The organism is Bacillus pretiosus (genome assembly GCF_052947655.1).
This window is the reverse complement of record NZ_CM129593.1, coordinates 4,880,734-4,996,076: the sequence shown is the minus strand read 5'-3', so window position 1 is coordinate 4,996,076 and position 115,343 is coordinate 4,880,734. Positions and strand designations below refer to the sequence as shown.

Below are 115,343 nucleotides of genomic sequence, written 5' to 3'. Positions count from 1 at the left end.
TCTATTTTATTCCCGTTTAGTAATTTACCGACAACTTTTGATTCCGTAGTAGGGTTTTCGCGTACATTTAGTACGTCTGTTGTTACAACAGTTTCTGCATTAGCAGATGATGTGAAAATCCCAAGACCAAAAACTGCTGCTGTTGCTATTCCAATTAATTTTTTCATGATAGCCTCCATTGCGTTTGTTTTCGTGTCCTCATTATAGCAACAGATTTTTTCGGATTTCAGGAAAACACACAATTACAAACCATTCGTAATCAGTCGTTAACATCCTGTAATATAGCAAAAAATATAAGAAAGCGTTTTTCATTCTATATGATTAGTAGGTTTCTACTTATATTCAAAATATTTAATACAACATATTGTTTTCGGCGTAAATAAAAATATTACAGGAGTATTACATAATGTTTACTAAACAGTTACATTCCTTGAGTATTTTACCGTTTTATGGGTAATATAGTTATATAAACATAAATATTTCGTTTGTGAAACTATAAACACGTGCTATATACTAGCAAAAAAACCGCATAATTGTTACAAACAGAAAGGGTTACAAGGAAGAAAAATGCCCTTTTTTACATCTGTAACACATCCTTTTTTGGGAAAACACATTCCCATCCGCATTTTTCTCGCACAATTTGACAGCAGTATTTCGATCTTATAGCTCTCGCAGAGTAAAAAGATTATACGGAAGGTAAGGCTGTCCATAAGAATTCTAGTTGGTGAAGGTGAAAGTAAGAAAATCACCGTGAAATTATAGTTTTCTATCCGATTTTACATATCGGAATTTATGTTATTTACAAAAGTGAAACCTACGAAGGGGGATTTGATGAGGAAACTGACAAAAACATTCATCGTATCATTAACATTATGTATTGCATTTACAATTTGGGGGATTATTCCCGAATCTATTATTGGAAAAGGTAGCTTAGGAAATGTAACAACCGCAATTCAAACTGCATTAGTTAGTAAGTTTGGATGGTTCTATATTATTTCTGTTTCTATTATATTAGGTGTGTCTATCTTTTTAATTGTTTCGAAATACGGTTCTATTCGTTTAGGTAAAGATGATGATGAACCTGATTATAGTTATATGACATGGTTTGCTATGCTATTTAGCGCTGGTATGGGTATTGGTTTAGTTTTCTGGGGCGTTGCCGAACCATTAAACCATTTGTACGCACCTCCGTTTGGAGAAGGTGCAACTGAGGAAAGTGCGCGTCTTGCATTACGTTTTTCATTTTTCCATTGGGGATTACATCCGTGGGGACTATATGCATTTGTAGCGCTGTGTATTGCTTACTTTACTTTTAGAAAAGGAAAAGCAAGTACAATTAGTGCGACAGTAGGTCCGTTATTTAAAGACGGGGAACATGGACGTATTGCTCATTCATTTGATGTGTTAGCAGTTTTCGCAACTGTGTTTGGTGTCGCAACATCATTAGGTCTTGGTGCGAAACAAATTGCTGGTGGTGTTAGTTATTTAACATCTATCCCGAATTCATTGCCGACACAGTTAGTTATTATTGCAATCGTAACCGTGTTATTTATGTTATCTGCGCAAACAGGTCTTGATAAAGGAATTAAATATTTAAGTAATGCGAATATTATTTTGGCGTTTGCACTTATGATTATTGTATTATTTGCAGGTCCAACAAACTTTATTATGAATTACTTCACTTCAACAATCGGTTCTTATATTCAGGAATTGCCAAGCATGAGCTTCCGTTTAAGTCCATTAGATGAAGGCGGAAACCAATGGATTCAGTCGTGGACAATTTTCTATTGGGCATGGTGGATTGCATGGTCACCATTCGTAGGTACATTTATTGCTCGTGTTTCACGAGGGCGTACGATTCGTGAGTTCGTTATCGGTGTGTTACTCGTACCGACTGTAATCGGTGCGCTTTGGTTCTCTGTTTTCGGCGGGACTGGTATTCATATGGAGCTGTTTGGTGATGCTCATATCTTCGACAAAGTGAAAGAGATGGGAACAGAAGTAGGGTTATTCGCTATGTTCGATCAGATGGGAAGCTTTGGATCAGCTTTATCGGTATTAGGTATTCTACTTATTGCAACATTCTTTATTACATCTGCAGACTCTGCGACATTCGTTTTAGGGATGTTAACGACACATGGTAGTTTAAATCCACCAAACCGCATTAAAATGGTTTGGGGTATCGTTTTAGCATCGATAGCTTCTACCTTATTATATATTGGTGGATTAGAAGCACTGCAAACGGCAGCTATTATTGCGGCATTCCCATTCGTCTTCGTTATTTTCTTTATGATGGCAGCATTATTTAAAGAGTTACAAAAAGAGGGGCGTATGAAGCGTCATAAATAATAGAAGGAAAAAGAGCTGATTATATATCAGCTCTTTTTTATATAGAAGGAATTTTAACTGCAAGTCAGGGAAATAAAATACTTTACTATGTAAGTAGTATGCCTTTTATGTGAAGATAAATCGATGAATTTCGACAATGTTCGATATCTTGCGGATTCTATTTGTATTTTTGACAAAAAATTGTCGGAAATGTGTTGTCACGTTTATGTATATGTGCTATATTATTTCCTGTAAGCGATTTCAAATAGTTTTAAAGCGCATTCAAGGGGGACATCTAGAATAATGAAACGTTACGAAAGAAAGTGGAAGCATATTTGTTTGAAACGTGTGGCACATCGTAGTGTCCAAGAAAGCACGGAACCTAAGACTGAAACGCGCAAAGAACAGCAAGAGAAGCAATTGGTTCTACAAAAATAGCAATCACTTTTTCGTATATAAATGAAGGTCAATCGTTCGTTGGGGGATGGACGTGAAATTACTTTCAGCTAAGGGGTATTGTCTGATATATATAATTTATACGGCAATAAATCAGCACAGAGCATACGGCGCTCTGTGCTGATTTTTATTTACAAAATAAAAATCAGTGGGAGAACTCCCACTGATTAAAGTTTTACTTTTCTTTTTTGAATCGAACTGTTTTATCCCAGCCAATGACTTGTTTCTTACTCTTTGCACGTAAGTATAAAATTAAGCTGCGAATGAATAAGTACGTAAAGAGCTGTGCGTACGTAAAGTACATGATAACACTAATAAAAATATTAGTTGGTGTAAAGGTTCGTTCCACACTCTGGGCACTAAATAATTGAGAAACATATGTAATATATGCGACATACCACATAAATAGTAGTGGAATGCTATATTGAATTTGGAATATCCCGAGTACCCCAATTACAAACCAAACGTTCGAAATGATTAAGAATAGCCAAAATACAACATACACTAAAACTTGTTGTAAGGAATGGACGAGAAGTTTTCCTTTAAAGAAACTTAAGGAAGAAAACATTTTTTCTAAAATGTACAAGTTCCCTTGGAGCCAACGTGTACGCTGCTTAATAAGGATTTTTAAATGCTCAGGTTCTTGTTCCCATGTAATCGATTCTGGAACGATCGGTAAGAGATAGCCTTTTTGTGTAATTCGTAATGTTAATTCAGCGTCTTCTGCAATTGCATACGGGTCATAGCCGCCAAGTTCTTCTAATGCAGAACGACGAAGAAGCATATTTGTTCCTGTTAGTGAACCTGTTTGGAATAGTAACCAGCGTCCTGATTGCATAAGGAGCTGGAAGATTTGAAATTCTAATGAAATCATTCGTGTTAGCCAGTTTCTGTTTTCATTTACAGTACGAACGTGACCAACAGCTCCAACAGCATCCTCGGTTGTTTCAGCGTGTTCTACAAGCATTCGCAGTGCATGTGGTTCAGGCTGGTTATCTGCATCATACACACAGAAGTATTCACCATCTGAAATACTAAGACCGTAGTTTAATACACGCGATTTCCCTTTTGGTTCACCCGCCGGAACACGAATGTGACGAATATGAGCATAAGCTTTGTCAAAATCGTCACCAATTTCAGGTGTCTCATCTTGAGAGTTATCGTTTAATAAATAAACAGTTAGTTTACCTGGATATTCAATCTTTGCCATCGCCTCTAAAGTATCTTTAATAACGACCCCTTCATTGTGGGCTGGTATTAAAATGTCGACGCTTGGATAATGTTCTAGCGTACGATCTTTTCGTTTACTATTTCGGTGAACTAAACCTGCGAGTGTTAAGAAAGAATAGTAAACAAGTAAGGCAGAGAATAGAAAGGCTGTAAAGATAAGTATATACTTAATCGAAAATGTGATACTAATCCAAAAAACGAGTACGCAAAACAGAAGGAATAAAAGCAGTATAACGAGTGTCATCATAATAACATCTTTCCTTTGTTCCCAATTTGCTCGCGTGAAATTTGTATATCTTGGATCGCTTCAGCAGCAAGCCATTGCTCCATTTTTGGCTTTAGACGGTTCATTACAATGTCAGCACCGGCTTCATTTGTGTTTTGTAATAAAATAACTAGCTTATTATTATCGTATTCAGCAGCAAGATCAAAGTCATCTCTTATCGTTTCAACTAATAATGAAGCTACACGGTTCATAACACTTTCCTTTGTATATTTACTAAAGGAATTGAAATCAAAGTAAATAATAATACCCGTTTCATTACGACGATTCATTGCAGTGATTAATAATGCTTGTCGTCTTTCGAATTCTTGTCTTGTTAATAATTTTGATTCTCCAATGTATTGTTCTAACGTTCTCACACGTTTGGTTAATTCTTGATTTTCATGAATAACCTTCTTTAATAAATGAGTTGAGATATATACGATGAAGAAGTTTGCTGCCATTAGGAAGTGAGTAATAATGTATTCCCATTGTTCCGATGTACTCCATAAGTAAAGCCATGCTTGGTAGAACAGATAGAATACCGAAGTAATGGTTCCTAATATAAAAAGAACAAATGCGGTTTTATCAGTCAATAATAGAAATAGTACATTAACAATTACATATATAATTGTAAAAATGAGAGCATGCTCATATTGCGTTACATGTACAGTTGTAAAATAAAATAAAATTTGTAAAATCCACATAGAGAGGACTTTATAGAAGTTATTTTTCACAAAACTTTCCTCCTTAAAGGTAATTCATGCAAGGATACTTGTAGTATGCACAATTATTAAGAAATAGACCGGATGACTAGATTCTTTTGGAGAGAGCAACAACAAGTAGTATCTCTCTTTTGCAAGAAAAAATAAACAGACTTACTAATTATTGTATCATAATGTTCTTATATTTAAGCATAAAGTATTTAATATATATCGAAAAAATATACAACATATAATAAAAAGCCCCCTCTTTAGAAAGAGGAGACTTTGCATCATTTTATAGGAACATCATACCTGCAACTGCTGCATTTAAGAAGTTTGCTAATGTACCAGCGATAACTGCTTTAATCCCTAACTGTGCAATTTGTTTACGGCGAGTAGGAGCTAATGTTCCTGTTACACCTAATTGAATTGCGATAGAAGAGAAGTTTGCGAATCCACAGATTGCGAATGTTAAAATTAAGTTTGTTTTTGCAGAGAACTCTGCCATGTGTGGTCCTAAGTTTGCGTATGCAACGAATTCGTTGATTGCAAGTTTTTGACCGATAAAGCTTGCTGCTTGTATAGCTTCACCAGGAGAAACCCCGATTAAGATTGCAAATGGTGATAGTAAGTAACCGAAGATTAAATCAAGGCTAAGTTTAATATCAAACCAAGAACCAACCCATCCTAATAAGCCATTTAATAAAGCGATTAATGCGATGAAAGCCATTAACATTGCTGCTACGTTAATAACAAGTTGCATACCTTCAGATGCACCACGTGCTGCTGCATCAATAACGTTTGCATCTTCACGTTCTGTAGAAAGTTCAACGTTATTATCTACTTTTTCTGTTTCTGGCATAATTAGTTTCGCGATTAATAAACTTGATGGAGCTGCCATAATTGCTGCTGCTAATAAGTGTTCTAACGGAATACCCATTGCTGCATAGCCGACAAGAACTGATCCGGCAACGGCTGTCATACCGCTTACCATAATAGTGAAGAATTCACTATTTGTTAAACGTGCTAAGTAAGGTTTGATTAAGATTGGAGCTTCAGTTTGTCCTAAAAATACGGTTGTTACTGAGTTTAAACTTTCTGCTTTAGAAGTTCCAAGAAGTTTACTTAATGCACCACCAACGACACTAACAAATTTCTGCATAATACCGAAATGATATAAGATTGCAACTAATGAACTAATAAATACGATTGGAAGTAGTGCTTGAATGAAGAAAACAAATCCCCAAGGGCCTTTTGCGTTGACTAAATCCCCAGCAACGAACTTAATTCCCTCGTAAGAAAAATTAATTAATCCTTGAACGCCATCTGCAGCGTATTTTAAACCTGCTTTTCCGGCATCCCATCGTAATACGATAAATGAAAATGACATTTGTAATGCTAGCGCGATTAAAATTGTGCGCCAATTAATAGCTTTGCGGTTGGAAGATAGTAAGAAAGCAATTGCTAATACTCCAATCACGCCGCCAATTCCCCATAAAAGATTCATGCAGTGTATGCTCCTTCCTCATAGTAAAAAAAGTGTATAAACCAGTTGTCTATACGTTTACGAATATAACATCTTAAGTAACTTATCATAATGGACATCGGAGGTCAAACGTCTAACGAAAAGTTTAAATAAAAAGAAAATTCTTTAAAAAAACACATATAAAATGATTAAACATGAAATAGGTTATGTTTTTTATGTAAAAATATACATTATGATAACGTTATGGAGTGTTTTTGTAGAATATAGTGTATGAAATAGGGAAATAGATACATTATTTTTTCGGGGATATAGGTGACATATATTAAAAAGAGCCTTCTAGTAATCTAGAAGGCTCTAAAATATAACTTAAGGTGCTTTTGTGTATCCTAAGAAATGGCTCTTCCAATAAGAGTTACTCAATGAAGCGATTGCTACACCTTTATCTCCGGCTTGGATAAATGATCCGCCTCCAAGGTAAATACCCATATGAGAAGGACCTGCTTTATAAGTATCTTTGAAATAAATTAAGTCACCTGGTTGTGGATTTGAAGTTTGTGGTAGGCTACCCCAATATCCTGCAACACTTTGACGACTAATGTTATGACCAAATTTCTTAAATACGTGGTAGATGTAACCACTGCAGTCAACACCAGTAGCAGAAGTACCACCCCAAACGTATGGTACGCCTTGCATTCCTTTTGCATATGCAAGTATGGAAGAACTATCACCACTATTATTGCCTGTATTATTGTTGTTATTGTTTTGATTGTTATTTTGGTTGTTGTTAGGCTTATTATCTACCGCGCCACCAACTGGTGTTTTAGAAAGGTAACGTGTTCCGATGTAACCAGTTTGACCGTTGTAGTTAATTTTGCTCCATCCAGAGTTTTCAGAGATTACTTGAACCTTCTGTCCTTGTGGAAGTGCCCCTATGATTCTATAATTTGTACCTTCGCCGCTACGTACGTTTAGTGCAGAAGCATTAATGTAGTAGTCACCAATTGCACCTTGATCAGGTTGTTTTGGTTGTTCAGGAGTAGCAGAGCCACCTTTAACGAATTTTACAAACTCGCTACTAACGAAGCCTGTTTTTCCTTGATAGTTTACTTTAAACCAACCGTTTTCAGATCCAACTACGTTTAATGTAGTACCATTTAACACGCCACCAATTACACTATGGTAAGCAGCAGGGCCTGTACGAACGCGTAGAGATGTTGCGTTAACAACGTAAGTACCGCCAGTTTGAACAGTTACATTATTGTTTTGTTCTTGTTTGTTATCTTGGTTGTTTCCTTGTGTAACGTTATCGTTAGAACCGCCTTTTGTTACGTAGTCTTTGCTTACGTAAGCAGTTTGTCCTGCATAATTGATTTTGAACCAATCTTGAACTTCTCCAACAACTTGCACAACTTGTCCTTTTGTAACGGAAGCTACAGTTGTATGAGAAGTGCTAGGACCTGTACGAACACGTAGGGAAGATACATTTACTGTATAGTTTCCGCTTGCTGGTTTTACAGATTCTTGGTTGTTATTATTTGTATTGTTGTTTGAAGAACCTGCATTAGAAGAAACGCCAGATACGAATTCGCCACTTACATAACCTACTTGTCCATTATGGTTGATTTTCACCCAACCATTTTCTTGGCCGACAACGTTTAACGTTTGTCCTGCATATACACGCCCAGAAACAGAACTAGAAGTGTTAGGAGCTGTACGCACACGTAATACATCGGCAGTAACTTTATTGTTCCCACCTGTTGTACTTACATTAGAATTGCTTGCTCCGTTTTTTGATACAAATTCGCCACTAACAAATCCTGTTTTTCCATTAATGTTAATTTTGAACCAACCATTTTCTTCGCCAATCACATTTAATGATTGACCGTTATAAACACGCGAGATGATGTCGTGAGAAGTACTTGATCCTGCACGAACATGTAATACGCTAGTGTTTACCGTATAAGATGAGCTGTTTGATGCGGAAGCTTGGACAGTTTGTGTAGCAGCTTTTTGTGTATTTTGTTCAGGGGCAGCTTGAACACTATCAAGTGTAGGTGCTGCTCCTCCTGCTACAGACACTGCCGCAAGACCGGCAAGGTATTTTTTCATAATTTGTCGATTCCTTTCTGTCTGTAATGTAGTGAAGAAATATTTACCAACTGTTAAAAATTCTAAAGAGCATGTCGATTACTGTCAAGACTTATGCGGGAATCTGAATATGACAAAAAGATTACAAGAAAAAATCAAGGCATAAATTACACCTTGATTTCCATTTAAATACATATATTGAATGTAGAAAGGTTAGAAATTATTCGCGTTTAAGAAGATGACATATTGGATTGTAACAAGCTTTGAGAAAAGGATCTTTGCAACATTTTTGTGATAGGGCCAACTTGACCATCTTGGATGGCAGTTCCATCAAGGTGAGTCATCGGCAAAATTTCAATCGTCGTTCCTGTAAAGAAACATTCATCCGCTTGATAAACATCGCGAATGCTAAACAGTTCTTCTTTTACTGGAATGCGAAGGGTTTTCGCTAAAGAAAGGACATACTGACGAATGATGCCATTTAAAATAAGGTGATTGGCTGGATGTGTGTAGAGAGTTCCGTTTTTTATGAGAAAGAAATTAGAACAGCTTCCCTCAGTTACAGTACCGTTTCGTACGAAAAGAGCCTCTTTACAACCTTTACGTTCAGCTTTCGTAGCGGCTAATACATTGGGTAATAAATTTAATGATTTGATATCACAGCGTAGCCAGCGGGTATCTGGTTCTGATATAGCACGTACACCATATTCAATCCATAACGCGGGTCTTTCTTTCTTCGTAATATAGGCATAGATTGTCGGCGGGACGTCATATGAGAATGTGTGGGTACGAGCTTGTACACCACGAGATACTTGTAAATAAATCGTTCCATCTTCGTAGAAATTATTATTTTCAATTAGTTTGTAAAGTAGGATAATAAGTTCTGCTTTTGAGAAAGGGAGTGATAATTCTATTTCTTCCATGGAGCGATATAATCTTGTGATATGCGGATCTAATAAGTGAAAGTTCCCTTTATATAGGCGAATAACTTCGTAGACACCATCTCCAAACTGCAAGCCTCTTTCTTCAAGTTCTATGTACGCGCGATGTTTTGTTGTATCAATAACTGCATCATTCCATAGTACAAATTTTTCGTATGCCAATTTCTGTCCCATCCTTTCGTAAGTGCATAAGTAAAGTGAAGCTTTCATTCATTTGGAATAAAAACCACTATAGTAATTTTTATGTGAGTACTTCTTTACATATGACGTATATGTATTTGTAAATGGTAGAGAAGTAGTAGTGATTTACAGTATTTTGTATATACAAATTCGAAAATGAGAAATAAGAATCCTGCTTTTGAATAAAAAAAAGCAACATTCTTATGGAATGCTGCACAAGGAGGGTAGCTATCTTTCATAGGGACATCGTCTTATTGAATGTTTTGTGTATGGAAACAAAACATATTGAAAGACAATTATAAGAAAGTAGAAATAAACGATTCATATATTTCTTTAAGGGATCTTATTACAGATGAGAGATAAGAAATATATAGAACCTTGCTTACATATTTTATTATAGAGATGTTTCGTTAATCCTATGTGAATATTTGGTAAAGGTTATGTAATGTTAAAGTTAATGAATATAAGTGATTGTATGGAGAAATATAAAAAAAGAGGCTGAGATTACTCAGCGCTCTTCTTTTCTTCTTTAATAGCTGTCTTTACTTCACCGGTTTTGGTCTTATTACTTTCAGAGAAGCGAAGTAAGTCACCTTCAATGATTTTGTCAGACATGTTCAATTCATTTTGGGCACGATCAATGAGTGGTTGAGATTCTTCTTTTGGTAATTGTACAACTTCGCTAGTAGTACGGTCGTAGAATGTACTGTTCGTGTACATGTACTTATCTGTAATGAAGCTACCGTCACGAAGAACAACGAATCCTTTATTATCAGGTGAGAATACATCATGACCAAATTGAACTTGATTCGTAGAATCTACACCAAGTAAGTTTAGAATTGTTGGTTTAATGTCAATTTCACCAGTTGGTTTTGAAATTGTTTTACCTTCTTTTTGACCTGGAACGTGAATAAACATCGGTGTTTTTTGTAAGTTCATATGGTCAAATGCAGTGATTTCTTCTTTTCCTAAGAACTGTGCCATTGCACGGTTATGGTTTTCAGAAATACCATAGTGGTCACCGTAGAATACGATAACTGAGTTGTCGTAAATACCTTCTGCTTTTAGACGTTCAATAAAGTGTTTCATTGCTTCGTCTAAATAGCGAGCAGTTACCATGTAACGGTCAAATACGCCATCACCAGAATTGTATTCATCGATTAATTTTGTGCTGTCATCATAAGTGAATGGGTAATGGTTTGTTAAAGTAAGGAAGCGAGTATAGAACGGTTGCTTCACTTCTTTTAACATATCGATAGATTGATCGAAGTATTCGATATCTTTTAATCCCCAATTTAATTTCGTTTCTGGCGTAATCTTGTAGTCAAGCTCGTTGTAGTAACGATCATAACCAAGTGCCGGATACATAATGTTACGGTTCCAGAATGTTGCGTTGTTCGCGTGGAATACCGATGTGTGATATCCTTGCTCACGTAAAATTTCTGGTGTTGCTGTATATTCGTTATTACCGTGTGTGAAGAATACAGCACCACGGTCTAGTGGATACATGGAAGTATCTACTAAGAATTCAGCATCAGATGTTTTTCCTTGCCCAGTTTGGTGGAAGAAGTTATCAAAGTAATAACTTTCTTTCGTAAATTGGTTTAAGAATGGTGTAACTTCTTGTCCGTTAACTGTTGCACCAATTAAGAATGTTTGTAATGACTCAAGAGAGACAACAATTACGTTTTTCCCTTTTGCCGTACCAAACATATTTGGATCTGGTTTGCTTTGCGTTGTTTTTACGTAGTTCTCTGTTTCCTGTAATTTACTACCGTCAGCAAAAGCTTTTTGTGAACTTGATTTTGCTTGTAAGCCAAGATCATACACTTGGTGTACATATAAACCTAAGTTTTTAACAAGCATAACGCGGTCGAATGAACGTGTTAATAGTTCGGGACGCTCAGCTTCTGCAAGTCCTAAGTTTGCGAAGAAAATAGCAACTGTTGACACGAAGTATAGGGAACGCATTGGGCGTGCTACACGTTCTGTCGGTGCAAAATTCTTCATCTTCTTCAATAAAATGAAGAATACAATAATATCAGCAAATGCAAGGATAATTTTGTAGTTAAACAATTCTTTCACACTAGAACCTAAACTTCCAAAGTTAGATGTTTGTCCTAGTACTGGTAAAGTAACGAAGTCATTGTAGAATCCGTAGAACATTACGTTACCAACAAGAACGATTGTTAAAACAAAATTAATTCCAAGTGCTATATAGTTACGTTTTTTCCCTTTTGCAAATAATGCAAGACCAACAAGCAGTAATGATGCTGCTAATGGGCTAAGGAATAAAATGAATTCTTGCATGAAAGATTCAAGTTTTAAATCAAAGCTTGTGCGTGTAATAAGGTACGTCTTCAGCCATAAAGCTAAAGCTACGAATACAGTGAAACGCACATTTTGAAATTGTGATTTCAAGGTTTCTTTCATTCATTTCCACCCTTTCTCTATCAGGCTTGGTCGATTTTGGAGCGAAAAATGCTAAAATAAAAAATACATAGTTTTCTTGGCCATAATTAGAGGTTCTATATTCACCCATATACGACTATAACTATGCATACCCTTTTGGTTTCTTGTGCTGCTCATAAGCATAACGTCATTTCTGTATTATACAACAAAATTCATTTCTGAGAAACACTATAACATTTTACATTTTTTGTATGAGATTTGTCACTACCAGAGAAAACTTTAACATTCGTTTATATGTCCGTCAACTAGAAAATATAACAAAGGTAGAGCAGAATGTTCAGTGAAAGTGAAAATTTTCTTGTTGAGAAATAAGAAATGACAATGGGTGAGTGGTTATCTAGAAACCTATTATATGAAGGGAAGTATGTAAAAATTAACGAACACTTGTTCTTTTTTAGTTTGTTTGTTACAATGAAAGTTCATTGATAGATTATGTGTAATTTTGATGAACTTTTACTGATAACATATTGTAGCTTATTTCTTTAAAAAAATAGGGAGGCTTTTACATGGAACAAAAATTTTCAGTTGAAGCGTTTTGGAAGAAAGCAAAACATGTTGCAAAGCAAGCAGGGCAGTCGGTCATTTATGCAAGTTTATTATTGTTTTACGTTTTGCAAAGACCTGATGTTCCAAAGCGAGTGAAAATTATTGTGATTGGAGCACTTGCTTATTTTATTGCACCAATTGATGCCATCCCAGATTTCATTGCTGGAGTTGGTTATACAGATGATTTAGGGGCGTTAATGGCTGCTCTATTACAAGCGTCGTTATACGTCAATGAAGAGGTGAAAGATAAGGCACGAGTGAAGTTGGCAGAATGGTTTGGTTCGGATATAGACACATCCTTTATCGATCAGAAATTAGATCAGTAGGTGAGAACTGTCATATGGTGACAGGGCGAACGTAAGCGAGGAAGTGCATTATGCCATCAGGAAGAACGCATACGAAAATAAACTTAATATCCCTTCCGGTTGTTTTGTTTATGCTCTTTTCGTATGGATTAACAGACTTGGATTTTTTATTAACTTTTGCAATTGGCTTTTTAGTAGGTACTTCATTTTTAACGCCGGATTTAGATACATATAGTAATGCGTATAATAAATGGGGGTTCCTACGTATATTTTGGTATCCGTATAAGAAGGTCATGCCGCATCGATCCTTCTTTACACATACAATTATACTTGGTGATGTGATTCGTATTGCATACATGTTAATTGTGTTTTCTCCGTTTTTATTCCTATTAAATGTAATCGCGCTTGATGGGAATTTAATAGAAATTGCGAAGGAACATGAGGTTGAAATTGTAACGTTCGTAATGGGAATTATTGTAGCAAGTACGCTTCACATTATAGCGGATAAAGTGAATACGCGCCGCAAAAAAATGATGAGAAAAAAGAAGAAACGCAGAAGATAAAAAAACCGTCCCAAAAGGTATTTTGGGACGGTTTTTTTCTTATTAAAAGATTGTCGTATCGCCGATAAAATTTCATTTATTATGATGCGTACTGTTTTAATCAAACGTTTGTTTAAACTTAAGCTTTCAGCACTTTAATACCTTTTACGATGTTCCAAATGAAGTAGTATAAGCTAATAATGCCGCAAATACATAAGACAATCATTGCTCCAATGCCAAGTGTTACGTCTGGTTGATTCGATCCGATACCCATAATTCCTAGAATAATAAATCCAATAAATGACGCGATGCTTGGAATGATGTGTGTCCATAGAGCGCGTTTTGCGTGCGGTTTCGTTTCAGAATCGCCCACAATCCACACAATGATAGGGAATAAGATAGGGGCAAATAATACACTAAAGTATGATAAAGCTGCTAATATTTTGTTTCCGTTCATATATATCACCTCATAAATAATATCCGTTTTTATACCTTTATTATGCAGGAAATGTAGCGAGCTTCCTATCGATGAACATTACAAGAACGTGACGTTTTTGTAAGATTCTCATGATAAATAATAAAATTTTCAAAAAAATCTTTTTTAATGAAAATTGTTGTGATAAAATTAATGAAAACGTTTTCTTTGACGTTTTTTTATTTTAGGTTTAAAGGTATGATGACCTGATAGTCTATTGATGAGGTTATTCTATTTAAAAGGGGATTCTTTAGGGGGAGAGAACAATGAACACATGGACACAAGTTTATGATCCGTTCGGAAACATTTGGATTTCGGCAGCAATCGCACTTATTCCGATTATCTTTTTTTTCTTAGCTTTAGCAGTTTTCCGCATGAAGGGGTATGTGGCAGGATTAATTACAGTCGTACTTACAATTTTAGTTGCGTTATTCGCTTATAAGATGCCGTTCACGATGGCGATGGCAGCGACGGGATATGGTTTTTTATACGGACTATGGCCAATTGCTTGGATTATCATTATGTCGGTATTTTTATATAAAATATCTGTGAAAACAGGTCAATTCGATGTGATTCGTGCATCTGTATTATCCATTACGAATGACCATCGTTTACTCGTTATTTTAATCGGTTTTTCATTTGGAGCATTTTTGGAAGGGGCAGCAGGATTTGGTGCACCAGTAGCGATTACCGCAGCGCTTCTTGCAGGTCTTGGGTTAAATCCTTTATATGCAGCGGGTCTGTGTTTAATCGCAAATACGGCACCAGTAGCGTTCGGAGCGATGGGAATTCCGATTACAGTTGCTGGACAAGTAACAGGTATTGATCCGCATAAAATTGGACAAATGGCTGGGCATCAATTACCGTTCTTATCATTATTTGTTCCGTTCTTTATCGTATTTTTAATGGATGGATTTAAAGGAGTAAGACAAACATGGCCGGCTCTATTTGTAGCAGGTAGCTCATTTGCAATTACGCAGTTCATTACAGCGACGTTCTTAGGGCCAGAACTTCCGGATATTACGTCAGCACTTGTAAGTTTAGTGAGTTTATCGCTATTCTTAAAAGTTTGGCAGCCGAAAGAAATCTATCAGTCTAAAGAAGCAAATAGTGAGGTAGCAGCAACGGCGATATCTATGCCGAAACTAACGGTAGGAAAAGTAGTAAAAGCATGGTCTCCATTCATTATTTTAACTGTGATGGTAGTCATTTGGAGCCAAAGTTTCTTTAAAGCGTTATTTGCTCCAGGCGGTGCTTTGGAAAGCCTTGTGTTTAAGTTTGAAGTTCCAGGCTTACACAATTTAGTAATGAAAGCAGAGCCAATTGTAAATAAACCGACGCCTTATGAAGCAATCTTGAAATTAGATATTTTATCAGCGACGGGAACAGCAATTTTAATTGCTTGTATCATTTCTATCTTTATTTTGAAAATGAGTGCAAAAGATGCAGTAGTAACATTTAAAGAAACGATAAATGAGCTTAAGATGCCAATTCTATCTATCGGATTCGTATTAGGATTCGCGTTTATCGCAAACTATTCTGGTCTATCTTCTACATTAGCATTAGCACTTGCAGGAACTGGCGGACTATTCCCGTTCTTCTCACCATTCCTAGGCTGGATCGGTGTATTTTTAACAGGATCCGATACGTCAGCGAATGCACTGTTCTCGAATTTACAAGCGATTACAGCGCAGCAAGTCGGTGTATCTGAAGTACTTCTCGTTGCAGCAAATACAACGGGCGGTGTAACAGGAAAAATGATTTCTCCGCAATCGATTGCAATTGCTTGTGCGGCAGTTGGACTTGCTGGAAAAGAATCAGATTTATTCCGCTTTACAGTGAAGCATAGTTTATTCTTCGTAATTATTGTTGGTATTATGACGTATGTACAGGCATATTATTTAACGTGGATGATTCCATAAACAACAAAAGAAATAAACTTTGCATTTTTCAGATTATCGTGTATGATGGGAAAGTATTGAAAATTAAATCAGTGATAAACTAGGGGTGCCTAACGTATGCGTAGGCTGAGAGAGAAGCGTGTGAACTTCTTAACCCTTTGGACCTGATCTGGCTCGTACCAGCGTAGGGAAGTTAACGGCTTTACATAATGATGTCTTTATGAGCCAGGTCCTTATTTTTTTATGGACCTGGCTCTTTTTATTTTGGCATACGCTGGCCATATCTTGTCCTTGTCACGTACAGGGGGGCAACAAAGGTTATGAAACAGTCTGTTTCAGCTGAGCAAATTGAATTGAAATCGAGTTTACCAGGAAGTAAGAAAGTGTATGTGGATGGACCACGCGCGGGTATGAAAGTGCCGATGCGCGAGATTGAACAAAGCGAAACGAACGGTATTCCGAATCCGCCAATTCGTGTATATGATACGAGCGGTCCTTATACAGATCCTGCGTATAAAGTGGAACTGGAAAAGGGATTGCAGGCGCCGCGCCACTCTTGGATCCTGGAGCGCGGAGATGTAGAAGCATACGAAGGGCGCGAAGTAAAACCAGAGGATGACGGTGTGAAAGTGGCTTTGAAACATACGCCTGTTTTCCCGCAAATGGATCGTCAGCCGCTTAGAGCAAAGCAAGGTGGAAATGTTACGCAAATGCATTATGCACGTAAGGGTATCATTACGTCTGAGATGGAATATGTTGCGATTCGTGAAGGAGTAGAGCCTGAGTTTGTTCGTAAGGAAATCGCGGAAGGTCGTGCCATTTTACCAGCGAATATTAACCATCCGGAAGCAGAACCGATGATTATCGGCCGTAACTTTCACGTGAAGGTCAATGCAAATATCGGAAACTCTGCTGTATCTTCTTCAATTGCAGAAGAAGTAGAGAAGATGACGTGGGCAACGCGTTGGGGTGCGGATACGATTATGGATTTATCTACAGGTAAAAATATTCATACGACGCGTGAGTGGATTATTCGTAACGCGCCTGTACCAGTTGGAACTGTACCGATTTATCAAGCGCTGGAAAAAGTAAATGGAATTGCAGAAGATTTAACGTGGGAAGTGTATCGTGATACGTTAATTGAGCAGGCGGAGCAAGGTGTGGATTACTTTACGATTCACGCGGGCGTATTACTTCGTTACATTCCGATTACTGCAAAGCGTACGACAGGTATCGTTTCGCGTGGTGGTTCAATTATGGCACAGTGGTGTTTATTCCATCATAAAGAAAACTTCTTATACACTCATTTTGAAGAGATATGTGAAATTATGAAGCAGTACGACGTTTCGTTCTCTCTTGGAGATGGATTACGTCCAGGTTCGATTGCAGATGCAAATGACGAAGCACAGTTTTCTGAGCTTGAAACACTTGGTGAATTAACGAAGATTGCTTGGAAACATGATGTGCAAGTGATGATTGAAGGACCTGGGCATGTACCGATGCATTTAATTAAAGAGAATATGGAGAAAGAGCTTGATATTTGTCAGGGCGCACCGTTCTATACACTTGGGCCGTTAACGACAGATATTGCACCAGGTTATGACCATATTACATCGGCAATTGGAGCGGCGATGATTGGCTGGTTTGGCACGGCGATGCTTTGTTATGTAACACCGAAAGAACATTTAGGTTTACCGAATAAAGATGATGTTCGCACGGGGGTTATTACGTACAAAATTGCTGCACATGCAGCTGATCTTGCGAAAGGGCACAAAACGGCTCATCAGCGTGATGATGCACTTTCAAAAGCTCGCTTTGAATTCCGTTGGCGCGATCAATTTAATTTATCTTTAGACCCTGAACGTGCGATGGAATATCACGATGAAACATTGCCAGCAGAAGGCGCGAAAACGGCTCATTTCTGTTCAATGTGTGGACCGAAGTTTTGTAGTATGAGAATTTCACATGATATTCGTGAATATGCGAAAGACAATGATTTAGAAACGACAGAAGCAATTGAAAAAGGGATGAAAGAGAAAGCGAAAGAATTTAAAGACACTGGTAGTCATTTATACCAATAACACGTTACACCTCTTTACTTGATTGATCACACTGTAGTACCTAACTTAAATATAGAAGAAGCCCCCTTTGCTAAGACGGTAGCAAAGGGGGCTTCTATTTTCTATAAGGCGAAGAATAATTGTACCCAGTAGTATAAGAGGAATAATGTGACGGCTGTTGTGAGTGGGATTACGATGAGAGATACGCTTAAATAATCTTTCCATTTCACTTTAATTTTATTTTGTCTTAGGATATACATCCAAATGAGGGAAGCTAGCGTACCGATTGGTAATAATAGTGAACCGATGTCACTACCAATGATATTTGCGAGATAGATAGTTTTTAATGTGACTGGATCTAGGCCCATTTCTGTTAATGTAATGGTACCAATCATAAGTGCAGGGTGATTATTAAAGACGTTAGAGAGGATAGATACAAGTCCGCCCATTGTAAAGCTAGCATAGAGTAGATGTTGACTTACAACTGGTTCAAGCCAATTTACAAGCGCCGTTGTTAATCCTGCGTTGTGAAGCCCGTAAATAATTACATACATAGAGAAAGCGAAAATTAAAATGTGCCACGGTGTCTTTTTCAAAATATCGACTGGGTTTGTTCGTAAGTAGTACCATCTCCAGATGAGAAGAACGAGTGAACCGAGTACAGCAACAATTTCGATTGGAATCGATAAGAAGGATGCAACGAATAGAAGACAGCGCATAAGAAAGACGAAACCTAATACTTTTAACATGAATTTTGTACGTTTTTGTTTCGTATTAACAGATTTTGTTCCTTTAAGTGGATGGAAGTTTTTTGTGAAGAAAATCTCTTCAATGTCATAAGAAGAAACAGGTAATTTTTTAGGAAGCTTTTTCTTTAACACTGTATACATGAGCCATGACATAAATAATAAACCTAGTGTTGCAGGTACAAACATCATAGCAGTATGCATGTAAAGAGTCATATTAACGATATTTAATGCGATTAAGTTTACGATATTACTTACACCAATTGGTGCACTAGATGCAGTAGCGATTAAAGCACCACTTAATAAATAAGGAATTTGTTGATGTGGTTTTAATTGAAGGTTTTTTAGAAGAAGAATTAAAATTGGAGTTGTAATTAAAATACTACCGTCGTTATTAAATAAAAGAGTCATAAGAAAACATAATAATTGAATATACCAGTATAGACGGCGACCAGATCCTTTTGCTAAATTTGCAAGTTTCGCTGCGGACCAGTGGAAGAAGCCGAAGCTTTCTAATATAACCGCCATAACGATGGTCGCTAATATTGTTATAGAGGCACCGCCAATTTTACTAATAATATCTATGACGTCTGGTCTTGATACAAGTCCAGTAATCAAGATAATGCCAGCGCCAATTGCTGCCGGCCAAGCCTCATTTAAGCCACGGGGTCGCCAAAAGATAACAATCATCGTTAAGAAGAATACAATAATAGTAATCCATATTTCAATGCTCATATTTTGCCTACCTTTCTATTTTCCCTTGAACAAATGTAGCTTGTCTCAAGTTTGTATTGATAGTATATTCAACAAAAAATAGGAAGAACTAGGCATATAATGGAATAAAGTGAATATGTGTTTTTCAAGCGAAAGGACAAGTGTCACGAATAGTGAAATAACTATTATGAGAGGAGTCTATAAATTAGAGGGGCAGTAAGATAGTAAATGAAATTTACATGGGCGATTATGGAGATATATTGGCGCAACTTAAAATATATCAGCGATTATTGAAATATATCAGCGATTTTTAAAATATATCGACTTATCGACAAAACATGACAAAAGGAGCCCATCCCAAATGCCTTTTGGAACAGACTCCCCCGAATATATTATTTTTCCTTCAAAAAAGTTCGATCCTTCAAGAATAAATTCCAGAAGAAAATAAATCCTGGTAGTAAAATTGCGATTCCAATTGCGTATAGGATAAGCAATGCATAGAATGTTTCTGTCGTTGTAAAACTTGTAAATACAGTTACATCAGGATAAATGATATAAGGTAAATGCGCGACACCGTAAGCGTAACTTGCAAATGCATATTGAGCGACGACCGCTAAAACGGCGATGCGAGGGTATCCTAGTGTGCCGTACTTCTTGTTTGTCCACCAAAGAGAAGAGTATCCGATAACGAATAAAACGATAGAAACTGTAAACCATGGGAATTGCTTTATTAGTCCTTGCATAAGCCAGTGTGTTTCCGGATCCATTACAACGAGGGCGATAATCGCCGTAACGAGTGTTGCAGGACCAAGGATGATGGCGTTTCTTCTATAAATTCTATACGAATCTTCTGAACCTTGCTCTCTCGCAAAATCAGCAAGAAAGAGAGAGGAGAGAAATAGTTCCGAAGTTAGCCCAAAGAGCATATAGCAGTAGATAACCGGGCTAGAAAGAAGTTTTCCATACAGGAGTACTTCTTTTCCTTCAGAGATTGTAATATAAGCCCCCTCTGTAACGGGTAAAACAGTAATTAATAAGGCTGGAATTAAGAGCCCAGTAATACCTGAAATCACCCGAAGGAGGAATTGATACTTTGGCAGAGAGTAAGCAAATACCATGAATGTACTGCGAATTGCAATGAGTATTAAAATTAACATAACTGGCACGAACATCACTGTCGCAAGGGTGAAAGCAGCTTTCGGAAAGAAACCGAGAAAAGCGACAACGACAAAAACGAGAAATGTATTTGTTACTTCCCAAGTTGGTGATAAGTATCGATTGGCAAGTTTGGCAGCGAGCGTTGGATGTTTTGCGTATACCATGCCCCAAAAACCTGCTCCAAAATCGATGGACCCTAATATACTGTATACGAAAATAAGAGCCCATAAGATGATGATTGCAATGCTTTCCTCATGCACGAGAATCGCCTCCTTCGTGATGTAAATCATTTGTAAGCGGATGTTTCTTAAAGAATGTCCGTAGTACAAAAACTGTTAAAATGCCGAGTCCAATATATAAAATGATGAATAGAATAAATAAAGGACCGACAAAATCAGCGCGTGTAGAAGCGTCGACTGTCCGTTGCATACCATAAATGGTCCACGGTTGACGACCACTACAGCTGAAAATCCACCCGAATTCAATACCGAGCATCATAATTGGTCCACATGCTGCAGCTCCCCAAAGAAGCCACTTCGGTAATTCTGCACCTTTTTTTCGGTAAACAAAGTACCAATATAAGAGGGCGATTGCTGCAACTGCAAAAGTAAAGGCAGCGGTGCCGACCATTAAGTTGAATAGTGTATGTGTGTAAAATGGTGGCCATGTTTCTTGTGGGAATTCCTTTAGTCCTTTTACGACGGTGCTAGGGTCGAGTCCCACTAGTAGGCTAAGCATGTTCGGAATTTCTAGTGCATAGTTTAGTTCAAGTGTGTTAGGGTCTACAACTCCGCCAATTGATAACGGTGCATGTGATGTCGTTTCAAATAAAGCTTCGGCAGATGCAAGTTTTTCAGGAGAATGCTTATGTAAGGCAATCGCTGATTCGTGTCCCGAAAGCCACATCGTAGCACCTGTAATAAATGTCACGACGAGTCCTAACAGTAGTCCCTTTTTATGATAAGCAATTTCACGTTTACTTAAGTTCTTCTTTAATAATTTAAATCCAGCGATAGAGGCAATGACGGCAGCTCCAGTTGTATAGGCTGTAATCACAACGTGGAATGCGCTTGTACCAAAACTCGGATTAAAGAAAGCTTTCCATGGATCAACGTTAAAAACTGATCCATCTGGCCCCATTGAAAAGCCTGCGGGTGTATTCATCCATGTATTTGCCGATGTAATAAGCACGGCAGATGCCGTGGCACCAATCATGACGAAGAATAGCGAGATTAATCTCATGAATGGAGGTAGTTTGTCAGCTGCATATACATAAATAGACATGAACAACGCCTCTAAAAAGAAGGCGAAAATCTCAATTTGAAAGGGAACAGAAATAACCTGCCCAACAATTTTGGCAAAACCAGGCCAAAGAAGTGAGATTTGCACACCGACAATTGTTCCAGTTGGAATTGCTACACCGAGAAGGATGGCAAAAGCCTTCGTCCATCTTTTCGCCATAATGGCGTAATCGGAATCTTTCTTCCAGTGATAGAGTATTTCACTTATAAAAATCATTAATGAAAGTCCGACACCAAGTGTTGCAAAGATAATGTGGAATGCTAATGAAGAACCAAAAAATGCTCTTGCTAATGTTACCGTATCCATATGTAAACTCCTCTTCTTTTTGCCATTATTTTCTGATTGAATTGGAAGATTTATTCAGAAAAACTACCAAAAATATATATGTATTTAAAAAGTGGATATGGTAATATGATGTTTGAATATTCTAAATGGAAAGAAGTTAATGTTTAATAATATTTTGTTTGTTTTTTAGTAAGGAATATTTTATAATCTTTTATGCGAACATAAGTTCTGTTTTTCGAGGTGAAGAAGTTTATGTGAAATGGAGAGGATGTTTTATGTATCCTGAAGTCATTAAAAAGATGGCATTTTCAAAAGAGCATAGAGATTTATTATTGAAGCTGTATAATAAAGAAATTACGCGTCGTGAATATGATCGACTTGTGGCATCGCTATATAGACCTTCTAAAGAGGCTTGTGAGGGATAGAGGCAAGGGAGACAATCTAATAGATTGTCTTTTTTAATTTTACGTATGTTCTGGTAAAATTAAGGCTAGCCTTATTAGGGAGGTGAAAAGATTGCGGAAACGTTTATATATAGGGATTGGAGTTATTCTCTTAATCGCTTTAGGTGGCATTGTATTTTGGTCAGCTATACAAGGAAACCGTACAGAACATTTTATTTTAAGACATATGGTGAATGAAAATGGGACGCTTGCCACATATCGTTTAGCGGATACACAGGCAGGTACGGGTGAAGCGAAAGGCCGTGAAGCTTTATCGGAATCAGCAGGACTATGGCTACAATATACATTGGATAAAAACGATCAAGCGTTATTCGATGAACAAGTTAAGGTTATTCAAAATAGCTTTGTACATAAGGAGCATATTGTTATATGGAAAATCTCTGAAAAGGGAGAAATGCAGTCAGCTACAAATGCACTTATAGATGATCTTCGTATTATAGAACAATTATATCGTGCTTATGAAATGTACAAGGAAGAGCGTTATAAAAACTTGGCAGATCAATTGAGTGACGCTGTAATTCGTTATAATAAGAAAGATAATTATTACGTTGATTATTATGATGCAGATGCAGGGAAACAAAATAATTTTGCAACGACATCATACTTAAATCCACACGCATTCTCGTATATGAAAAAGTACGGCAAAGTTTCTGCACAGCAATATCAGGAAGTCGTTCAATTTTTAGCGGATTATCCAAGGCATGGCTGGGCATTCCCAAAAGAGTATAAAGAAGATGGTACATTTACGTACGATAAAGAAGTAAATCTTATTGACCAATCATATGTTGCATATCATCGAAGTTTAGGTGGCCTTTCATCAGCTGCTTATTTGGAATTTATCAAGAAGAAGTTCCAGGAGGATGGAAAGCTATACGGTCGTTACAATTTAGAAACGGGAAAACAAACTGTGAATTATGAATCACCAGCCGCATACGGACTAACGATCTTGTACGTACTACAAACAGGTGATACAAAGTTTGCAAAGGAATTATATGATCATATGGCCACATTCCGAAATGACAATATATTTAGTAGATATTACGGTGGATACGTAACAGGTGAAAATAATAATACGCATATTTTCGATAACGTATTGCCGCTTTTAGCGGAAATGGAATTGGAGAAGAGTAAGAAATAGAAGGTGCTATCCTCTGAAGGTGGCACCTTTTATTTTTTACTAAGTCGATATAATTTTACGTTCTAATATTGGAGAAGTAGTCAATTACGAATCTACGGAATTGCTGAGCGGTTTTTGATAAGTAGCGTTTCTTCGACCAACTCAATCCGATAGTCCGCTCGCAATTGGGTTCAATAATACGTAACTTATTTAATGCTAAAGTAGAGTTTTTTAATAAAGTTAAACTTGGGACAAAGGCGATGCCGAGACCTTGCTTAATAAGGTCGCTAATTACGGTTGGTTCATCTACTTCAAAAGCGATATGTGGAGTGAAGCCAGCTTCTTTACAAAATTCATCCGTTAAGTGCCGAAATCCGTAACCAGTGTTCATACTAATAAATGGTTCGTCTTTTACTTCATGCAGATGGATACTTTCGCGTCCTGATAAACGATGACCTGAAGGGACAACTAAGAAAATTTCTTCTGTAATAAGCGGTTCCCACATAATTTCCTCGCCTTCAATTGGCACAGAAGAAATGCAAAAGTCAATTTCTATATTATCTAGTTGTCGCTTCATAGAAGGAGTAGATGCGAGAAATTGTTGGAATCGAACGTTAGGATGTTCTAGTAAAAAAGAACCGAGTAGTTCTGGTAATATTCTCGGAATAGAAACGGCCAGTGTAATAGAGCCTTGTTGTAATTCAGCTAAATCTTTAATTTCTCGTTCGCCTTCACTTAATTCATGAAAAATGCGCTCTACGCGTTTTAAAAATACTTTTCCAAAAGAGTTTAATGTAATCTGTCGACCTTGGCGATCAAATAATAGGACGCCTAAGTCCTTTTCTAATCTAGCGATTGTTTTGCTAAGCGAAGGCTGTGCGATATGCAGTTCTTCAGCGGCTTTTGTCATATGTTCTAATCGTGCGACTGTCTGAAAGTATTTTAGTTGAAGAAGTTCCATTTTGACTCTCCTTTCTATAGACCAAAAGGAATGAATTGATAATTAAAGATGTATTATACAGTATGAAAATGGGCGTGTATAGTAAATCTGTTAAACCATTGTAATGGTGTTAAATTAGGAGAAGGAGTATGTTTCATGAAGGGAATTCAACTTATATTTAAAGATTGGAAAGCGATGTGGCATCATAAACATGGACGTATTGCTTTAATTTTTTTATTAATCGTTCCTTTAATTTATTCAGGATTCTTTTTAGCTGGATATTGGGATCCATATGGACGATTAGATAAATTACCTGTTGCAATTGTAAATTTAGATAAAGGTGCTGCGATGGATGAAAAAACAATTCACGCAGGAGACGATTTTGTAAAAAATTTAAAAGAGAATAAGGAACTAGCTTTTCATTTCGTATCAGAAAAACATGCTGATGAAGGGTTAAAAGAAGATAAGTATTATATGGTTGTTACGATTCCAGAGGATTTCTCTCAAAAGGTAAGTACACTAATGGATGAGAAACCAGAGCCAGCGCAGCTTCAGTACAAAGTAAATCCGGGTAAAAACTTTGTAGCAGCTCAAATTGGAACGACAGCTGTTGAAAATATGAAAACAAAAATTTCAAATAGTATTACGAAATCTTATACAGAAGGTGTCTTTTCAAAGTTTCAAGATTTGGCACAAGGATTGAGTGATGCAAGTAATGGTGCTGAGAAGCTGCATGAAGGAACGACAGATGCAAAAAATGGGGCGAATCAGCTTGCAGATGGTATTCATCGTTTAAGTGACGGGGCATCAAAAGTGAAAGAGGGAAGTGAAAAGCTTGCTTCTAGCCAATCTGCCTTAAGTGGCGGCGCAAATGAGCTGAGTCAAGGGGCAACCTCACTTCATAGTGGTATGGAGTTATTAGCTCAAGGTGAAAAAACTTTACAATCAGGGGTTAGTGAATTAAGTGCTGGTACAAATGAATGGGTGAACGGAAGTGAGAAACTTGCTGAAGGGCAAGTGAAAGCGGACAATGCAGCAAATAGTGTAAAACAACAATTAGAAGAGTACGTGAAAAGTCATCCAGAAGTGCAGCAAGATCCTGCTTTTCAAAAGATCATTGCTACTTCTAACGGATTAGCTAAAGCAGTAAACACTTTAAATAATAGCCAACAACAATTGACACAAGGTGCGAAGAAGCTTGCTGACGGTCAGAATAAGATTGAAGAAGGTATGAATACATTCGGAGTTAAGTTAAGCGAAGCTACTGCTGGAACGAAAAAGATAGCAGATGGTGCTGCGAATGTAGCTAATGGATTTACGAAGTGGGGAAATGGATTTACAACATTACAAGAAGGTGTAAATCACCTTGCGATTGGCGGAACAGAGCTGAATCATGGTGCTAATAAGTTAGAGGACGGACTTGTTAAACTTGACGATGGTGCGAAAGAACTTTCTACGAAATTAGGAGAGGGCGCAGAGAAGATAGCGGATGTTCGCAATGATGATGCCCGTAATACGATGTTCTCAGAGCCGGTTCAGTTAGTGAAGTCGACAGTTTCTGATGTGCCTAACTACGGTTCAGGCATTGCACCATACTTTTTATCACTGGCATTTTATGTTGGCGGAATTATGGCATCGAATATTTTACCTCTTGGCCGTAGACAAAATATGAAGGTAAGCGGAACAGTACATTTTATTAATAAACTAGGATTGGTATATTTAATTGGACTTATTCAAGCATTACTTGTGGATGTGGCTGTGCTAGGAGTTATGAAATTAGAAGTTGCAAGTGTGCCACTCTTTGTTTTATCAAGTATCGTTATTTCCTTTACGTTCATGACGTTTATTCTTATGTTAGTAACGGTATTTGGTCTTGTTGGAAAGTTCTTAGCGGTAACGCTTCTAGTCTTGCAATTAGCGACGAGCGGGGGGACTTTCCCAGGAGAATTAAATATAGCTGTTCTTAGCAAAATTGGACAGTTTCTCCCAATGTCCCATTCTCTTAGAGGATTACAAGATGTTATCTCTTTAGGAGATTGGTCACAATTACAAATACAAATTTTAATATTGTTATGCTATCTCGTTGTTGCTGGCGGAATTGCTTGGATTACGAGTCATATACAACATAGGGAAACGAATGCAGAACAAGTTTCTTAAAATGAAAGAAGCTATCCGTTTTTTTAGGATAGCTTCTTTTTTATTTACGCTCCATTACCGCAAAGTAATTGTTTTCATTATCAGCAAAGTTGAATGCTCTACCTGTAGGTAAATCTACAACTTGTCCAACTGTAACGTTTTTCTCAGAAAGATCTTTATACAGTTGATCTAAGTTATTAGAGAAGAACATAAGTGAAGGTGTATTTAAGTTTAATTCAGGTTGCATCTTCGCAATTAACGCTTTATCGTGAAGGACGATGCTTGTGCCTCCTTCTTTCGTTGGTGCAATTTCAATCCAGCGAAAGCCTTGTCCGTTATTTTCTTCCGCAATAATTTGGAATCCTACTGTCTCAGTCCAAAATTGTACTGCTTCATCTTGATTATTTACATATAACATAATTTGTCCAATTTGATTAATCATAGGTGTGTCCTACTTTCTTTTCTTGTATGGAATTCTATTATATCAAAGATATGGTTTGAATACTTTTTCGTGATTTTTCCGAAGTACAATCTTAGCCCATTTCATATTTGTCGTAGGGGAAGGCCCTGTAATCCATGTATGAAATGGTAGTGTACTGCAAATGACCATTGCTGAAATCGAGATTGTGGCCGTTATTGTAAATAATAATAAGCTATATAATATTGTGTTTTCTTGCAGTGTGAATAAAGAAAGAAATTTTGTACATAGTTGCAAGAAGAAAAAATGAGCTAAATAAGCACCATACGTGTAACTCCCAATAAATCGTAAAGCTTTATATAAGAAACCTCGTCGTTGTACGATTGTAATAGACAGCACGTAAAGTATAATAATTTCGCATACGATATATAAAAACATAGACGGTTTTAAATAAGTCGAAACGGTTAAATGAATAGAGTTTGCTCCGTAAAAACTAAATAACTCATAATTGATGAATAGAAATAAGACGAAAAATAGCATTGTTATAAGCGGGATATGTTTCATGACAAATGTACGCCACGCTTTTAGTGCGACAGCAGCGATTCCTCCCATGACGAAATAGAATGAGTAGAAGAAGAAGGAACGATCTGTATAATGTAAAATGGTTGAGTTAGTCAATTTCTCTCCATTAAAAATGTAGTGGGAAGAATACCACATTAAGAGGAAATATAGACAAGCAAAGATGGTCATATATTTATATATGTCTTTTTTATTTTCTGTTCGTTTTTGAAACCAATAAAATAGTGTGCATAGCAAAGGGAACAATAAGTGAATTTGGAACATCATAATAACGTACCAAAGATGGGGCGCGGCTGTTCCGAGTAAAAAACTTTTGATTCCGCTTTGTAGTGTAATCATATCGTTTGTTGTTAATAAGTAAAGAATAGACCAGAAGAAATAAGGAATGAGTAAATGTGCGGCTTTTTCATAAATATATTCTGTGTAGGCCAGTTGCTTCGTATATTGCCGAATTAAGTGAAAGCCGACGATAAATATGAATGCAGGTGCTGAGAATTTTGCAAGGTTAAATAGCATGCCCATAATGAGGGATTGCTCAAGTAAGACATTTCCTTGATTCATTGTATATAATAAGGAACTTTGCAAAACGACAGCAAGGAATGCAATGCTTTGCAAAACTTTAAATTCTGGTGCGCTTTGAGTCATTAGATCCATCTCCTTTTCCATACATGATTATAGTACGGAGAATGGATAATGAGTGTGGAATATTTGTGAAGATTATAACAAATTTGTGGCGGAATGGATTAGCAACAAAAAAAGAGGATGCTCGGTTGGAGCATCCTCTTTCTATTCATTAAGCAAATTTATTTTTGATCCAGTTCTTACCTTCTACAAGGCGAGCTGTCATTACGGCACAAGCGTTATCTCCTGTTACGTTTAACACTGTTGCAGGAGGGTCAATGATTGTACTAATTGCTGCGATAATTGGCAATGCTTCTGGCGGGAAGCCATATAGAGAAACGATTAACATTTCACCAATCATACCACCACCTGGAATAGCGCCCATTACTGTTCCTACTAATAGAGAAACAACAAGTGCAATTGCTAATGTTTTCGGTCCTTCGAATTCCATGTTGAAAATACCGAATAAGAAAGCAATTTTTAATACACCACCTAAAACAGATCCATCTTTATGAAGTGTAGATCCAAGAAGGACAACTGTTTCACGAACGTCAGAAGAGATACCCATTTTCTTCGTTGCTTCCAAGTTCGCTGGAATACTAGCAGCACTACTACAAGTTGCTAGTGATGTAACTGTAGGAGAGACCATGTTCTTCCAAAATATTTGTACACCTTGTTTGCGACCCGCAAGGTATGCATAGAACGTGAAGAATACAAAGAAGTAAATTAGAGACGCTGGATAGTATACCATTGCTGCTCGGAAGTAAGTTCCAAGAAGTTGTGGTCCGAATTCACCAACTAATGCCGCGAAGTAAGCAGCAAGTCCGATTGGAGCGTAGTACATAATGAAAGATACAACTTTCATTGAAATTTCTGCACCAGCTTGTAAGAATGTAGCGAATGGCTTTCCTTTTTCACCAACTGCTGAAGTTGCAACCCCCATTAAAATAGAGAAGAAAATAAGAGCTAACATATTTTCACGAGATAGTAACTTCGAGAAATCAGATACTGTTATAATACCAACAATTTGATCCGCAACACTAACCGCTTTTTCAGCTTTGTCAGGTTGTGTTAGTTCTAATACAACACCTTGTGCTGGCGGGAATACTTTCACGACAATAATCATAAAAATAGCAGCTAAAATACTTGTAAATAAGAAAGTCCCAGCCATACTAGACATAATTTTACCGAAACGTTTTAATCCATCCATATTAGCAATAGATGACGCGATGCTAAAGAACACTAAAGGTACAACAATCGTAAACATTAAGTTTAAGAAAATGTCACCAAGCGGCTTTAAAGCAACTGCATCGGCACCCATGAAATAACCAATGAAACCACCAATTAGGATAGAAGATAATAAAATAAGTGGAAAGCGATATGCCTTCATAAATATATCCTCCTATCAATTAAAAAAATCATACTGAATTATTATAGCGAGTTAGAGTCCTCTTTACTAGGAGAATAATGATAGATGGAATAGCGTGAAAACCGAGAAATTTTTGTTTTTAAGCTCGGCATACAGCAGGAAATCTAGACATATATATTTGTAACCTAGTGGTGGCAAAGGATGCACCGTAACTTAGGTTTGGAAAAAGGGGGAGGGAAAAGGGATGAATATTTTACTTTGCTGTGCAGCGGGAATGTCTTCCAGTTTGATTGTTACAAAAATGGAGAAAGCAGCAGAGGCAAAAGGGATAGAGGTAAGGATTTGGGCTGTATCAGGTTCTGAAGTAAATAGTCACATAGATGAAGCTGATGTACTTTTACTAGGACCGCAAGTACGTTATTTATTACCGAAAATGAAAGAATTATGTAAGGAGAAGGGAATACCTGTTGATGTCATTCAATCCGTCCATTACGGGCTTTGTAATGGAGAAGCTATCTTGCAAGCAGCTTTGTTAATGAAACCATGAGGAGTGTGGGATAGATGATACGGTTTTTAGAGAAATATGTGATGCCAGTAGCGGGGAAGGTTGCAGAACAGAGGCATTTGCTAGCGATTCGTGATGGACTTGTATTGACGATGCCTTTCTTAATTATAGGATCATTTTTCCTCATCATTAGTGCTTTACCAATACCAGGTTATAATGATTTTATGGCAGGTTTGTTTGGGGGGAATTGGCAGAGGGCTTTAGGGTATCCAGTTAGTGCAACTTTTAATATAATGGCTTTAATAGCTGTTTTTGGAATCGCTTACAGACTTGGAGAATATTATAAAGTGGACGCTTTAGCATCCGGGGCATTGTCGCTTGTGACGTTTTTACTTGCGACGCCATTTCAAGTTGCATATATTATACCAAGTACAAAAGAGAGTGTACTTGTAGAAGGTGCTATCCCAGCTGCATTAATGGGAAGCCAAGGGTTATTTGTAGCAATGATTATTGCACTTATATCTACTGAACTTTATCGGTTTATTGTACAAAAAAAGATAATTATAAAGATGCCAGAGACAGTTCCGCCAGCTGTGACACGTTCATTTGCCGCACTTGTTCCAGGATTTATTGTTGTAACGGTTATTTGGATTTTACGCTTAATTATAGAAAATACTTCTTTTGGCAGTATCCATAATATTGTGGGACAAATTTTACAGGAACCACTTAGTGTACTTGGTGCTAGTCTTTGGGGCGCAATAATAGCTGTTATTCTCGTTCATGTTCTTTGGTCATGTGGAATTCATGGAGCTACTATTGTTGGTGGTGTAATGAGTCCGGTTTGGTTGTCGTTAATGGATCAAAACCGAGTTGCTTACCAAGCAGGGCAAGATATACCAAATACGATTACTGCACAGTTTTTTGATTTATGGATTTATATGGGCGGATCTGGTGCGACACTTGCTTTAGTTATTGGAATGTTATTGTTTGCACGAAGTCAGCAATTAAAAAGTTTAGGGAGATTGTCAATTGCACCTGGTATATTTAATATTAATGAGATGGTAACTTTTGGTATGCCGATTGTCATGAACCCAATTTTACTAATTCCATTTATATTGGTTCCAGTTGTGTTAACGATTGTTTCTTACTTTGCGATGGAATGGGGGTTAGTTGCCCGTCCGAGCGGAGCTGCTGTACCTTGGACGACACCTATTCTTTTTAGTGGATATTTAGGATCAGGCGGGAAAATTTCAGGTGTTGTGTTACAACTTGTTAATTTTGCGCTTGCATTCTTCATTTATTTACCGTTCTTAAAAATATGGGATAAACAAAAGTTGGCGGAAGAAAAGGGGGAGTAAAGAACTAAAATGGATACGATAGAAACGAAGGCTTTTCATTTAATTTTGCATGGGGGAAATGCGAGAAGTTGTTCAATGGAAGCAATTGATTGCGCAAAGCGTGGAGAATTTATAGAAGCAGAAGCTAAATTACAAGAAGCGTTAGAGGAATTAAAAGAGGCGCACCGTGTGCAAACGGAGCTCATACAGAAAGAAGCCGGTGGTGAAAAGACCGAGGTTACCCTTCTGATGGTGCACGCGCAAGATCATTTAATGAATGCGATTACGGTGAAGGAATTAGCGAGTGAATTTGTAGAATTATATAGGAAGATGTCAGTATCGGAATGAACCTTGCGTATGCAAGGTTTTTTTATGTATGTGTCTGTGCCATCAGTGGAGTGTTCGTTCCACTGATGGTATTTATAATCCTCCTTTTTACAAATGAGTAAGAGTGATATTTAATCGGTAGTAACAATCTCCCCTATACCACGGATTAGCTTTTTTATATGCATCTCATTTGGTTTTAATATACTTACGATATAATCAATCGCTATTTGCGGTTCAACGGTCGTACCACACGTATAACAGTCAATGGCTGCAAAGTTTTTTTCTGGATAAGTGTGAATAGAAAGGTGGCTTTCAGATAGTAAAACTAAAACAGTAACGCCATGCGGATCGAATTCTTTTGTACTTACGTTTAAAACATGGGCACCAGAGCGATCAGCAGCAGTAACTAAATGATATTCTAAAAAGTGAACATCATCTAATAAAGAAAAGTCCACTCCCCATAAATCTACTATTATATGCTTACCGAAAGTAGAGTATTCCATAAAGTAGCACTCCTCACTATAATATCGTCAAAACTCCATTTCTTTTTTGTAACATTGATGTAGGATAAGGTTTGATTCTGAGTTTAAAAGAGCGAGATTACGTTGTTCTAAATGTTCTTCTTGAAATTGAAACAAAGGAGCAAGAAGAGAAGGTAATGTTCGAGGAGTTGGCACAACATATAATTGTTCAATTTGATCGAGTACATAGGCAGAGTTAGCAGCAATATGAAATCCCCAGTCAGTTCCGAAAGAAGGAACGATTGTATGATAACTTTTCACAGTCAATCCAGCATGTTCGATTGTGTTACCGATGCTCCAATATACAAGAGGTGCATCAGCAGGTGAATTAGATTGGCAGACGAATGCTCCATCTTCTGTTAAAAATGTAGCTATCCGAGCAAAAAGTTCGCTTGTATATAAAGTGCTTAAAACTTCTGTTGCTGGATCAGGAAAATCAATAATAATTACATCGTATAGAGAGGAAGAAGAATTTAGAAATTCTTTTGCATCGCATACGTGTACATTTACACGACTATCAAAAAATGCACTTTGATTTAAAGAAACTACTTCCGGAACATTACGTGCCATATTAATCATTGCCTCGTCTAAATCAACAAGATCTACATGTAGCACAGTTTCATATTTTAAAACTTCTCGTAAAGCAAGACCATCGCCACCACCTAATATAAGAACACGTTTTGGATCAATTACCTTTGACATAATTGGATGAACAAGTGCTTCATGATAAATTTGCTCATCGACGGAACTAAATTGTAATTGCTTGTCCAAATATAAACGGACGTCACTTACTTGTAACAAAGTAATATTTTGATAATTACTTTGTTCTGCAAATAAATTTGTATGCTCACCAGCTTGTATTTCTTTAAGAGAAATTTCATCCCATATATCTAAGCTGTGTGAATTTGTGGGTACTATGATTACATTTTCCGATTGTTCTTGTTTGTTCTGCTTATCCTGTTTATTTTCCATTTCCTGTTGTTCTAGTTCAAATTTATCAGAGTCTAATTCAGAGCGCTTGTCTTTTTTATAGCTTGTTATTCTATAAATCTTTATTTTGTTCTGTTTTCTATGTTTTGGCATAGGAATCCCCTTTCGAATTGTGTTATTTTATTCTATTCTATGTAATTTAGTAGAGTTGGCTTGGACAATAGATAGAAGAGTGTATTGAAGAGAGGTTTATTTTTACTAGATTTTCACGCGCAAAAAATTTTTTTAGTGTATTTTTTGTTTTAAATACAACTAGACAACTAAACACTAATCTATTTTCATACAGTTATGTGTTAAAAGCGTGTTGTTTTATAACACACTGTGTGTTTTTTAGGTGACACACTAATTGAAAGCGTTAACACACAAAGAAAACAGTCGAAAAAGTGCTGATTTTAGTGGTTTTAAAAAGTTGGCACGCTAATTGCATTGATAAATAGCGTAAAGAAAAATAAATAAACATAAATTTTTTATACTACACAAGGGGGATTTTCAAATGAATATTTTATTATGTTGCTCAGCAGGGATGTCTACAAGTTTACTAGTTACAAAAATGGAAGCGGCTGCAAAAGCTCGCGGTCTAGAAGGAAAGATCTGGGCTGTATCTGGGGATGCAGTAAAAACAAATATCGATCAAGCAGATGTATTATTACTAGGACCACAAGTTCGTTACATGCTTTCTTCAATGAAAACGCTTGCTGATGAGAGAAACGTTGGAATCGACGTTATCAATCCAATGCACTACGGCATGATGAATGGAGAAGCAGTTTTAGATCACGCGTTAACACTTAAAAAATAATTAGGGGGGAAGCGAAATGCAAAAGTTTATTGCATTCATGGAGAAATATATTGTTCCTGTCGCTGGTAAAATCGGATCGCAACGTCACTTAGCTGCGATCCGTGACGGATTTATTGCAGTTATGCCACTTATCTTAGTTGGTGCATTGGCATCACTAATTAATGGTTTTCCGTCTGAAGCTTTCCAAGAGTTCATGAAAGGTTTGTTTGGTGAAACGTGGAAACAAGTTGGCGGTGGAATGTGGACTGGTTCTTTCGCAATTCTAGCACTAATCATAGCATTTACAACAAGTTATAACTTAGCAAAATCTTACGGCGTTGATGGTTTGTCAGCAGGTATTATTTCATTTGGTGCGTTAATTATTCTTACGCCAACAACACCGAAAGAAGGCGGATTGAACTTAGCTTGGACAGGTGCACAAGGGTTATTCGTAGCAATTATTGTGGCGCTCCTTGTTACTGAGGTATTCCGTTTCTTTGTACAAAGAAACATTACATTTAAAATGCCTGATGGAGTACCACCAGCAGTTTTAAGATCGTTCGCAGCTATAGTTCCAGCATTTGTTATCTTAACAGTAGTTGCAGGTATTCAATTAGCAGTGAAATTAGCTGGTACAAGTGTTCATGAATTTATCTTTAATACGATTCAATCACCACTGCAAAGTTTAGCAGGGACATTACCAAGTGCAATTATCATTGTAATCCTTGTTCATCTTCTTTGGTTCTTCGGTTTACATGGTCCAAATATCGTTGGTGGTATTATTGAGCCATTATACTTACCGGCATTAGAGGAAAACATGAAGTTATTCAAAGGTGGTACATCTGCATTTGATGTTCCAAACATTGTTACAAAACCATTCTTTGATACTTTCGTATATCTTGGTGGTTCTGGTGCAACATTAGCGTTCTTAGTAGTTGTGTTAATTGTAGCGAAAAGTGCACAATTACGCAGTGTATCTCGTTTATCAATTGGTCCTGGTGCATTTAACATTAACGAACCAGTAATCTTTGGTACACCAATTATTTTAAATCCAATTTTATTCTTACCGTTTATCATAACACCAATTGTATTAGTAATTACTTCTTATACAGCTATATCTATTGGCTGGGTACCAAAAACAGTTGGGATGATTCCATGGGCAACACCACCAATTATTAGTGGTTATCTTGTAACAGGTGGACATCTTTCAGGTGCACTCCTACAGTTATTCAACTTTGTAATTGCGATGGTAATCTATTATCCATTTGTTGTATTATGCGATCGTTCTGTTGTTCGTACTGAAAAAGCAGCAGCACAAGGAAATAACAACTCTGTACCTATGTAACATAAAGGTTGTTCTCGCAGATAAGATTGTCTGTGAGAACAACTACCTTTATATCATGTTCAAAAAGATGAAATCCATCTACAAGAACACCAAACTATCATTCATAAAATAATAATGTAATAGAAATGTTCAAACTGAAGGGGTATTTCAATCGGTTGAACCATAATAGAGAGGGCGGTAATTATGATGACTACGGCAGAACAAATTCCATTCCAATTAATTTTAAATAGTGGTAATGCACGAAGCTTTGCAATGGAGGCACTTCAATTTGCCAAACAGGGGAAAATGGCAGAGGCTGATGAAGCGATGGTGAAGGCGAAAGAAGCGATTAATGAAGCGCATCATTTCCAAACAGAGCTCATACAATCAGAAGCAAGAGGAGAAAAAACAGAGATTAGTGTTCTTTTAATTCATGCACAAGATCATTTAATGAATGCGATTACAGTAAAAGAATTGGCGGCAGAATTTATTGACCTTTATAAAAAATTAGAAGCGAAAGGGGAATAAAGCATGACTGGAATTAAAATTGCTACAATCGGTGGTGGATCTAGTTATACACCAGAGTTAATTGAAGGATTTATTAAACGTTATGATGAGCTTCCTGTTCGTGAAATTTGGTTAGTAGATATTGAGGCGGGAAAAGAAAAGTTAGAAATCGTTGGTAACTTAGCGAAACGTATGGTAAAAAAATCAGGTTTACCAATTGAAGTACATTTAACGCTTGATCGCCGTGAAGCATTAAAAGATGCTGATTTCGTAACGACGCAGCTTCGCGTAGGTTTATTAGAAGCTCGTGCAAAAGATGAAGCAATCCCATTAAAATATGATGTAATCGGTCAGGAAACGAATGGTCCTGGTGGTTTATTCAAAGCATTGAGAACGATTCCTGTTATTTTAGATATTTGTAAGGATATGGAGGAGCTTTGTCCGAATGCATGGTTAATTAACTTTGCGAACCCAGCTGGTATGGTAACAGAAGCTGTCCTTCGTTATACAAATATTCAAAGAGTAGTTGGTCTATGTAACGTTCCAATCGGAATCCGTATGGGTCTTGCAAGATTACTTGAAGTAGATGCAAGTCGTGTCCACGTTGATTTTGCAGGTTTAAATCATATGGTATACGGACTAGATGTATATTTAGATGGCGTAAGTGTAATGGATCGTGTGTTAGAACTTGTAACAGATCCAGAAAAGCAAATTACGATGGAAAATATTGCAGCACTTAACTGGGAGCCAGACTTTATTCGCGGTCTTCGTGCAATTCCATGTCCATACCATCGTTATTACTACAAAACACGTGAAATGTTAGAAGAAGAGAAAGAAGCTTCGGTTGAAAAAGGTACACGTGCAGAAGTAGTAAAACAATTAGAAGATGATTTATTCGAGTTATATAAAGACCCGAACTTAGATATTAAACCACCACAATTAGAAAAACGTGGCGGCGCTTATTATAGTGACGCAGCATGTAGCTTAATTACGTCTATTTACAATAATAAAGGTGATATCCAGCCTGTTAATACACGAAACAACGGAACAATTGCAAGCTTACCGCATGATTCTGCTGTTGAAGTGAACTGTATTATTACGAAAGAAGGTCCAAAACCAATTGCGGTCGGAGATCTTCCCGTACCAGTTCGCGGTTTAGTACAACAAATTAAATCATTTGAGCGCACAACAATTGAAGCTGCTGTTACAGGAGATTATCATAAAGCGCTACTTGCTATGACAATTAATCCACTTGTACCATCAGATAAAGTTGCAAAACAAATTTTAGATGAAATGTTGGAAGCACATAAAGAATATCTTCCGCAGTTCTTCAAAAAGGTAGAGAAATAAAGCGGCGCTATTTAGCCCGCTTTTTTTATTCTATTAGGAGGTATTACGATGATTAAGTTAATTGTAAACGCAGATGATTTTGGTCTTACAGAAGGTACAAATTACGGCATTATTGATGGACATATAAATGGACTTGTAAATTCAACGACGATGATGATGAATATGCCAGGAACAGAGCATGCGGTACGCTTAGCAAAAGAATATAACCTACTCGGAGTAGGCGTACATCTCGTATTAACGGCAGGGGAACCTCTTCTTGGAGACGTACCATCACTTGTAAATAGCGATGGATTGTTTCATAAACAAAGCGTCGTATGGGAAGGGAAGCTAAATGCAGAAGAAGTTGAGAGAGAATGGACTGCTCAAATTGAGAAATTTCTATCTTACGGATTAAAACCAACTCACTTAGATAGTCATCATCACGTGCATGGATTACCGATCTTGCACGATGTTCTTGAGAGATTAGCGGCTACATATAATGTTCCAATTCGTCGTTGTGAGGAAGAGCGAGCAGTACGCCCGTTTTCTGACGTGTTTTACAGTGACTTTTACGCGGATGGTGTGACGGAAGATTACTTTGTGAAGTTAAAAGAAAGAGTACAAGGTGAACAAACGGTAGAAATTATGGTTCATCCAGCGTATATTGATCCAGAGCTTGTGAAGCGTTCTTCTTACGTAATGGATCGTGTGAAAGAATTGCGTATTTTAACAGAGAGCGAGTTGCCTGAAGGAATAGAACTTGTGAAGTTTTAATAGAAAAACGACGGCTACATAATGCCGTCGTTTTTTTATTTACAAAATCGATAGGATATATCCGCCAAAGGCTCCGAGTATAACGATAACCCAAGGTGGTGTTTTCCAAAAAGCGAGCAAGCAAAATAGAAGAGATGCAAAAACAAAATCTACAGCGTTCATAATTGTGCTCGTCCAAATAGGATCATAAAAAGCTGCTAATAAAATACCGACAACAGCTGCATTGATTCCAAGTAGTGCGCCTTGTATGTAAGATATTTTTCTCACACTGTCCCAAAATGGTAAAACACCAATAACGAGCAAGAAAGCAGGAAGAAAGATTGCAATTGTTGCGAGTATTGCCCCAAGCGTCCCGTTTAACACAGCTCCTATATAAGAAGCGAATGTAAATAGTGGACCTGGTACGGCTTGTGTTAATCCGTATCCAGCTAGGAACTGTTCTTTCGTCATCATTCCGTTTTGTACGAACTCACCTTCAAGAAGGGGTAGCACGACGTGTCCGCCTCCAAATACAAGTGCGCCAGAGCGATAGAAACTATCAAATAAAGCGATGTAATATGAGAACGGTCTTAATATTGGTAGCAACAGTAATAGTCCGAAGAATAAGATGAGACAAGAAACTGCTATCGTTTTTGAAATAGGTACTTTTATATTTTGAGATTGACTAATTGGTTGGTTGCGATATAAAAACCAGCCGATAAAGCCAGATACTATAATGAGAATGACTTGTGTCCAGCTACTTGGCCATAATAAGGCGATTGCGGCAGTTACAATAGCAATCGTCGCACGATTTCGGTCTGGCGTTAATTTTTGCGCCATTCCCCATATGGCATGAGCAACAATTGCGACTGCTACAAGTTTTAGTCCATGAATCCAGCCAGCACTTCCAAGGTCGAATTGATTAAGGAATGAGGCGAAGAAAACTAAAACAAGCACAGATGGTAAAGTGAATCCAATCCATGAAATAATAGCTCCTAATAATCCACCTCTTAATAATCCAGCCCCCATACCGACTTGACTGCTAGCAGGACCAGGAAGGAATTGACATAGTGCTACTAAATCTCCATAGCTTCGTTCATCCATCCATTTTCTTTTTTGTATGTATTCGTGGTGGAAATAGCCAAGATGGGCGACAGGACCACCAAATGAAGTAAGTCCTAATTTAAATGAGACGAGAAAAATCTCTAATAATGTGTGAAAAGTATATTTGTTATTTTTCAAAACTACCTCCTATAATGCTTTCCTACGTGCATTATACAAGAGATAGTAAAGAAAAAGGAACGATTCTAATGTAAAGATTATGTGAATCTTTTCTTCGTAATTAAAACTTGAAAAAGTCATAAATGATTATGTATAAACCATAAAGTAGTAGAAGTAGTGCTGGGAAATTTATATAAGGAGAATGCCTGTATGACAACACATTTCTTTGCGAGGTTAACAGGGAAGAGGGAACTACCTCCTGTAAATACAGAAGCTTATGGTGTAACAGAGTTTATATTTAGTGATGATTTAAAGAAATTACAATATCGGATCATATTGAAAAACATCGAAAAAGTTAAATCATGCCAAATTCATTTAGGAAAAGCGGATCAAATAGGTCCAGTGGTTTTAAATTTGTTTGGTCCAATAAAGCAAGGTATTAGTGTAAATGAAGGAGTCGTGACCGGTGTAGTCAATGTGGAGGATTTTGAAGGGCCTTTACAGGGGAGAGCGTTTGATAGCCTACTTCAAGAAATCATTCAGGCAAATGTATATGTAAATGTTTATACGAAGTCGAATAAGAAGGGCGAAATCAGGGGGAGAATCAGAAAAGTAAAGAAGTAGAAAAAAGGCTGTCCATTTTGGAACAGCCTTTTTTCTATAAGGTACAAATTTTAGTGGTTATTGTCGGTAAATCGATATATTGTGAAAATCGCTAATATAATTCGCGTTACGGTCGATATATTTAAAACACTGCTTCGATTAATTTTTTACAGGCTGATTTTTAATGAAGAAGTCCATGATATAAAACACTTCATCATCAGGTATTTGTATTTCAAATGTATTTTCAATTGGTTGTAATGCTTTTTTCACTTTCATATACATCCAATACTCATCTTGTCTTCGTTTCTCTTTATCTGGATGAGGGAGGAGGCTTTCTCCTTTTTGAAGACGGTCAACCATACAGCTCATATGCAGAATCACACCCATTAAGCTGTCAGGAGTTAGCTGTAAGGAAATTAATTCTTGAATTGTATTTAATGCGTAACGAATTGTTTTAATAAGTAATGCTCCGTCGTTCCGCTGCATTTGTTGTTCCAGAATATCAGCCATTTTTGCATATGTTTCTTCATACGTAATTAATTCTTGAATTGGCTGAATCGCTGTGTAGTTTACAATGTCTTGGAAATGGTATGTTAAGCATGGCACCTGCACATCGAAATTTGTGACGATACAAATGATATTCCGCTCTTTTTTTATATTCTCAATCATTTTCGTTAAATCTTTTTCATGGACGATACTAATCGGAATAATTTCAATTAAGTCTTTGTCAAATCGCAAATAGTTCTCTAACATTTTTTGAATAGCTAAAGCACTGCCTTCCCCAGTTAAACAAGCTGTTAAAATAACAGACTTCATTGGTGATAGTGGCTTTTTCTTTTCTTCTTGTACGTTTAAGTAAAACGGTGTTAAGTTCTTCACTGTCTCATACAATGCATCTAACGAGTAGCCAAGTTGAGCTTTTCGAGCTGCTTCTAGTGCATGTGGAGTGCTTGTCATGGAAAGAACACGTACCGGAATTTTGAACTCAGTTTCTAATATATCACCAATGTAAGCGAGTGAGCCCATATCGACGAGTAAGAGAAGTCCATTTACATTTTGGAGTGTTTTCATATACACTTTCACACGCTCTAAGAAATCTTTCGGCGATTCATGTAACGGCATATCGATACCGGTTACTTCCTCAATGCCAAGCAGTTCGTTTGCGACGTTTGCCATTTCTGTTGCGATGCCGTTGCCGTGCGCTAATATTAATACTTTTACTTCTGTTTGTGAGGCAGGAATTGGATCAACAACGAAGAACATTGTTAAAAAGCCTGCTTCATCAATAGGTATTGTTATTTGTAATTCATCCTCCAGTAGTTGAATGCATTGCATAGCTACGGAAAAAGCGTCTTTATATTTCGTACGAATTTGATTTAATTGTGGGTGATGAATTTGTTTCCCAGCTTGCAAACGTTGTAGAGTTGTCTGTACATGTAAGCTTAAAGCGAGAAATACTTTTTCATCAAACGTCTTAGATAAATGCTTTTCAGCAAGTTCCGCAATTCTTTCACATACGGAAACGATATTACGATCCACAATTTTAAAAACATTTTCATGACTTGTTTTTTTAGAAATTTGGTTAAAATATTGTACGAAAAAGCTTTGAATATCATTTTCTATTAGTAATTCTAATTCGTCTTCTTCAATACCGCGAGCTTGAAGTTCTTCGTATTTATAATCAATATAATCGTAAATAGAAGAACGTTTTTCATTCTCTATTTTATGATTACTCCAACCTTCATCACCTGTAAATATAAATGTTTCATTTGGAATTTGGTATAGATGACGGCTCTTTCTTTCAATGAATAGCCCTTCTTTCATATACCAAGGTAAATCTGTACTTGAAACATAGACAGAATCACGTTTCTTTGTCACAAGGTCAGAATAGGCTTTCGCACAGGCAATTTGTACATCCGTTTTTAATTGCCCGATGTTATTGGGGCAATTGTAAAAGACGAAAGCGCGCATTGCATTCGGACTAACGTGAATTTCTTTTCGCAGACGGATTGCTTCATTTGTGAAAAATAGTTGCAGTAAAGCAAATCGTTCTTTATGTGTACGCTCACGAAGTGGTGGCAGCGTAACAGTCATTGGTATACGTCTTGTAAATGTTTTTAATAAAAATGAATTTGGTTCTTCTGTTGTTGCAGTAATGATTAATACTTGTGCTTTACGCTCGTTTTCTGTTTCTCCAAGGCGGCGGTATACCCCGCGGTCAATAAAGGTGAAAAGCATTTCTTGTCCCTCTGGAGGAAGGCGATGTACTTCATCTAAGAAAAGGATTCCTTCATGTGCTTTTTCAATTAACCCTTTTTGATCACTTGCCCCTGTATAAGCTCCTTTTTTAATCCCAAATAACTGCCCCAGTAGTAGCTGTGGATTATTTGCGTAATCGGCACAGTTAAAGACGATAAATGGTGCATTTTTAGGAAGCTGTTCAACTTCAATTGCATATTCGTGCATTAAAGAAGCGAACATAGATTTTCCGACCCCTGTTTCTCCTAGCAGTAAAGTATGCATACCGTTTGGAGGATAGAGAATAGAAGCTTTCGCTTTTTCGATTGCGATTTTAAGGCTTGTATTTTCAATTGCAAATGTATCTAATGAAGTCATTTCCTTTGAATGCGTTTCCAACGAAGCGTTCGTTTCTATATAAAAACGAACAGGACGCGTATTTGTTTTTAATAAACGTTTATCTTTTACAAGTTTGTTTAAGTCGCTACTTACATTGGCACGATCTAGTTGCAACAGGGTAGCGAGTTCTGATGCGGTTACACCTTCTATATAATTGCCTTCTTGTATTGCGTTAAAAATGAGATCTATTCGTTTCATTTCTATTCACCTCGAAACTTCATCACTATTTAAAATTTTACACAAAAATGGGAAGGGTGGGAAGAGAAAAATAAAACAGCTTTAGCAAATAGGCACTAAAGCTGTTACAATCTTGTGTCTTTCCAAAAGTTCACTTCGAGGTGAGAAGATGGATTATAGGGAAGAAGTTTGTATCCTTGTGACTGTAAGTAATCAATTACTTTAGGCAGTATTTGTACGGTTACACTCGAATCATGCATTAAAATCACTTCGACTTGTTCATCGCTCTGATTACGTACTCTTTCTAGTATGGCAGAAGGATTGTCATAGCTTTTCCAGTCATATGTATCGATTGTCCAATCCCACATTTTATACTGGGCGGATACAAGTGCATCACGGTAATTCTTTTTTAAGTAAGGCATGCTACCATACGGGACACGAACGAGATGTGAATTTAATTTTGTAACTTGCTGAACAATATTTTGTGTTTGTTCCATTTCTGTAATTAAAGCGGATGGATCACCAGTGTAAAGGCGTTTTACATCGTGTGACATACTGTGAAGTCCGATATAATGCCCCTCTTGAATCAATCGTTGCATTGTTTTTTTATAATGTGGTACTTTTCCACCAATAACAAAGAAAGTTGCTTTTCCGTTCTTTTCCTTTAAGATGTTTAAAATTTGCGTAGTATATTTGTTTGGTCCGTCATCAAATGTTAAGTACGCGATTTTTTTTGTAGGAGAGGTAGTTTCAGTATTTGGATGATGTTCAGCAGGGGTCATTGTAGTTGCTCCTGCATGAGATGACGCGTACATAGTAATTGTTAAAAATAAAATAACGTATTGAAATACTCGCTTGATCATAACATTCACCCTCAGTTTGACAATCAAGATGTAAAAAAGAAAATATAATCCTTTTCTTATTATGTATATCTTTCTCCAATAGTGGAGCTCTCAAACAATCTATATTTTGGAAATATAAAATGATGAATAAAAAATAGCATCCTCTTATAAGAAAGAGGATGCTATTTGAATATTTCATAATTGTAAAGGCTATACTACAATTAGTCTTCGCGTTTTTTCACTTTTTTATAAAAGGAAATAAGTGGTTTGTAACGTTCATGTACAAGCCCAATTACTTCAGCAATGATTTCTGTAAAGAAGATTAAAACGAAAAGAAGAATAATGGATAACCATAATGTCGCACTAGAGAAAATGATTGCATTTACACTAAAGAAAATACCGAATGCGTATATAATTAGTACCGTTTTACGATGAGAGAAGCCCATTGCAAGTAAACGGTGATGTAAATGCGATTTATCTGGTGCTGAAATAGGTTTTTTATTTACGATACGACGGATAATTGCAAATGTCGTATCAAATACAGGTACGCCTAAAATGATAACTGGAACGATAAAGCTGAATAACGTTACACTTTTGTATAATCCAAGTAACGATATAACAGAAATACAGTATCCTAAAAATAGTGCGCCTGTATCTCCCATGAAAATTTTTGCTGGATGGAAGTTGTAGAATAAAAATCCAATTGTACTTGCTAATGTAATTAATGCTAGTGGTAAGATAATAGCGGCTCCAGTGCCCCATGGGCTAGTGAAGGCCATATATGCTAGCGTTGCAAGTACGATAGATGAAATACCAGCAGATAACCCATCTAAGCCATCAATTAAGTTGATTGCATTTGTAATACCTACAATCCAAAATACTGTAATTGGATAAGCAAGCCATCCAAGTTCAGTATCCCCGAGGATTGGGATATATAATACTTGCACTAATAATCCACTTTTTACAATCATCATGGCAACTAGTAGTTGTCCACCGAATTTTACCTTCGCAGATAACTCGTACATATCATCTAAAATACCGATGATTACAATGATAATCGCACCTAGCGTTATCGATAACATTCTTTGTTCGTATAAGCCGCCGACAACAAATCCTACAGCTACACCAATAAATATCGCTAACCCGCCAAGACGAGGCATAATCTTTTGGTGTACTTTACGAGCGTTTGGCTTATCTGTTGCTCCTATTTTAAAAGCTAACTTAATAACTAAAGGAGTAACGACGAGTACAGTGATGAAAGATGCCAAGATGGCATAAATCACTTGTGAGTCCATTAATACCCCACCCTTTTATAGTCTAACGTAATTTTTTTTAATATATTTATCTGAAAATTATGATGTTTATTTACAGGCTCATAACATATGGTATCACAAAAAGATTAGAATTCAATCTTTTTTTCTTTGTGTGGTAAATGGAAGCGGATAGAATATATGACAATTGTATACAGAATGTTGAATCATTTGAGAAGGTTAATTGTATTGGACTTTAGAATATGACATTTTCTCTTTTTTCGATAATGAATATTTTTATTTCAGTATTATAAGTGTTACACCTAGAAATGAGTAAGTTCCGTGTTAAAATGTGGGAATTTATCCGCATGAACGGGCAGTAAGGTTCGCACCTCAAAATTCAGTTGGAGAAAAGAAGTTAGGTGGGGATCTTAATTCCTGTAAAAGCCTGATTGGTTTAACTAATAATTAGCCGGGGATGGATGCCCCTTACTGAATAAAGTTTCATTTTATATTCTTACATGTAATTTTACAAAAACTTAAAAAAGAATGGAAAAAGTAATTCATATAATAAAGAAGTAAAAGAGTTTTCTCATTTTTAATGTGAGAGGGGGAAGCACAGGGAGAATTCTATGTATTCGTATATTTTCTATTGTATATTCCTGTGCGAAAAGGAAATGAAAATTACGATAATAGGTACCGGATACGTTGGATTAATTACAGGAGTAGGATTGGCAATGTTAGGCCATTCAGTCACATGTTTTGATATAAATGATGAGAAAATTGAACGGATAAAGCAAGGAGATCTGCCTATTTATGAAGCGGGTTTATATGAATTAATAAATGATGCATGTGAGAATGACTGTTTAACTTTTACAACAAATAGAGTAAAAGCATTTTACGATGCAGAATTTATATTTATTGCAGTTGGAACGCCATCTTTATTAGATGGGACAGCGGATTTAACATATATTCGAAGTGCTTGTGACGATATTGGAACATATGCGACGAATGACATTATTGTCGTTACGAAAAGTACGGTTCCTGTAGGTACAAATGATGTTATGAGGGGATGGATTGAGGAGAAATTACAAAATAGATATGAATTACATATCGTATCGAATCCTGAATTTTTACGGGAAGGTTCAGGGATTTACGATTTTTTTCAGGGAGATCGTATTGTAATTGGAGCAGATAATGAGGAAGCGGCACGAAAAGTGGAGAATTTGTATAGTGAATTACGCTTAAAAACGTATGTTACAAATATAAAAAGTGCAGAGATGATTAAATATGCATCGAATGCTTTTTTAGCGACAAAAATTAGTTTTATCAATGAAATTTCAAATATATGTGAGAAGGTAGGAGCCAATGTATTAGACGTTGCACAAGGGATGGGAATGGATAAGAGAATTGGGGCGTCTTTTTTAAATGCTGGCATTGGTTATGGGGGTTCGTGTTTTCCGAAAGATACGAAAGCCCTTGTGCAAATTGCAGGGAATGTGGCGCATGATTTTCGCTTGTTAAAAGCAGTCATTGAAGTGAATAATAAACAACAGTTGTTATTGATTGAGAAAGCGAAGAAAGTATTAAATATGAACAAGAAGCGGATTGCGGTGCTGGGAGCGGCATTTAAACCGAATACTGATGATATAAGAGACGCACCGTCCCTTATTATGATACAAGAATTAATTCATATAGGTGCGGATGTAGTTCTATATGACCCAAAAGCGATTCCAAATATGAAAAATATCTTTGGAGAGACTATACAATATAGCGAATGTATAGATGAATCGATTAGAGGAGCGAGTGCGGCTTTTATCATGACAGAATGGGAGGCTATCCGAGCTTATCCGTTAGAAAGGTACGCACAACTTATGAGAGAACCTATTTTATTAGATGGAAGAAATTGTTATACTATTGAGGATGTCAAGAAGCAAGAGATAGATTATTATTCGGTTGGAAGAGAAAGTATTTGTAAGAGGGAATTTTCCGTTATTCGTTAAAAAGGCATGTATTCATGTATATTCTTATATGTCATAATAGAAGTTGTAACTAGTGAAAGAAAAGAGGCAATGAAATGACTGAACGTTTAAAAGTAATGACAATTTTCGGGACACGTCCAGAAGCAATTAAAATGGCACCTCTTGTGTTAGAGTTGCAAAAACATCCAGAAAAAATTGAGTCGATTGTGACTGTAACAGCGCAACATCGTCAAATGTTAGACCAAGTATTAAGTATCTTTGGAATTACGCCAGATTTCGATTTGAATATTATGAAAGACCGCCAAACTTTAATTGATATTACAACGCGTGGTTTAGAAGGTTTGGATAAAGTAATGAAAGAAGCAAAGCCGGATATTGTACTTGTACATGGTGATACAACGACAACATTTATTGCGAGTTTAGCTGCTTTCTACAATCAAATTCCAGTAGGGCATGTTGAAGCAGGACTTCGTACATGGGATAAATATTCTCCATACCCAGAAGAGATGAATCGCCAATTAACAGGCGTCATGGCAGATCTTCATTTCTCACCTACAACAAAATCAGCAACGAACTTACAGAAAGAAAATAAAGATGAGTCACGCATTTTCATAACAGGGAATACAGCGATTGACGCACTAAAAACGACTGTAAAAGAAACATATAGTCATCCTGTACTAGAGACACTTGGAAACGATCGTCTTGTACTTATGACAGCTCACCGCCGTGAAAACTTAGGAGAGCCAATGCGTAATATGTTCCGTGCAATTAAACGTCTTGTTGATAAGCATGAAGACGTACAAGTTGTGTATCCGGTTCATATGAACCCAGTTGTTCGTGAGACAGCGAATGATATTTTAGGCGATCATAGCCGAATTCATTTAATTGAGCCGCTAGATGTAATTGATTTCCACAATGTTGCAGCTCGTTCATACTTAATGTTAACTGATTCTGGTGGTGTACAAGAGGAAGCGCCGTCACTTGGTGTACCGGTTCTTGTTCTTCGTGATACAACAGAGCGCCCAGAAGGTATTGAAGCAGGTACATTGAAATTAGCAGGAACAGACGAAGAGACAATCTTTGGTCTTGCTGATGAGTTGTTATCAGATAAAGAAGCTCATGATAAGATGTCAAAAGCATCTAATCCTTACGGTGATGGCCGTGCATCAGAGCGCATTGTAGAAGCAATTTTACAACACTTTAATAAGTAAATAAAAAAGAGCCAAATCATATGCGATTTGGCTCTTTTTGTTATTGCTGATTTCTCATAATCCACTCTGCATGAGCATTCGTAGAAGGAGGTGGTTCAGTTGGTGCTTTGTTCTGATTCTGATTCGTTTCTTTCTTTGCCTTTTCGTCAGAGTTAGAATTTGAAGAATGGTTTGATTCGGTTTTTGTAGTTGGATTTTCTTGAGTGTTTGCTGTTTCTCCTAATTCTTTTTTAATTTCGTTACGTACTGTCTCTACACCGATTGGATCTGGAAGGAAGTAATAAATACCACCTATTTTTTTGTCTTCTCCTTCAAGTTTGAACGTTTGCATTGTAGAAGGATCAAATCCAGATAGTTTATTGTAAAGAGCCAGTCCGTCTGAAATAGGAATGTCAGTTTTTATATATTTTCCAACGACTGCTGTTAAATCTTTAATTTTAAATACGGTAGAGGCTGAATTTAGTTTTTGAGCAACAGCGGCTAGTAATTGTCTTTGTCTAGCGGCCCGACCATAATCGCCGTTTGGATCCTGCTTTCGCATACGTACGTATGCGAGTGCTTCTTCCCCATTTAAGTCTTGTTGTCCTTGCTTAAATTCGATTTTTTTGTAGTAATCCACGTCTGAACGCTCCCAAAAATCGAATGGGACATCAACAGTAACACCGCCAACAGCATCAACAATTCCTTTAAAGCCTTGGAAATCAATTTTAATATAATGGTCTACAGGAACTTTTAGAAAACCTTCGACAGTTTTGATTGCCATTTCTTCTCCGCCGTAAGCGTGCGCAGCGTTAATTTTGTCCTCTTTGTTCTTACCAACAATTGGAACGCGACTATCACGAGGGATACTCATAAGCGAAATCTTTTTAGTTTTAGGATTGACGGTCGCAAACATTAATGAATCTGTACGACCGTTTTGACCGTCCGTTGCATAATCTTCTATACCCATAATGAGGAGTGTAAAAGGCTCCTTTGTAATTTCTACATCTTCGGTTCTCAAGTCCGATTTTTGACGAGTAAAACCACTATACATCCCCATGAGAGAAGAGTAGGAATTTAATATATAAAGTCCTACACCACCAAATAAAAATACGAAAATAAGGAAGTAGAAAAACTTTCTTCTTCGTTTCTTTTTTATTCTGCTATTTTGGAGATGATAATAACGTTCTTCCATATATAATCTCCTTAGTTCATTTGTAGGAAAGTAATTCACTACATTAATCTTTAAAGGTGAGGATGTAGTTATTCTTAGATAACATCTTGTTCTAAGTACAACATATCTCCTTCTGTAATTGTACATTTCCCATTTGTTAACTCAATCATCCAATCTGTGAATGCTTGTTTTCCGTCTTCTTCTACATACGTATCAAATGTGACATTTTCGAGATAATGTATATCTTTAATGGCATATTTCGAATTACGTAATTCATTTTCAATTTTGCCAAGTAATGTGTAATCAATTTCGGTCTGCATAACACGCATTAGTTTTCGCTGAACAACACCGACATGATTAATGCCTTCGCTTGTACATTTTCCATATGCGCGAATTAATCCACCTGCGCCAAGTTTGATGCCACCAAAATAGCGTGTAACGACAACGACGGTATCTTTTAAACCGCGTTTTTTTAGTACCTCTAACATAGGTACGCCAGCTGTACCGCTAGGTTCTCCGTCATCATTTGCTTTTTGGATTTGATCTTGTTCGCCAATCAAATACGCAGAACAATTATGTGTGGCATTCCAATTTTGTTTTTTTATTTTTTGTATAAATTCTTGAGCTTCTGCTTCGGTTGTAGCTCTGCTAACATAACAAATAAATCTTGATTTTTGAATGACAATTTCGTGCTCACCGTAGTCTTTGATTGTTAAATATTGTAATAACACTCGTATACGCCCCTATCTACCAAAATGACTAGTACTTTACATTTTAAAAGCGAGCGTTTTTATATTCAAACATTTTTTATAAATAAGTTAAAATTTTTGGTGAGTATTTCAACTTTTTGTTGTAATTTGTCGAGATGGTAAGTATTATTTCAAATCAGCATTTTTATGTATGGATGCACCATTTTTAGTTTTCGTGTAAACTTAGGGAATAAAAACTTTTTTATAAGGCAGGTACGCAAATGAAAACAGCTATTGTTACTGATAGTACAGCATATATACCGAAGCATATTCGTGATGAACTCAATATATATATGATTCCATTAAACGTTGTGTTTGGAACGGAATCTTATCAAGAAGAAGCTGAAATTTCAGTAGATGATTTCTATGTAAAAGTACGTGAGCAAGAAGAACTTCCGAAAACTTCTCAGCCAGCAATCGGAAAGTTTGTTGAGTTATTTGAAGAACTATCTAAGGATTATGATGCGGTTATTAGCATTCATCTTTCAAGTGGGATTAGTGGTACATATCAAACGGCAACGACAGCCGGGCAAATGGTAGAGGGTATTGATGTATATACGTACGACTCTGAAATTAGTTGTGAAGTACAAGGATTCTATGTACGTGAAGGTGCAAAGCTAGCAAGCGAAGGAAAAAATCCGAAAGAGATCGTTGCCCGTTTTGATGAAATGAAGAAAACGATGGACGCTTATTTTGTAGTGGATGATTTACATCATTTACAACGTGGAGGACGATTAAATAGTGCACAAGCTTTCATTGGTAGTTTGTTACAAGTGAAGCCAGTTTTATATTTTAGAGATAAAATCATTATTCCATTTGAAAAGATTCGTACACGTAAAAAAGCGTTAAAACGAATTGTTGAAATTTTTGATGAGCAAGCAAGTCAAGGTGTACCTATGGAAGCAGTTATCATTCATGCACAACGTGAAGAGGAAGCGAATGAATGGAAGGCAGAATTAGAAGCAAAATATCCCCATGTTACAATCCGCACAGGTTATTTCGGTGCTGTAATTGGTACGCATTTAGGTGAAGGTGCACTAGGTCTTGGATGGTATACGAAGTAATAAGATATAAAAAGCTCTCTTTTTGAAGAGGGTTTTTTTACGGATATTTTACGTGTAGTTGACAAGTTAATATTTGGAAATTATAAAATGTGCGTAAAATAAAATAATGAGGAAAGTTTTATAACTTACTTTTTACAAGAAACTATATTATAATAGAAGAGAGGTGAAACATATGGAGCATAATTCTTGTTTATGTCCAAAGTTTGAGTCAGCTTTTACTTTGCTTAGTAAAAAATGGACTGGCTTAATTATTAAATCTTTGCTTGAAGAGTCAAAACGTTTTAGAGAAATCGCAGATATTATACCGAATATGAGCGATCGTATGTTATCAGAGCGTTTAAAGGAATTGGAAAGCGAAGGCATTGTAGTTCGTAATGTTTATCCGGAAGTACCAGTTCGAATCGAGTACGGCTTAACTGAAAAAGGGAAAGCATTAGAAAGTGTTATGGATGAAGTCCAAAAGTGGGCTGAGCAATGGATGAAATAACGTTTTGATTTCATTCGTATTAGTGTATTTAACAAAACGTAAGGGAAACCTTGCGTTTTTTCTTTGCTTATAAAAAGCTTTTAAAATTCTACACATATATACAAAAATATGCATATTTTGCGATAGAGTTACATATAATATTACATTTGTTTTACAATAGCGTAACATTAGCAAAAAAAATCCCGAATTATGGTATAAATTTTATAGGTTATATACGGAAAAAAGACAAAAGAAAGCGGTGTAAAAAATAAAATGAAAAAGCTAAAAATGGCATCTTGCGCATTAGTTGCAGGGTTAATGTTTTCAGGACTAACACCAAATGTATTTGCAGAAGATAAAATTTCTGACGTGAAATCACAAATTAATACACAAAATGACACTTTACATAAACAACAACAAGAACGTGATGTATTACAAAAACAAATGAATGACTTAAACAAAACAATTCAAGGTTTGGATAAATCTGTTCAAGAGAATGCTTCAAAACTTGATGAAACAATGAAAAAAGTTGCGGATACTGAGCAATTAATCGAAAATAAAAATAAAGATATTGCAGAACTACAAACGAAAATTGCAAAACGTGAAGAGTTATTAAGAAAACGTTTAGTTGCACTTCAAGAACAACCAAATACGAACGTTGTAACAGAAGTTCTTGTAAACTCTAAAAACGTTGCAGATTTAGTTGATCGTTTAACTTCTGTTTCTAAAATTCTTGAGTCTGACGAAGATATCATGAAAACACAACAAGAAGATCAAGCGAACGTGAAAAAAGATGTTGAAACGGTAAAAACAAAGCAAAAAGAATTAAAAGAAGCACAAGCTCAAATTGAAACTGCTAAGAAAGAACTTGACGCTGAAAAAGCGAAAAAATCAACAGCAGTAAATGATTTAAGCGGTAAAATGGATACAGTTGTAACTTCAATGACAAGTACGGAAAGTCAATTGAAAGATCTTGAAAAACAAGCACTACAATTACAACGTATTGCTGAACAAGAAGCACAAGAAAAAGCTGCACAAGAAGCTGCTGCTCAAAAACAAGCAGAACAAGCTGCTAAAGATGCGCAAGCGCCTACAGCACAAGCACCAGCAGAGCAAGCTGCACCTGCAGCACCAGCAAACAATGGTGGACAAGCTCAAAAAGAAGAGCCTAAAAAGGAAGAACCTAAAAAAGAAGCACCTAAAAAAGAAGAGAAAAAAGCAGAACCAACACCAGGCCCAGCTCCAGCTCCTGGCGTAATTGGTAAAGCACAACAATACTTAGGTATGCCATATGTTTGGGGAAGTGCATCTCCATCAAACGGTGGTTTTGACTGTAGTGGATTTATTTCTTACGTCTTCGGTGTAGGACGTCAAGATGTTAATGGTTACTGGAATTCAGTTTCTAAAGTAAGTAGCCCACAACCTGGAGATTTAGTATTCTTCCAAGGTACTTATAAACCAGGTCCATCTCACATCGGTATTTACGTTGGTAATGGCCAAATGATTCATGCTGGTGATAAAGGGATTGCTTACGCTAGCTTAAGCAGTAGCTACAACCAAAAACATTTCTTAGGATACGGTAGATTCTAGGATTTATAAACGAATAAAACATGTGTATAAAGTCGATAGCTTACTATTTTATAAGTAGGTTATCGGCTTTTTTGATTTTTTACGAGATTATGAGAAGGGTTTATAGTAGTGATGGAGGTGGTTGCTGATGTTAACAGGGAAACAGTTACTATTAGAGGAACTCTCTTCAGATTTACGGGGTACATTACAAGATTTGAAAAAGAAGAGAGAGGCCGTATGTGTACAAGGTGTAATAAAGAAGGCTTCTAAATATATGTGTCAGCGCTGCGGAAATATAGAGCAGCGGCTATTTGCATCATTTTTATGTAAAAGGTGCAGTAAAGTATGTACGTATTGCCGAAAGTGTATAACGATGGGGAGAGTTAGTGAATGTGCTGTACTTGTTCGTGGGATCGCTGAAAGAAAAGGAGAAAAAGGCTTAAATTCTTTACAGTGGAACGGGACCTTGTCTACTGGTCAGGATTTGGCAGCGCAAGGTGTTATAGAAGCTATTAAGAAGAAAGACTCTTTTTTTATTTGGGCTGTGTGCGGGGCTGGAAAAACTGAAATGCTATTTTACGGTATGGAAGAGGCATTGCGAAAAGGAGAAAGGGTTTGTATCGCAACGCCAAGAACAGACGTTGTACTAGAATTAGCGCCGAGATTACAAAAAGTGTTTCCAAATGTAAATGTAGCGTCCTTATACGGAGGAAGTGAAGATAGGGAAAAAGATGCAGCGTTAGTCGTTGCAACGACTCATCAATTGTTACGTTACTATAGAGCGTTTCATGTCATGATTGTAGATGAGATCGATGCCTTCCCGTATCATGCGGATCAAATGTTGCAGTATGCAGTGCAACAAGCGATGAAAGAGAAAGCAGCGCGTATTTATTTAACTGCAACTCCAGATGAAAAGTGGAAGCGTAATTTCAGAAGTGGTAAACAAAAAGGTATCATTGTCTCTGGACGATACCATCGTCATCCGTTACCAGTTCCTCTATTTTGCTGGTGCGGAAATTGGAAGAAAAGTCTCCACCATAAAAGAATTCCTCGATTGTTACTACAATGGTTAAAAATGTACGTAAGCAAAAAGTATCCCATTTTTTTATTTGTTCCTCATGTGCGATATATAGAAGAATTGAGCCTGATATTGAAAACGTTGGATCCTAGAATCGATGGTGTACATGCAGAAGATCCGATGAGAAAAGAAAAAGTAGCAGCTTTCAGAAAGGGAGAAATTCCGTTATTAGTTACAACGACAATTTTAGAGAGAGGAGTAACTGTGAAGAATTTACAAGTAGCGGTGTTAGGGGCGGAAGAAGAAATCTTTTCAGAAAGTGCGCTTGTACAAATTGCAGGCCGAGCAGGTCGTAGTTTTGAAGAACCTTATGGCGAGGTCGTTTATTTTCATTGCGGTAAGACAGAGGCGATGGTACGCGCGAAAAGGCATATTCAAAGTATGAACAAAAAGGCGAAAGAACAAGGATTAATCGATTAATGCATTGTCTACTTTGCGATGAGTATATGTTGGAAACAGTTAGTTGGTACACCTTCTTTGTAAAGTCTCACAAAAAATATATATGTGATAGGTGTGAGCGGAAACTTTCCTATATTATAGGAGAGATTTGCATGGAGTGTGGGCGACTTTTAGAGGACTTGACTTCCGAATATAAAGAAAATGATATTTGTGTGGATTGCATAAGGTGGATAAAAGAGGAGAAGTATCGTCCTTTTAAAAATCGTTCTTTGCACGTGTACGATGATGAGATGAAAGAAATATTAGCACAGTTTAAGTTTCGGGGAGATGCGGAGTTAGTTCATATTTTTTATCGATCCTTTCGGGAGCTGTTTCAAAAGCATTTTACGAGCGTTTCAAGTGTTATTGCTGTTCCGCTTAGTAGGGAACGGGAATATGAACGTGGTTTTAATCAGGCAGAGTTATTAGCAGCATGTTTACCTGTCAAAATTTCTTATCCCTCATTAAGAAGAAGGGAAACAGAAAAGCAAAGTAAGAAGACACGTAAAGAAAGGCTTTCGGGAAGTAATCCTTTTTATTTTCAGGGAGAAGATATGTTTCATGATCAACATATTTTACTCGTTGATGATGTATATACGACAGGAATTACAGTTAGACAGATTGGAAGTCTTTTATACGATAGAGGAGCAAGGGAAGTTTCTAGTTTGACGCTTTGTAGAAGTTGATCTGTAACTGTCGAAAGGGATAATAAAAAGACGATAAGTCTTCTTTGACTTCGTAAGTTGTCATTCGTTATAGTCAAAGTATGGGGCGAATGCCCTGATTTTTAGAGTGAAGGGAATGGAATGAACATGCAAGGAAGAGTGAAATGGTTCAATGCAGAAAAGGGATTTGGGTTTATTGAGCGTGAAGATGGTGATGATGTGTTTGTTCATTTTTCTGCTATTCAACAAGATGGATATAAGTCATTAGAAGAAGGACAACAAGTTGAGTTTGACATTGTAGATGGAGCACGTGGACCACAAGCAGCTAATGTTGTAAAACTGTAGGAATATTGTTTTTGGGAAGAGAGAGCTGCGTTTGTGGCAACGTTATATATATGGTAGAACCTCTTGTTTTTTGCAAGGGGTTTTTGTTATGAATCAAGTTGTCAAAAAGTTGTTTCTTTTCTGTAACGAATTGTCCACAGTTATATTCGTTATTCACGATGTTAATAGGATAAAATAAAGATAGAAACGATGCATCTTTTCATTTCAACAAAAAACGATAAAAAAATCGCAATTCCACTAATTTTTTTAAAAAAGTTAGAAGGAGTTTTTAAGCCAATGTCGAAATTATAGTACATAGGCTTGAAAGGAGGAATTCATCTATGAAATTCAACATTCGTGGTGAAAATATTGAAGTAACTCCAGCATTAAAGGAATATGTAGAGAAAAAACTAAGTAAGTTAGAGCGTTATTTTGATACATTCCCAGAGATTAAAGTTAATTTAAAAGTATACTCTGACAAGCAACGTGTCGAGGTAACAATTCCATTTACTGATTTATTACTTCGTGCAGAAGAAACTAATAGCGATATGTACGCTGCTATCGATTTAGTAGTTGATAAACTTGAGCGACAAATTCGTAAACATAAAACAAAGGTAAATCGTAAGTTACGTGAGAAAGGTTCTATGAAAACGAACTTTATCCTTCCAGAAGCAGTAGCTGTTCTGGATGCGGTAGAAGAGGATGAATTAGAACTTGTACGTACAAAACGATTTGATTTAAAACCGATGGACGTTGAAGAAGCGATCCTACAAATGGATATGCTAGGACATAATTTCTTCGTCTTCACAAATGCTGATACAAATGAAACTAATGTTGTATACGGCCGTAAAGATGGGAAATATGGTTTAATCGAAACTAAATAATAATTCAAAAGCGCAGCCGAAATGGCTGCGCTTTTTTTGCTGAAAATAGATTTTTTTTAAAAGTTTTCTTAATTTAGAACGAGACATTCGGCCGATTGTTGTCATAGTTATAAGACAAGTGTTACAATTATCATTAGGTATATACATTTTAGTTTTTTTAATTAGGAGAAAAATTGGTATAACATACATTTGATTTTTATAACGACTGATTGTAATAGAAAAAGAAAAAACAATCGGAAGTTTTATTTTAATAAAAAAGAGGAGCGTATTTCCTATGATCGGTATTTTAAAAAAGGTATTTGATGTAAATCAACGCCAAATTAAACGTATGCAGAAGACAGTTGAGCAAATTGATGCATTAGAATCATCTATTAAGCCACTAACAGATGAACAATTAAAAGGAAAGACGCTTGAATTTAAAGAACGTCTAACAAAAGGTGAGACAGTAGATGATCTACTTCCTGAAGCTTTTGCAGTTGTTCGCGAAGCTGCGACTCGTGTTCTTGGAATGCGTCCGTATGGCGTGCAGTTAATGGGTGGTATTGCCTTACATGAAGGGAATATCTCTGAGATGAAAACGGGTGAAGGTAAAACATTAACATCTACATTACCTGTATATTTAAATGCTTTAACAGGAAAAGGTGTTCACGTTGTTACAGTCAATGAATACTTAGCACAACGTGATGCGAGCGAAATGGGACAACTTCATGAGTTCCTAGGCTTAACAGTAGGAATTAACTTAAACAGCATGTCACGCGAAGAGAAACAAGAGGCTTATGCTGCTGATATTACGTATAGCACAAATAATGAGCTTGGATTCGATTACTTACGTGACAACATGGTTTTATATAGAGAACAGTGCGTTCAGCGTCCACTTCATTTTGCTATTATCGATGAAGTCGATTCTATTTTAGTCGATGAAGCACGTACGCCGCTTATTATTTCGGGACAAGCTCAAAAATCAACAGAGCTATACATGTTTGCAAATGCATTCGTTCGTACATTAGAAAATGAAAAAGAGTATTCATTTGATGTGAAAACGAAAAATGTAATGTTAACTGAAGATGGTATTACGAAAGCAGAGAAAGCTTTCCATATTGAAAACTTATTCGATTTAAAACATGTCGCACTTCTTCACCATATTAATCAGGCGCTTCGTGCACACGTTGTTATGCATCTTGATACAGATTATGTTGTACAAGAAGGCGAAATCGTAATTGTAGACCAATTCACTGGTCGTCTTATGAAAGGTCGTCGTTATAGCGAAGGTTTGCACCAAGCTATTGAAGCAAAAGAAGGCGTAGAAATTCAAAATGAAAGTATGACACTCGCAACAATTACGTTCCAGAACTATTTCCGTATGTATGAAAAGTTATCTGGTATGACTGGTACAGCGAAAACGGAAGAAGAAGAATTCCGTAGTATTTACAATATGAATGTTATCGTAATTCCAACGAACAAAGATATTATTCGTGATGACCGTGCTGATTTAATCTTCAAATCAATGGAAGGCAAATTCAATGCAGTTGTTGAGGATATTGTAAATCGTCATAAACAAGGGCAACCTATTCTTGTCGGTACAGTTGCAATTGAAACATCAGAGCTTATTTCAAAAATGTTAACACGTAAAGGTGTACGCCATAACATTTTAAACGCGAAAAACCATGCGCGTGAAGCAGATATCATTGCAGAAGCTGGTATGAAAGGTGCTGTAACGATTGCGACGAATATGGCTGGTCGTGGTACGGATATTAAGCTTGGAGACGATATTAAAAACGTTGGTCTAGCAGTTATCGGTACAGAGCGTCACGAAAGCCGTCGTATTGATAATCAGTTACGTGGTCGTGCTGGTCGTCAAGGGGACCCTGGTGTAACGCAGTTCTACTTGTCTATGGAAGATGAACTAATGCGCCGATTCGGTTCTGACAATATGAAAGCGATGATGGATCGTCTTGGTATGGATGATTCACAGCCGATTGAAAGTAAAATGGTTTCTCGTGCGGTAGAATCTGCACAAAAACGTGTAGAAGGAAATAACTATGATGCACGTAAGCAGTTACTGCAGTACGATGATGTACTTCGTCAGCAACGTGAAGTTATTTACAAACAGCGTCAAGAAGTAATGGATTCTGAGAATTTACGCAGTATTATTGAAGGTATGATGAAATCTACAGTAGAACGTGCTGTTGCGCTTCATACACAAGAGGAAATTGAAGAAGATTGGAACATTAAAGGTCTTGTTGACTACTTAAATGCCAACCTTCTGCAAGAAGGCGATATAAAAGAAGAAGAGTTACGTCGTCTTGCTCCAGAGGAAATGAGCGAGCCAATTATCGCGAAATTAATAGAGCGTTACAACGACAAAGAAAAGCTTCTGCCAGAAGAGCAAATGCGTGAGTTCGAAAAAGTTGTTGTATTCCGTGTAGTAGATACGAAATGGACAGAGCATATTGATGCGATGGATCACCTTCGTGAAGGTATTCATTTACGTGCTTACGGTCAAATTGATCCACTTCGTGAGTATCAAATGGAAGGATTCGCAATGTTCGAGTCAATGATTGCTTCTATTGAAGAGGAAATTTCTCGTTACATTATGAAAGCTGAAATTGAACAAAACTTAGAGCGTCAAGAAGTTGTTCAAGGTGAAGCTGTTCATCCATCTAGCGATGGCGAAGAAGCGAAGAAAAAACCAGTTGTAAAAGGTGACCAAGTAGGCCGCAACGATTTATGTAAATGTGGTAGCGGTAAAAAATATAAAAACTGCTGTGGTATCGGGAAGTAATACAGGGCGGTAGCCCAGATTGCTTTGCAAAATTTTACATCAAAAATGTATAATTAAGAAAGTTTAAACTCTCTCCGTCATAAGTGGAGAGAGTTTCCCTTGTTCTCATAAGAAAGTAACAGCAATTACATAGAGGTGAAGGAAATGGAATTAGTAGAAATTAGACAAGAATTAGAGAAAATGGCTAAGAGATTAGCGGCTTTTAGGGGGTCTCTTTGACCTTCCTACTAAGGAGAAACAAATTGCAGAGTTAGAAGAGACAATGATGGGTGCAGGATTTTGGGATGACCAACAAGGCGCACAAGCTGTAATTAACGAAGCTAATGCACTGAAAGAGATGGTTGGAAAGTTCCGTCAGTTAGATGAGACCTTCGAAAATTTAGAAATCACGCATGAGCTTTTAAAAGAAGAGTATGATGAAGATTTACATGAGGAGCTTGAATCAGAAGTGAAAGGCTTAATTCAAGAAATGAATGAGTATGAGCTTCAGCTACTACTAAGCGATCCTTATGATAAAAATAACGCTATTTTAGAATTACACCCAGGTGCTGGTGGAACAGAGTCACAAGACTGGGGTTCTATGTTATTACGTATGTACACACGTTGGGCTGAAAAACGTGGGTTTAAAGTAGAAACGGTTGACTACTTACCAGGTGATGAAGCTGGTATTAAGAGTGTTACTTTATTAATTAAAGGTCATAACGCTTACGGTTATTTAAAGGCAGAGAAAGGTGTACATCGTCTTGTACGTATCTCGCCATTCGATTCTTCAGGCCGTCGTCATACATCGTTCGTATCTTGTGAAGTCGTACCTGAGTTCAATGATGAAGTTGAAATCGAAATACGTTCAGAAGACTTAAAAGTTGATACGTACCGTGCAAGTGGTGCAGGTGGACAGCATATTAATACGACAGACTCAGCAGTTCGTATTACACATACACCAACAAACACAGTTGTAACATGTCAGTCAGAGCGTTCACAAATTAAAAACCGTGAGCACGCGATGAAAATGTTAAAAGCGAAATTATACCAAAAGAAATTAGAAGAGCAACAAGCGGAGTTAGATGAAATTCGCGGTGAACAAAAAGAAATCGGATGGGGTAGCCAAATTCGTTCTTACGTATTCCACCCGTATTCTCTTGTGAAAGACCACCGTACAAATACAGAGGTTGGTAACGTGCAAGCAGTTATGGATGGAGAAATTGATCCATTTATTGATGCTTACTTACGTTCTCGCATCTAATAAGCGAAAAAAAGCCAACAAAGTTGTCGGCGTATGCTGAGGATAATCGAGGATATAAAGAATTTGATTTTATTTCTATAGATGAAGTAAAGAGGAAGAGAAGTTGGAAACGACAACTTCTCTTTTTGATGAGATTATATGTAGCATACAATGTTGTATATTGTATTGTAAAAAGTAGAGAATAGTAAAACAGAGCGGCAATAGAGTAAGACTTGAACAGAACTTTTCTGATTTTCTGTTCAACAAGAATTCTTTATAGAAGTTTTTATGTTGTTCACAGAATTGAAACAACTTATGAAAGCTTTATATTATCAGGGTTTTTACTGTATTTTTGAAAAATATGAAATATACCTTAGTTTTTCTATATAAAGATAATGCTTATAATGAAAATGAGTGTGTTAGGAATGAAAAGAATATCAACAATGGGGAGCGATAGAAGTGAAAAAGAAATTGTTGGCTATTGCGTTAGGAACATCAGTCGTTTTTGCTTTAGGAGCATGTGGAAATAAAGAAGAGAGTAAGCCTTCGAAACAATCTGCAAGCACAGATAGCGCAGAGCAAATTTACCAAAAAAGTTGTATAGGCTGTCACGCGAAAGATTTATCGGGAGCAACTGGACCGGATTTACGAAAAGTGGGACAGAAATATGATGCAGCAGAGATTGAAAAGATTATTGAAAAAGGTCGCGGTTCCATGTCACCAGGAATTATTCAAGGTGAGGATGCGAAAAAAGTAGCTGAGTGGTTAGCTGAACATAAATAAAAAGGGTGAACTGGACGGGTTGGTTATATAATCTTATCCCAAAATGATTTTGGGTAAGAACTATGACGACTCGTTTCCTTTTTTTTTGATGTAACATAACTGTAACAAAAATGTATCCGAACTGGAAACCGTTTGATGTTACAATGAGGTTTGTAGAATTTTGCTGAAATATATTACATAGAGTAGCGCTGCTAATAAAAAGCATGAATGGAAGCTACCTTCAACAAGAGTGGTTAAGCGAGAATAAAAGGTTATCTTTTATTTTCAGATGTACAGAAAAGTATTTCGAAAAAAATCATTAAGTATTGGGTGATAAATAATGATAAAAATGACGAATGTTTATAAGGAGTACCCGAATGGTATGAAAGCCATTGCTGGTCTCACAGTTAACATTAAACAAGGTGAGTTTGTATACGTAGTTGGACCGAGTGGAGCCGGGAAATCTACATTTATTAAAATGATGTATCGTGAAGAGAAGCCATCTACAGGATCAATTAATGTAAATGGACTTGTTATTGAAACATTAGCAGAAAGAGATGTTCCATATTTCCGTCGTCAATTAGGCGTAATTTTCCAAGATTTTAAATTACTACCTAAGTTAACGGTATATGAGAATGTTGCGTTTGCTTTAGAAGTAATTGAAGAAGAAAAAGAAGCCATTCGTGAGCGTGTAACAGAAGTTTTAGGTCTTGTAGGTCTTGAGGATCGTGCAGACGCACTACCAAGTGAACTTTCGGGCGGAGAGCAGCAACGTGTTGCGATTGCGAGAGCAATTGTTAATAGACCGAAGGTTGTAATTGCCGATGAGCCAACAGGTAACTTAGATATTGAAACAGCTCTTGATATTATGAAGATTTTTACGCGTATTAACGAGCGTGGTACAACGATTGTTATGGCGACACATAACTCAGATATCGTAAATACAATTCGTCATCGTGTAATCGCGATTGAAGGCGGAAAAATTGTTCGAGATGAGATTGAGGGAGGATACGGATATGAAGGCTAAGACCCTTAGTCGACATTTGCGAGAAGGTGTAAAGAATCTATCACGTAACGGATGGATGACATTTGCTTCTGTTAGTGCAGTAACAGTTACATTATTACTTGTAGGTGTCTTTTTAACAGCGATAATGAATATGAACCATTTTGCGACGAAAGTAGAGCAAGATGTAGAAATTCGTGTACACATTGATCCAGCAGCAAAAGAAGCTGATCAAAAGAAATTAGAAGATGATATGAGTAAGATTGCAAAAGTAGAATCTATTAAATATTCTTCTAAAGAAGAAGAGCTAAAACGCTTAATTAAAAGCTTAGGTGATAGCGGAAAAACGTTTGAGTTATTTGAACAAGATAACCCACTTAAAAACGTATTCATTGTAAAAGCAAAAGAACCAACAGATACAGCGACAATCGCGAAAAAGATTGAGAAAATGCAGTTTGTAAGTAATGTTCAATACGGTAAAGGTCAAGTTGAAAAATTATTTGATACTGTAAAAACAGGACGTAATATCGGGATTGCGTTAATTGCAGGTCTTTTATTCACAGCGATGTTCTTAATCTCTAATACAATTAAAATTACAATTTATGCTCGTAGTACAGAAATCGAAATTATGAAACTGGTAGGTGCAACAAACTGGTTTATTCGTTGGCCGTTCTTATTAGAGGGATTATTCCTAGGAGTATTAGGATCAATTATTCCAATTGGCTTAATTCTAGCTACGTATAATTCACTACAAAGTGTGTTTAACGAAAAACTTGGCGGAACAATTTTCGAACTTCTACCATACAGTCCTTTCGTATTCCAATTAGCTGGTTTACTAGTGTTAATCGGGGCTTTAATCGGTATGTGGGGAAGTGTAATGTCAATTCGTCGCTTCTTAAAAGTATAAAAAGTTGCAAACATAATTCGTACAAGCTTATCATATAGTAGAAATAGGTAAAGGCATCACACACTGTGTGATGCCTTTTGCTACACCACCTGTGTGTTTTGGAAAGGGGAATTCCGCATTGAAACGTAGAGTTGCAATTATTGGAATGGTTGTTGCATTTTTAATTGGTGCTGGCGGAATGTTTGCAGGTATGTCTTTATTTGGGGTTAACCCAGCAGAAGTAACGCAAACAATTTCGAGTGGAAACGCTAGCACCTCACAAGGGAATTTGGCAAAAATTAATGAGGCGTATGCACTAATTGATTCACGTTATGTGGAAGACGTGAAGGATGACAAGTTAGTCGAAGGTGCAATACAAGGCATGTTGTCTACGCTGAAGGACCCTTATTCCACGTATATGGATAAAGAAACGGCTAAACAGTTTAGTGAATCACTTGATCCTGAGCTAGAGGGGATCGGGGCTGAGGTGAACAAAACGGACGGTAAGCTCATTATCGTATCTCCAATTAAAGGCTCACCGGCAGAAAAGATTGGAATTAAACCGAATGACCAAATTTTATCTGTAGATGGAAATAGTGTGAAAGATTTATCACGTGAAGAAGCAGTATTAAAGATTCGTGGTAAAAAAGGAACGACTGTCGCGATTGAAATTAAGCGTGCAGGAGTAGCTGATCCGATTGTATTTAAAATTAAGCGTGAAAAAATTCCAATCTTCACGGTGTTTAGTTCTGTGAAACAAGAGAGCGGAAAAGATATCGGTTATATGCAAATCACTTCTTTTGCTGAAAATACAGCGAAAGAATTTAAGGATCAGTTAAAAGAGTTAGAGAAGAAAAACATAAAAGGCTTAGTTATTGACGTGCGTGGTAATCCTGGTGGCTACTTAAATAGTGTAGAAGAGATACTAGGGGAAATTATGACGGATAAAAAGCCGATGCTACAAGTAGAGCAACGAAATGGTGAGAAAAAGAAATTCTCTACGGAACTGAAAGAGAAAAAGCCATATCCAATTTCAGTATTAATTGATAACGGAAGTGCTTCTGCTTCAGAGATTTTAGCGGGTGCGCTAAAAGAGGGAGAAGGATACGATTTAATTGGTGAAAAAACGTTTGGTAAAGGTACTGTTCAGCAAGCCGTTCCATTTAAAGATGGCAGCAACATTAAATTAACGATGTTTAAATGGTTAACACCGGATGGAAACTGGATTCATAAAAAAGGAATCGCGCCAACAGTAGAAGTGAAGCAACCAGATTATTATCATGCGACACCAATTCAAATTGAAAAGACACTTTCATACAATTCAAATGATGTGCAAGTAAAACACGCGCAAGAAATGCTTAAGAGTTTAGGATATGTACCAGGGCGTGAAGATGGATACTTTAGTAAAGAGACAGAATCAGCGCTGAAAGCATTCCAAAATGCGAATGAGATGGAAGCGACGGGACAGCTTGATAAAAAGACAGCTGAGGCGATTCAAACTAAAATTATTGAAAAAATCCGTTCTGGAGAAAATGATCTACAATTACAGTCCGCATTAAAATTAATAGTGAAATAAAGTGAAACTTTAATCAGTGGGGGTTTTCTTCATCCCCACTAATTATTAGTTGAACCAATCGGACTTTTATGGGCAGTGGATCCCCCACCTAAATTCTTTGCTTTCGCTGAATTTTGAGGTGGGGGTCTTACTGCCCATTAAAGCGAAATAAAAAGAAATACAGGCAGTTTGCTGCCTGTATTTTTTTGTGTTAAACAAACGTTTGTCCAGTTATGATAATATAAAAAGAAAGAATGATATAAATGGTGGTGAATGAGTTCGTGGAGGCATGGATTTTTGAAATAATGCGGGCAGTTGGACGTTTTTTCTTACACCCTGCTGTCTATGTATTTTTAATAAGTAGTATCTTCGTTGGATACTTACGTATGTTACGAGAACGAAAGGATTTTTCCTTTAAAGTTTATGATATTTGGTTTGAACTGCGAACATCTCTATTTGCGGGAGTTGGATACGGATTAATCGTATCTATTCTTACAATTGGACTTGGCCTTGTCGTTTCCAAAGCGAGCTTATGGGTCATCTTACTTTGGACGTTATTATTTGGATTAACTGCTATGTATCGATATTTATCAGCAGCTTATACATTTAGTATCGCAATTGTATGCGTTCTAGTATCTTCTAAGCTACCAGTTTCCTTCTTACAGCTTGGAGAAGGGGAAGAGAGTACGATTGTATCTCTTGCTATTTTACTAGGTGTCATGCTCGTTGTAGAGGGCTTGTTGATTTCTAAAAATGCAGTAGGATATTCTACGCCGAAGATTAGGAAGGGTAAGCGTGGGCTAAAGATTGGTTTACACGAATCAAAGCGTTTATGGATCGTTCCTATTTTTATTCTTGTACCAGGTGATGCAGTAACGCAGTTTATTTCATGGTGGCCTGTCGTTTCAATCGGTTCACATACCTATTCTCTATTCCTCGTTCCATTTTTAATTGGATTTATGAGAAAGATTAGAAGTTATGAGCCAACGGAAGCTTTATTATTTACAGGAAGGCGTGTCTACGGATTAGCAGGAATTGTACTTGTTTTAGGAATCGCAAGTTATTGGTGGCACGTACTTGCCATTATCGCAATGGGAGTCGCAATGCTTGGGCGTTTCACAATTTCCATGCAAGAAAAAATTGCCGATGAGACGAGACCGGCGTATTTCGCTGCACGTAATGATGGACTTGTTGTATTAGATACAATCCCGAATACAATTGGGGCGGAGCTGAATTTACTGCCTGGAGAAGTGATTACGAAAGTAAATGGAGTCATTCCAAGAAGCGCTGAGGAATTTTATGATGCGCTTCAAACGAAGACGACAGGAGCATTTTGTAAATTAGAAGTATTAGATACAAATGGAGAGCTTCGCCTTGCCCAAACGGCATTATACGCCGGAGGACATCACGAATTAGGAATTGTGTTTGTTCAGCAGGAGCATGAGTGGGATTCGGAAGCGATGTAATAGAGGAAAGGGTATCACCTTGTGGTGATACCCTTTTTGGTTGTGGGGGCGGGATTAGTAGTAAATGAAATTTATATCGGTGATTATTCAAATATATCGAATTTATGGAAAAAACGACAACCATCGCAAACATTCTTTTTAGTTTCATAGACGGATAACTTGAATAATTATTTGATAATGGTTATCATTTAGTGAGTCTTTTTAATTTTGGAAAATGGAGGTAAGATATGCTACGTAAATTTTTTTCTTACTATAAACCGTATAAAGGTTTATTTATACTCGACTTTTCTTGCGCAGTTGTCGCAGGGTTACTAGAACTTGGCTTCCCGCTTATCGTAAATCAATTTATTGATAAGTTATTGCCAGGACAAAACTGGACGCTTATTTTATGGGCTTGTTTCGGTTTACTTGCAGTGTATATATTAAATGCAGGCTTACAATATGTCGTTACATATTGGGGACATATGCTTGGTGTTAACATTGAAACGGATATGAGACAGAAATTATTTGATCACATTCAAAAGCTATCATTCAGATTTTTTGACAATAATAAAACAGGTCATTTAATTTCACGTCTTACAAACGACTTAATGGAAATTGGGGAAATTGCTCACCATGGGCCAGAAGATTTATTTATCGCTGTTATGACTTTAGTTGGGGCATTCTCATTTATGATGATGATCAACTGGAAGTTAGCGTTATTAACGTTCTTCGTTATTCCATTCCTATTGTGGTTGGCACTTTACTTCAATAAAAAAATGACAGGTACGTTTAGACGTTTATTCTCAGACGTTGCTGATTTCAATGCATGTATTGAGAACAACGTTGGCGGTATCCGTGTTGTACAAGCATTCGGAAATGAAAAGTTTGAGAAAGAGCAATTTGCTGTAAACAATGCTCGTTTCCGTACAACGAAATTAATGGCGTATAAAATTATGGCGTTAAATTCATCGATTAGTTATATGCTCATGCGTCTCGTAACGCTCTTCGTCTTAATATGCGGTACATGGTTTGTTCTGCAAGGTGAATTAACGTACGGTGGATTTATCGGATTCGTTCTATTAACGAATATTTTCTTCCGCCCAATTGAAAAAATTAATGCGGTAATCGAAAGCTATCCGAAAGGGATCGCTGGTTTTAAGAGATATGTAGAGCTTCTTGAAACAGAGCCAGATATTGTAGACTCTAAAGATGCGATGGAAGTTAAACATGTACATGGTGATATTCAATATAGCAACATTACATTCGGATATGAAAATAAAGAACCGATTTTAAATGATATTAATTTGAAAATACATGCAGGTGAAACAGTTGCTTTCGTAGGACCATCAGGAGCTGGAAAAACGACGTTATGTAGTCTATTACCACGTTTTTATGAACAATCGTCTGGATCGATTCAAATTGATGGTATTGATACGAAAGATATGACGTTATCTTCACTTCGTAAGCAAATTGGAATTGTGCAGCAAGATGTGTTCTTATTCTCAGGAACAATTCGTGAAAATATCGCTTACGGAAACTTAAAGGCGTCAGAAGCTGAAATTTGGCAGGCAGTAAAACGTGCGCAGTTAGAAGACTTAATTTACTCACAACCAGACGGTTTAGATACCGTTATCGGTGAGCGTGGGGTGAAACTTTCTGGTGGACAGAAGCAGCGTCTAGCGATTGCTCGTATGTTCTTGAAAAACCCGCCAATTTTAATATTAGATGAAGCGACTTCCGCATTAGATACAGAGACGGAACTGGCGATTCAAAAATCACTTGCTGAACTATCTGTGGGCCGTACAACATTAGTTATTGCTCACAGACTTGCAACGATTAAAAATGCAGATCGTATCGTCGTTGTAAATAAAGATGGTATTGCAGAACAAGGTTCACATGATGAATTAATTGAACAAGGCGGAGGATACAGCAGGTTATACGAAGCACAGTTCAGTTCGTAAATATAATTTCTGCTGAATTAGTGCACCATAAGTAAGTGAAAATCTTATATGGGAGGCTATGAAGCATGATTGTAACAACAACGTCTACAATTCAAGGAAAAGAAATTATTGAGTATATCGATATCGTCAATGGAGAAGCGATTATGGGCGCGAATATCGTTCGTGACCTTTTCGCCTCTGTCCGTGACGTTGTCGGCGGTCGTGCGGGCGCTTATGAAAGTAAATTAAAAGAAGCGCGCGACATTGCAATGGAAGAGATGAAAACTTTCGCAAGACAAAAAAATGCGAATGCAATTGTTGGTATCGACGTGGATTACGAAGTAGTTCGCGAAGGAATGCTAATGGTTGCAGTGAGCGGAACTGCTGTCCGTATTTAAAGTGAAAAAGCCGTGCTGATGCACGGCTTTTTCACTTTTATTAATGCTATTCTATGTCGAAGTTCCAATATTTCTTGGGAAATGCGGAAGGCCCTGTCGATATATAGGGAAGACATTAGAGCGCTTCTTTACATTTCTGGATTTGAACTAATAATGTTTCGTATTCTTGTTCGAGAGATGGGATATCATCGTGATGATTTGGCATGGAAATTCGGCCGATAATTTCTGTTAATTTTGTTTGTAATCGTAATAATTCTTGTTCAGTTACGTTTACAGAATCCCCGGTGGTTCTTTTTGTGTATTGCTCGTAATTACCGTGGAATATTCTTGGTTCACTCTCATCTACTTGTAGAATATGGTCTGCAACAGAGCGAATAAAGGCACGGTCATGGCTAATGAAAAGTATTGTGCCAGGATATTCTTGTAACATGATTTCTAATTCTTCTTGCGTCGCTAAGTCTAAATAGTTTGTCGGTTCATCGAGCAGAAGCATATTATAGTTTCCTAAAAATACTTTTGCGAGTGCGACCTTCATTCGTTCGCCGCCACTTAAGACATGTACAGGTTTATGAACATCTTCACGGCGGAATAAAAGCCGTGCGAGTATTGTTCGAACGAATGCTTCTGTATAGTTGGTTTCTTCTAGAACGTTCTCTAAAATGGTTTTATCTGTTTTTAAAATTGATAGTGTTTGTTCAAAGTATCCAATTTTACAACTTTTCGAAAGCTGAATGCCACGCTCGTTTGCGAGAAGCATGTTGAACAAAGTTGTTTTGCCGCTTCCGTTTGCACCTAAAATAGCAAGTTTTGCACCAGGGGCAATGGTTCCATTCATATTTTTAAATAGTGTGCGGTCGCCTATTTTCTTTGTTGCTTTATTGAACTGTACTGCCACTTTACTATGAATGGGTGTATGGTATTGCACGTCAAACTGAGTCTGAGAAAGTTCCTTTGGCTTTTCTTTCTTTTCTAGTTTTTCGAGACGTGTTTCTAATGCTTTCGCTGCTTTGCTAACCTGTTCTTGGCCATGAGCCCCGCTTAACTTATAAAGTTTAGATTCAGATGAACTGAATCGAGTTGGGATTTTTGTCATATTAGAAGCACGTTGCTTTTTTTGTGAAATTGATTGCTCTAAACGATTTTTTTCTTGTATATATTGATCATATTCTGCTTGTTTTTGTGTTCGTTCACGTTCTTTTTGCTTTCGATAGTTGGAATAGTTTCCTTTATACTCTTGAATCGTCCCGTCTTCAATTTCAATAATTTTTGTACATATATTATCTAGAAATTCACGATCATGCGATATTAAAACAAGTGACCCTTTATAAGATAAAAGTGCCTTTTCTAATTGCTCTGTACCAACCATATCTAAGTGGCTTGTTGGTTCATCAGCAAATAAAATTCCTGCATCTTGTTCGAGAGCATGAGCAATCTTTAGCCGCATTCGTTCACCACCGCTCATTGCATCTGTAACGTTTGAAATACTCCATTTTCCTTTTGCGAGAGCAGAAGTGGTTTCCGGTAGTTCCTCGCTAAGTTGAGGAATGATGCTGATAGAACTATGATGAGTTACTATGCCTTTGTCAGCTTCTATTTCTTTACTTAATATTTGTAATAACGTAGATTTACCAGCTCCGTTGACTCCGACAATTCCTATGCGATCCTGTGCTTGAATTTCCAGTGACGGTAACGTAAATAGTGTGCGATCACCAAAGCTCTTTTCAATATTGCGTGCGAATAAAATAGTCATAAAAAAACCTCCCTAGTTTCACTAGAGAGGATAAACGTCGCCCTTGCATGTAAAAAATCGTACATAAATAAACGATTTTTTTACATGATCGTTTCGAAAGAAAGTATCGACAAATGGACAGACTAATCCCCTGCTAGTTTTCATCATTTTTTGTTCACTATTTGTGATGGATGAAATAAATAAGAGAATTAGAACTTCATTGGTCAAAGTACCTTCCTTTCATAATGTTACTTTTATTGTATGCGCATACAAAATGGTTTGTCAAACTTATTTCTATTTACTATTTTTGAACTTATTATTATACAATTGTACTTTTGCTAGAGCCTCAGCATCATTTTTGATTTCATCCAATCCATTCGCATCCCCAATAACATACCCTTCAAATGATGAACCAACAAAATCAAAGATATATTGGAACTGAGCAATAAGCGGTAATGCTTTCAGCTTTGGATTGTCTCCGCCAACGATGACAACGTACATTTTTTTACCTTTCATTTTTTCTTTGAAATGAAGAGATGTATCACGCAAGCTTTGTGACCAGCGATCGACGAAGTTTTTCATATGACCGCTCATTCCATACCAGTATAGCGGTGTAGCAAAGATAATTGTGTCGTGCTCTAACATACGCTCGATTAACTGCTCGTAGTCATCATTTACAGGTTGGAATCCTTCTGCATCATGGCGCTGATCTATGATTGGGTGGACGATATGATCACGCAAGTAAATTTGTTCTGTTTCAATTCCATCAATCACCATATGTGTTAAAGCTTCTGTATTTCCGTTTTGTCTTGAACTGCCATGTATAACAAACATGTAATCATCCCTTTTCTTTTGTTTGCTTTAGGAGTGAAACGTGTTTTTGCAAATTCGTTTGAATGCTAGAAAGTAATGAGATTTGCTTCGTTACTTCATTAAGTTTATCTTCATAAAGCGTAAGGATACTGCTGCAAGGATTTTCGTACAGGTGCGGCTCTATTTCGAGGCAGCGCAGCATCCTTGCCGTCTCTTCTAAATTTAAGCCAATTTGTAAGTACATTTGAATAAGCTCCACTTTTTCGATGGCACTTTCATCAAAGTCACGGTAGCCATTTGCGAGGCGCTTAGAAGGGAGTAATCCCTTTTCTTCATAATGTCTTAGTGATCTTTCGCTAACCCCGGTTTCTTTTGATAACTCTCCAATTCGCAATGTGTTTCACCCCTTGTACATGTATTGTAAACCTTCACACTAATGTGAAGGTCAATGCTGTTTTTTCGCAAAAGAGTCTACATAATTTAAAAACACCTGAATAGCTTTAGACGGGATGAAGTATTTGCCGCGCACGATGGAGAATGGACGGATGAGTTGTTCATTTGGAACTTCGACGTGGAATAGCTCTTTTGCCAGTAACTCTTTCCGTACAGTCCAATCAGAAAGTATAGCGATGCCAAGCCCGGCACTAACTGCTTCTTTCACGCTTTGGATACTACTGAATGTAAAGAAGCGCTTCAATTTTAAATGGTGTTGATGAATAAAGCGGTCACTATAAGCGCGTGTTCCAGAACCACTTTCTCTTAATACCCATACTTGATCTTGGAGTGTGCTTTCATTTATTTCATTTGTGCGGAGCAGTGGATGATTTGGCGGGACGACGAGCTTCATTTCATCTTGCATAAACGTTTCAACGTCCACGTCGGCGTATACGACTTGCCCTTCGACTAAGCCGATATCGATTTGATTAGAGCGAAGGCTTTGCAAAACGTCTTCTGTATTTGAGATAAAGGTATGAACTTCAACGTGTGGATTTTCATTCGCATAGTTAGCCAGTATTTTTGGAAGTAAGTATTCGCCAATTGTGAAACTAGCACCGATGCGAAGAGTTCCTGTTACAACGTTATGTAGCTCGTTAATTTCTTGCTTAGCATCTTCATAAAGAGAGAGCATTTGTTTTGCGTGTATATATAATATGTTTCCAGCTTCCGTCACTTGAACGTGCTTCGGAGAGCGCTGAATAAGTGTAGTGCCAAATTCGTTTTCTAAGTTGCGTATATGCATACTTACGCCAGGCTGTGAAAGGTTTAATAATTCTGCTGCACGGGAGAAATGCTTCTGTTCAACGACAGTAACAAATATTTTTAAAATGTCTACGTTCATGTAATGGGCTCCTTTCTTTTTCTATCATCTTATCATAAGTATTTCTGATGATAGAGATTCAATATTGATATTAAACTTATTATAGAAACTCTCTTATAATATAAGTAGAAAGAACATGCATGTTCCAATACGATTATTGGAGTGGTACAAAGTGGAACAAACACTTGTTATACAAAAGAAGAAGGGCTTTGGATTTTCGCAAGGTATTGGAATTACGTTATTAATCGCAATTGCCGCGAAATATTTAGCAGAGCTTCCATTTTTAAATATTATGGGACAATTAGTAATTGCTATTCTAATTGGGATGGTTTGGCGTGCGGCAATTGGCGTTCCACAAGAAGCGATAGCTGGAACGAACTTTGCGAGTAAGAAGTTGCTGCGCTTTGGGATTATCTTACTTGGAATGCGGTTAAATCTTGTTGATATTGCGAAGGCAGGGCCGAAAGTATTGGTCATCGCTGCCGCTGTTATTACATTTACGATTTTCGTTGTATATGGGCTAACGAAAGTATTTAAGGTAGAAAAGAAACTCGGAATTTTAACAGCGTGCGGAACAGCAATTTGCGGCGCGGCTGCGGTCGTGGCAATTGCACCGCAAGTGAAAGCGAAGGATGAAGAAACGGCAGTTGGGGCAGCAATTATTGCAATTTTAGGTACAATATTTACACTTATTTATACGCTATTATACCCAGTGCTTGGCTTCTCACCGTACGGTTACGGTGTATTCTCAGGTGCGACGCTGCACGAAATCGCTCATGTCATCGCAGCTGCGGCGCCAGGAGGAAGTACGGCTGTAGACATCGCAGTTATCGTGAAATTAACGCGCGTTGCAATGCTTGTGCCAGTAGCGATTTTAATTGGATTATGGTTTGGTAAGAGTGAAGGTAGCGAGGAAAAAAAATCGTGGCGTGACCTTCCAATTCCGTGGTTCATCTTCGGATTTTTAGCGATGAGTGCAGTGCATTCGCTCGGGGTTATACCAGAAGTTGTTGCCGGATACATCGTTGTTCTTGCTTACATGCTTATTGCAATGGCGATGGCGGGGCTTGGTTTAAATGTAGAGTTTAAAACGTTCCGTAAGTTAGGAAGTAAGGCATTCGTGGCGGGGCTGATCGGCTCGGTTTTCCTTTCTATTCTTGGATACGTTCTTGTATATGCATTAGGATTTATGTAGTAGGACGAAGAAGCTGTTCCAAAAGATATTTTTGGACAGCTTTTTTTATGTTTATAGTGCTACGGGTGTCGATATATTAAAAAAATAGCTGATATAAATTTAATTACGCTTGTACTTTGTTAGAGAAGGTGATCAGTGAAACGTTTTTCTAAAATTTGTAAAGATATCTTCACTTATAACTGGAAAATATTTATAATTAAAGTAAAGATATCTTTACTTTCGAAGGTGGAGCCTATGGGTGTGAAAAATAAAATAAAAGAGTTAAGAAAGCAACATCATATAACGCAAGTTGAAATGGCAAAGGCGATGCAGGTGACGCGGCAGACGATTGTGGCGATTGAAAACCATCATTATAACCCGAGTCTAGAGTTATCCCTAAAAATCGCCAAATATTTTGGGGTGAAGGTGGAGGAAATATTTACGCTAGAGTAAGGGGAGAAAAAATGAACGATACTAAAAAGTTATTTATCGGTGCGACTTTTGGATTGTTTTTGGGAGACATTGTAGTTCATAGTATGAATCCGGCTATACCAATTTTACCGCTCGTAGTGAGTAACGTTTTAGCAATTGTATTTTTGATGGTGTATTCGTATTACAAAAAGCGTAAGTACAAAAAAGAAGAACTTCCAGATATAGATGAGCGAGTAAATGAAAATATAAAAAAATATGTAAATGTCTCATTTGTATTCGCGTTTCTATTGCTTATTGTTTATATTGTTGCGAGTAAAGCAATAGGCAGAGCTGTTATACCAGTGCAAGAAATATTTATGATATGTAGTTCCTTATTTGCGGGTAGTCTCATCATAGGAGTCATGATAGGGAAACGAGCATAGCGATAGGAGGAATGAAAAATGCAAGATGAGTTTGAGAGATTTCAGTCAGATAAAGCGTTTAAATATGTAGGGTTATTTTTTACGATTAGTTTAGCGATATGGAGTTTATATAATTTAATTGTTGACGGAAATGCTGGTATGCCATTTGTTTTATTTGTAATAGGGCAGTGGGTGTATTTTCTTGTGAACTATTGGCCGAAGTGGAAATATAGAAATCAAAAAGAGGCTGATCATGTATGAGTAAGTAAGATATTATACGGTTCATAGGAAGTTTGTTTTTAGCGGGTCTTGTTTTAAATATGAGTTTAATGATTTTAAGTATTTCGTGGGGAACAATCTTCATATCGAATGTAGCACTAGTCATTTTATATAAGTATTGCGGAATATAGAGAACAGAAGCGTTTGAAAGAAGAGGGAGTACCGTCGATTGATGAGCGAGTTGTGAATAAGATGAAGTCATATTTTACGATTAGTATTACAAGCTTCGTGTTCTTGTTCATTATGTATCTTTGTTTAAATAAGTATTTAGATAGGCAAGCAGTACATGTAAATGAGTTGTTATATATTGCTATTTTTGGCTTATTAATAAGTAGGGCATCGACGAGTGTGTTAGCAACAAGGAATAGATAGAAAAAGGGGAACTGGGATGGGATTACCGGTATTATGTGTCGCTACGGCTATTTTTGCTTTGTTTTGGGGAATGCAGAACTTCTCTCGTTATCCAGTGCCAAGCATTTGTATTATGATTGGCACTGTAGGTTTATCATATTATTTATTAGTTTCAGCTCATTATCATAAAACAGCAACGAGTGTTGTTGTTGGAGCACTTATTTTATTTTGTGGGCGCGCTATACAAAAGGGATTATTTCCGTAAAAGCTGTTTATACAAAGAGTATAAACAGCTTTTTGTATTTTTTTTACAAAAGTCTTGAAAGTTACGTAACGTCATCTTTTATAATGAAGGGGAAGAGGTGATGGTAGTGATTTCAATACAACAATTGACGAGAGAAACAGGGGTAACGGTACGTACATTACGTTATTATGATCAAATAGATTTATTAAAGCCGAGCGGGAAAACAGAAGGTGGGCATCGTTTATATAGTGAAGCTGACGTAATACGGTTGCAGCAAATTTTATTTTTAAAGGAAATGGGCTTTTCATTAAAAGAGGCTGCGAATATGTTAGTAAAAGGTGACCTTAACTTAAAGGGTTCTCTTGAAAAACAACTTCGGTTTGTACAGGAAGAACAAAAGAAATTTAATCGAATGGAGCGTGTTTTACAAGCTGTTGTTTATTCGGTAGATGTGGAAGGGGAACTTGATTGGAAAGTTATGTTTGAACTGATTCAGCTTTCGAAACAGTCGTCTCGTATACGTGAAATATTTCAAAATGAAGTATTTTCAAAGGAAGAACAAAAATTGCTTCATAACTTGCCAAATATGAGTGAAGAAGATCCGAATGTTTTAGAATGGGTAGATTTATTAAAGCAATTACGTACTTTTATGAAAGACGGCAAAGAAGCAGCGAGTGATGAGGTACAAGGGGCAACGAAGAGATTAATGCAGAAATGTTTAGAAATGGCCAATGGTGACGAAGCGTTTTTAGATAAGTTATGGGAAGTTAGAAAATCGAAGGAAGATTCACAGAAAATGAGCATGTATCCAATTGAAGAAGAACTTTTATTATATATGGAAGAAGCTTTTCGTATATATGATGAAAAGGAGATGGATAAATGAGTATACTTGCAGAATATCGTTGGTATTTTTTAATTGGGGCAGAGATTGTATTTTGGTTATCGGCTATCGGCTTCTTTTTACTTCGTTACGGATTCCGTTTGAAGAAGGCGAGCTTTATTATGGGGATTGTACTCCTCGTAAATGAAGTGTTTATTTTAACCTTAGGGGTAGTGGACTATTATCAAACAGGGAAGTTCTCTAACTTTCAAATCATTACGGTAGTTATTTTATTGTATGCAGTTTTCTACGGGAAAAAGGATTTGAAGAAGCTTGATATGTTTGCGCAAAAGCTAGTTGCGAAATGGCGGAATGAACCAGCGCCAATTATGGAAGAGCACGTAGAATTAACAGGTATGGCCTATGCGAAACAGGAAATAAAAAATTGGTTATTACATCTTGTTTTATTCGTTGTTGTGCATATTTTCTTTTTCTTTCTGTACGGTTTTGTCCCGTTTGAACAATGGCATAATTGGTTAGAAACGGGGATTGTTTTAAATGAAAAAGCAAGTCGTGTTAGCCAAGTTTGGGCGATTATACTTTTAGTGGATACAGTTATTTCATTTTCATATGTTCTTTTCCCGAAGAAGGAAAAAGAAAAAGAGAAGCTACTTTCATAGAGGAAAGTAGCTTTTTCTAGTATACCAATAGTTTGTATAGGAGAGGATAACGATAGGAAAAACAGGTTTTATATGCTTATTTCTCTTTAGTTTAGTAGCATGCTCACAACCTAACATTGACATTGATAAGAAGAATGATGTCATTGTAAAGAGAGCAGGAATTTCCAACCTAGATAAATTTGAAAAGTTCGTTTTGAATGTTGACCAAGGGAAAGTTGATAAAATAAGAATTGTGCAGTATACCCATGAAGGTGATCCGATTTTTCAAACGGTAGAGCATAGTGAGAACGATATACTTTATGTGTTAGATAATAGAAAAGACCAATTTGCTGGTGAACATAAAGGATTACATAAAGATAGTTGCAAAAGTATTGTTAAAGAGCAGGGAGAATTAGAAATCACTTATAGGTTAATAGATTGTACGAGTAAAAATGGGCGCAATGGATATGATTTATTATATGTACCTAAAAAATAGAGTTAGTAGAGGAAGGAAGTTTTTACTCCTTCCTCTTTCTATGTATATATTGTCGAAAATTTTACCGAATATCTGTTCGTTTTCTTGGTTTTTTTATGAGCATTCGTGGTAAAATGGGAATACAGATTTTTTACGAGGAGGTCGGTTTTGTTTGGAACATCAATTTGAAATTATCTCAGCTTATTCCCCGCAAGGTGATCAGCCGGTAGCTATAGAAAAGCTTGTAGAGGGAATTAATAGTGGGAAGAAAAAGCAAGTGTTGCTTGGAGCAACAGGAACGGGTAAGACATTTACGATTTCAAATGTCATTAAAGAAGTGCAGAAGCCAACACTTGTTATGGCTCATAATAAAACGTTAGCAGGACAGTTATATAGTGAGCTGAAAGATTTTTTTCCGAATAATGCAGTTGAATATTTTGTTAGTTATTACGATTATTATCAGCCAGAAGCGTATGTGCCTCAAACAGATACGTTTATTGAAAAAGATGCGCAGATTAATGATGAAATCGATAAATTGCGTCACTCAGCAACATCTGCACTATTTGAACGGGATGATGTGATTATTGTTGCGAGTGTTTCGTGTATATATGGTTTAGGTTCTCCAGAAGAATACCGCGAGTTAGTTGTTTCACTTAGAGTTGGTATGGAAAAGGACCGCAATCAATTGCTTCGTGAACTTGTTGATGTGCAGTATGGACGTAATGACATTGATTTCAAGCGTGGTACATTCCGTGTGCGCGGAGATGTAGTTGAAATCTTCCCAGCATCACTTGATGAGCATTGTATTCGAATTGAATTTTTTGGCGATGAAATCGATCGTATTCGCGAAGTAAATGCGTTAACAGGTGAAGTATTAGCAGAACGTGATCATGTAGCAATCTTCCCAGCATCTCACTTCGTTACACGTGAAGAAAAGATGAAGGTCGCTATTGAAAATATAGAAAAAGAATTAGAAGAACGTTTAAAGGAATTAAATGATAATGGCAAGTTGTTAGAAGCGCAGCGTATAGAACAGCGTACACGTTATGATTTAGAAATGATGCGCGAGATGGGCTTTTGTTCAGGGATTGAAAACTATTCCCGTCATTTAACACTTCGTCCAGCGGGTGCAACGCCGTATACGTTATTAGACTATTTCCCGAAAGACTTCTTAATCGTTATGGATGAGTCACACGTATCAGTACCGCAAGTAAGAGCGATGTATAACGGGGACCAAGCACGTAAACAAGTGCTTGTAGATCATGGATTCCGTCTGCCATCAGCTTTAGATAATAGACCGCTTACGTTTGATGAGTTTGAAGGGAAAACGAATCAAGTTATTTACGTTTCAGCAACGCCAGGACCGTACGAGTTAGAGCAGGCACCGGAAGTAATAGAACAAATTATTCGTCCAACAGGGCTTTTAGATCCACCAATTGATATACGACCAATTGAAGGGCAAATTGATGATTTATTAGGAGAAATTCAAGATCGCATTGCAAAAAATGAACGTGTATTAATTACGACTTTAACGAAGAAGATGTCAGAGGATTTAACAGACTACTTAAAAGATGTAGGAATTAAAGTGAACTATCTTCACTCTGAAATTAAAACGTTAGAACGTATTGAAATTATCCGTGATCTTCGCCTTGGTAAGTTTGACGTACTTGTCGGTATTAACTTATTACGAGAAGGATTAGATATTCCAGAAGTATCACTTGTAGCTATTTTAGATGCTGATAAGGAAGGATTCTTGCGTTCAGAGCGTTCATTAATTCAAACAATCGGTCGTGCAGCACGTAATGAAAACGGCCGCGTTATTATGTATGCAGATCGTATAACAAGATCAATGGGAATTGCAATTGAAGAAACGCAGCGTCGTCGTACTATACAAGAAGCTTACAATAAAGAGCATGGTATTACGCCGAAAACGATTCAAAAAGGCGTGCGTGATGTTATCCGTGCAACGACAGCTGCTGAAGAGCCGGAAATGTATGAAGCGGCACCAGCTAAGAAGATGACGAAAAAAGAGCGTGAAAAGACAATTGCGAAGATGGAAGCAGAGATGAAAGAAGCAGCAAAAGCGTTAGATTTCGAGCGTGCAGCTGAATTAAGAGATTTACTATTAGAATTAAAAGCGGAAGGGTGAACAGAGTGAGCATAAGCAAGGATTTTATTGTCGTAAAAGGTGCTAGAGCACATAACTTAAAAAATATTGATGTAACCATTCCGAGAAATCAGCTTGTTGTTGTGACGGGATTGTCTGGTTCAGGGAAATCATCATTAGCGTTTGATACGATTTATGCAGAAGGGCAGCGCAGATACGTAGAATCGTTATCTGCGTATGCGCGTCAGTTTTTAGGACAAATGGATAAGCCGGATGTAGATACGATTGAAGGATTGTCACCAGCGATTTCAATCGATCAAAAAACAACGAGTCGTAATCCACGTTCAACAGTCGGAACGGTCACGGAGATTTATGATTATTTACGTTTATTATTTGCGCGAATTGGTACGCCAATTTGTCCGAATCATGGTATTGAAATTACGTCACAAACAGTAGAGCAGATGGTAGACCGTGTACTTGAATATCCTGAACGTACGAAATTACAAGTGTTAGCTCCTATCGTTTCTGGGCGTAAAGGTGCACATGTGAAAGTGCTTGAAGATATTAAGAAGCAAGGGTATGTTCGTGTACGTGTTGATGGTGAAATGCTTGATGTATCTGAAGATATTGCGCTAGATAAAAATAAGAAGCATTCGATTGAAGTTGTAATTGACCGTATTGTTGTAAAAGAAGGGATTGCAAGCCGTCTTGCGGATTCTCTTGAAAGTGCATTAAAGCTTGGCGGGGGCCGAGTGTTAATTGATGTAATGGGAGAAGAGGAACTTCTATTTAGTGAACATCATGCTTGTCCGCATTGTGGTTTTTCAATCGGAGAATTAGAGCCGCGCATGTTCTCATTCAACAGTCCATTCGGGGCATGTCCTTCTTGTGATGGACTTGGTTCAAAGTTAGAGGTAGATTTAGAACTTGTCATTCCGAATTGGGATTTATCATTAAATGAACATGCGATTGCGCCTTGGGAACCGACAAGCTCACAATATTATCCGCAGCTTTTACAATCTGTATGTAATCATTACGGCGTTGATATGGATATGCCTGTGAAAGATATACCGAAAGATTTATTTGATAAAGTGTTGTACGGAAGCGGAGAAGAAAAAGTTTATTTCCGCTATGTAAATGAATTTGGTCAAGTAAAGGAAAATGAGATTTTATTTGAAGGTGTTATTCCAAATATCGAACGTCGTTATCGTGAAACGAGTTCTGATTATGTTCGTGAGCAAATGGAGAAATATATGGCAGAGCAAGCTTGTCCGAAGTGTAAAGGTGGACGCTTAAAGCCAGAGAGTTTAGCTGTTTTCGTTGGTGATAAAACGATTGCTGATGTAACGAAGTATTCTGTTCAAGAAGTACAGGAATTCTTCTCGAATGTGGAGCTAACGGAGAAACAACAAAAAATTGCTCATTTAATTTTAAGAGAAATCCAGGAGCGCGTTGGATTCTTAGTGAACGTCGGTTTAGATTATTTAACGTTAAGTCGTGCCGCAGGAACTTTATCAGGTGGTGAGGCGCAGCGTATTCGTTTAGCGACACAAATCGGTTCTCGTCTTACTGGCGTACTTTACATTCTTGATGAGCCTTCAATCGGCTTGCATCAGCGCGATAACGATCGTCTTATTCGTACGTTGCAAGAGATGCGTGATTTAGGGAATACGTTAATTGTCGTTGAACATGATGAAGATACGATGATGGCTGCTGATTATTTACTTGATATCGGACCTGGTGCAGGTATTCACGGTGGTCAAGTTGTATCAGCGGGGACGCCAGCTGAAGTGATGCAAGATGATAATTCGCTAACAGGGAAGTATTTAAGCGGTAAAGAGTTTATTCCGGTTCCACTTGAAAGACGTAAAGGTGACGGACGTAAAGTGGAAATTATCGGTGCAAAAGAGAATAACTTAAAGAATGCAAAGATGTCATTCCCGCTTGGTACGTTTGTAGCGATAACGGGTGTATCTGGTTCCGGTAAAAGTACGATGATTAATGAAGTACTATATAAATCATTAGCACAAAAGTTATATAAAGCGAAAGCGAAGTCAGGTACTCATAAAGAAATTAAAGGTCTTGAGCATTTAGATAAAGTAATCGATATCGATCAATCGCCAATCGGGCGTACACCACGTTCTAATCCAGCGACGTATACAGGTGTATTCGATGATATTCGTGATGTGTTTGCACAAACGAATGAAGCGAAAGTGCGTGGATATCAAAAAGGACGTTTCAGCTTTAATGTAAAAGGTGGACGTTGTGAAGCGTGCCGTGGTGATGGGATTATTAAAATCGAAATGCACTTCTTACCAGACGTATACGTTCCATGTGAAGTTTGTCATGGTAAACGTTATAACCGCGAAACGTTAGAAGTGAAGTATAAAGATAAGAACATTTCTGAAGTGTTAGGGATGACAATTGAAGATGGAGTAGAGTTCTTCGCTAATATCCCAAAAATTAAGCGTAAACTTCAAACGCTTGTAGATGTAGGTCTTGGTTATATGAAATTAGGACAGCCAGCTACGACGTTATCTGGTGGTGAAGCGCAGCGCGTGAAGCTAGCTTCTGAATTACACCGTCGTTCTACTGGGCGTACGTTATATATTTTAGATGAGCCAACGACTGGTTTGCATGCACATGATATCGCGCGTCTTCTAGAAGTGCTGCAACGCCTTGTTGAAAGTGGCGAGACAGTTCTTGTTATTGAACATAATTTAGATGTAATTAAAACAGCTGATTATATCGTTGACCTTGGACCAGAGGGCGGAGATAAAGGTGGGCAAATTGTTGCTTCCGGAACGCCAGAGCAAGTAGTAAAAGAAGAACGCTCGTATACAGGTAAGTATTTAAAAGAGATTTTAAATCGCGATAAAGCAAGAATGAAAGAGAAAATAAAAGAAGTAGAGTTATCTCAATAAGTGTATTACGAAAAACCGAGTGGAAATGACACTCGGTTTTTCGTTCATAGGGGGAAAAGATGGAGTTTACAGATGTTTTAAGAAAGAAAAACATGAAGGTAAGAGAGTTTCAAAGTTGGGGTGTTTATTTTCGGAAGCGCTGGGAGGATAACTTTGCAAATCATGTAAGTGATGAGGAAAAGGAAGACATCTTTCTGTATGGTGATAAGTATGCATGTGGGTTTCTTTGGCACATATTTAGTTATGAGAAAAAGAAGTGTTTAGAGGGTGAAGAAGCGGAGAATGCGTTTCATAATGAAGTGAAAAAGGATTGCTATATATTCTATCAACATTGTGATGATGTACTGCTAATAAAAGATACGAGTTTATTACATATGGAGGATATATTGTGTGAGAGGGACGATATGTATAAAGGCGATATCTATATTGTAGATAAAGAGTTCACTTGGACTTTTGTAAAAACTCATGAACATAGATGGTATGGCCCTTATTTTGCGAGGAAATGTTAGTAGGTATACAAGCAGGAAGAGTAGAATAAGTTGATATAAGTGTTTGTATGATACTTGCGTTTATAATCTATTAGCGTATGATGAAATATATATGTCAAAAGGATGTGTAAGAAAATGAGATGGATTGTATCACTTCTTGTAAATAGCGTTGTGTTAATCGCTGTATCGGGACTTTTAAAAGGGATTGCGCCAGACGCGTTTTACGTAGCAAATATACAGACTGCAATTATTGCGAGTATTATCTTAGCTGTTTTAAATGTGTTCGTAAAACCGTTTTTAATTTTAATTACGCTACCAATTACTCTTGTAACTTTCGGGTTCTTCTTAATTGTTATTAATGCGATTACGTTAAAAATAGCAGATTCATTATTAGGAGATGCGTTTAATATATCAGGGTTTGGTGTAGCAATCGTTGCGGCAATTTGTATTTCAATTTTTAATATGATTATTGAAAAGGCAATTGTGGAACCTTTATATGAAAAAAAGAGAAAATGACAAAAAGAAAAACATTTCATGATGTGTATGAAATGTTTTTTTCTATTTATTAGAAACCGTATTTCTTGTTTCCAGAAAAAAATGGTACAATATCCGGTAGAATGGAATTTTACATCAAATGAGACTGAACCCGCAGCGGAGTGGAGGTTTATACATATGCCGAAAGTAAGGACAAAAGATTTAATTGAACAATTTCAATTGGAGTTAATAAGTGGTGAAGAAGGAATTCATCGTCCGATTGATACAAGTGATTTATCACGACCTGGAATTGAAATGGCAGGATTTTTCACATATTATCCAGCTGATCGCGTGCAGCTTCTTGGAAAGACGGAGCTTACGTTCTTTGACACATTAACGTCAGAGCAAAAACAAGAGAGAATGAAAGCGCTTTGTACTGAGGAGACGCCATGTATTATTATAACTCGGAATCAAGATGTACCAGATGAGTTATTGCAAGCATCACGTGAATCAGGCATGCCTTTATTACGTTCTGCTCAAACGACAACAAGATTATCAAGTCGTTTAACAAATTATTTAGAAGGTAAGTTAGCACCAACAACAGCTGTACATGGTGTGTTAGTAGATATTTACGGTGTTGGTGTTTTAATTACAGGTCAAAGTGGTGTCGGTAAAAGTGAGACAGCTCTTGAGCTTGTAAAACGTGGTCACCGTCTTGTTGCGGATGATAGTGTAGAGATTCGCCAAGAAGATGAAGACACATTGGTAGGAAGCTCACCAGATTTAATTGAGCATTTATTAGAAATTCGTGGTCTAGGTATCATTAACGTTATGACGTTATTCGGTGCAGGGGCAGTGCGAAATTATAAGCGTATTACACTTGTTATTAATCTTGAAATTTGGGATCAAAAGAAAAATTACGATCGCTTAGGTCTTGATGAAGAGAAGATGAAGATTATTGATACAGAGCTTACGAAGATTACACTTCCAGTTCGTCCTGGTCGAAACTTGGCTGTTATTATTGAAGTAGCAGCGATGAATTTCCGTTTAAAACGTATGGGAGTCAATGCAGCACAACAGTTCTCTGAACGATTAATGAGTGCGATTGAGTTAGGAAATCAGGAGTAAACTTTGGAGAGGGAGGTCATACATATGCTGTTAGGTTCTGTACCACAGCTTGACCGTGTAGCGATCCAACTTGGGCCGTTTCCTGTATATTGGTATGGGATTATTATCGGTACAGGCGTGCTATTAGGTCTTTGGCTAGCAACTCGCGAGGGAGAAAGACTAGGTATTCCAAAAGATACATTTGTTGACCTTGTATTAATTGCAGTACCGATCGCTATTCTATTTGCGAGAATGTACTATGTTATTTTTGAATGGGAATATTACGCGCAAAACCCGAGTCAAATTATTAATATTCGTCAAGGTGGCTTGGCGATTCATGGTGGTTTAATCGGGGCTGTTATTACAGGGATTCTTTTTGCGAAACGACGCGGGGTTTCATTCTGGAAGTTGGCTGATATTGCTGCGCCAAGTATTTTACTAGGACAAGCAATTGGTCGATGGGGAAACTTTATGAACCAAGAGGCGCATGGTGATGAAGTAACGAGACAGTTTTTAGAAGGACTTCATTTACCGGATTTCATTATTAATCAAATGTATATTGAGGGTGTGTACTATCATCCAACGTTTTTATATGAATCATTATGGAATTTTGCAGGTGTCATTTTATTACTTGCATTACGAAAAGTGAATTTACGACGCGGGGAATTATTCTTCACATATTTAATTTGGTATTCAATAGGGCGCTTCTTCGTAGAAGGCTTACGTACAGATAGTTTAATGTTAGGACCACTTCGTATCGCACAAGTAATGTCAATTGGACTTGTTGTTATTTCTATTATTTTCATTATCGTGAGACGAAAAATGGGGCAAGCTGATAAAAGATATTCGGAAAATTAGAGAAAAGTAGCATCTTATTATAAGATGCTGCTTCTTTCATATTCAGGAAAGAGAAGGGACTAAGGCAATGAGAATAAATACAGTGTTATTTGATTTAGATGGAACTTTAATTAATACAAACGAACTTATTATTTCTTCTTTTTTACATACGTTACATACATATTATCCAAGTCAATATAAGCGTGAAGATGTATTGTCATTTATTGGCCCTTCTTTACATGATACTTTCAGCAAGATTGATGAAAACAAGGTTGAAGAGATGATTACATGTTATCGTCAATTTAACCATGATCATCACGATGAATTAGTGGAAGAATATGAAACTGTATATGAAACAGTTCAAGAGTTGAAGAAGCAAGGCTATAAAGTTGGTATTGTTACAACGAAAGCGAGACAAACAGTTGAGATGGGATTAAAGTTGTCAAAGCTTGATGAATTTTTTGATGTTGTCGTGACAATTGATGATGTGGAGCATGTGAAACCACATCCAGAACCACTTCAAAAAGCGCTTGAGTTATTAGATGCGAAACCGGAAGAAGCATTGATGGTTGGGGATAATCACCATGATGTTGTCGGCGGACAAAATGCGGGCACGAAAACAGCTGCTGTCTCATGGACGTTGAAAGGTAGAGCATATTTAGAGGCTTACAAGCCGGACTTTATGTTAGATAAAATGAGTGATTTGCTACCGATTTTGTCTGATATGAACCGTTCATAAAGGTCCAAGTAAGTTAGTAGGGGTCTGTTTCCCTACTAACTTACAGTTTCACTTTTTAGTAGAGGAGCGAGTTAAGTGCGACGGACAACGCGCTATCCTGTTTCAGGAGAAAATTCATTATGGAATGTGTATAAAACAGTTTCTTTTTGGAAGGTAATGAAAAACTTTATTATTATTCAAATTGCGCGTTATACACCATTTTTATCCGTCAAGAATTGGTTGTACCGTACATTTTTACGGATGAAAGTCGGAAAGAAAACATCAATTGCGCTTATGGTAGTGCCGGATATTATGTTCCCAGAAAAGATAACTGTGGGAGAGAATTCAATTATCGGCTATAATACAACGCTTTTAGCACATGAATATTTAATTCGTGAATATCGACTTGGAGAGATCGTCATAGGAAATGAAGTGATGATTGGAGCAAATACGACTATATTACCAGGTGTGAAAATTGGGGATGGCGCGATTGTTTCAGCTGGCACACTTGTTCATAGAGATGTCCCAAGTGGTGCTTTCGTGGGTGGAAATCCAATGCGTGTTATTTATACGAAAGAAGAAATGGATGCTAGAGAAGGTTGATGCTAAAAATGTAACATTTCTCTTCTTTTTTAATGAATAAAAAGGAAATAATTGAGTATAATATACTGTTTTGTTTTTTACGGAATCGTTTATACTTATAGATAGAAGAATGTGTGAACGAAGAAAACAAAAAACTGGAGGATATATGGGGAAAAATCAAGGAATATATAAGGAGAACGGACAAGTTATCTCTTTTAATCAATTATCGGACTTCTTTTATAAAAAAGGGATGAGGGCTTACAAAGGACAGAAATTGCAAGATGCAATTAAATATTTTCGAAGAGCGGCACAAAGTGAGAAGGAGCCGTTTATTTTATGCCAATTAGCAACAGTATTATCTGAGGCTGGTGAATATCAAGAGTCGAATCAAATCTTCTTTAAGCTTGTTAGATCTAATCCAGAACTTGAACAATGCTATTATTTTATTGCAAATAATTATGCATATATGGGGCTATTTCAGCAGGCGAAAAAGTATGCGGATCGCTATTTAGAAGTTGCAGAAGAGAAGGAATTTGTAGAAGATACATTAGAATTACTTGAAATTATGGAAGAAGAAGCGATGGGTGAGGAAGAGATTGAGGATGAAGACGATCTAATTGTTATGCAAGAAGAAGCGAATCGTTATATTCGTAACGGACAATTGGAAGAAGCAATTGCTACATTGGAAATTGTTACAAAAGATTATCCGGAATTTTGGTCGGGTCATAATAATTTAGCCATTGCACATTTTCAATCTGGTAATGTAGATAAAGCTCTGAAGTTAACGGAAATGATTTTAGAGAAAAATCCTGGTAATATACATGCGCTTTGTAATACGCTTATTTTCCTATATTCAATTGGAGAGCATAAACAAGTAGAAGCGTTAGCGGAGCAGTTAGTTTCAGTATATCCGATTTCGTTCGAGCATCGTTTGAAACTTGGAACGACACTTGCAACAATTGGTCATTTTGAGCCTGCATATAAATGGTTCAAAGTATTAAAGCGTCAAGGATATGAGGGAGACGTTAGTTTTTATTATTGGTTTGCATATTCTGCTTATATGGTGAAAGATCAGCAAGTAGCCGAAAAAATGTGGCAGCATGTTGTAGAATTGCACCCTGATAAAAAGGGAAAAGAACCGTGGAATGCGCTGAATTTAGCAGATGAAGGACAAAACGTATTATTTGAAGAATTACGAAAATCATTTCAACAAAGTACGACGCTAGAGGAACAAATGCTAGCTTTATATTTAATGAATGAATTGTCAACGCCAGAGAAGGTGGGATTCTTCTTTGATGTAACGCAGGCGAAGAACGGTGTTCCAATCGTATCGCAACTTGCAAAGTATTTCTTTTTACTTAATAGCCATAAGAGCATTCCAGCTGATTTACAGCAATTTGAACAGTGCGCACAAATTGCGGATGCTTTATATAATTATACGAAAAAAGATGATGAATTAATCGAAGAGTGTTTACAATTTTGGTTTTGTACGTTCATACGTTTATATACATCTGGGGCAGTTTTTACAAATGTATACGGCTGGTCAGCTGCTGTTGAATATATCGTACGCAGCGAACAAGGAAATAAGATGACACAGTCGGAGCTTGGGGATGTATATAATGTATCTGTAGCGACTGTTCGAAAGTATGTGCAGGCTGTTAAACGTACGCACACATAGGGTAAGCAAATCATTGGGAAAAAAATGATGCTAACAGTATAATGAGGGTAACTTAATTGTGTAGGAATGAATAGGAGTGAATAGTGTGTCAGAAGAAAAAATTTATGATGTCATTATTATTGGTGCAGGACCAGCTGGTATGACAGCTGCAGTATATACATCTCGTGCGAATTTAAGCACATTAATGCTTGAGCGTGGTATCCCAGGTGGCCAAATGGCAAACACAGAGGATGTAGAGAACTACCCAGGTTATGAGTCTATTTTAGGACCAGACTTATCAAATAAAATGTTCGAGCATGCGAAGAAATTTGGTGCTGAATATGCATACGGTGATGTGAAAGCAGTCATCGATGGTAAAGAATACAAAACAATTATTGCTGGTAAAAAAGAATATAAAGCACGTGCAATTATCGTTGCAAGCGGTGCAGAGTATAAAAAAATTGGTGTGCCAGGCGAGACAGAACTTGGCGGCCGTGGTGTATCATATTGTGCAGTATGTGATGGGGCTTTCTTTAAAGGAAAAGAACTTGTAGTTATTGGTGGTGGAGATTCTGCTGTTGAAGAGGGTGTATTCTTAACACGCTTCGCATCAAAGGTAACAATCGTTCACCGTCGTGACACTCTTCGTGCACAGAAAATTTTACAAGATCGTGCTTTCCAAAACGAGAAAGTTGATTTCATTTGGAATCACACTATAAAAGAAATTAACGATGCAAATGGTAAAGTGGGAAGCGTAACACTTGTAGACGTAAACAGTGGAGAAGAGAAAGAAGTCAAAACTGATGGCGTGTTCATATACATCGGTATGTTACCACTATCAAAACCATTTGTTGAACTAGGTATTACAAATGAAAATGGTTACCTTGAAACAAATGAGCGTATGGAAACGAAAGTTCCTGGTATTTTCGCAGCTGGAGATGTTCGCGAAAAAATGCTACGTCAAATTGTAACTGCAACAGGTGATGGTAGTATCGCAGCACAAAGTGCACAACATTACGTAGAAGAATTATTAGAAGAACTAAAAACAGTATCAGAAAAATAAGGGATAATATGCCTTTTGAGAAGAAAGCTACCGATAGGAGCTTTCTTTTTTTTATGAAAATGTCAAAGTTTTGTCAAAAAATATTGGGATTATAAGCTTTCTTATTGATATACTGGACTTTACGGAAAAATCACTATAAGAAATGAGGAATTTATTCAGTATGGAATGGCGTAATATATATCGTGGATTTTGTATGGGCGTTAGTGATTTAATTCCTGGTGTGAGCGGCGGTACAATCGCTGTTGTGTTAGGGATTTATGAACAATTGCTTGCGGCAATTAGTGGATTCTTTAGTCGCGAATGGAAAAAACATTTAGGGTTTTTAATTCCCCTTGCAGCTGGTGTGGCAGCAGCGTTTTTAACGTTAAGTCACGTTATTAAATATTTACTTGCAAATCATTATGAACCGACTCAATTTTTCTTCCTCGGTTTAATTATTAGTATATTACCGATGTTAATGAGAGAAGCTGATGCAAAGTCGTCGTTTAAAGGTAAGCACATTGTTTTATTAATAGTTGCAGCAATTCTTGTTGCGATCACAGCTTTCTTTAAACCAGATAAGGCAGCAGATCCAATTACGACGTTAACAATTTTAAATGCAATTGGTTTATTTTTCGCGGGCTGGATGGCTAGTATGGCTATGTTGCTTCCTGGAATTAGCGGATCATTTATTTTATTAATTATTGGTGTGTATCCGACAGCAATTAATGCTTTAACTACACTGAACTTACCTTTAATCGTAGTTATCGGTGCTGGTGTTATGGCGGGGTTTGTTGTAAGTAGTAAAGGAATTAGTTTCTTGTTAGATCGTTATAAAAGTATGACATTTGCGGCAATTATTGGACTTGTTATCGGCTCGATTGTAATTGTGTTCCCTGGTATTCCAACTGGAGGATTTTCAATTATAAGTTCAATTATTACCTTTATTTTAGGATTTGCGATTGTTACTTATTTCGGTAAGAAATAAGGACTTTAATCCCCTTGGCGATAAAAATCGTTAAGGGGATTTTTCATGCTATTCATTGAAAGTCTAGGCATTTACATTGCTTGTTCTAGAAAGCTTTTTTAAAATTGTTGAGTAGCATGTGCTTAGCGAAAGAGGACTGGCTCCTTCGTTGTAGCAAACTGTTTTTGATAGTATAATGAAATGAGTATGCAGTGAGAAATTTACTGCAAGTAGCTGAGGTGAAGAAACATGCAAAGAGTGACAAACTGTGTGTTAATTAGAGATAATGAAGTACTCTTACTCCAAAAACCTCGCCGAAATTGGTGGGTTGCACCAGGCGGGAAAATGGAGCGTGGTGAGACAGTAAGAGATTCCGTTGTTCGCGAGTATCGTGAAGAAACAGGTATTTATTTAAAGAACCCAGCGTTAAAAGGGGTCTTCACCTTTGTCATCCAAGAAGGTGATAAAGTTGTTTCTGAATGGATGATGTTCTCCTTTTTAGCGACAGATTTTGCAGGAGAAAACAAACTAGAGAGCGAAGAAGGCATCATTGGTTGGCATACATTTGACAAAATTGATGATTTAGCAATGGCACCAGGAGATTATCACATTATTGATTATTTAATTAAAGGAAATGGCATAATCTACGGTACATTTGTATATACCCCAGATTTTGAGTTGCTTTCATATCGATTAGATCCGAGTTAAACCGTCAAGGAGAGGATACGATGACAGAGAATAATGATATAAAAATGGTAATTATTACAGGAATGTCTGGAGCTGGAAAGACAGTAGCTTTACAAAGTTTTGAAGATTTAGGATATTTTTGTGTAGATAATTTACCACCGATGTTATTGCCGAAGTTTATTGAACTTATGGCGGATTCAAAAGGGAAAATGAATAAAGTGGCACTTGGCGTTGATTTACGTGGCCGAGAGTTTTTCGAACATTTATGGGGAGCACTTGATGATTTATCAGAACGTACATGGATTATTCCTCATATTTTATTCTTAGATGCGAAAGATGGCACGCTTGTAACTCGTTATAAAGAAACGAGACGTTCGCATCCACTTGCACCAACTGGTTTGCCTTTAAAGGGAATTGAGATGGAGCGTGGCTTATTAACTGATATGAAGGCACGAGCGAATATTGTGCTGGATACATCGGATTTAAAACCGAAAGAATTACGTGAAAAAATTGTTCATCTGTTTTCAACTGAAACTGAGCAAGCATTTCGTGTAAATGTTATGTCGTTTGGATTTAAGTACGGTATTCCAATTGATGCAGATTTAGTATTTGATGTTCGTTTTTTACCAAATCCATATTACATTCCACATATGAAGCCATTAACAGGACTAGATGAAGAAGTTTCATCGTATGTGCTGAAATTTAATGAGACACATAAGTTTTTAGAAAAATTGACGGATCTTATTACTTTCATGCTGCCTCATTATAAAAGAGAAGGCAAGAGTCAACTTGTAATTGCAATTGGATGTACAGGTGGACAGCATCGTTCTGTTACGCTTACAGAATACCTTGGGAAACATTTGAAACCAGAGTATAGCGTTCATGTATCTCATCGTGATGTGGAGAAGAGAAAGGGCCATTAAGGGATGAAAAAAGAGAGAAAACCTAAAATTGTTATCATGGGAGGCGGTACTGGACTCTCTGTTTTATTAAGAGGATTAAAACAATATCCGGTTGATATTACAGCAGTTGTTACAATCGCTGATGATGGTGGCAGTTCAGGTAGATTACGTGATGAGCTCGAAATTCCACCCCCAGGTGACATTCGTAACGTACTTGTTGCGTTATCAGATGTAGAGCCGCTGGTGGAAGCTTTATTTCAGCATCGTTTCACAACGGGAGACGGGCTGAAAGGTCATGCGTTAGGAAATTTATTATTAGCGGGTATGACCTCGATTACAGGAGACTTCTTCCATGCGATTACGGAAACGAGTAAAGTGTTAAATGTCAGAGGACGTGTGTTACCTGCAGCGAACCAAAGTGCGGTACTTCATGCGGAACTAGAAGATGGAGAAATTGTAACAGGTGAATCAAAGATTCCTTATTCTGGGAAGAAGATTAACCGCGTCTTTTTAACTCCAGAAGATGTAGAGCCGTTACATGAAACGTTGGCTGAGATTAAACGAGCTGATTTACTTGTTTTTGGTCCAGGAAGTTTGTATACGAGTATATTACCGAATTTAGTTGTTAACAAAATCGGGGATGCTGTTCTTGCTGCAAAAGCGAAGAAGGTATATGTGTGTAATGTTATGACGCAAGCTGGTGAAACGATGGGATATACTGCGTTTGACCATGTGCAGGCGTTACATGATCATTTAGGTAAACCATTTATCGATACTGCAATTGTAAATAACCGTGATATTCCTTGTGAATTACGTCAGTTGTATGAGGAAGAAATGTCGGCACCAGTTGTAGTAGATGAAGAGCGTTTTACAGAGAGCAATATTGATGTCATTCAAGATCAATTAGCGAAGTATGATGATCGTGTTGTAAGGCACGATACATTAAAACTAGCTTCTATTTTATATTCACTGTTGTAGATGTGCGTTGCCTCGTTTGAGGTAACGCTCATCATTTCATATAGGACAAGATTTTTGTTCCAAAGTAATCGTATAAGGAGGTGTTGACTGTGTCATTTGCATCAGAAACAAAGAAAGAGCTAACGAATCTTGAGGTGAAGGAATGCTGTGAGAAAGCAGAATTATCAGCGTTACTTCGAATGAACGGATCGCTTTCTTTTTCAAACCGTCGTCTATCTATCGATATTCAAACGGAGAATGCGGCAATCGCAAGAAGGATTTATACGCTTTTGAAAAAAGGATATGACGTGACGGTAGAATTACTTGTTCGTAAAAAAATGCGATTGAAGAAAAATAATGTATATATTGTGCGGCTTGTTGAGAAGTCTCGCGAAATATTAGCTGATCTTCATATTGTTCGAGATGACTTTTCGTTAATTCGAAATATATCCCAGGAATTAATCGAGAAGAAATGTTGTAAACGATCGTATTTACGAGGTGCATTTTTAGCAGGTGGTTCAGTAAATAACCCAGAAACATCATCTTATCATTTAGAGGTCTTTTCGTTATATAAGGAACATAATGATGCTATATGTGAATTGATGAACGGATTTGATTTAAATAGTAAGACGTTGGAAAGAAGAAAAGGGTACATTACGTATTTGAAAGAAGCAGAAAAGATTACGGAGTTTTTAAATATTATAGGCGCTCATAATGCACTTTTAAGATTTGAAGACATTCGAATCGTTCGCGATATGCGTAATTCAGTAAATCGTTTAGTGAACTGCGAAACAGCCAATTTAAATAAAACAATTGGTGCAGCGCTAAGGCAGATTGAAAATATCCGTTATATTGATGAGACAGTTGGTCTTGATATATTACCAGATAAACTGCGAGAAATTGCACAATTACGAAGAGATTATCAAGATGTAACATTGAAAGAGTTAGGCGAGATGGTATCCGGGGGGAAAATTAGTAAATCGGGTATTAATCATCGTTTGCGTAAAATCGATGAGATTGCAGAGAAATTACGCGCGGGGGAAGCGGTAGCAAAAAAATAAGAGGTTAAAGGGGAAATGGAGCTGTGGTTCAAAAACGAGTTAAGGTTTCATTAAAAAACGGTTTACAAGCACGTCCGGCTGCGTTGTTTGTACAAGAGGCCAATCGCTTTCATGCGGATATCTTCATCGAGAAAGATGGAAAGACAGTGAATGCAAAGAGCATAATGGGGATTATGAGCTTAGCAATTGGAACTGGTAGCATGATAACAATTACAACAGAAGGTTCAGATGCAGAAGAAGCTTTAGAAGCATTAGCTGCATATATACAATAAGAAGCTATCGCGCATGTGCGATAGCTTTTTTGTTTTGTTATTTGGTGTTGGGAGTCGGGTATGTAGGGGGTGCATGCTTGTCGAGGATTGTCGGTAAGTCGATAAGTTGTGTCGAATCGTCGATATATTAAAATAATCGCCGATATAATTGGAGTTACGGTCGATATATTTGAAAAATCGCCGATATATTTAGGGTTATACTAGGTGGGGTATGTGAGCGGGGAACAATATATAAAAGAAGCGCCCAATTATAGGGCGCTTCCGCTTTTAGTCTATCCAGCTCCAGCGGCTAGAATCTCCGGTCGTTTCGCCCCTTCATTCGAGGCAAAAAGCGCCTCGGAATCAGGGGCTCCATCGCCCTGCGATTCTGAACGAGCCGCTTCCGCTTTTAAGTATTAACGATTTGTAAAGATCTTATCGATTAAGCCGTATTCTAGAGCTCTTTCAGCTGTCATGAAGTTGTCGCGGTCTGTGTCGCGTTGTAGTACTTCAAGTGGTTGACCTGTGCGGTCAGCAAGAATTTGGTTTAGTTTTTCACGTAAGAATAGGATACGTTTTGCAGCGATTTCGATTTCAGTCGCTTGACCTTGTGCTCCGCCAAGTGGTTGGTGAATCATTACTTCACTGTTTGGAAGTGCATAACGTTTTCCTTTTTCACCTGCTGCAAGTAAGAATGCACCCATAGATGCAGCCATACCGATACAGATTGTTGATACTTGTGGTTTAATAAATTGCATTGTATCGTAAATTGCCATACCTGCTGTGATAGAACCACCAGGGCTATTGATGTAGATGTGAATATCTTTTTCTGGATCTTGAGATTCCAAGAATAAAAGCTGGGAAACGATTGAGTTAGCTACGTTGTCATCAATTGCACTACCAAGCATAATGATGCGGTCTTTTAATAGTCGAGAGTAAATATCGTAAGCGCGTTCTCCACGATTTGTTTGTTCAATTACTGTAGGAATTAAATTCATCTGTTATTTCCTCCTTCTAAAGCTTTCTTAGTCTTATAATACAATTATGGTCAATAAAGGTCAAACGAAACCACTTTAAATCAAAAAAATATGTAGTTGTACCATGAATTATTCGCTATGTTTTTGAAATTCCCTGCTTATGTATCTTCAACATCATAACCGAATTACATAAATTTAAACGTCATGAAATCTGTAGTAAAAAGAAAAGAACGCCTTTTTACTGAAGCGTTCTTGTGATATCTATTCTTTTAAAAGATAGGTTACTTTATTTAAAATCTTTTCGATGTGTTTCGCGTTTTTACTATACATTTCGCTTGCTGATTTCGACTTTGTTTCTAGGGAAAATAGTTCAAGATCAGCATGACATTTTTTTAAAGATGCTAATAATAAAGGCTTGTTTTGAGGAGAAGGCATTTGTAGTTTGTCATTATAAATGTCGATAGTAAGTTGTCCGTATGAATCCACTTGACCGAGAAAGACATTTTCAATAACAACACCGAGCTTTTCTAGTTCAGAATGTAACCAAGCGCGGTTATGTCCACTAGAGGATAGAGGTTCATCTAAGACATTGCCATCCATAATAACAGTTTGTGGTTCTTTTTCATTCGGTACTTTTAAGCCAACGTCTTTTGCTGTAAGTGGTTGGCGATCTTTCTTTAATAATACATTTAATTCTCCGCTCGGTTCTAGTACGGCAAATTCAACATCAGCTACGCTGAAAGCATTTTTTCCACGGAGTAGTTCCAGTAATTCGTCACTTGTATATTTTTCTTTCTTTAAGTTATCTTCGAGTATTTTTCCATCTTTTATTAATACGGTAGATTTCCCTTCAAAGAAGTCGCGAGCTGTTTTGTTCTTTAAGGAGAGGATTCCTGTGAAAAAAGGTACCACAGCGAAAATGAGTATCGCAAAGACGCCGTGGAAAAATTTTGAATCGAGCCCTGTAGATACTTGGGCAGCGATGTCACCGATTGTCATTCCGGCTATGTATTCAAAAAAGGAGAGCTGAGAGATTTGTCTTTTCCCTAACCATTTCGTAATAGCGAATAAAATAATTAATATGAATACAGAGCGAAGAATGACAAGTGTCCATTCCGGCAGGTGAGACATAGTCATTTCCTCCAGTCTACTTAAAACCCTTTATATTGAGGTTCTTCACGTTCTAATAATGAAACTCTATTCTGTAAATCAGCGATGATGCTGTCCATTTCTAACATACATTCATGAAATACGCGTTTTGATTCCGCGTCCTGTGAATTTAGTGAAAGGGAGCTTAAACTTGCTTGAGCGCCCCTTACACTAGCAAGGCAGGTTTTAACGCTAGCGATAACTGTCATACAAACACCTCTTATCCTTTCGGTTTGAATAGTAATGCACCAATGAATCCGAATATGATAGCAGCAGAAATACCAGCGCTTGTTACTTTAAACATTCCGGTAATGACGCCAACGATGCCGTGTTTTGCAGCTTCTTCCATTGCGCCGTGAACGAGGGCATTACCGAAACTTGTAATAGGTACAGTTGCCCCGGCTCCAGCAAAGTCGATTAATGGTTCATACAGGTTGAATCCGTCCAGTATAGCACCGGCAACAACGAGTGTTGCCATTGTATGAGCGGGTGTTAGCTTGCCAACATCAAACATAAGTTGGCCAATTACACATATGAGTCCGCCGATGACGAAAGCCCAGAAAAAAATCATTGCGTTGCACCTCCAAATTCAATCGAAACGGCGTGAGCGATACACGGAATCGTTTCTTCTTGTTGGAATGTAAGTGGAGATAGTAAAGCGCCTGTCGCAACGACAAGTATTTTTTTGAACTCTCCTCTTTTCATTCGGTTTAATAAATGACCGTACACGACTGTTGCGGAACATCCCGGTCCGCTAGCACCAGCTATGACAGGTTGCCCTTCTCTATAAATGAGTATGCCGCAATCTTGAAACTGTTCGCTCGTTACTTTCGTTCCGTGTTTATGTAGTAAGTCATAAGCAATTTCGCGACCGACATGTCCAAGATCACCTGTTACAATTAAGTCGTAATAAGAGGCGTCAATTTGTCGTTCGCGTAAATGGGCCTCAATCGTATCGACAGCTGCTGGGGCCATCGCACCACCCATATTAAAAGGATCTGTTAATCCCATATCAATCACTCGTCCGATTGTTGCAGATGTTACTCTAGGACCATGTCCAGTGTCGCTTAAAATAGCTGCGCCAGCTCCAGTTACTGTCCATTGTGCGGTAGGAGGTTTTTGACCGCCGTATTCAGTTGGATATCGGAACTGCTTCTCTACAGCGGCGTTATGACTAGATGCCCCGGTTAATAAATATTTTGCGCCTTTTGCATTTACAATACTTGCCCCGAGCGCTAATCCTTCCATGGAAGTAGAACATGCTCCGAATAATCCGAGATATGGTGTTCCGAGTGTACGGCAGGCAAAGCTTGTTGGAGTGATTTGATTAATTAAATCTCCTGCAAGTACGAATTGAATATCGTCTTTACGAAGCTTGGCTTTTTCAGTAGCGCGGCTACAAGCTTCTTCGAATAAAATTTTATGGGCTTTTTCATAGGAATCCTGTCCGAGCCATAAATCTTCATGGAGGATATCGAAGTCTTCTGGAATGTTTCCTTTTGCTTCAAACGGTCCACCAACGACTCCTGTCGAAATAATAACGGGTTTATTTTCAAATACCCACGTTCGGTGTCCTTGTAACATTTATAGCCCTCCCCATTGAACGAGAATCGTTTTAATAAGTGCGATGACGAAAGCTGAAAATACACCAAACAAAATAACAGAGCCAGCTAATTTAAACATATTTCCTCCAACGCCGAGTACGAACCCTTCTGTTCGGTGTTCGATACATGCGGCAATAACAGAGTTACCAAATCCAGTAACGGGTACAGCTGTGCCTGCTCCAGCAAACTGCCCAAAGCGGTCATATATACCAAAACCAGTTAGTAACATGGAAATGAAAATGAGAGTTGCGACTGTTGGATTTCCTGCTGAACGCTCAGTGAAGTCAAAATATGTGATATAAAACGTAGAAATGAGTTGTCCGATGAAGCAAATAAAACCACCGACGAAAAAGGCTTTAATACAATTTTTCAAGACAGGACGCTTCGGTTCGCGTTCTTGCTCGAATTTTTTATACTCTTGTTGCACAGGGGTTAAGTTCTTATCTTTACTAGACATTGCGATCCTTCCTTTTCTATTAAAAAGCGTTAAGTGTTAGACTCCATTTTTTTCCCAATGAGTTTTAATTGCTTATTGATCTCGTCTTTAGATACTTCTTTTTTCTTAATTTTGCTCTCAAGCTTTTCGAGTAACATAAAGATTTTTTTATCAGTACTTACACGAACATCGAAAGTAGGATGCTCATCACTTAGCTGCTTTTGAAGCTTCTTACGCAGAGGCTTTAATCCAAACCTTTCGTGATGCTCAGGTAGAACTGCTATGTAGAGATCCAAATTTGAATTCACTGCTGTGCTTTTTGTAATTTCATCCATAGCGAGAGCCCTTTTCTTGGCTCCTTGTGATATAGATTGATTAAAGGATTCCGTACTCGTCTTTGTTAGTTTGGGACCTTTTTCTTTCTCCGTTCGTTTTGCTTCTTCTTTCACTTTTTTATCTAAGGGACTATTATCACATCCGGTAAAAGAGCTAAATAGAAGGGCAAATAATGCGGTTATGAGACCGAGTTTTCGCATGATTATCATTCCATTTCTATTGCAATATGTAATGTGATAGAAAAAGGATGACTGCATATCATCCTTTTTCTATTTCACAGCATGACTAATCTGTTATTGCTGTGAGTATTGTGGTTCTTCTTGTTGGACTTCTTCAACGCGTGGATTTAAAGAATCGATAATCGTTTGCGTTTGCTCTGCAGCTGTTTGGAAAAGTTGCTTTGCTTGTTGGTTATCCGTATCAAGAGCGAATCCCTCTAAGCTAGCTTGTGCACTTTTTAATCCAGAAACAGTTTGCTTTAGTTTTGTAATTACAGTCATTGAATGAAGCCCCCTTTGGAATATCAATTCAAAGATTATAATTTGTGAGTTGGGATGAATTTATGATTGGAAAATTTAGGGGATAGTACTTTGTTAATATATTCCTAACTAAGGTTCATAAAGGATTACAGGGATATTTTTATTGATTTAGATGGATTTTATTGCTATTATTATGAAAAGAAAATGAACTATTTTCTATAATCATGCGCCCATAGCTCAGTCGGATAGAGCGGTGGTTTCCGGTACCACGTCTGCCGGGGGTTCGAATCCCTCTGGGCGCGTTATGTATTGTTGGTGTTACGTGTTGAAAATAAATAGTAAATTTAAAACAACCTCTTGTATGTGATTAGAAATAATTGTGTATAGGGGGTTTTTGTTATGGCCCTACAAGGTACTTCTGTTAATTTTGTAATGAGTTTATACTAAAATTATCTAAAAATTATAGTATGAGGGGATTGCAGGTGCGTAAAATTAGTGGATATTTAAGTATTTTAGGGGATAACGAACGTAAAACCGTTGCTGTGTCTGATTCTGGTGAAATTACAGGCGATGAAATGTTGAAATTCATGTTAAATATGGAAGTGCACTATAAAGAAATTGATAGGGATTGTTTTGGACCTAATCACTATTTGCCTAGCGGAGACTACCATAAGGATTTAATAGCGATTGTCTTTACGGCTGAAATGATGTTAGACGACATGGAATTAGAAGGTGAATGGCCTGCTGAAGAAGGGGATGTTATATTTAACGAAGCATAATGAATCTATCTGCATAAAAAGGTCTGCACTTACAAATATAAGTGCAGACCTTTTTTATTAATACTTGTTATATCTGATAATAAGATTTACTATTAGTATGTGGTAATAATTTTTATCGCGCTATTATTTTCTTTCAATATTATTCAAATTTCGGTTGTAAGTTGTAAATCTCATTAATACATATAAATTAATAATATTTTGGAATGGGTGTCTGTGATAGCATTCTCCTTTTACCAAACTTATTGTACAATAGAAACAAGGGGGAGATTAGTTTGAAGGCAAGTCTTTTACAAGAACAAAGCTTACGTTTGGCAATGACACAAGAGTTAAGGCAAGCGATTACAATGCTCCAGTATAATGTACAAGAATTATCGGAGTTTTTGTATGAGCAATCGTTAGAGAATCCCCTTATTGAGTTAGGTGGTTTTGAGAGGGAGAAGAAAAAGAGCTCTAACAACAGTAAAAGTACCAGCAAACAAATCGAGAATCAGATGGAAATCTACAGTGTGGATTCAACAACGATTCAGCAACATTTATTAAATCAAATACAGTATTATAAAATAGATGAAGAAGAGCGAAAAATAGCTTCTTTCATTATTATGAACATGGATGGAAATGGGTATTTACAAGAAACGAACGAAGAGTTAGCGGATCTCCTTTCCGCACCGATTCATGAAGTCGCCCGCTTTGTAGAGCTTGTCCAATCACTCGAGCCAGCAGGGGTAGGAGCGCGTAATATTCAGGAATGTCTAACTTTACAATTGAAGCGCTTACAAAGACGGAATGGATTAGCGGAAGAGGTTATAGAGGATCACTTCGCTTATTTCGTGAAGAAAGATTGGCGAAAGCTCGTTCAAGTGTTGAAGTGTAGTAATGAAGAATTGCAATCGGCGGTGAACTGTATTACGTCATTACAGCCGAAACCAGGTCTTGCGTTTTCTTCTGATAAACCGCTTTATATTGTGCCTGATATGGCGGTGAAAAAAGATGGTGATCGTCTCGTTTTACAAATGAACGAGAGAAATATGCCGAGAATTGAAATTCATTCTGAGTATAGTGCGCTTCTGAATAATAGTGAAAGTGAAGTAGCATCTTATGTATCAGAAAAGTATCAGCATGTGCAGTGGATTATGCGCAGTTTAAAACAGAGAAAACAAACGCTTCTGCAAGTGATGACTATTATTATGGAAAAACAACGTGATTTCTTCTGGGAAGGTCCAGAATATTTAAAACCGCTTGCTTTAAAAGAGGTAGCGGAAGAGTTAAGTGTGCATGAATCTACAATTAGTCGTGCAACGCGAAATAAATATGTGCAAACACCACATGGTTTATTTGAGATGAAATCTTTCTTTAGTAATGCTATTTCGACTACTGAAGATGAAGCAGTTTCTACAAAGCGTGTGAAACGATTTATCCAAACGCTTGTTGAGGCGGAGAATAAGAAAAAGCCACTTTCAGATCAAAAGATTTCAAAATTATTAGAAGAAGAGCATGAAATCGTTATTTCTCGAAGAACAGTGGCGAAGTATAGAGAACAAATGCACATTCCAGCGTCATCATTACGAAAAACGATCGGATAGGTGAAGAATATGAAAGTTGTACTGTATACAAAAAAAGATTGTGGCCTTTGCGTGCAGGCGAAACAAGTTTTAGAGGAAGTACAATGTGAATATTCTTTTCAAATCGAGGAAATAAATATATATGAAGATAATGACCTTTTAGAAAAATATCACCTAATGATTCCGGTGGTAGAAATAGGCGGAAAACAAGTAGAATATGGTAACATTCACAAAGGTGTCATAATAAACTATATAAAGAATGCAGTTAAGAGTTGAATAAGTTTCTATCTCCTGTTACAATAATACACGTAGCAGGGATTATTTTTTTAACCTATGTGGGACACAAAATGTCACTACGGGACGTAAAGTGACCACGAGGAAAAATGAACCAATGTAGTGAGGAGAAAAGATATGCGCTCATGGATTCAGAACACAAAAAAATTATTACCTGATCTGCTACCTGTTATGCAAACGAGAATGCAAATTCTTCAATACATTAGGCTCATGCAGCCGATTGGAAGAAGAAACTTGTCAGCAAGTCTCGGTATGACAGAACGAGTATTGCGAAGTGAAGTTCAAGTTTTGAAAGAACAAAACTTAGTTCACGTCGCTTCTTCTGGAATGACTTTGACAGAAGAAGGAACAGCTTTAGTTCTTGCTTTGGAAGACTTTATGAAAGAAATTTCCGGGTTAAAGGTTTTAGAAAAGCAACTTAAGGAAACATTAGACTTGGATGAAGTTTTCGTTGTCCCTGGTGATAGTGATGAATCACCTTGGGTCAAACTGGAGATGGGCCGTGCTTGTGTGACTTGTATAAAAGACCGTCTGACAGCGAATAATATCGTTGCTGTGGCTGGAGGAACTACGCTAGCTGCTGCTGCGGACATGATGCAGCTTGATTGCAAAGATTTACATATGCTATTTGTCCCAGCGCGTGGTGGAATTGGAGAGGGTGTCGAATTAGAAGCCAATACCATTTGTGCCAAGATGGCACAAAATACGATGAGTAATTATCGCTTATTGTATGTTCCAGACCATGTTAGTAGCGAAGCATATGCGTCTATTGTGACAGAGCCTTCCGTGAAAGAAGTTCTTGAGTTGATTCGATCTTCCAATATCGTCATTCATGGAATAGGTGATGCGTTAACAATGGCACGTCGCAGAAATACTTCAGAAGCAGATTGGTTAAAGATTCAAGCAAGCGAAGCAGTAGGCGAAGCTTTCGGTTACTACTTTAATGAACAAGGAAATGTTGTTCATAAAGTAAGAACAGTTGGTATGCAACTTGAGGATTTACAACATGTATCTCACGTTGTTGCAGTCGCTGGAGGTTCTTCAAAGGCAAAGGCAATACAGGCTGTAATTAAACAAGGGCACACTTCAATTCTAATTACAGATGAAGGTGCAGCAAAACAGTTAACAAAGGGTATTACCCTTTAATATAATCCCCCAAGGAGGAAATTCAAATGACTAAAATTGGTATTAATGGATTTGGACGTATCGGACGTAACGTATTCCGCGCAGCTCTTAACAACTCTGAGGTAGAAGTAGTAGCAATCAACGACTTAACAGATGCTAAAACATTAGCTCACCTTTTAAAATATGACACAGTTCACGGAACTTTAAATGCAGAAGTATCTGCTAACGAAAACAGCATCGTTGTTAACGGTAAAGAAATTAAAGTTATCGCTGAGCGTGACCCAGCTCAATTACCATGGAGCGACTACGGAGTAGAAGTAGTAGTAGAATCTACTGGCCGTTTCACTAAAAAATCAGACGCTGAAAAACACTTAGGTGGATCAGTTAAGAAAGTTATCATCTCAGCTCCAGCTTCTGACGAAGATATCACTGTAGTTATGGGTGTTAACCACGAACAATATGATGCAGCTAACCACAACGTAGTATCTAACGCTTCTTGTACTACAAACTGTCTAGCTCCATTCGCTAAAGTATTAAACGAAAAATTCGGCGTAAAACGCGGAATGATGACAACAATTCACTCTTACACTAACGACCAACAAATCTTAGACTTACCACACAAAGATTTACGTCGTGCTCGTGCAGCAGCTGAAAACATGATCCCAACATCTACTGGTGCAGCTAAAGCTGTAGCATTAGTATTACCAGAACTTAAAGGTAAATTAAATGGTGGCGCTGTACGTGTTCCAACTGCTAACGTTTCTCTTGTTGACTTAGTTGTTGAACTTGACAAAGAAGTAACAGTTGAAGATGTAAACGCAGCATTCAAAGCAGCAGCTGAAGGCGAATTAAAAGGTATCCTTGGATACAGCGAAGAGCCATTAGTATCTATCGACTATAACGGATGTACAGCTTCTTCTACAATCGATGCATTATCTACAATGGTAATGGAAGGTAACATGGTTAAAGTACTTTCTTGGTACGATAACGAAACTGGTTACTCTAACCGCGTAGTAGACCTAGCAGCATACATGACTTCTAAAGGTCTTTAATTCTTAATTATATAAGTAATCAATGACAAAACGAGGGAGAGGGTTTGTTCCCTCTCTCTCTTCTTTCGTTTTAAAAGCAAATGTGTTAAGCTTTTGAGTGGGTTTTGTCAATCCTAACTAGTAGTCGGAGGGAAATCCAATGAACAAAAAATCAATTCGTGACGTAGATTTAAAAGGTAAGCGTGTATTTTGCCGCGTTGATTTCAACGTACCTATGAAAGAAGGCAAAATTACAGATGAAACTCGTATCCGTGCAGCTCTTCCTACAATTCAATATTTAGTAGAGCAAGGTGCGAAAGTTATTTTAGCAAGTCACTTAGGCCGTCCAAAAGGTCAAGCAGTAGAAGAATTACGTCTTACTCCAGTAGCAGCACGTTTAGGCGAGCTTCTTGGTAAAGATGTTAAAAAAGCAGACGAAGCATTCGGACCAGTTGCACAAGAAATGGTTGCAGCAATGAACGAAGGCGACGTATTAGTTCTTGAAAACGTACGTTTCTATGCGGGCGAAGAAAAGAACGATGCAGAACTTGCGAAAGAATTTGCAGCTCTTGCTGATATCTTCGTAAACGATGCATTCGGTGCAGCTCACCGTGCTCACGCTTCTACAGCAGGTATCGCAGACTACCTACCAGCAGTATCTGGATTATTAATGGAAAAAGAGTTAGATGTACTTGGAAAAGCACTTTCTAACCCAGAACGTCCATTCACAGCTATCATCGGTGGTGCGAAAGTAAAAGATAAAATCGGTGTAATTCGTCATCTATTAGACAAAGTAGATAACTTAATCATCGGTGGCGGACTTGCTTACACATTCGTTAAAGCTTTAGGTCATGAAATTGGTCTATCTCTATGTGAAGACGACAAGATCGAACTAGCTAAAGAATTTATGCAACTTGCAAAAGAAAAAGGCGTAAACTTCTACATGCCAGTTGATGTTGTAATCACTGAGGAATTCTCTGAAACTGCAACAACTCAAATCGTAGGTATCGACTCTATCCCTTCTACTTGGGAAGGCGTGGACATCGGTCCTAAAACACGTGAAATTTATGCAGATGTAATTAAAAATTCTAAGCTTGTTGTATGGAATGGACCAATGGGTGTATTCGAAATGACTCCATTCGCAGAAGGTACAAAAGCAGTAGGACAAGCATTAGCAGATGCAGAAGATACATACTCTGTTATCGGCGGTGGTGACTCTGCAGCAGCTGTTGAAAAATTCGGTATGGCTGATAAAATGAGCCACATTTCTACTGGCGGCGGTGCGTCATTAGAATTCATGGAAGGCAAAGAGCTTCCAGGTGTAGTTTGTCTTAACGACAAATAAGTAGCAGCCAAAGAAAAAGGACGGTGCAAAGCATGCGTAAACCAATTATCGCAGGTAACTGGAAAATGAATAAAACTCTATCTGAAGCAGTTAGCTTCGTAGAGGAAGTTAAAGGTCAAATCCCAGCAGCTTCAGCTGTTGATGCAGTAGTTTGCTCTCCAGCTCTATTTTTAGAGCGTTTAGTAGCAGCAACTGAAGGAACTGATTTACAAGTAGGTGCACAAAACATGCACTTCGAAAAAAATGGTGCATTCACTGGCGAAATTAGCCCAGTAGCACTTAGCGACTTAAAAGTAGGCTACGTAGTACTTGGCCACTCTGAGCGTCGTGAAATGTTTGCTGAAACAGATGAGTCAGTAAACAAAAAGACTCTTGCAGCATTTGAACATGGTTTAACACCAATCGTATGTTGTGGTGAGACTTTAGAAGAGCGCGAAAGCGGAAAAACATTTGATCTAGTAGCAGGTCAAGTGACAAAAGCACTTGCAGGTTTAACAGAAGAGCAAGTTAAAGCAACTGTTATCGCTTATGAGCCAATCTGGGCTATCGGTACAGGTAAATCTTCTTCTTCTGCAGATGCAAACGAAGTATGTGCGCACATCCGTAAAGTTGTTGCAGAAGCTGTTTCTACAGAAGCTGCAGAAGCTGTTCGTATTCAATACGGCGGTAGCGTAAAACCAGAAAACATTAAAGAGTATATGGCACAATCTGACATCGACGGCGCTTTAGTTGGCGGTGCTAGCTTAGAGCCTGCTTCGTTCTTAGGTCTTCTGGGGGCGGTAAAATGAGAAAGCCAACAGCTTTAATCATTCTTGATGGTTTCGGACTACGTGAAGAAACTCATGGGAATGCTGTAGCACAAGCTAAGAAACCTAATTTTGATGGTTACTGGAACAAATTCCCTCACACAACGCTTACAGCTTGTGGTGAGGAAGTAGGTCTTCCAGAAGGTCAAATGGGTAACTCTGAGGTTGGTCACTTAAATATCGGTGCTGGCCGTATTGTATATCAAAGCTTAACACGCGTAAACGTTGCAATTCGTGAAGGTGAGTTCGATCAGAACGAAACTTTCCAAAATGCAATTAAAAGCGTAAAAGAAAAAGGTACTGCTCTTCATTTATTCGGTTTACTTTCTGATGGTGGTGTGCACAGTCACATGAACCATATGTTTGCTCTTCTTCGCTTAGCAGCAAAAGAAGGCGTGGAGAAAGTTTATATCCATGCATTCTTAGATGGCCGCGATGTTGGACCACAAACAGCAAAAGGTTATATCGATGCAACAAATGAAGTAATTAAAGAAACAGGAGTAGGACAATTCGCGACTATCTCTGGTCGTTATTACTCTATGGACCGTGACAAGCGTTGGGATCGCGTAGAAAAATGTTACAGTGCTATGGTGAATGGTGAAGGCCCTACTTATAAATCAGCAGAAGAGTGTGTAGAAGACTCTTATGCGAACGGTATCTATGATGAATTCGTATTGCCGTCTGTAATTGTTAACGAAGATAACACGCCAGTTGCAACAATCAATGATGATGATGCAGTTATCTTCTATAACTTCCGTCCAGACCGTGCAATTCAAATTGCTCGTGTATTTACAAACGAAGACTTCCGTGAGTTCGATCGTGGTGAAAAAGTACCTCACATTCCTGAATTCGTTTGTATGACACATTTCAGTGAAACTGTAGATGGTTACGTGGCATTCAAGCCAATGAACCTTGATAACACATTAGGTGAAGTTGTTGCGCAAGCGGGATTAAAGCAACTTCGCATCGCGGAAACTGAAAAGTATCCGCACGTTACATTCTTCTTTAGCGGTGGTCGTGAGGCTGAATTCCCAGGAGAAGAGCGTATTTTAATTAACTCACCGAAGGTTGCAACGTATGACTTGAAACCTGAAATGAGCATTTACGAAGTAACGGACGCTTTAGTAAATGAAATCGAAAATGATAAACATGATGTTATCATTCTTAACTTTGCAAACTGTGATATGGTTGGCCATTCTGGGATGATGGAACCAACAATTAAAGCAGTAGAAGCAACTGACGAATGTTTAGGAAAAGTTGTAGAAGCGATTCTTGCAAAAGATGGTGTAGCACTTATTACTGCTGACCATGGTAATGCTGATCAGGAGTTAACTGCTGATGGTGGACCAATGACAGCTCATACAACTAACCCGGTTCCTTTCATCGTTACAAAAAATGATGTAGAGCTTCGTGAAGGTGGTATTTTAGGAGATATCGCTCCAACAATGCTTACGCTTTTAAATGTGGAACAACCGAAAGAAATGACAGGTAAAACAATTATTAAATAATTTGCTTATATAAAAAGGAGAGAATTTATTATGTCAACAATTATTGATGTTTATGCTCGCGAAGTCCTTGACTCTCGTGGTAACCCAACTGTAGAAGTAGAAGTTTACACAGAAAGCGGCGCTTTCGGACGCGCTATCGTACCAAGTGGTGCATCTACTGGTGAGCACGAAGCAGTAGAATTACGTGACGGTGACAAATCTCGTTACCTTGGTAAAGGTGTTCTAAATGCAGTAAACAACGTTAACGAAGCAATCGCTCCAGAAATCGTTGGTTTCGACGTAACTGACCAAGCTGGTATCGACCGTGCTATGATCGAATTAGATGGCACTCCAAACAAAGGTAAACTAGGCGCTAACGCTATCCTTGGTGTATCTATGGCAGTAGCTCACGCAGCAGCTGACTTCGTAGGTCTTCCATTATACCGTTACCTTGGTGGATTCAATGCAAAACAATTACCAACTCCAATGATGAACATCATCAACGGTGGTTCTCACGCTGATAACAACGTAGACTTCCAAGAGTTCATGATCTTACCAGTTGGTGCTCCAACATTCAAAGAATCAATCCGTATGGGTGCTGAAGTATTCCATGCACTTAAAGCTGTATTACATGACAAAGGTCTTAACACTGCAGTAGGTGACGAAGGTGGATTCGCTCCAAACCTTGGTTCTAACCGTGAAGCATTAGAAGTAATCATCGAAGCTATCGAAAAAGCTGGTTACAAAGCTGGCGAGAACGTATTCTTAGGAATGGACGTTGCTTCTTCTGAGTTCTACAACAAAGAAACTGGTAAATATGACCTTGCAGGCGAAGGCCGTACTGGCTTAACTTCTGCAGAAATGGTTGATTTCTACGAAGAGCTTTGCAAAGACTTCCCAATCATCTCTATCGAAGATGGTTTAGACGAAAACGACTGGGATGGTCACAAATTATTAACTGAGCGTATCGGTGATAAAGTACAATTAGTTGGTGACGACTTATTCGTAACTAACACTCAAAAACTTGCTGAAGGTATCGAAAAAGGTATCTCTAACTCAATCTTAATTAAAGTTAACCAAATCGGTACTTTAACTGAGACTTTCGAAGCTATCGAAATGGCTAAACGTGCTGGTTACACAGCAGTTGTATCTCACCGTTCTGGTGAAACTGAAGATGCTACAATCGCTGACATCGCAGTTGCAACTAACGCTGGCCAAATCAAAACTGGTTCTATGAGCCGTACTGACCGTATTGCTAAGTACAACCAATTATTACGCATCGAAGACGAACTAGGCGAAATCGCTGTTTACGATGGTATCAAATCTTTCTACAACATCAAACGATAATTGTAGAAAATAACGACAGACCGTGAGAAATCACGGTCTGTTTTTTTATGTTAAAATTGCTCACCCGTCATAAGTGACATGAAATGTTTAAAGAAGCGGTTATAATCAAAATCAATTGCGATTTGATGACTCGGCCAATCAATAAATGGCTTAGATTCTCCTAAAGAACGAAATTCCCCTATGCTTGTTCCTTGTGCATAAGATTCTGTCATGACAACGATAGGTGACTTGTGATATGTAAACATAGAGTTATCAAGTAAAGCGAGTATTGGCATTGTGTCATGGAAGGGGCTCCCCTTTAAATGCGGTAAGGCGTCTTTATAATATCCGTAGTAATAATGATTGAATAACGGTTTGACGAGTGGGGCTTTTCCTTTTGCTTCAATATATTCAGCCATTTCTGGTGTAATGATGGAATACTGAGTGACGTTTAATGGATAGATGTACATGTTAGGTGAGGATTGAAGGACTATATTAGCAGCAGTAGGATCGCCATAAAAGTTTGCTTCGGAAATAGGGGTAACATTACCAGGATGTAAAAAGGCACCGCCCATTACGTAGTAAGATTTAACTTGCTTCATGAGCTGTTTACATAAGATGAATAAAATTGCTAGGGAGGTAAGTCTGCCTAAACTAACAATGATTAATTCATCTTTATACTGTTCAATAAGAGGAATAACTTCGAAAAAATTCTCCATTTCTCCGTTAGTCACATGTCCCTTTGGAATAATTGGCCCGAGCCCTTGTTTCCCGTGTACTTCCGTAAAGAAAGCAGGAGGGGCGCCAGTAAGTGGGCGTTCTGATCCACCAAATATCTTGATATTTCTATCCTTTGCTTCGTTCTTAAGAAAATGAGCGTTTTGTACAGCCATTTCTTTTGGAACATTGCCGTAATCAGCAACAATGCCGACGATTTCTATTTCATCAATAAAGAATGCTAAGAGGAGAGCCATCGTATCATCAATCCCAGGATCACAAAAAATAAGAACTTTTTTTGGCATATGTTCACCACCTATCTTGTTTATCCCGTAAAAGCCTGATTGTAGGGATGAAGAAAACCACCACTAATGAAAGTTTCACTTTATATATATGTAAGCTTAAGGATAAAAAGATTATTTTATTGAAATAACAACGTTATAAATTCAGAAAATAAAAACTTTTTATATTAGGTCAAGGTTTTTGACTTAATTTCTATGCGGAAATCCAGTCATATCAAGGTTGTAAGCGTCTAACATAAGCTGTTTTTGCTGTCAAGTTGATAAATTGCAGCTTTTTACAATTTATACTATGATAAAGATATTAAGAGAAGATCGTATAAACATGAGGGATGATGAACATGAAATTTACAAAGATTCTTGTCCAAATTGCTGCTCTTTACGTCTTGTATATGGTTGGAACTTGGTTACAAGAAGTGTTAAATATTCCGATTCCAGGAAGTTTGATTGGAATGTTCCTCTTACTTGTTTTACTTAGCCTAAAAGTCCTTCCAGTGAAATGGTTCGATTTAGGAGCAGAAACACTCGTTGCTATTATGCCGTTTTTATTAATTCCGCCAACACTTGGCCTAATGAATTACGGTGCTTTTTTTATGAGTAAAGGAATTTCTCTTTTCATTACAATTGTAGCGAGTACATTTTTAATTATTATTGTCGCAGGGCATACAGGACAATATCTTGCGAATAGAAAGGAAAGAGAGTCGCGATGAGCCAAATATTAATCGGAATCGGTTGGGTTCTTTTTACGGTGCTATTATACCAATTATCTAAAAAAATCTATAAATTATTTCCAACACCATTCACCATTCCAATGCTTGTAGCAACAGGATTAATGGCTTTCTTATTTATCATGCTTGATATACCATATCAACATTATATGGAAAGCGGTGGTGGCTGGATTGCAAAACTGCTGGGACCTGGTGTTGTAGCATTTGCAATTCCTCTTTATAAGCAACGTCACGTTCTGCAAAAATATGTTGTACCGATTGCTGGTGGCGTATTAGTAGGGACAACAGTTGCAATCGCAAGTGATTTTGCCATTGCATCACTTATGGGAACAGATAAAAGCTTAATTTTATCTTCTTTACCAAAATCGGTGACAATGCCAGTTGCGATGAGTGTTTCAGAGCAAGTTGGTGGTGTACCGTCATTAACAGCAGCTTTCGTTGTTATCGCAGGTATTACTGGAACGATTACCGGCCCACTTTTATTAAAATGGAGCCGCGTTACAAACTCAGTTGGTAAAGGTATCGGATTTGGATGTGCTTCTCATATTATGGGTGTAATGAGAGCGATGAAAAATAATGAACATGAAGGTGTTATTGGATCGGTAACAATGACATTAACAGCAATTTTGACATGTTTGCTCGGGCCGTTATTTGCAATGATGTTTATGTAATAGAAGAAAAGCGAGAGCGACTCTATAGCTCTCGCTTTTCTATAGAATTTATGCTACAGTTAAAATAACTGAATCTTTGTAGGAGGTACGCCAAGTGCATACGTTATTATCCGTTTTACTTATTATTGTATCGATTTTAATGATTGTTATGGTACTTATGCAGTCTAGTAATAGCTCAGGCCTTTCAGGTGCAATTTCAGGCGGTGCAGAGCAATTATTTGGTAAGCAAAAAGCACGTGGAATTGAAGCGGTATTAAACCGTATTACAATTGTTTTAGCTGTTCTATTCTTCGTATTAACAATTGCTGTTACGTACTTAAATTTATAGAATTGAAAGAAGAAGCGTTAGTAAGATGTACTAATGGTTCTTCTTTTTTTATTTTGCCATTTGAAAGATGTTTCTAATTAGATTATAGAAATATAAATATGGTACACTAGATATAGAAAGAATACGACTAGATTACAGAAGAGAAAGAGGAGAAGTACATGATGAAATTAGCATCTCCGAAACCATTTACATTTGAGGGTGGAGACCGCGCTGTTTTATTACTACATGGTTTCACAGGAAACTCAGCTGATGTACGTATGTTAGGGCGTTTCTTAGAGAAGAAAGGCTACACTTGTCATGCGCCAATTTATAAAGGGCACGGTGTACCACCAGAAGAGCTTGTTCATACAGGTCCTGAAGATTGGTGGCAAGACGTAATGGAGGCATATCAGCTTTTAAAAGATAAAGGCTTTGAGAAAATTGCTGTTGTTGGATTATCACTTGGCGGCGTATTTTCTTTAAAATTAGGTTATACAGTACCTGTTTTAGGTGTAGTACCAATGTGTGCACCAATGTATATTAAGAGTGAAGAAACGATGTACCAAGGTATATTGGCATATGCCCGCGAATATAAAAACCGTGAGCAAAAATCACCAGAGCAAATCGAACAAGAAATGTTGGAATTCCAAAAGACACCGATGAATACATTAAAAGCATTACAACAATTAATTGCTGACGTACGTAACAATGTGGATATGATTTATGCACCTACATTTGTTGTACAAGCACGTCATGATGAAATGATTAATACAGATAGTGCTAACATTATTTATAACGGTGTAGAATCTACGTTAAAAGACATTAAATGGTATGAAGACTCTACGCATGTCATTACACTTGATAAGCAACGTGACGAGCTACATGAGGATGTATATAACTTCTTGGAGCAACTAGATTGGTAAGATCTAGTTGCCTCTTTTTTTCATAAGGAATTTTTTGTGAAAACTGTAAAAATCATTAGGGGAGTATTAAATTTTCGCTTTATACATCCCCAGTCTTTCGGATACACTAAATAATATAAGGGTTTAAAGGAGGTATTTCTGCTTGGAAGAAATCATACAAGAAAATATTGATAAGTTGTTGTTATTTATGAGAGAAGAAGCGTATAAACCGTTAACAATACAAGAGTTAGAAGAGGCATTTGGAATTGAAGGGTCTGAGGGCTTTAAAGATTTTGTAAAGGCACTTGTAATGATGGAAGAGAAGGGACTTGTTATTCGCACACGTAGTAACCGTTACGGTCTTCCTGAAAAGATGAATTTAGTACGCGGTAAATTAATTGGACATGCACGTGGCTTTGCATTCGTTGTACCAGAAGAGAAGAAAACGGGAGATGATGATCTTTTCATCCCACCTACAGAGTTAAACGGTGCACTTCATGGCGATACAGTATTAGCGCGTGTTAGCGCACAATCAAGTGGATCACGCCAAGAAGGTTCAATTGTACGTATTTTAGAGCGCGGCACGAAAGAACTAGTTGGTACATATACAGAATCGAAAAACTTTGGATTTGTTGTACCTGACAATAAGCGCTGGACGAGTGATATCTTTATCTTGAAAAGTGCATCAATGGGTGCTGTAGAAGGCCATAAAGTAGTTGTGAAAATTACGAGCTATCCAGAGAATCGTTTAAGTGCAGAAGGTGAAGTTATTCAAATTCTAGGTCATAAAAATGATCCAGGAGTAGATATTTTATCAGTTATTCATAAACATCATCTACCTTTAGCATTCCCTGAAGAAGTGATGGAGCATGCAAACAGTGTACCAGAAACGATTTCAGAAGAAGATTTAAAAGATCGCCGTGACCTGCGTGACCAAATGATTGTAACGATTGACGGTGCAGATGCGAAAGATTTAGATGACGCTGTTACAGTAACGAAGCTCGAGAACGGTAACTACAAGCTTGGCGTTCATATTGCGGATGTAAGTCATTACGTTCAAGAAGGTTCTCCAATTGATGTAGAAGCAGCGGAAAGAGCAACGAGTGTATATCTTGTTGACCGTGTAATTCCGATGATTCCGCATCGTCTATCTAACGGTATTTGTTCGTTAAACCCGAAAGTAGACCGTCTGACGTTATCTTGTGAAATGGAAATCAACAACTTAGGTGATGTTGTAAAGCATGAGATTTTCCAAAGTGTGATTAAAACGACAGAGCGTATGACGTATGCTGACGTAAGAAGCATTTTAGAAGATGAGGACGAAGAGTTAATCAAACGCTATGAGCCGCTCGTACCGATGTTTAAAGAGATGGGTCAATTGGCGCAGATTTTACGTGAAAAACGTATGCGCCGCGGTGCAATCGACTTTGACTTTAAAGAAGCGAAAGTATTAGTAGATGAAGAAGGTAAACCGACAGATGTTGTCATGCGTGATCGTTCTGTATCAGAGAAGTTAATTGAAGAATTTATGCTTGTTGCGAACGAAACAGTAGCAGAGCATTTCCACTGGATGAACGTACCATTCATGTACCGTGTCCATGAAGATCCGAAAGAAGATAAGCTGGAACGTTTCTTCGAGTTTGTAACAAACTTCGGATATGCAGTAAAAGGACGTGCGAATGAAATACATCCTCGTGCGCTGCAACAAATTCTTGAAATGGTTCAAGGACAGCCTGAAGAAGTAGTTATTTCAACAGTAATGCTTCGTTCAATGAAGCAAGCGCGTTACGATGCGGATAGCTTAGGACATTTCGGTTTATCAACTGAGTTCTACACACATTTCACATCACCAATTCGTCGTTACCCAGATACAATCGTTCATAGATTAATTCGTGAATACATCATTAACGGTAAAGTTGACAACGAAACACAAGCAAAATGGCGTGAAAACTTACCTGAAATTGCAGAGCATTCTTCTAATATGGAACGCCGTGCAGTTGAAGCAGAACGTGAAACAGACGAAATGAAAAAAGCAGAGTATATGGTTGATAAAATCGGCGAAGAGTATGATGGTATGATTAGCTCTGTAACAAACTTCGGTTTATTCGTAGAGCTTCCAAATACAATTGAAGGTCTTGTACATGTTAGCTACTTAACAGATGATTACTACCGTTATGACGAGAAACATTTTGCAATGATCGGAGAACGTACAGGTAACGTATTCCGCATCGGAGACGAAATTACAATTCGCGTTATTAACGTAAATAAAGACGAGCGTGCAATCGACTTTGAAATCGTTGGCATGAAAGGTACGCCTCGTCGTAAGTTCAAAGATCGTCCAGTCGTTATCGAACAGCCAAGAACAGGCAGAAAGAAACGCGGTGGACGTAGCGAGCGCAGTGATGAGCGCGGCGGAGAACGTGGTACAGGTAGAAAATTCGACCGTGGTGGCAAAGGAAAAGGAAGAGGATCAGCTTCTGCTTCCACTTCCACGTCCGCTAGTCAGCCAGGGAAAAAAGATGGTAACGGTAAGAAGAAAAAAGCATTCTTCGAAAATGTACCAGGATTCAAGAAGAAAAAGAAAAAGCGTAAGTAAGAAAAGGAGGGCTTCGCTTTGATGAAAAGCGGGGCTTTTTCTTTTTTATTGGTGGCTTGAGAGCGGGCCACTTTTGCTTTTTGTTGGAATCCAGCTACAGTGGCTAGAATGTTCGGCGGCTTCGCTTCTTCCCGAGAGGCAAAGAGCGCCTCAAGGTCAGAAGCTCCATCCACCTCACATTCTGAGCGAGCCACTTTCGCTTTTTATTAACATTTGTTACAATAGTAAAAATAGAGGAGGGACGTTATATGCCAAAGGGTACAGGTAAGGTTATTGCACAAAATAAAAAAGCATTTCATGATTATTTCATCGAAGAAACATACGAGGCAGGGCTTGTCCTTCAAGGAACGGAAATTAAGTCGATTCGCGCTGGACACGTGAACTTGAAAGATGCGTTTGCACGTGTGCATAATGGTGAAGTATGGGTACATA

The 115,343-nt window shown here is 37.5% G+C and carries 110 protein-coding genes, 1 tRNA gene, 1 pseudogene and 1 riboswitch (2 of these 113 only partly in view); of the genes and pseudogenes, 76 read left to right on the top strand and 36 right to left on the bottom strand.

Annotation, left to right across the window (positions count from 1 at the left end; translation table 11 throughout):
- Positions 1-167, bottom strand: the start of a protein-coding gene (locus tag ACU8YW_RS25925) for a cell wall-binding protein EntA (RefSeq protein ID WP_098133478.1). 706 nt of this gene lie to the left of the window's left edge; only the first 167 of its 873 coding nucleotides appear in the window; it begins with the start codon at positions 165-167; its stop codon lies beyond the left edge, outside the window.
- 664 nt (positions 168-831) lie between these two features.
- On the opposite strand from ACU8YW_RS25925, the gene opuD reads away from it, so the two are divergent.
- On the top strand, positions 832-2,349 hold the full coding sequence (gene opuD, locus ACU8YW_RS25920) for a glycine betaine transporter OpuD (protein ID WP_426934165.1): 1,518 nt from the start codon (positions 832-834) through the stop codon (positions 2,347-2,349).
- A gap of 610 nt (positions 2,350-2,959) precedes the next feature.
- Here opuD and ACU8YW_RS25915 read toward each other — a convergent pair.
- The 6 genes from ACU8YW_RS25915 to ACU8YW_RS25890 form a co-directional block, all read right to left on the bottom strand.
- A complete protein-coding gene (locus ACU8YW_RS25915; protein WP_098082128.1) occupies positions 2,960-4,261 on the bottom strand; it encodes a glycosyltransferase family 2 protein in 1,302 nt (433 codons plus the stop codon).
- The gene (locus ACU8YW_RS25910; RefSeq protein ID WP_426934166.1) at positions 4,258-5,013 is read right to left on the bottom strand and encodes a diguanylate cyclase domain-containing protein; all 756 of its coding nucleotides are present in this window, start codon (positions 5,011-5,013) and stop codon (positions 4,258-4,260) included. Before ACU8YW_RS25910 ends, ACU8YW_RS25915 begins: the two co-directional genes overlap by 4 nt.
- Before the next feature lie 262 nt (positions 5,014-5,275).
- On the bottom strand, positions 5,276-6,487 hold the full coding sequence (locus ACU8YW_RS25905) for a NupC/NupG family nucleoside CNT transporter (RefSeq protein ID WP_098082127.1): 1,212 nt from the start codon (positions 6,485-6,487) through the stop codon (positions 5,276-5,278).
- Positions 6,488-6,832: 345 nt separating this feature from the next.
- On the bottom strand, positions 6,833-8,575 hold the full coding sequence (locus ACU8YW_RS25900) for a C40 family peptidase (RefSeq protein WP_088064823.1): 1,743 nt from the start codon (positions 8,573-8,575) through the stop codon (positions 6,833-6,835).
- A 209-nt stretch (positions 8,576-8,784) separates the two neighbouring features.
- A complete protein-coding gene (locus tag ACU8YW_RS25895; protein ID WP_088064822.1) occupies positions 8,785-9,669 on the bottom strand; it encodes a D-amino-acid transaminase in 885 nt (294 codons plus the stop codon).
- A 510-nt stretch (positions 9,670-10,179) separates the two neighbouring features.
- On the bottom strand, positions 10,180-12,108 hold the full coding sequence (locus ACU8YW_RS25890) for an LTA synthase family protein (protein WP_000665354.1): 1,929 nt from the start codon (positions 12,106-12,108) through the stop codon (positions 10,180-10,182).
- 545 nt (positions 12,109-12,653) lie between these two features.
- Between ACU8YW_RS25890 and ACU8YW_RS25885 the strand changes: the two genes are divergently transcribed.
- Entirely contained in the window at positions 12,654-13,019 is a 366-nt protein-coding gene (locus tag ACU8YW_RS25885) for a YkvA family protein (protein ID WP_000435500.1), read from the top strand.
- A gap of 50 nt (positions 13,020-13,069) precedes the next feature.
- Positions 13,070-13,561, top strand: coding sequence for a metal-binding protein (locus ACU8YW_RS25880; RefSeq protein WP_088064820.1), 492 nt, complete (start codon positions 13,070-13,072; stop codon positions 13,559-13,561).
- Positions 13,562-13,679: 118 nt separating this feature from the next.
- Here the strand turns inward: ACU8YW_RS25880 and ACU8YW_RS25875 are convergent, their stop codons facing one another.
- On the bottom strand, positions 13,680-13,997 hold the full coding sequence (locus ACU8YW_RS25875) for a magnetosome magnetite crystal formation protein family (protein WP_087983179.1): 318 nt from the start codon (positions 13,995-13,997) through the stop codon (positions 13,680-13,682).
- Between the two features lie 284 nt (positions 13,998-14,281).
- On the opposite strand from ACU8YW_RS25875, the gene lldP reads away from it, so the two are divergent.
- Both lldP and thiC read left to right on the top strand, forming a co-directional pair.
- Complete coding sequence (gene lldP, locus ACU8YW_RS25870; RefSeq protein WP_097889554.1) at positions 14,282-15,937, top strand: L-lactate permease; 1,656 nt, start codon at positions 14,282-14,284, stop codon at positions 15,935-15,937.
- Positions 15,938-16,008: 71 nt separating this feature from the next.
- Positions 16,009-16,124: riboswitch (TPP riboswitch) on the top strand.
- A 112-nt stretch (positions 16,125-16,236) separates the two neighbouring features.
- Positions 16,237-17,997 carry a phosphomethylpyrimidine synthase ThiC gene (gene thiC, locus ACU8YW_RS25865; protein ID WP_000814449.1) on the top strand — a complete coding sequence of 587 codons (1,761 nt, stop codon included), beginning with the start codon at positions 16,237-16,239 and terminating at the stop codon, positions 17,995-17,997.
- Positions 17,998-18,098: 101 nt separating this feature from the next.
- On the opposite strand, the gene ACU8YW_RS25860 is transcribed toward thiC, so the two are convergent.
- From ACU8YW_RS25860 to cydA, 3 genes are all read right to left on the bottom strand, one after another.
- Positions 18,099-19,457, bottom strand: coding sequence for an arsenic transporter (locus ACU8YW_RS25860; RefSeq protein ID WP_426934168.1), 1,359 nt, complete (start codon positions 19,455-19,457; stop codon positions 18,099-18,101).
- Between the two features lie 371 nt (positions 19,458-19,828).
- Complete coding sequence (locus tag ACU8YW_RS25855) at positions 19,829-20,854, bottom strand: cytochrome d ubiquinol oxidase subunit II (protein ID WP_000544164.1); 1,026 nt, start codon at positions 20,852-20,854, stop codon at positions 19,829-19,831.
- The gene (gene cydA / locus ACU8YW_RS25850; RefSeq protein ID WP_000381970.1) at positions 20,847-22,202 is read right to left on the bottom strand and encodes a cytochrome ubiquinol oxidase subunit I; all 1,356 of its coding nucleotides are present in this window, start codon (positions 22,200-22,202) and stop codon (positions 20,847-20,849) included. Before cydA ends, ACU8YW_RS25855 begins: the two co-directional genes overlap by 8 nt.
- Positions 22,203-22,456: 254 nt before the next feature.
- Between cydA and ACU8YW_RS25845 the strand changes: the two genes are divergently transcribed.
- Together ACU8YW_RS25845 and ACU8YW_RS25840 are read left to right on the top strand one after the other, a co-directional pair.
- Positions 22,457-22,606, top strand: coding sequence for a hypothetical protein (locus tag ACU8YW_RS25845; protein WP_000283173.1), 150 nt, complete (start codon positions 22,457-22,459; stop codon positions 22,604-22,606).
- A gap of 91 nt (positions 22,607-22,697) precedes the next feature.
- Entirely contained in the window at positions 22,698-23,783 is a 1,086-nt protein-coding gene (locus tag ACU8YW_RS25840) for a transcriptional regulator (protein ID WP_142293428.1), read from the top strand.
- Between the two features lie 55 nt (positions 23,784-23,838).
- Here the strand turns inward: ACU8YW_RS25840 and ACU8YW_RS25835 are convergent, their stop codons facing one another.
- Positions 23,839-24,723 carry a LysR family transcriptional regulator gene (locus tag ACU8YW_RS25835; RefSeq protein WP_088064816.1) on the bottom strand — a complete coding sequence of 295 codons (885 nt, stop codon included), beginning with the start codon at positions 24,721-24,723 and terminating at the stop codon, positions 23,839-23,841.
- Positions 24,724-24,858: 135 nt separating this feature from the next.
- Between ACU8YW_RS25835 and ACU8YW_RS25830 the strand changes: the two genes are divergently transcribed.
- Positions 24,859-26,859, top strand: coding sequence for a YhgE/Pip domain-containing protein (locus ACU8YW_RS25830; protein ID WP_098133483.1), 2,001 nt, complete (start codon positions 24,859-24,861; stop codon positions 26,857-26,859).
- A 40-nt stretch (positions 26,860-26,899) separates the two neighbouring features.
- Here ACU8YW_RS25830 and ACU8YW_RS25825 read toward each other — a convergent pair whose 3' ends face one another.
- The 3 genes from ACU8YW_RS25825 to ACU8YW_RS25815 form a co-directional block, all read right to left on the bottom strand.
- A complete protein-coding gene (locus tag ACU8YW_RS25825) occupies positions 26,900-27,280 on the bottom strand; it encodes a VOC family protein (protein WP_046960095.1) in 381 nt (126 codons plus the stop codon).
- Between the two features lie 42 nt (positions 27,281-27,322).
- Positions 27,323-28,480, bottom strand: a complete 1,158-nt coding sequence (locus tag ACU8YW_RS25820; protein ID WP_199695972.1) for an acyltransferase — start codon at positions 28,478-28,480, stop codon at positions 27,323-27,325.
- Between the two features lie 148 nt (positions 28,481-28,628).
- The gene (locus ACU8YW_RS25815; protein WP_048542556.1) at positions 28,629-29,846 is read right to left on the bottom strand and encodes a dicarboxylate/amino acid:cation symporter; all 1,218 of its coding nucleotides are present in this window, start codon (positions 29,844-29,846) and stop codon (positions 28,629-28,631) included.
- Between the two features lie 223 nt (positions 29,847-30,069).
- Between ACU8YW_RS25815 and ACU8YW_RS25810 the strand changes: the two genes are divergently transcribed.
- Genes ACU8YW_RS25810 through ACU8YW_RS25800 form a run of 3 tightly spaced genes read left to right on the top strand, consistent with a single transcriptional unit; the run spans position 30,070 to position 32,015 of the window.
- Entirely contained in the window at positions 30,070-30,372 is a 303-nt protein-coding gene (locus ACU8YW_RS25810; protein ID WP_098082121.1) for a PTS sugar transporter subunit IIB, read from the top strand.
- A 14-nt stretch (positions 30,373-30,386) separates the two neighbouring features.
- Positions 30,387-31,688 (top strand): PTS cellobiose transporter subunit IIC, encoded by a 1,302-nt coding sequence (celB, locus tag ACU8YW_RS25805; protein ID WP_097907150.1) that lies wholly within the window; start codon positions 30,387-30,389, stop codon positions 31,686-31,688.
- Between the two features lie 9 nt (positions 31,689-31,697).
- On the top strand, positions 31,698-32,015 hold the full coding sequence (locus ACU8YW_RS25800) for a PTS lactose/cellobiose transporter subunit IIA (protein WP_061679347.1): 318 nt from the start codon (positions 31,698-31,700) through the stop codon (positions 32,013-32,015).
- A gap of 110 nt (positions 32,016-32,125) precedes the next feature.
- On the opposite strand, the gene speD is transcribed toward ACU8YW_RS25800, so the two are convergent.
- Together speD and ACU8YW_RS25790 are read right to left on the bottom strand one after the other, a co-directional pair.
- Entirely contained in the window at positions 32,126-32,497 is a 372-nt protein-coding gene (speD, locus tag ACU8YW_RS25795) for an adenosylmethionine decarboxylase (RefSeq protein WP_088123753.1), read from the bottom strand.
- A gap of 27 nt (positions 32,498-32,524) precedes the next feature.
- Complete coding sequence (locus ACU8YW_RS25790) at positions 32,525-33,598, bottom strand: polyamine aminopropyltransferase (protein WP_426934169.1); 1,074 nt, start codon at positions 33,596-33,598, stop codon at positions 32,525-32,527.
- A gap of 400 nt (positions 33,599-33,998) precedes the next feature.
- On the opposite strand from ACU8YW_RS25790, the gene ACU8YW_RS25785 reads away from it, so the two are divergent.
- The 5 genes from ACU8YW_RS25785 to chbG all read left to right on the top strand — a co-directional run bounded on the left by ACU8YW_RS25785 (position 33,999) and on the right by chbG (position 38,214).
- On the top strand, positions 33,999-34,301 hold the full coding sequence (locus ACU8YW_RS25785; RefSeq protein WP_001023569.1) for a PTS sugar transporter subunit IIB: 303 nt from the start codon (positions 33,999-34,001) through the stop codon (positions 34,299-34,301).
- A gap of 16 nt (positions 34,302-34,317) precedes the next feature.
- Positions 34,318-35,625 carry a PTS cellobiose transporter subunit IIC gene (gene celB / locus ACU8YW_RS25780; protein WP_088064810.1) on the top strand — a complete coding sequence of 436 codons (1,308 nt, stop codon included), beginning with the start codon at positions 34,318-34,320 and terminating at the stop codon, positions 35,623-35,625.
- A gap of 183 nt (positions 35,626-35,808) precedes the next feature.
- Positions 35,809-36,132, top strand: a complete 324-nt coding sequence (locus ACU8YW_RS25775) for a PTS lactose/cellobiose transporter subunit IIA (protein WP_000989050.1) — start codon at positions 35,809-35,811, stop codon at positions 36,130-36,132.
- Between the two features lie 3 nt (positions 36,133-36,135).
- Positions 36,136-37,461 (top strand): 6-phospho-beta-glucosidase, encoded by a 1,326-nt coding sequence (celF, locus tag ACU8YW_RS25770; RefSeq protein ID WP_000145757.1) that lies wholly within the window; start codon positions 36,136-36,138, stop codon positions 37,459-37,461.
- A gap of 48 nt (positions 37,462-37,509) precedes the next feature.
- Positions 37,510-38,214 (top strand): chitin disaccharide deacetylase, encoded by a 705-nt coding sequence (chbG, locus tag ACU8YW_RS25765; RefSeq protein ID WP_087983957.1) that lies wholly within the window; start codon positions 37,510-37,512, stop codon positions 38,212-38,214.
- Positions 38,215-38,253: 39 nt separating this feature from the next.
- Here chbG and ACU8YW_RS25760 read toward each other — a convergent pair whose 3' ends face one another.
- A complete protein-coding gene (locus ACU8YW_RS25760; protein WP_426934170.1) occupies positions 38,254-39,435 on the bottom strand; it encodes a chromate transporter in 1,182 nt (393 codons plus the stop codon).
- A gap of 189 nt (positions 39,436-39,624) precedes the next feature.
- Between ACU8YW_RS25760 and exsM the strand changes: the two genes are divergently transcribed.
- On the top strand, positions 39,625-40,038 hold the full coding sequence (gene exsM, locus ACU8YW_RS25755) for an exosporium regulatory protein ExsM (RefSeq protein WP_426934171.1): 414 nt from the start codon (positions 39,625-39,627) through the stop codon (positions 40,036-40,038).
- A 138-nt stretch (positions 40,039-40,176) separates the two neighbouring features.
- Here the strand turns inward: exsM and ACU8YW_RS25750 are convergent, their stop codons facing one another.
- The 3 genes from ACU8YW_RS25750 to tagO form a co-directional block, all read right to left on the bottom strand.
- Positions 40,177-42,852: a sigma-54-dependent transcriptional regulator gene (locus tag ACU8YW_RS25750; RefSeq protein WP_097907153.1), complete on the bottom strand. Its 2,676-nt coding sequence runs from the start codon at positions 42,850-42,852 to the stop codon at positions 40,177-40,179.
- A gap of 104 nt (positions 42,853-42,956) precedes the next feature.
- Complete coding sequence (locus ACU8YW_RS25745) at positions 42,957-43,694, bottom strand: polysaccharide deacetylase family protein (RefSeq protein WP_088064806.1); 738 nt, start codon at positions 43,692-43,694, stop codon at positions 42,957-42,959.
- A gap of 200 nt (positions 43,695-43,894) precedes the next feature.
- On the bottom strand, positions 43,895-44,968 hold the full coding sequence (gene tagO / locus ACU8YW_RS25740) for a UDP-N-acetylglucosamine--undecaprenyl-phosphate N-acetylglucosaminephosphotransferase TagO (protein WP_000378314.1): 1,074 nt from the start codon (positions 44,966-44,968) through the stop codon (positions 43,895-43,897).
- Between the two features lie 587 nt (positions 44,969-45,555).
- On the opposite strand from tagO, the gene ACU8YW_RS25735 reads away from it, so the two are divergent.
- Together ACU8YW_RS25735 and wecB are read left to right on the top strand one after the other, a co-directional pair.
- Positions 45,556-46,926 (top strand): UDP-glucose dehydrogenase family protein, encoded by a 1,371-nt coding sequence (locus ACU8YW_RS25735; RefSeq protein WP_097889561.1) that lies wholly within the window; start codon positions 45,556-45,558, stop codon positions 46,924-46,926.
- A 74-nt stretch (positions 46,927-47,000) separates the two neighbouring features.
- Entirely contained in the window at positions 47,001-48,116 is a 1,116-nt protein-coding gene (wecB, locus tag ACU8YW_RS25730) for a non-hydrolyzing UDP-N-acetylglucosamine 2-epimerase (protein ID WP_088608297.1), read from the top strand.
- Between the two features lie 40 nt (positions 48,117-48,156).
- Here the strand turns inward: wecB and ACU8YW_RS25725 are convergent, their stop codons facing one another.
- Positions 48,157-49,290 carry an LCP family protein gene (locus tag ACU8YW_RS25725; protein ID WP_088608298.1) on the bottom strand — a complete coding sequence of 378 codons (1,134 nt, stop codon included), beginning with the start codon at positions 49,288-49,290 and terminating at the stop codon, positions 48,157-48,159.
- Positions 49,291-49,364: 74 nt separating this feature from the next.
- A complete protein-coding gene (locus ACU8YW_RS25720) occupies positions 49,365-50,000 on the bottom strand; it encodes a YigZ family protein (RefSeq protein WP_000926678.1) in 636 nt (211 codons plus the stop codon).
- A gap of 239 nt (positions 50,001-50,239) precedes the next feature.
- Here ACU8YW_RS25720 and fakB point away from each other — a divergent pair, with 239 nt between their 5' ends.
- The 16 genes from fakB to ACU8YW_RS25640 all read left to right on the top strand — a co-directional run bounded on the left by fakB (position 50,240) and on the right by ACU8YW_RS25640 (position 68,502).
- Positions 50,240-51,082, top strand: coding sequence for a fatty acid kinase binding subunit FakB (fakB, locus tag ACU8YW_RS25715; RefSeq protein ID WP_088608299.1), 843 nt, complete (start codon positions 50,240-50,242; stop codon positions 51,080-51,082).
- A gap of 172 nt (positions 51,083-51,254) precedes the next feature.
- Positions 51,255-51,569 carry a winged helix-turn-helix transcriptional regulator gene (locus tag ACU8YW_RS25710; RefSeq protein WP_088608300.1) on the top strand — a complete coding sequence of 105 codons (315 nt, stop codon included), beginning with the start codon at positions 51,255-51,257 and terminating at the stop codon, positions 51,567-51,569.
- Positions 51,570-51,821: 252 nt separating this feature from the next.
- The gene (locus ACU8YW_RS25705) at positions 51,822-53,138 is read left to right on the top strand and encodes a C40 family peptidase (protein ID WP_097908208.1); all 1,317 of its coding nucleotides are present in this window, start codon (positions 51,822-51,824) and stop codon (positions 53,136-53,138) included.
- A gap of 127 nt (positions 53,139-53,265) precedes the next feature.
- Positions 53,266-54,615: an ATP-dependent helicase ComFA gene (gene comFA, locus ACU8YW_RS25700; protein WP_097908207.1), complete on the top strand. Its 1,350-nt coding sequence runs from the start codon at positions 53,266-53,268 to the stop codon at positions 54,613-54,615.
- A complete protein-coding gene (locus ACU8YW_RS25695) occupies positions 54,615-55,319 on the top strand; it encodes a ComF family protein (protein ID WP_097889564.1) in 705 nt (234 codons plus the stop codon). The genes comFA and ACU8YW_RS25695 overlap by 1 nt, the downstream gene beginning before the upstream one ends.
- 126 nt (positions 55,320-55,445) lie before the next feature.
- The gene (gene cspC / locus ACU8YW_RS25690) at positions 55,446-55,643 is read left to right on the top strand and encodes a cold shock protein CspC (protein WP_001990088.1); all 198 of its coding nucleotides are present in this window, start codon (positions 55,446-55,448) and stop codon (positions 55,641-55,643) included.
- 320 nt (positions 55,644-55,963) lie between these two features.
- On the top strand, positions 55,964-56,506 hold the full coding sequence (hpf, locus tag ACU8YW_RS25685; protein ID WP_000671189.1) for a ribosome hibernation-promoting factor, HPF/YfiA family: 543 nt from the start codon (positions 55,964-55,966) through the stop codon (positions 56,504-56,506).
- Between the two features lie 274 nt (positions 56,507-56,780).
- Positions 56,781-59,288 carry a preprotein translocase subunit SecA gene (gene secA, locus ACU8YW_RS25680; protein ID WP_048542521.1) on the top strand — a complete coding sequence of 836 codons (2,508 nt, stop codon included), beginning with the start codon at positions 56,781-56,783 and terminating at the stop codon, positions 59,286-59,288.
- A gap of 144 nt (positions 59,289-59,432) precedes the next feature.
- A protein-coding gene (prfB, locus tag ACU8YW_RS25675) for a peptide chain release factor 2 (protein ID WP_096001656.1) occupies positions 59,433-60,531 on the top strand; the annotation gives its coding sequence in 2 pieces (ribosomal slippage) (positions 59,433-59,504 and positions 59,506-60,531; 1,098 coding nt in all).
- Positions 60,532-60,969: 438 nt separating this feature from the next.
- Positions 60,970-61,293, top strand: coding sequence for a cytochrome c551 (gene cccB, locus ACU8YW_RS25670; protein WP_000727965.1), 324 nt, complete (start codon positions 60,970-60,972; stop codon positions 61,291-61,293).
- Positions 61,294-61,612: 319 nt separating this feature from the next.
- The gene (gene ftsE / locus ACU8YW_RS25665; protein ID WP_000594325.1) at positions 61,613-62,299 is read left to right on the top strand and encodes a cell division ATP-binding protein FtsE; all 687 of its coding nucleotides are present in this window, start codon (positions 61,613-61,615) and stop codon (positions 62,297-62,299) included.
- Positions 62,289-63,182, top strand: a complete 894-nt coding sequence (ftsX, locus tag ACU8YW_RS25660; RefSeq protein ID WP_087983949.1) for a permease-like cell division protein FtsX — start codon at positions 62,289-62,291, stop codon at positions 63,180-63,182. The genes ftsE and ftsX overlap by 11 nt, the downstream gene beginning before the upstream one ends.
- 118 nt (positions 63,183-63,300) lie before the next feature.
- A complete protein-coding gene (locus ACU8YW_RS25655; RefSeq protein ID WP_000830301.1) occupies positions 63,301-64,737 on the top strand; it encodes a S41 family peptidase in 1,437 nt (478 codons plus the stop codon).
- Between the two features lie 260 nt (positions 64,738-64,997).
- Positions 64,998-66,182: a PDZ domain-containing protein gene (locus ACU8YW_RS25650; protein WP_137035902.1), complete on the top strand. Its 1,185-nt coding sequence runs from the start codon at positions 64,998-65,000 to the stop codon at positions 66,180-66,182.
- A 227-nt stretch (positions 66,183-66,409) separates the two neighbouring features.
- Positions 66,410-68,125, top strand: coding sequence for an ABC transporter ATP-binding protein (locus ACU8YW_RS25645; RefSeq protein WP_088064796.1), 1,716 nt, complete (start codon positions 66,410-66,412; stop codon positions 68,123-68,125).
- A gap of 65 nt (positions 68,126-68,190) precedes the next feature.
- The gene (locus ACU8YW_RS25640) at positions 68,191-68,502 is read left to right on the top strand and encodes a heavy metal-binding domain-containing protein (protein WP_000637523.1); all 312 of its coding nucleotides are present in this window, start codon (positions 68,191-68,193) and stop codon (positions 68,500-68,502) included.
- 115 nt (positions 68,503-68,617) lie between these two features.
- On the opposite strand, the gene abc-f is transcribed toward ACU8YW_RS25640, so the two are convergent.
- The 4 genes from abc-f to ACU8YW_RS25620 all read right to left on the bottom strand — a co-directional run bounded on the left by abc-f (position 68,618) and on the right by ACU8YW_RS25620 (position 72,383).
- A complete protein-coding gene (gene abc-f, locus ACU8YW_RS25635; protein WP_088064795.1) occupies positions 68,618-70,252 on the bottom strand; it encodes a ribosomal protection-like ABC-F family protein in 1,635 nt (544 codons plus the stop codon).
- A gap of 273 nt (positions 70,253-70,525) precedes the next feature.
- Complete coding sequence (locus ACU8YW_RS25630; protein ID WP_088064794.1) at positions 70,526-71,065, bottom strand: flavodoxin family protein; 540 nt, start codon at positions 71,063-71,065, stop codon at positions 70,526-70,528.
- 4 nt (positions 71,066-71,069) lie between these two features.
- Positions 71,070-71,438 (bottom strand): MerR family transcriptional regulator, encoded by a 369-nt coding sequence (locus ACU8YW_RS25625; protein ID WP_046955576.1) that lies wholly within the window; start codon positions 71,436-71,438, stop codon positions 71,070-71,072.
- A gap of 51 nt (positions 71,439-71,489) precedes the next feature.
- Entirely contained in the window at positions 71,490-72,383 is an 894-nt protein-coding gene (locus tag ACU8YW_RS25620) for a LysR family transcriptional regulator (RefSeq protein WP_087983943.1), read from the bottom strand.
- 151 nt (positions 72,384-72,534) lie between these two features.
- On the opposite strand from ACU8YW_RS25620, the gene ACU8YW_RS25615 reads away from it, so the two are divergent.
- From ACU8YW_RS25615 to ACU8YW_RS25495, 25 genes and pseudogenes are all read left to right on the top strand, one after another.
- Positions 72,535-73,557: a YeiH family protein gene (locus ACU8YW_RS25615; RefSeq protein ID WP_141522828.1), complete on the top strand. Its 1,023-nt coding sequence runs from the start codon at positions 72,535-72,537 to the stop codon at positions 73,555-73,557.
- 234 nt (positions 73,558-73,791) lie between these two features.
- Positions 73,792-73,989: a type II toxin-antitoxin system RelB family anti-toxin gene (gene relB / locus ACU8YW_RS25610; protein ID WP_000538359.1), complete on the top strand. Its 198-nt coding sequence runs from the start codon at positions 73,792-73,794 to the stop codon at positions 73,987-73,989.
- Between the two features lie 11 nt (positions 73,990-74,000).
- The gene (locus tag ACU8YW_RS25605) at positions 74,001-74,390 is read left to right on the top strand and encodes a hypothetical protein (RefSeq protein WP_087983941.1); all 390 of its coding nucleotides are present in this window, start codon (positions 74,001-74,003) and stop codon (positions 74,388-74,390) included.
- An 18-nt stretch (positions 74,391-74,408) separates the two neighbouring features.
- The gene (locus ACU8YW_RS25600) at positions 74,409-74,630 is read left to right on the top strand and encodes a hypothetical protein (protein ID WP_088064793.1); all 222 of its coding nucleotides are present in this window, start codon (positions 74,409-74,411) and stop codon (positions 74,628-74,630) included.
- A 59-nt stretch (positions 74,631-74,689) separates the two neighbouring features.
- Positions 74,690-75,020: pseudogene (locus tag ACU8YW_RS25595) on the top strand (ATPase).
- Positions 75,021-75,036: 16 nt separating this feature from the next.
- A complete protein-coding gene (locus tag ACU8YW_RS25590) occupies positions 75,037-75,264 on the top strand; it encodes a hypothetical protein (RefSeq protein ID WP_000524128.1) in 228 nt (75 codons plus the stop codon).
- A 100-nt stretch (positions 75,265-75,364) separates the two neighbouring features.
- Entirely contained in the window at positions 75,365-76,126 is a 762-nt protein-coding gene (locus tag ACU8YW_RS25585; protein ID WP_141542771.1) for a MerR family transcriptional regulator, read from the top strand.
- Positions 76,123-76,743 (top strand): hypothetical protein, encoded by a 621-nt coding sequence (locus ACU8YW_RS25580; protein ID WP_426934173.1) that lies wholly within the window; start codon positions 76,123-76,125, stop codon positions 76,741-76,743. The genes ACU8YW_RS25585 and ACU8YW_RS25580 overlap by 4 nt, the downstream gene beginning before the upstream one ends.
- A 46-nt stretch (positions 76,744-76,789) precedes the next feature.
- Positions 76,790-77,218, top strand: a complete 429-nt coding sequence (locus ACU8YW_RS25575; protein WP_137035897.1) for a DUF4362 domain-containing protein — start codon at positions 76,790-76,792, stop codon at positions 77,216-77,218.
- A gap of 151 nt (positions 77,219-77,369) precedes the next feature.
- Positions 77,370-79,346 (top strand): excinuclease ABC subunit B, encoded by a 1,977-nt coding sequence (gene uvrB, locus ACU8YW_RS25570; protein WP_048542497.1) that lies wholly within the window; start codon positions 77,370-77,372, stop codon positions 79,344-79,346.
- Between the two features lie 11 nt (positions 79,347-79,357).
- On the top strand, positions 79,358-82,228 hold the full coding sequence (uvrA, locus tag ACU8YW_RS25565) for an excinuclease ABC subunit UvrA (protein WP_426934201.1): 2,871 nt from the start codon (positions 79,358-79,360) through the stop codon (positions 82,226-82,228).
- A gap of 59 nt (positions 82,229-82,287) precedes the next feature.
- Entirely contained in the window at positions 82,288-82,737 is a 450-nt protein-coding gene (locus ACU8YW_RS25560) for a DUF4275 family protein (RefSeq protein WP_088608597.1), read from the top strand.
- Between the two features lie 114 nt (positions 82,738-82,851).
- A complete protein-coding gene (locus ACU8YW_RS25555; protein ID WP_001267307.1) occupies positions 82,852-83,232 on the top strand; it encodes a phage holin family protein in 381 nt (126 codons plus the stop codon).
- Positions 83,233-83,388: 156 nt separating this feature from the next.
- Positions 83,389-84,318 carry an HPr(Ser) kinase/phosphatase gene (gene hprK / locus ACU8YW_RS25550; RefSeq protein WP_001127247.1) on the top strand — a complete coding sequence of 310 codons (930 nt, stop codon included), beginning with the start codon at positions 83,389-83,391 and terminating at the stop codon, positions 84,316-84,318.
- Positions 84,319-84,342: 24 nt separating this feature from the next.
- Positions 84,343-85,155: a prolipoprotein diacylglyceryl transferase gene (gene lgt, locus ACU8YW_RS25545; protein WP_000924234.1), complete on the top strand. Its 813-nt coding sequence runs from the start codon at positions 84,343-84,345 to the stop codon at positions 85,153-85,155.
- A 67-nt stretch (positions 85,156-85,222) separates the two neighbouring features.
- Complete coding sequence (gene ppaX / locus ACU8YW_RS25540) at positions 85,223-85,873, top strand: pyrophosphatase PpaX (protein WP_087983934.1); 651 nt, start codon at positions 85,223-85,225, stop codon at positions 85,871-85,873.
- 75 nt (positions 85,874-85,948) lie between these two features.
- The gene (locus tag ACU8YW_RS25535; protein ID WP_048542491.1) at positions 85,949-86,455 is read left to right on the top strand and encodes an acyltransferase; all 507 of its coding nucleotides are present in this window, start codon (positions 85,949-85,951) and stop codon (positions 86,453-86,455) included.
- A gap of 145 nt (positions 86,456-86,600) precedes the next feature.
- A complete protein-coding gene (locus ACU8YW_RS25530) occupies positions 86,601-88,112 on the top strand; it encodes a tetratricopeptide repeat protein (protein ID WP_088064788.1) in 1,512 nt (503 codons plus the stop codon).
- Positions 88,113-88,197: 85 nt separating this feature from the next.
- On the top strand, positions 88,198-89,154 hold the full coding sequence (gene trxB / locus ACU8YW_RS25525; protein ID WP_001288065.1) for a thioredoxin-disulfide reductase: 957 nt from the start codon (positions 88,198-88,200) through the stop codon (positions 89,152-89,154).
- A 160-nt stretch (positions 89,155-89,314) separates the two neighbouring features.
- Complete coding sequence (locus ACU8YW_RS25520; RefSeq protein ID WP_000455195.1) at positions 89,315-90,121, top strand: DUF368 domain-containing protein; 807 nt, start codon at positions 89,315-89,317, stop codon at positions 90,119-90,121.
- A 228-nt stretch (positions 90,122-90,349) separates the two neighbouring features.
- A complete protein-coding gene (locus ACU8YW_RS25515; RefSeq protein ID WP_001190080.1) occupies positions 90,350-90,808 on the top strand; it encodes an NUDIX hydrolase in 459 nt (152 codons plus the stop codon).
- Between the two features lie 20 nt (positions 90,809-90,828).
- Positions 90,829-91,710 carry an RNase adapter RapZ gene (gene rapZ, locus ACU8YW_RS25510; protein WP_000138461.1) on the top strand — a complete coding sequence of 294 codons (882 nt, stop codon included), beginning with the start codon at positions 90,829-90,831 and terminating at the stop codon, positions 91,708-91,710.
- 3 nt (positions 91,711-91,713) lie between these two features.
- The gene (mgfK, locus tag ACU8YW_RS25505) at positions 91,714-92,667 is read left to right on the top strand and encodes a gluconeogenesis morphogenetic factor MgfK (RefSeq protein ID WP_000712182.1); all 954 of its coding nucleotides are present in this window, start codon (positions 91,714-91,716) and stop codon (positions 92,665-92,667) included.
- A gap of 89 nt (positions 92,668-92,756) precedes the next feature.
- The gene (gene whiA, locus ACU8YW_RS25500) at positions 92,757-93,707 is read left to right on the top strand and encodes a DNA-binding protein WhiA (protein WP_000006569.1); all 951 of its coding nucleotides are present in this window, start codon (positions 92,757-92,759) and stop codon (positions 93,705-93,707) included.
- A gap of 23 nt (positions 93,708-93,730) precedes the next feature.
- Positions 93,731-93,979, top strand: a complete 249-nt coding sequence (locus ACU8YW_RS25495; protein WP_000250305.1) for an HPr family phosphocarrier protein — start codon at positions 93,731-93,733, stop codon at positions 93,977-93,979.
- Between the two features lie 395 nt (positions 93,980-94,374).
- Here ACU8YW_RS25495 and clpP read toward each other — a convergent pair whose 3' ends face one another.
- The 8 genes from clpP to ACU8YW_RS25455 form a co-directional block, all read right to left on the bottom strand.
- A complete protein-coding gene (clpP, locus tag ACU8YW_RS25490; protein WP_001049163.1) occupies positions 94,375-94,956 on the bottom strand; it encodes an ATP-dependent Clp endopeptidase proteolytic subunit ClpP in 582 nt (193 codons plus the stop codon).
- A 240-nt stretch (positions 94,957-95,196) separates the two neighbouring features.
- The gene (locus ACU8YW_RS25485; RefSeq protein WP_046955590.1) at positions 95,197-96,066 is read right to left on the bottom strand and encodes a DUF421 domain-containing protein; all 870 of its coding nucleotides are present in this window, start codon (positions 96,064-96,066) and stop codon (positions 95,197-95,199) included.
- 20 nt (positions 96,067-96,086) lie between these two features.
- Positions 96,087-96,293, bottom strand: a complete 207-nt coding sequence (locus ACU8YW_RS25480) for a DUF1657 domain-containing protein (protein WP_088064786.1) — start codon at positions 96,291-96,293, stop codon at positions 96,087-96,089.
- Positions 96,294-96,304: 11 nt separating this feature from the next.
- A complete protein-coding gene (gene spoVAE / locus ACU8YW_RS25475) occupies positions 96,305-96,655 on the bottom strand; it encodes a stage V sporulation protein AE (RefSeq protein ID WP_000575918.1) in 351 nt (116 codons plus the stop codon).
- A complete protein-coding gene (gene spoVAD / locus ACU8YW_RS25470; RefSeq protein WP_046955591.1) occupies positions 96,652-97,668 on the bottom strand; it encodes a stage V sporulation protein AD in 1,017 nt (338 codons plus the stop codon). Before spoVAD ends, spoVAE begins: the two co-directional genes overlap by 4 nt.
- A complete protein-coding gene (gene spoVAC, locus ACU8YW_RS25465) occupies positions 97,669-98,145 on the bottom strand; it encodes a stage V sporulation protein AC (protein WP_000095399.1) in 477 nt (158 codons plus the stop codon).
- Positions 98,146-98,174: 29 nt separating this feature from the next.
- Positions 98,175-98,660 carry a YhcN/YlaJ family sporulation lipoprotein gene (locus ACU8YW_RS25460; protein ID WP_046955592.1) on the bottom strand — a complete coding sequence of 162 codons (486 nt, stop codon included), beginning with the start codon at positions 98,658-98,660 and terminating at the stop codon, positions 98,175-98,177.
- A gap of 93 nt (positions 98,661-98,753) precedes the next feature.
- On the bottom strand, positions 98,754-98,960 hold the full coding sequence (locus ACU8YW_RS25455; protein ID WP_000216160.1) for a DUF1657 domain-containing protein: 207 nt from the start codon (positions 98,958-98,960) through the stop codon (positions 98,754-98,756).
- A 205-nt stretch (positions 98,961-99,165) separates the two neighbouring features.
- On the opposite strand from ACU8YW_RS25455, the gene ACU8YW_RS25450 reads away from it, so the two are divergent.
- The 10 genes from ACU8YW_RS25450 to eno all read left to right on the top strand — a co-directional run bounded on the left by ACU8YW_RS25450 (position 99,166) and on the right by eno (position 108,712).
- Positions 99,166-99,241, top strand: a tRNA-Arg gene (locus ACU8YW_RS25450).
- A 180-nt stretch (positions 99,242-99,421) separates the two neighbouring features.
- Positions 99,422-99,718, top strand: a complete 297-nt coding sequence (locus tag ACU8YW_RS25445) for a hypothetical protein (protein WP_426934174.1) — start codon at positions 99,422-99,424, stop codon at positions 99,716-99,718.
- 272 nt (positions 99,719-99,990) lie between these two features.
- Entirely contained in the window at positions 99,991-101,298 is a 1,308-nt protein-coding gene (rpoN, locus tag ACU8YW_RS25440) for an RNA polymerase factor sigma-54 (RefSeq protein ID WP_088064784.1), read from the top strand.
- A 9-nt stretch (positions 101,299-101,307) separates the two neighbouring features.
- Positions 101,308-101,553, top strand: coding sequence for a glutaredoxin family protein (locus tag ACU8YW_RS25435; protein WP_000869731.1), 246 nt, complete (start codon positions 101,308-101,310; stop codon positions 101,551-101,553).
- A gap of 135 nt (positions 101,554-101,688) precedes the next feature.
- Positions 101,689-102,717, top strand: coding sequence for a gapA transcriptional regulator CggR (gene cggR, locus ACU8YW_RS25430; protein ID WP_001258183.1), 1,029 nt, complete (start codon positions 101,689-101,691; stop codon positions 102,715-102,717).
- 26 nt (positions 102,718-102,743) lie between these two features.
- The gene (gap, locus tag ACU8YW_RS25425; protein WP_000161234.1) at positions 102,744-103,748 is read left to right on the top strand and encodes a type I glyceraldehyde-3-phosphate dehydrogenase; all 1,005 of its coding nucleotides are present in this window, start codon (positions 102,744-102,746) and stop codon (positions 103,746-103,748) included.
- A 139-nt stretch (positions 103,749-103,887) separates the two neighbouring features.
- Complete coding sequence (locus ACU8YW_RS25420; protein WP_001036333.1) at positions 103,888-105,072, top strand: phosphoglycerate kinase; 1,185 nt, start codon at positions 103,888-103,890, stop codon at positions 105,070-105,072.
- A gap of 32 nt (positions 105,073-105,104) precedes the next feature.
- A complete protein-coding gene (gene tpiA, locus ACU8YW_RS25415) occupies positions 105,105-105,860 on the top strand; it encodes a triose-phosphate isomerase (RefSeq protein WP_001231043.1) in 756 nt (251 codons plus the stop codon).
- Positions 105,857-107,386 (top strand): 2,3-bisphosphoglycerate-independent phosphoglycerate mutase, encoded by a 1,530-nt coding sequence (gene gpmI, locus ACU8YW_RS25410; RefSeq protein ID WP_001231145.1) that lies wholly within the window; start codon positions 105,857-105,859, stop codon positions 107,384-107,386. The genes tpiA and gpmI overlap by 4 nt, the downstream gene beginning before the upstream one ends.
- Before the next feature lie 30 nt (positions 107,387-107,416).
- Entirely contained in the window at positions 107,417-108,712 is a 1,296-nt protein-coding gene (gene eno, locus ACU8YW_RS25405) for a phosphopyruvate hydratase (protein WP_000103948.1), read from the top strand.
- 50 nt (positions 108,713-108,762) lie between these two features.
- Here eno and ACU8YW_RS25400 read toward each other — a convergent pair whose 3' ends face one another.
- Positions 108,763-109,713: a nucleoside hydrolase gene (locus ACU8YW_RS25400; RefSeq protein ID WP_046955593.1), complete on the bottom strand. Its 951-nt coding sequence runs from the start codon at positions 109,711-109,713 to the stop codon at positions 108,763-108,765.
- A 335-nt stretch (positions 109,714-110,048) separates the two neighbouring features.
- On the opposite strand from ACU8YW_RS25400, the gene ACU8YW_RS25395 reads away from it, so the two are divergent.
- From ACU8YW_RS25395 to smpB, 6 genes are all read left to right on the top strand, one after another.
- Entirely contained in the window at positions 110,049-110,417 is a 369-nt protein-coding gene (locus tag ACU8YW_RS25395; protein WP_075309614.1) for a CidA/LrgA family holin-like protein, read from the top strand.
- Entirely contained in the window at positions 110,414-111,106 is a 693-nt protein-coding gene (locus ACU8YW_RS25390) for an LrgB family protein (protein ID WP_000078299.1), read from the top strand. Before ACU8YW_RS25395 ends, ACU8YW_RS25390 begins: the two co-directional genes overlap by 4 nt.
- A gap of 94 nt (positions 111,107-111,200) precedes the next feature.
- A complete protein-coding gene (secG, locus tag ACU8YW_RS25385; protein WP_000557263.1) occupies positions 111,201-111,434 on the top strand; it encodes a preprotein translocase subunit SecG in 234 nt (77 codons plus the stop codon).
- A gap of 161 nt (positions 111,435-111,595) precedes the next feature.
- On the top strand, positions 111,596-112,336 hold the full coding sequence (gene estA / locus ACU8YW_RS25380; RefSeq protein ID WP_000761972.1) for a carboxylesterase: 741 nt from the start codon (positions 111,596-111,598) through the stop codon (positions 112,334-112,336).
- A 142-nt stretch (positions 112,337-112,478) separates the two neighbouring features.
- Entirely contained in the window at positions 112,479-114,911 is a 2,433-nt protein-coding gene (rnr, locus tag ACU8YW_RS25375; protein ID WP_088064782.1) for a ribonuclease R, read from the top strand.
- A 248-nt stretch (positions 114,912-115,159) separates the two neighbouring features.
- Positions 115,160-115,343, top strand: partial view of an SsrA-binding protein gene (smpB, locus tag ACU8YW_RS25370; RefSeq protein WP_426934175.1) — the 5' end (the start) only. 284 nt of this gene lie beyond the right edge of the window; 184 of the gene's 468 nt are visible here — the first part of the coding sequence; the start codon lies at positions 115,160-115,162; the stop codon falls past the right edge of the window.

Coding starts and splice junctions, on each gene's coding strand:
- opuD (WP_426934165.1), top strand. CDS start 832: ATGAGGAAACTGACAAAAACATTCATCGTATCATTAACATTATGTATT.
- ACU8YW_RS25915 (WP_098082128.1), bottom strand. CDS start 4,261: ATGATGACACTCGTTATACTGCTTTTATTCCTTCTGTTTTGCGTACTC.
- ACU8YW_RS25905 (WP_098082127.1), bottom strand. CDS start 6,487: ATGAATCTTTTATGGGGAATTGGCGGCGTGATTGGAGTATTAGCAATT.
- ACU8YW_RS25900 (WP_088064823.1), bottom strand. CDS start 8,575: ATGAAAAAATACCTTGCCGGTCTTGCGGCAGTGTCTGTAGCAGGAGGA.
- ACU8YW_RS25895 (WP_088064822.1), bottom strand. CDS start 9,669: ATGGGACAGAAATTGGCATACGAAAAATTTGTACTATGGAATGATGCA.
- ACU8YW_RS25890 (WP_000665354.1), bottom strand. CDS start 12,108: ATGAAAGAAACCTTGAAATCACAATTTCAAAATGTGCGTTTCACTGTA.
- ACU8YW_RS25885 (WP_000435500.1), top strand. CDS start 12,654: ATGGAACAAAAATTTTCAGTTGAAGCGTTTTGGAAGAAAGCAAAACAT.
- ACU8YW_RS25880 (WP_088064820.1), top strand. CDS start 13,070: ATGCCATCAGGAAGAACGCATACGAAAATAAACTTAATATCCCTTCCG.
- ACU8YW_RS25875 (WP_087983179.1), bottom strand. CDS start 13,997: ATGAACGGAAACAAAATATTAGCAGCTTTATCATACTTTAGTGTATTA.
- lldP (WP_097889554.1), top strand. CDS start 14,282: ATGAACACATGGACACAAGTTTATGATCCGTTCGGAAACATTTGGATT.
- thiC (WP_000814449.1), top strand. CDS start 16,237: ATGAAACAGTCTGTTTCAGCTGAGCAAATTGAATTGAAATCGAGTTTA.
- ACU8YW_RS25860 (WP_426934168.1), bottom strand. CDS start 19,457: ATGAGCATTGAAATATGGATTACTATTATTGTATTCTTCTTAACGATG.
- cydA (WP_000381970.1), bottom strand. CDS start 22,202: ATGGATACGGTAACATTAGCAAGAGCATTTTTTGGTTCTTCATTAGCA.
- ACU8YW_RS25845 (WP_000283173.1), top strand. CDS start 22,457: ATGTATCCTGAAGTCATTAAAAAGATGGCATTTTCAAAAGAGCATAGA.
- ACU8YW_RS25835 (WP_088064816.1), bottom strand. CDS start 24,723: ATGGAACTTCTTCAACTAAAATACTTTCAGACAGTCGCACGATTAGAA.
- ACU8YW_RS25830 (WP_098133483.1), top strand. CDS start 24,859: ATGAAGGGAATTCAACTTATATTTAAAGATTGGAAAGCGATGTGGCAT.
- ACU8YW_RS25825 (WP_046960095.1), bottom strand. CDS start 27,280: ATGATTAATCAAATTGGACAAATTATGTTATATGTAAATAATCAAGAT.
- ACU8YW_RS25820 (WP_199695972.1), bottom strand. CDS start 28,480: ATGACTCAAAGCGCACCAGAATTTAAAGTTTTGCAAAGCATTGCATTC.
- ACU8YW_RS25815 (WP_048542556.1), bottom strand. CDS start 29,846: ATGAAGGCATATCGCTTTCCACTTATTTTATTATCTTCTATCCTAATT.
- ACU8YW_RS25810 (WP_098082121.1), top strand. CDS start 30,070: ATGAATATTTTACTTTGCTGTGCAGCGGGAATGTCTTCCAGTTTGATT.
- celB (WP_097907150.1), top strand. CDS start 30,387: ATGATACGGTTTTTAGAGAAATATGTGATGCCAGTAGCGGGGAAGGTT.
- ACU8YW_RS25800 (WP_061679347.1), top strand. CDS start 31,698: ATGGATACGATAGAAACGAAGGCTTTTCATTTAATTTTGCATGGGGGA.
- speD (WP_088123753.1), bottom strand. CDS start 32,497: ATGGAATACTCTACTTTCGGTAAGCATATAATAGTAGATTTATGGGGA.
- ACU8YW_RS25790 (WP_426934169.1), bottom strand. CDS start 33,598: ATGCCAAAACATAGAAAACAGAACAAAATAAAGATTTATAGAATAACA.
- ACU8YW_RS25785 (WP_001023569.1), top strand. CDS start 33,999: ATGAATATTTTATTATGTTGCTCAGCAGGGATGTCTACAAGTTTACTA.
- celB (WP_088064810.1), top strand. CDS start 34,318: ATGCAAAAGTTTATTGCATTCATGGAGAAATATATTGTTCCTGTCGCT.
- ACU8YW_RS25775 (WP_000989050.1), top strand. CDS start 35,809: ATGATGACTACGGCAGAACAAATTCCATTCCAATTAATTTTAAATAGT.
- celF (WP_000145757.1), top strand. CDS start 36,136: ATGACTGGAATTAAAATTGCTACAATCGGTGGTGGATCTAGTTATACA.
- chbG (WP_087983957.1), top strand. CDS start 37,510: ATGATTAAGTTAATTGTAAACGCAGATGATTTTGGTCTTACAGAAGGT.
- exsM (WP_426934171.1), top strand. CDS start 39,625: ATGACAACACATTTCTTTGCGAGGTTAACAGGGAAGAGGGAACTACCT.
- ACU8YW_RS25750 (WP_097907153.1), bottom strand. CDS start 42,852: ATGAAACGAATAGATCTCATTTTTAACGCAATACAAGAAGGCAATTAT.
- ACU8YW_RS25745 (WP_088064806.1), bottom strand. CDS start 43,694: ATGATCAAGCGAGTATTTCAATACGTTATTTTATTTTTAACAATTACT.
- tagO (WP_000378314.1), bottom strand. CDS start 44,968: ATGGACTCACAAGTGATTTATGCCATCTTGGCATCTTTCATCACTGTA.
- ACU8YW_RS25735 (WP_097889561.1), top strand. CDS start 45,556: ATGTATTCGTATATTTTCTATTGTATATTCCTGTGCGAAAAGGAAATG.
- wecB (WP_088608297.1), top strand. CDS start 47,001: ATGACTGAACGTTTAAAAGTAATGACAATTTTCGGGACACGTCCAGAA.
- ACU8YW_RS25725 (WP_088608298.1), bottom strand. CDS start 49,290: ATGGAAGAACGTTATTATCATCTCCAAAATAGCAGAATAAAAAAGAAA.
- fakB (WP_088608299.1), top strand. CDS start 50,240: ATGAAAACAGCTATTGTTACTGATAGTACAGCATATATACCGAAGCAT.
- ACU8YW_RS25710 (WP_088608300.1), top strand. CDS start 51,255: ATGGAGCATAATTCTTGTTTATGTCCAAAGTTTGAGTCAGCTTTTACT.
- ACU8YW_RS25705 (WP_097908208.1), top strand. CDS start 51,822: ATGAAAAAGCTAAAAATGGCATCTTGCGCATTAGTTGCAGGGTTAATG.
- comFA (WP_097908207.1), top strand. CDS start 53,266: ATGTTAACAGGGAAACAGTTACTATTAGAGGAACTCTCTTCAGATTTA.
- ACU8YW_RS25695 (WP_097889564.1), top strand. CDS start 54,615: ATGCATTGTCTACTTTGCGATGAGTATATGTTGGAAACAGTTAGTTGG.
- cspC (WP_001990088.1), top strand. CDS start 55,446: ATGCAAGGAAGAGTGAAATGGTTCAATGCAGAAAAGGGATTTGGGTTT.
- hpf (WP_000671189.1), top strand. CDS start 55,964: ATGAAATTCAACATTCGTGGTGAAAATATTGAAGTAACTCCAGCATTA.
- secA (WP_048542521.1), top strand. CDS start 56,781: ATGATCGGTATTTTAAAAAAGGTATTTGATGTAAATCAACGCCAAATT.
- ftsE (WP_000594325.1), top strand. CDS start 61,613: ATGATAAAAATGACGAATGTTTATAAGGAGTACCCGAATGGTATGAAA.
- ftsX (WP_087983949.1), top strand. CDS start 62,289: ATGAAGGCTAAGACCCTTAGTCGACATTTGCGAGAAGGTGTAAAGAAT.
- ACU8YW_RS25645 (WP_088064796.1), top strand. CDS start 66,410: ATGCTACGTAAATTTTTTTCTTACTATAAACCGTATAAAGGTTTATTT.
- ACU8YW_RS25640 (WP_000637523.1), top strand. CDS start 68,191: ATGATTGTAACAACAACGTCTACAATTCAAGGAAAAGAAATTATTGAG.
- abc-f (WP_088064795.1), bottom strand. CDS start 70,252: ATGACTATTTTATTCGCACGCAATATTGAAAAGAGCTTTGGTGATCGC.
- ACU8YW_RS25630 (WP_088064794.1), bottom strand. CDS start 71,065: ATGTTTGTTATACATGGCAGTTCAAGACAAAACGGAAATACAGAAGCT.
- ACU8YW_RS25620 (WP_087983943.1), bottom strand. CDS start 72,383: ATGAACGTAGACATTTTAAAAATATTTGTTACTGTCGTTGAACAGAAG.
- relB (WP_000538359.1), top strand. CDS start 73,792: ATGGGTGTGAAAAATAAAATAAAAGAGTTAAGAAAGCAACATCATATA.
- ACU8YW_RS25605 (WP_087983941.1), top strand. CDS start 74,001: ATGAACGATACTAAAAAGTTATTTATCGGTGCGACTTTTGGATTGTTT.
- ACU8YW_RS25600 (WP_088064793.1), top strand. CDS start 74,409: ATGCAAGATGAGTTTGAGAGATTTCAGTCAGATAAAGCGTTTAAATAT.
- ACU8YW_RS25590 (WP_000524128.1), top strand. CDS start 75,037: ATGGGATTACCGGTATTATGTGTCGCTACGGCTATTTTTGCTTTGTTT.
- ACU8YW_RS25585 (WP_141542771.1), top strand. CDS start 75,365: ATGGTAGTGATTTCAATACAACAATTGACGAGAGAAACAGGGGTAACG.
- ACU8YW_RS25580 (WP_426934173.1), top strand. CDS start 76,123: ATGAGTATACTTGCAGAATATCGTTGGTATTTTTTAATTGGGGCAGAG.
- ACU8YW_RS25560 (WP_088608597.1), top strand. CDS start 82,288: ATGGAGTTTACAGATGTTTTAAGAAAGAAAAACATGAAGGTAAGAGAG.
- ACU8YW_RS25555 (WP_001267307.1), top strand. CDS start 82,852: ATGAGATGGATTGTATCACTTCTTGTAAATAGCGTTGTGTTAATCGCT.
- hprK (WP_001127247.1), top strand. CDS start 83,389: ATGCCGAAAGTAAGGACAAAAGATTTAATTGAACAATTTCAATTGGAG.
- lgt (WP_000924234.1), top strand. CDS start 84,343: ATGCTGTTAGGTTCTGTACCACAGCTTGACCGTGTAGCGATCCAACTT.
- ppaX (WP_087983934.1), top strand. CDS start 85,223: ATGAGAATAAATACAGTGTTATTTGATTTAGATGGAACTTTAATTAAT.
- ACU8YW_RS25530 (WP_088064788.1), top strand. CDS start 86,601: ATGGGGAAAAATCAAGGAATATATAAGGAGAACGGACAAGTTATCTCT.
- ACU8YW_RS25520 (WP_000455195.1), top strand. CDS start 89,315: ATGGAATGGCGTAATATATATCGTGGATTTTGTATGGGCGTTAGTGAT.
- ACU8YW_RS25515 (WP_001190080.1), top strand. CDS start 90,350: ATGCAAAGAGTGACAAACTGTGTGTTAATTAGAGATAATGAAGTACTC.
- rapZ (WP_000138461.1), top strand. CDS start 90,829: ATGACAGAGAATAATGATATAAAAATGGTAATTATTACAGGAATGTCT.
- mgfK (WP_000712182.1), top strand. CDS start 91,714: ATGAAAAAAGAGAGAAAACCTAAAATTGTTATCATGGGAGGCGGTACT.
- clpP (WP_001049163.1), bottom strand. CDS start 94,956: ATGAATTTAATTCCTACAGTAATTGAACAAACAAATCGTGGAGAACGC.
- ACU8YW_RS25485 (WP_046955590.1), bottom strand. CDS start 96,066: ATGTCTCACCTGCCGGAATGGACACTTGTCATTCTTCGCTCTGTATTC.
- ACU8YW_RS25480 (WP_088064786.1), bottom strand. CDS start 96,293: ATGACAGTTATCGCTAGCGTTAAAACCTGCCTTGCTAGTGTAAGGGGC.
- spoVAE (WP_000575918.1), bottom strand. CDS start 96,655: ATGATTTTTTTCTGGGCTTTCGTCATCGGCGGACTCATATGTGTAATT.
- spoVAD (WP_046955591.1), bottom strand. CDS start 97,668: ATGTTACAAGGACACCGAACGTGGGTATTTGAAAATAAACCCGTTATT.
- spoVAC (WP_000095399.1), bottom strand. CDS start 98,145: ATGTCTAGTAAAGATAAGAACTTAACCCCTGTGCAACAAGAGTATAAA.
- ACU8YW_RS25460 (WP_046955592.1), bottom strand. CDS start 98,660: ATGCGAAAACTCGGTCTCATAACCGCATTATTTGCCCTTCTATTTAGC.
- ACU8YW_RS25455 (WP_000216160.1), bottom strand. CDS start 98,960: ATGACTGTAATTACAAAACTAAAGCAAACTGTTTCTGGATTAAAAAGT.
- ACU8YW_RS25435 (WP_000869731.1), top strand. CDS start 101,308: ATGAAAGTTGTACTGTATACAAAAAAAGATTGTGGCCTTTGCGTGCAG.
- cggR (WP_001258183.1), top strand. CDS start 101,689: ATGCGCTCATGGATTCAGAACACAAAAAAATTATTACCTGATCTGCTA.
- gap (WP_000161234.1), top strand. CDS start 102,744: ATGACTAAAATTGGTATTAATGGATTTGGACGTATCGGACGTAACGTA.
- ACU8YW_RS25420 (WP_001036333.1), top strand. CDS start 103,888: ATGAACAAAAAATCAATTCGTGACGTAGATTTAAAAGGTAAGCGTGTA.
- tpiA (WP_001231043.1), top strand. CDS start 105,105: ATGCGTAAACCAATTATCGCAGGTAACTGGAAAATGAATAAAACTCTA.
- gpmI (WP_001231145.1), top strand. CDS start 105,857: ATGAGAAAGCCAACAGCTTTAATCATTCTTGATGGTTTCGGACTACGT.
- eno (WP_000103948.1), top strand. CDS start 107,417: ATGTCAACAATTATTGATGTTTATGCTCGCGAAGTCCTTGACTCTCGT.
- ACU8YW_RS25400 (WP_046955593.1), bottom strand. CDS start 109,713: ATGCCAAAAAAAGTTCTTATTTTTTGTGATCCTGGGATTGATGATACG.
- ACU8YW_RS25395 (WP_075309614.1), top strand. CDS start 110,049: ATGAAATTTACAAAGATTCTTGTCCAAATTGCTGCTCTTTACGTCTTG.
- ACU8YW_RS25390 (WP_000078299.1), top strand. CDS start 110,414: ATGAGCCAAATATTAATCGGAATCGGTTGGGTTCTTTTTACGGTGCTA.
- estA (WP_000761972.1), top strand. CDS start 111,596: ATGAAATTAGCATCTCCGAAACCATTTACATTTGAGGGTGGAGACCGC.